The following is a 104,097-nucleotide window of genomic DNA, read 5'->3' on the forward strand; positions in this document are numbered from 1 at the left end:
AGCGGGAGAACCACTCCCCCGGGGGCTCCCAGGGTGATGGCACCCTGATCTACGGCGCCGGGGCCTCCGGCATGGGTCTGATGCTGGCCCTGCGCAATGACCCCCGCTTCCGCATCGTCGGGTTCCTGGATGACGCCGAAGGCCTGCAGGGCCGCACCCTGCAGAACATGCCCATCCACTCGCCCCTGCGCCTGCCCCGACTGATCGAACGCCACGGGGTGCGCAAGGTCCTGCTCGCCATGCCGACCATGTCGCGGCGACGCAAACGGCTGCTGGTGGATCAGCTCACCCACCGGGGCCTGGAGGTGCTCTCGATCCCCTCCCTGGCCCAGATGGCCACGGGCCAGAGGATCGTCTCCGACCTGCAGCCGGTGGCGATCGAGGATCTGCTCGGGCGTGAACCCTCCAACCCCGACCCGGTGCTGCTCAAGGCCGGCGTCGAAGGCAAGGTGGTCATGGTCACCGGCGCCGGGGGATCGATCGGCAGCGAACTGTGCCGCCAGGTCGTGGCCCTGGGTGCCTCCCGGCTGCTGCTGGTCGAGCGCAACGAATTCGCCCTTTATGCCATCGAGCGGGAACTGGGCTCCCAACCCGGCGGGGTCGAACTCCATGCCGTCCTCGGCGATGCCTGTGACGCGGCCCGCCTCACCCTGATCTGCCGCCAGCACGGGGTCGACACGATCTTCCATGCCGCCGCCTACAAGCACGTTCCCCTTGTGGAGGCCAACCTCTGCGCGGGCATCGCCAACAACATCGGCGCCACCGAGGCCGTGATCGCCGCCACCCGCGCCTCGGGCGTCAGCCGGCTCACCCTGATCTCCACCGACAAGGCCGTTCGCCCCACCAATGTCATGGGGGCCAGCAAGCGCATCTGCGAACTGCTGATCCAGGCCGCCGCCGCCGAGATCGGCGCGGGTGGTCCGATCCTCTCGATGGTCCGGTTCGGCAACGTGCTGGGCTCCTCCGGGTCCGTGATCCCCCTGTTCCACCAGCAGATCTCCAAAGGCGGACCGGTCACCGTCACCCATCCGGCCATCACCCGCTACTTCATGACCATCCCGGAGGCCGTCCAGCTGGTCCTGCAGGCCACCGGCATGGCCGTCGGCGGCGACCTGTTCCTGCTTGACATGGGCGAGCCGGTGCGGATCGCCGACCTGGCCCGCCAGATGATCGAGCTCTCCGGGCTGCGGGTGCGGGACGAGCACAACAGCGACGGAGACATCGCCATCCAGTACACCGGCCTGCGGCCCGGGGAGAAGCTCTACGAGGAGCTCCTGATCAGTGCCGCCGACCAGCCCACCCAGCACCCGCTGATCCGCCGGGCCACCGAACCCCATCGGGACAGCGAACAGCTCAGTCCCTTGATTCAGCAGCTGCATGAGGCGCTCGCCCACTGGGACGAAGCCACCACCGGCCAGCTGCTGCGCCGTCTGGTCCCGGAATACGATCCTGATGAAGGCGTCCCGGCCACTCCTCTGGTCGACGCTGTGGCCCGATGAGCAACAGCATCGAGCGACTCTCCAGCAGCCTCCTGCAGCGGATCCCCCCGGCCTGGCGGGCCGCCGTCCCGGCCGTTCCCCCGCCCACGCCCCGCAACCTCTGGCTGGCCCTGGCCGCGGCCGTGGCGGTCCAGAACATCGCCGTGTTCCAGAGCAGCCAGAGCGAGCACATCACCGTGTTCGCCGTGCTGGTGTGGGGAGGGGCGGTGATCTGCATGGAGGACCAGTTCGAGGAGCTCCGCCCCAGCCCCGCCGGCTGGGGACTGGTCATCGGCAGCCTGCTGCTGATCTGGGTTCTGGCCCGCTCGGCCCTGATCCTGCACTGGGACGGCCTGCTGTTCGCCCTGGCGCCGATCGGCGGCCTCAGCCTGGGTCTGATGGCGGAGCAACCAGCCCGCCTGGGCCGTTTCCGCGATCCGCTGCTCTGCCTGATGCTGCTGCCGGCCTTCGCCCTGCTGATGCGCACCCTGCCGGAAGCCCCCATCAGCCTGCTCACCGCGCGTCTGTCCGGCCTCTGGTTGAGCGTGCTCGGACTCGATGTGACCGTGAATGCCCGCAGCGTGCTGCTGCCCGGCGGCGGGGTGAGGGTGCTGGGCCCCTGCAACGGGGTCGACCTGATGGCCCAGATTCTCTGCGTGGGTGTCATCTTCCTGCTGGCCTTTCCGATCCGCTCCTGGGCCAGCCGCACCGCGGTGGTGCTGGTGGCGCCGGTGATCGGGCTGGTCTGCAACACCTTCCGCATCGCGCTGCTGGCGGTGTTCGCGGGCAACGGCCACGGCAAGGGGAGCTGGCTGTTCGATTTCTTCCACGAGAGCACCGGATCCCTGGTCTTTTCCGGGGTGGCGGTGCTGGTGTTCGGCATGGTCTACATGCGGCTGCTGGAGCGGGAACTTCCCCCCCTGCCCGCACCGCCGCAGCCGGGGGAAGGAGCGTGATCACCCCTCCCCTTCTGGTGCGGTGGTACGGCACGCTCGCCACCATCGCCGCCCTTCTGGCGACCCAGGCGATCCTGCTGCCCCGCTGGCCAGCGGCTCCCCGTCCCCTGCCGGCTGAGCAGCTGGAGGCGGCCCTGCGCGGAGCCCAGCTGCTGCCGCAGACAGCCCGTCCCAGCCTCACCCCCCCCTGGCCAGCGAAGCGCAGCTACGAGCTGGCGACGTCGGCCCCGGTGGTCCTGCCCCTGCGGGACGGGTACGAACTGACCCTGGTGGGGGGTGCGGTGCGGCAGCGGTTCAACTTCCAGGCCGGCGCCATCGGCCGGGACCATGCCAGCCTGAAACTCCGCCAGCGTCGCCTGCTCGACGCACCGGTACCGACGGCGCGCGGCCTGGCCCAGGATCGCCCCACCCTCCAGACCTGCCTGGTGGCCGGCCCCGGCCTGGCGGAGCCTTTCGGAGTCACCCGCGAGCAGCTCACCACCCTCGCCGACCGTCTGGCGGTCGGCCGGCAGGCGGCCCTCGAGCGGGTGATCGGGCTCCAGCCCAATCGCAGCTACGCCTGCACCCTGATCAGCCTGCGCGGGGCCAAGGGGAAGCCCCCCTCCGACCGGCTCTGGCAGCAGGTGCTGGATCTGGTGGAGCCGGTGCTGCGAATCCAGACGTGAGCACCGCCAACGGGCCTCATCCGTGGAGGGCGCGCTGATGGTGGGCCCCCTGCGGCGGTTGTTCCAGGGCCTGAGGCCGGCCGACCGGCCCCTGGCGCCGATGGCGGAACGCGCGCTTCCCTGCAGCTGGGTGCTCACCGGTCAGCTGGCGATCGGTCCCATGCCCCGCAGCGACAGGCACTGGCGTCAGCTGGAGGAGGCCGGGATCCGAAGCCGCTTCAGCTGCTGCTATCCGGAGGAGGAAACCGCCCTGGTCGTTCCCCCTGGCTGGAGAAGCGACCGGATCGCCCTGCCCGACCACAGAGCCCAGGAGCCGCTGCTGCAGGAGAGGCTGGCCCTTGCCCTGGCGAGGGCGGAAGCGCTCGTGACCGACGCCGCCCCCGTCTATCTGCACTGCATGGCCGGGTATGAGCGCTCTCCCCTGCTGGCCGTTGGCCTCACGGCCCGACTGCGCGGGATCGACCCCCTGGCCGCCCTGGCCTGGGTGCGGCGCTGCCACCCGATGGCCATGCCGATCTATGACCACCTGGTGATGCTCGAGACCCTGCTCTCGACATAGCAGGTCCCGGGTGAGCGACGGGGCAGCGGTCGGCCGGGCCCCCTCCCTGGCGAGGGGAAGGGTCCCGGAACCGGGGGCTCAGCCCCGGTTGCCGAAACGCCGGCGCAGCCAGCCCATCGGACCGCCACCGCCCTCCCGGGACGGGCGATGGCGGCGGGAGGGGACGCTGTCGGCGGGGGGCAGGGGACTGGTGGAGCTGGCGCTGGGGCCGATGCCGCCATTGGTGGCGACCGGTGCGGTGGCCTGATCCTCGTCCTCCCGGAAGTAGGTCTTGACGTCGGATTCGCCCTCGTTGTAGCGGGCGGAGATGTAGGAATTGGTGGCGGCGCCCTTCATGTAGCTGTCGCGATAACGCTGCACATAGCTGCCGAATCCACCCGTGGATGGCTCGCTGGCACTCTTGGCGTAGCCCGACGCCGAGGCGTAGGCGTAGTGATAGTAGTAACCGTATTCGTAGCCGTAATCGTTGAGGCGGCTGGGGAAGTTGACCTGGTTGCAGATGATGCCAAGCACATCCACCCCGGAGGCCCTGATGCGACGGCTGGCCTGGGGAGCCAGCTCACGACTGACCTTGCCGAGACCCACGAGGAAGAGAATGCCGTCGAGCTTCTCCCCGAGCAGGATCGGATCGGCCAGCATCAGGCAGGGAGGCGCATCGACAATGATGATGTCGTAGCCGGGGAGAGCGCGGATCTCCTCCATGATCTCCTTGCAGCGGCTGGAGTTGAGCAGCTTCGCCGGATCGGGCGGCTTGGGGCCGGCGGGCAGCACATCCATGTTCTCGGCGATGGAGTGGATGAAATCCGTCGGTTTGCGCGACGAATCCGACAGCAGGGTGGAGAGGCCGTCGCCCTGCTCCACACCCAGGTAACGGGCCTGCATCGGCAGACGCATGTCGGAGTCGATGACGAGCACCCGGAGGCCGAGGTCGGCGAGGGTGCGGGAGAACACCGCCACGGCGGTGGACTTGCCCTCCCCCTGGGTGGAGGAGGTGATCCCCACCATGCGGATGTTGTTGTCGGCGCGGAGCAGACGGAAGGTGGTGAACAGGCTGCGCAGCGACTCCTTGATGGCGAAGCGCTCGCTGGAGGACATCTTGGAGATGCTGGTGGCGATGTCGACACCGGGCTCCAGGGGCAGGTAGGGGATCAGACCCAGCACGGGCAGCTGCAGGTCCTTCTCCACCTCCATGGGGGTGTGGAAGACGTTGTCCGTCCGCTCCCGCAGGATGGCGGCGCCCAGGCCGGCCAGCAGACCGATCATGATCGCCCGCAGCAGGTTGCGCTGGATGTTGGGCTCCACCGGGCTGCTGCCGAAATCCGGGGGTCCGATCACTTCCCAGGGGGAGATGGACCGGGCCATCTCCAGCCGGTACCGCTCCCTGGCCTGGATGTAGGAGGAATACTGCTCTCTGGCGATCGAAAGTCGCTGGTTGATGTTCTCGAACTCCGCCAGTTTCTGGGGATTGTTCCGGAAGTTCTCGCTCAGCAGAAGGATCTGGCGGTTGATCTCATCCTGCTGGGCCACGTTGGCGAGCAGCCTGGCCTTGACGGCATCGGCCGCCTGCCGCTGCACCACGGGCAGCAGCTGGTTGCGACGGGCCAGCAGGGACTGAACGATCGGCGAGTTCTCCTTGAAGGTGCCCTTGGCGGTGGCCAGCTCCTGCTCGAACTGGTTGAGAAGGTCGAGGGGGGTCTTGGTGCCGCTGGCGGCCTCGGCGGCGGAATCGCCCCTGCCCGGCACGAGAACGCTGTTGCGGCCCAGCTGCTCGAGGGCGGTGGGGGCGCCGCTGGGGGTGAACTGGAGCTTGCCGGTCTGGATCGACTTCAGCTGGCTGTCCAGCTGCACCTGTTCGTTCTGCAGGGTGCGCAGCTGGTTGACGAGACCTTCACGGGCTCCGAGGATCTGGCCGGCCGCGGCGGCCGGATCCACGAAGTTGTTGCGCTCGCGGAACTTGAGCATCTCCTGGGAGAGCTTCTGGACCCGTTCCTCGATGGCGGGGGCCTGCTCATCCAGGAAGCGGACCCCGGAGTTGACGGCCGCCTGGCGTTGGGTAAGCGAGAAGGAGGTGTAGTCCTTGGCAAGCTGCCGCAGGATGGCCTTGCCCTTGGCCGGATCCGGCCAGCGCAGAGACACATTGAGAACATTGTCGACCCGGGCCGACTCCTGGTTGATGGAGAGATTGCTCTCCAGGGCCCGCAGCGGCACGCCCTGGCGCTGCGCGACCGGCCCGAGCAGCAGGGGGCTGCGCATCAGAACGATGAGGCTGGGCACATCGGTCTTGATCTCGCTGCGGGCGATGGATTCGACGGAACCGCCGCCGCCGCCGCCAGTGCCGGGGTTGTCGAAGGGGTTGCTGATCTGCATCTGGAACCCGCCCTGGTAGACGGGGGAAAAGATGCGCTGCCGCAGGGTGTTGATCGCCAGGACCCCGGTCACCACGGCAAAGGTGATCAGAAAGATGGATTGACGGCGCTTGACCGTGCGCACAATCCCCCCGAGGCCGCCGCCGCCGGACTGGCTTTCGCCCATGGGGCTGAGGGGGCTCTGCTGCGACGACGGGTCAAACAGGCCGGGACCGGAAGCACCCGTGCCGGGAAGGGACAACGGGCGCGCGGTTCCACCCGGAAAGGCCTCAGGGGGAGCACCCGTCGTTGTCACGTTATGTACCGCAGGGAAAGTTGATCCGATGATAATGGCAACCCGCAAAGAATGCCCCTTGACTCGGGCGTCTATGGTGGTAATCCGATTTATGTCCTTCGGTGGCTTTTCCTCCCAGAACATCTGTACGCCAGGGATCTGCAGGCCAATCGGCTCGCCAGGAATCTGCTGCAGGTCAGGGATCTGCCGCCCCTGATGGAATCCGCTGGAAAGGCGTCCGCCGGTCGGTCCGGCGTCGCCTTTCGGCCGTCGGGATGCTGGGGCTGGCCGGTGTGCTGGTGGCCCCGACGGGGCTCAAGGCCTCGGTGCCCCAGGGTGCGGCTCCCCATTCCCCCTGGCGCGGCCCGGCGGCGGTCAGCGCCGCCCCCCTCTCCGGCCCCGCCTCCTCGGCTCCCCTGCCCCTCACGGTCACCGAGGTCTACAACGATCTTTACGTGCTTGGCCCCGGGGACGGCCTCCAGCTCACCTTCACCGACCCCTCCGCCTCCGCCATCGGCGGCGCGGTCGTCATCCTTCCCGACGGCACCTCGACCCTGTCACTGCTGGGTTCGGTGCAGCTCACCGGCCTGACCATCGGCCAGGCCACCCGCTGGCTCACCTCGCTCTACGCCAAGCAGCTGGTGAGGCCTGAGCTGATCCTCAGCCTCACCTCACCCCGTCCCGTCAAGGTGACGATCATCGGCGAGGTGGGCCGTCCCGGCCTCTACCCCCTGCCCTCCTATTCCACTCCGGTCTCCGCGATCCAGACGGCCGGCGGCGTCACCCTGAACGCGGACATCCGCAAGGTCCTGCTCCGGCGTCTGGCCGGCCCCGACGGCAGCCAGAAGCAGACGGTACTCGACCTGGCCCAGGTGTTCCAGGTCGGCAACCAGCGCCAGAACCCGATCCTGTTCGACGGCGACACGATCGTCGTCGCCCGCACCGAGGATCTGATCCCCGAGGAGATCCTCCAGATCGGGGCCACCAACCTGGCCCCGGCCACCATCACCGTCTCGGTGATCGGCGAGGTGCGCAGCCCCGGTACCCTCAGCCTGCCCGCCAACACCCCTCTGGCCGAAGCCATCTTCCGGGCCGGCGGGGCGGAGAACTGGCGGGCCAACAAGAACGACATCGAACTTGTCCGCCTCAACCGCAACGGCACCACCACCCGTGAGGTCTACAGCTACAGGGACGGGATCGGCGTCTCCAAGGGGCTGAACCCGCCACTCCGGGACAGGGACACGATCATCGTCAATCGCACCTTCTACGCCGAAGCCCTCGACGTCATCAATCAGGTCATCGTTCCCCTCAGTCAGGCCGCCAGCTCCTATTATTTCTTCCGAGATACATTCAACGGCAACAGAAACAACTTCCGCTGACAACCGCTACTACGGCCCTCCCATGTACCGCGAACCCACCATCAGCCCCAAAGCCATCGCCTGGGCCCTGCTGAGCCAGTCGATCTGGCTGCCGTTGCTGGCCATCGATGCCCACGACCGCTGGCAGGCACGGGTGAAGGACATGGCCGTCCCCCAGCCCGCCGATCCCAAGGGCAGCGACGAAGCGATCGCCTCCCTGCCGGAAGCTCCCGCCGCCGCCCCGGTGGCCAGGAGCTCCTCTCCGCTCGACGACCTGGGCACCACCCCCGGCCACGTGCTCAGCTCGGCCTCCGACAAGATCGGTTCGCTGCTGGATGCGCCCCTGGCCCGCAGTCTCGATCTGAGCGGCCCCTCCAACTCGTCTCGTGCACGGCCCGATCCCGGTCGCCGTCCGGCGGTCGCCTCCCGCGGCAGCGCCCCGGCGCGTGTGGCCAAGGCCCCGGCCCGCCCGGTCTCCTTCCGCATCGATGGCCCCCCCCTGGGCACCACCGGCCTGGGCAGTGCCCAGACCCTGCTGCAGCGGAACTTCTCGAACTCCGAGCTCCTCGGTGGGGTGCTCACCATCCAGGACCTGGGCATGCCCGCCATGCCCACGGTGGCCCGGGCGGAGCGGGCCCGATGGGCCAGCAGCGGCGACCCGATGGCTCCCCTGCCCCAGAACCTGAGGGAGCCAATGCGCCAGGCGATCCGCACCCTGCCCACGCCCACCCCCACCAAGACGGCCAAGCTGCAGCAGGCCCGGGTCATCCACGTGCCCTCCACCCGGGTCAGCAAGCCCACCCAGGTGCCCCTCGCCATCCAGGCCGACGGCAGCGTCGATGTGCTGAGCCAGCCGGACGATCCCGGCGTGATCGAAGACATCCGGGAATGGTCCAGCCGCCAGCCGGCCCAGGCCCCCGGGACCGTCACCCCCACGGTCGTCAACCTCCAGCCGCTCCCGGCTGAGGTGAGGGCCACCCCCGCCCCCGTCCGGGTCTCGCCCGTGGCCAGCAGCGCCCCGTTCGCCCCGCCGCCGCCACCGGCCGCTGCCACGCTGGCCCCTGTGGCGGATGCTCCCGCCCCCACTCCGGCCCCGGCCGGTCCCGCCGGCGCGGTGGTGGCTCCCCAGTGAGACGCCACCGGCTCCACCCCTGCGGCCTCCCCCTGGTCGGCCTGGCCTGTTTGGCTGTCGTTGGCGAGCCGGGCCGGGCCCAGTCCCTCCCGGCGCCACCGGCCCCCTGGGTTCCCATCGCGGCGGAGCCCGCAGCCGCCGGCTGGGAGCCCGTCACCGACGCGGCCACCCTGCCGCCGGACTATCTGCCGCCTCCGGCCAACCGCGATCCCGCCGAACTGGCGATCGTGCCGCGTCAGGGCAAACCGATCGAGAACGTCGGCATCTACGGCATCGGCGGTGGCGTCAATTTCGGCAGCGATCTGCCCAACAGCGGGGTGTTCACCGGTCGGATCGGCTACAAACTCAACGAAACCCTTGCGGTCTCCCTGCGGCCCAGCGTGATCTTCGGCAACCGGGATGTGCTCGGCCGCTACAACGGCCAGACCTCCTTCCAGGTGCCCCTCACCCTGGATCTGTTCCGTCGCTCCGTGGTCTCCCCCTACCTGGGGGGTGGCATCGCCACCAACACCTATTCGACGGGACAGACCAACGCCATGCTCACCGGTGGGGTTGATGTGAACATCACCCAGAACGTGACCCTGGGGTTCAACGTCAACTACGTCTTCCTGCCCGATGGGGTCACCTTTGACGCCCTCCAGGCCATGACGCTGCTCTACCTCAAGTTCTGAGGCCCAGGGGCATGGGGTGGGTGCCGGTTCAGTCGGCCACCGCCTCGATGGCGGCGGCGATCGCCAGACGCTGTTCAGCGTCGTAACCCCAGCGGTCGAGGAAGGCCCTGTCCTCCGCGACTGCTCCCTCGGAATCACCGTCCTGCGCAGCAGCGGCGAGCAGGGTTTCCAGCCGCTGCTTCACGGCCACCGGCTCCAGCTGGCGCAGCAGTTCGGTGCTGCGCAGCTGCACCCGCTCAGAACCGGCCTGATGGTCCCGGTCCCCCGATCGCTGGTGGTGCAGCACCATCGCCGTGCTCATGGCCAGGTTGCGCGCGGTGAGATCCACCACCCCCGGACCCGCCTGCCGCAGGGCGGCCACCAGCGGCTCCGGCAGCCGGTCGAGCAGGGGCGCCTCACCGGTGAGGCCGACGACGAAGAAACCGCGCGCCCCGTCCCGGCTTGCCACCAGCTCCCCCACCCGATCGGCCAGCACCTCATCGCTGAGTTCCCCCGCTTCCCACAGGCCGATCCACTGGGCCGCGATCTCCATCGCCTGGGGGAAGCTCGGTGCCGGCGGGGTCCCCGCCAGGGGGGTCTCGGTCAGCGGGGCGTCATCGGTCATGGCGGCGGACGGGCGGCGGGGCCCATGGGCTGGCAGTGTTGAGGCTATGGACCCGAGCGCCCCGACCGCCAGCCCCGGCGATGCCCAGCCCCAAGACAACCGTCCCGTCCAGGACGCGGCTGAACAGGGCAGCACCGGAGAGCCTGTCTTCCGCTCCGGCTTCGTGGCCCTGATCGGCCGGCCGAACGTGGGCAAATCCACCCTGCTCAACCAGCTGGTGGGCCAGAAGGTGGCGATCACCTCCCCCGTGGCCCAGACCACCCGCAACCGGCTGCGCGCCATCCTCACCACGCCCGCCGCCCAGCTGATCCTGCTGGACACCCCGGGGATCCACAAACCCCACCACCTGCTGGGGGAACGCCTCGTCCAGAGCGCCCGGGGGGCCATCGGCGAGGTGGACGTGGTGCTGCTGCTGGTGGATGCTAGCCAGCCGGCCGGCCGGGGGGACGGCTTCATCGTCGACCTGCTGCGCCACAGCCGCGTGCCGGTGCATGTGGCCCTCAACAAGAGCGACCGGGTCGGCGCCGACGCCGAGGATCTGGCCGCCACCTACCGGGAGCTGCTGGCGGACGCCGGCGAGCCCCCCGTGGCCTGGCCCCTGCATCCCTGCAGCGCCCTCAACGGCGATGGCTGCCAGGCGCTGGTGGAGGCCCTGGCGGCCGACCTGCCGCCGGGTCCCCTGCTCTACCCGGCGGACACCGTCAGCGATCAGCCGGAGCAGCTGCTGCTGGCGGAGCTGATCCGGGAGCAGGTGCTGACCCTCACCCGCGAGGAGGTGCCCCACTCGGTGGCGGTGCGGATCGAGCGGATCGTGGAGGAGGAGGCGAAGGGCAAGGTGCGCACGGCCGTGCTCGCCACCGTGCTGGTGGAGCGCAGCAGTCAGAAGGGGATCCTGATCGGCAAGGGGGGCCAGATGCTCAAGGCCATCGGCCAGGGGGCGCGGCTGCAGATGCAGAAGGTGTTCGACGGTCCGGTGTACCTGGAGTTGTTCGTCAAGGTGGTGCCCAACTGGCGCAGCCACCCGGGCCGGCTGGCGGAGCTGGGCTACCGGGGCGACTGAGCACGCCGGCTGGGGGTTTGCGAGGATCCCCGCCGGGGCCCGCCGGCCCCGATCTACCGCCGCCCCCGCCGTGACCAGCGCGACCGAGCCCGCCAGCGCCGCCCCCTTCCCGCCCGAGACGATCGCGGCGTTCCTGGCCTTCTGCGCCGGCGACTGGCTCTCCCTGCGCAGCTGCTTCAGCCTGGAGGAGGCGGCCGACGCGGCCCGGGAGGCCGAGGCGGATGGGGTCAGCTGGCACAGCTCCGAGCGCGGGGAACTGACCGTCACCTACCTGGCCCCAGAGCAGACCGGCGAGCCCGGGGGGCTGGAGATCACCCCACCCGGCGGCGGCCGCCACCGGCTGCTGTTCCGCCCCGACGGCGGCTTCCAGGGCAGTGCCCCGGACGGGGCCGCCAGCACGGGGCGCTGGCAGCTCTGGCCGGACGGGAGCCTGGAGCTGACCAGCGAGCGGGCCGGGGCGTCGGTGCGCGAAAGGATCTGGTTCACCAAGGCCAACCTGCGCCTGCGCAGCAGCGTCGAGCACCACCCCGACGGCCGCCCGGGCCGGGCCAGCTTCAGCTCCGAGATCCGGCGGGTCAGCCGACCCGCCGGCTGAGGCCTCCCCCATGCGCTTCGACGTGGTGAGCCTGGTGCCGGACGCCTTCACGCCCCTGCTGGGGCTGGGGGTGATCGGCCGTGCCTTCGCCGCCGGCATCGCCGAGGTCCACACCCACAACCCCCGCGACCACGCCACGGACCGCTACCGCAAGGTGGACGACGTGCCCTACGGCGGCGGCCCCGGCATGGTGCTCAAGCCCGAGCCGGTCTACGCCGCCTTCGAGACGATCCCGGTGCTGCCGCGCCGCCGCGTGCTGCTGATGAGCCCCCAGGGCCAGCCGCTGCACCAGCGCGACCTGCGCCGCTGGGCCACGGAGCACGACCAGCTGGTGCTGCTCTGCGGCCACTACGAGGGCTTCGACGAGCGCATCCGCCCCCTGGCCGACGAGGAGGTGTCCCTGGGGGATTTCGTGCTCACCGGCGGCGAGCTGCCGGCCCTGGTGGTGATCAGCGGCGTGGTGCGGCTGCTGCCCGGCACCGTGGGCTCACCGGACTGCCTCGAGGCCGAGAGCCACAGTGGCCTGCTGCTGGAGCACCCCCACTACACCCGGCCGGCGGAGTTCCGCGGCATGGCGGTACCGGAGGTGCTGCGCAGCGGCGACCACGGCGCCATCGCCCGCTGGCGGCTGGAGCAGCAGGTGGCCCGCACCCGCGAGCGCCGCGCCGACCTGCTGGCCCTGTGGCAGGCGCAGCAGGAGACCTGAAGCGCGCTCACCGAAGCACGCCGCCGGAAGCGCGCCATCGCCCCGCACCGGCGACACTGGATCCGCCCCCACCGCCCCCCATGCAGCTGCGCATCGGCAACGGCTACGACATCCACCGGCTCGTCCCCGGCCGTCCCCTGATCCTGGGCGGCGTGCGCCTGGAGCACCCCGAAGGCCTGGGGCTGGACGGCCACAGCGACGCCGACGTGCTCGTGCATGCCCTGATGGATGCCCTGCTGGGGGCCCTCAGCCTGGGGGACATCGGCACCCACTTCCCGCCGGAGGACGAGCGCTGGCGCGGCGCCGACAGCCTGGTGCTGCTCGAGCAGGTGATGGCGCTGGTGGCGGAGCGGGGATGGCAGGTGCTCAACGTCGACACGGTGGTGGTGGCGGAGCGGCCGCGCCTGAAGCCCCACATCGCCGCCATGCGGGAGGCGATCGCCGGCCGCATGGGCCTGGCTCCCGAGCAGGTGGGGGTGAAGGCGACCACCAACGAGGGTCTGGGGCCCACGGGCCGCCAGGAGGGCATCGCCTGCCATGCGGTGGCCCTGCTGCAGCAGCCGTGACCCATCGGCCACCCCAGCGGCTGGCTACCTTGCTGGCCGCCCTCTGCCTGCTCTGTTGCGTGCTGGTCAGCTTTCCCGCCACGGCCCAGGCCGTCGGTGCCCTCACCCAGGGGCCGGTCGTGGAGCAGCTGCGGGTGAAGGTGCCCGCCGGCGCCCGCGGGGCCTGGCTGCAGGCGGAGGAGCAGAGCTGGGGGCCCTGGCTGCAGCGCCAGGACGGCTTTCTGGGCCGGGACCTGCTGTGGGATGCGGAACGGGAAGAGGGCCTGCTGCTGATCCGCTGGCGCAGCCGCCGCCAGTGGCTGGCCATCCCGGCCAGCGAGATCGAGGCCACGCAGGCCCGCTTCGAAGCTGCGGCCCGGCGGGCCCTGTCCCACAACCCGGGAGAACGGAGTCTGGCCCGGGCCGCCAACCCCTTTCCCCTGGTCCACGCCGGCGAACTGGAGTGGGTGGCTCTGACGCCGCCGCTGGAGGGGGAGGGGCCTTGAGCGAGGACGCCCGGCTCGACCTGGGCCGCCGGGGCCGGCTCGGCATGGTGGAGGCGGTCTGGGGGGAGCACAAGAGCGTCGAGCAGATTGCCGCCGTGATGCTGGAGATGCGCCGGGCCGGGGAACTGGCGCTGGTGACCCGGGTGTCGGCGGAGAAGGCGGCGGCGGTGCAGCGCCTGCTGGAGCCGTCCATCGGCGCCCTGGGGGCCGAAGCGGTGCCCCGGCACGATCCGGTGGCCCGCTGCCTCACCTGGCCCGCGCCGCCGCCGGCCGATCCTGCCCTCGGACGGGTGGCGGTGCTCGGCGGCGGCAGCAGCGACCTCCCGGTGGCGGCCGAGGCGCGCCTGGCCCTGGCCTGCCACGGAGTGGCCAGCGACCTGGTCCTCGACGTCGGCGTGGCCGGGCTGCACCGGCTCCTGGGGCAGCTGGAGGGACTGCGCCAGGCCCGGGTGCTGATCGCCTGTGCCGGAATGGAGGGGGCCCTGCCCACCGTGCTGGCCGGTCTGCTGCCCCAGCCGGTGATCGGCGTGCCGGTGGCGGTGGGCTACGGGGTGAGCGTCGGCGGCCAGGCGGCCCTGATGGGCATGCTGGCCAGCTGCGCCCCCGGGCTCACCGTGGTGAACATCGACAACGGCTATGGAGCCGCCATGGCGGCCCTGCGGATCCTGCAGCTGGGCGTGGCCGGCTGATCAGCCGCCGGGGATCAATGGATCCGATGGAGGCGCCTCGATCTCCAGCACGGTCTGGAGCCAGAGGGTGAGGGAGCGGGGCAGGCGCCCCTGCTCGTAGCGCTCGATGGCCTCGAGCAGGACCGGGGTGTTGATCCAGCTGATCCGATGGGGAGGCACCGGCGCCTGCGGCTTCTGAGGCGCAGTGTGGGCGACGACCGGCCGGCCGGCAAGGCCGCAGGTTCAGAGATGCTGCAGGTCCGGGTAGGCCGTGATCACCTGTTCGGTGGTCAGCACTTCGCCGGCCCCTTCCGGCTGCCAGATCACCTCGATGGCCAGCAGATCGTCCGCGCCGACCGCACCGAGCTTCTGGAGCGAATCACGCAGGTCGTCGGCGCTGCCGGCCCCCTTGATCGCCAGGCTGCGCCGGCAGGCCACCAGCAGGGTGACGACGATGAAATCACTGGCGGCGTCGCTGGCACCGGGGGCCACGGGGGCGGGCTCACTGAAGCGGCGGCCGGCCACGTTGGCGGTGAGTTCCCGCTCCAGCTTGCTGCGCTCCTGCATGGAGAGCCGGTTAAAGGTGGATTCGGCGCTGGCGAAGGGCACCTGGCCCACCTCGCCGCTGGCGTACACCCAGAGGTCGGGATGGCGCAGCAGGGAGAGGCTGGTTTCCTGGAGCACCCGCTGCAGGCCGGAGCTGCTGGAGGTGTCCGACGAACCGGCCAGGCGCCGCAGGTCGTCCTGGAGATCGCGGGCGGACGCCAGCAGACCCACCTGGATCTGGGCGATCGAAACCGGACCGTCCGGACGGGGGTTGTAGGCCAGCTCGGAGCCCGAGCCCCCGAGGGACGGACCGCCGCCGCCGCGCAGGGCGTTGACCACCACGCCGGCCACAGCCATGAGAATCAGGAAACCGAACAGGCCGCCGCCGCCGAATCCGAAGATCGGCACGATGAAGGGGAAGCCGATGCCGCCGCCCCGGTAGCCGCCGCCACTGAAGCCGCCGCCGTAGCCACCACCGCCGCCATAGCTGCGGGGCATGGAGGGGGCCGAGCGGAAGCTGCCGCCGCCGATGCGGCCACCGCTGGCGGCCTGGGCCGGCGGCGGCGAGGCGATCACGAGGCCGGCCACCAGCACGGGCACGACCATCAGACCGGCCAGGCGCCGGAGCAAGCGGGAACCCATGACGTGCGACGTTGCGATGGCAGGAATCTAGGAACCGCCCCCCACGATGGTGACCACTTCCAGCACATCGGATTCCACCACAGGCTGGGAGGGCCAGCGATGCCTGGGGAGGATCTCGCCGTTGAACTCCACCACCACCAGGCGCGGCTGGTAGCCGAGGGCCACGAGCACGGCATCCAGACACAGGCCCGCCGGGCAGCGGCGCGCTTCCCCGTTGACCCGCAGCAGCAGGTCTGCCGCCATCCCCCCCGTCATGCCGCAGCCTCCAGCCCCGCCAGCAGGGCGGCGACCGCCGCGCCGGGGTCGGCGGCGGCCGTGATGGCCCGCACCACCGCCACCCGATCGGCGCCGGCACGGCGCACGGCGGCCAGGTTGCCCGGATCGATGCCGCCGATGGCGAAGAAGGGCAGGGGGGACTCCGCCGCCGCCTGGGTGACGTAGGCCAGCCCCACCGGCTCGCGGCCGGGTTTGGTGGGGGTGGCGTTGACGGGCCCCACCCCCACGTAGTCGCAGCCGTCGGCGACCGCCTGGCGCAGGTCCTCGATCCGGTGGGTGCTGCGGCCGATCAGGCGGTCGGGCCCCAGCAGGCGGCGGGCCACCGACGGCGGCAGGTCGCCCTGGCCGAGGTGGACGCCATCGGCCCCCACCGCCAGGGCCAGGTCGATGCGGTCGTTGACCAGGAACAGGGCGCCATGGCGGTGGCAGAGCTGGCGCAGGGCAGTGGCCTGCTCGAGCCGGTGGCGGTCCTCCAGGTCGGGGTCGGGCTTGGCGCGGTACTGGACCAGCCGCACCCCCGCCGCCAGGGCCGCGGCCACCACCGCCTCCAGGCCGTCCACCGGACTGGTGACCAGATACAGATGGCAGCGGCGCAGCAGGGCGCGGCGCCCGTCGCCGTCGCGGCCGGCCTGGATCAGGTCCACCTCCAGGTCGTAGAGGGCGTAGCGGATCGTCGACGCCTCGGCCGCCAGGTCCGGATCCTCGAGCCGGCCGAACTCCTCCAGCACCCGCAGGGCCTCCTGCACCCGGCCGGCGTTGGCGGCCAGGACCGCGTCGGCGTCCTGCCGTTCGGCCTGGGCCGGATGGGCCAGGCCCGCCGCCGGGTCGCTGGCGGTGTGCCGGGCCAGCTTGTAGGCACTCCGGTGCAGCCGCCCCAGACGCTGGCGCAGGTCCTTGGTGCGGGCCACCAGATCGGGCCGGTCCAAGGCGAAGCGGGCCCAGTCCTCCAGCACCCGCAGCCCCTCCCGGGCCCGATCGAGGTTGGCATCGAGCAGCCGCTCGATGGCGGCCCGCTCGACGGGACGCTGCGACGGGACTGGAGACGGCGGCGTCACCGAACCGGGGCGGGTGGGCTCCCCAGGGTATGGGAGGGCATCGTCAGGCGGCTGGCGGGGCGGCGGCGGCGGGGTCCGGGCCCAGGGCCAGGGCCACCAGGGCCAGCAGCACCTCGACCAGCAGGTAGAGGACGCGGTGGACGGCGACCACCACCAGGGAGGTGTCGGCCGCGAGGAAGGGATCCAGGGCCAGGGCCAGCACCACCTCCCGCACCCCCAGCCCCGCCGGGGCGAAGGGCACCAGGTAGCCGGCCACCCAGGCGAGGCAGTAGACGCCGATCACCGCCGGCCAGGCTGGCCCGGCACCCAGGAACGGCCGCAGACACAGCCAGAAGGACGCCCCGAGCGCGGCCCAGCCCAGCATCAGGCTCAGGCTGGCCGCCCAGGGGGGGCGCAGCCGGATCAGCCAGGGCAGCAGCCGCGAGGAGCGGCGGCGCAGCCTCGGCAGGGCCACCGCCAGGGCCCCGGCCAGGGCCAGCAGAACCGACCCCAGGGGCACCGCCAGGGTGGGTGGGACCCGGCCCACGGCCTCCAGGAGCCTCAGGTAGAAGGCGGGCTGGGCCAGCCCCAGCAGGACGACGCCGATCAGCAGGGCCGATCCGACCACCCAGCCGTTCTCGGCGAGGATCGAATCGCGGATGGCGGTGGCCGGGGCCTGGCGGGCCCGCAGCATGGCGATGCGACTGACGAACTGCCAGATGGACCCCGGCACGTACTTGGCCAGCTGGGCCAGGTTGTACATGTAGAAGCCATCGCGGCGGCTCACCGGGATGGCGCAGTGGCGCGTCGCCAGCAGCATGGCGACGTTCATCCCCAGCTTGCCGAGGACCAGCAGGACCACCACGGCCGCCAGCTCCGGTGGGGAGAACCGGGCCAGGTCCTGGACGATCACCTGCCGCCGGGTGATGGCGAAGGCGGCCACGGCGACCACGACCAGGCCGATCCAGATCCACTTCACCAGGACGCCCAGGGGGCTGGAGGGCCACTTCAAGGGGTGAGCAGCGGCTGCACCGCATCGAACTGCCGGGAGGCGAGGGCCTGCACCTCCGGCAGCGCGGCGACGATGCGGTCGCGGCGCTCCGCCCGCTCGGCGATCAGCCGTTGGATCAGGGCCACGGTGCTGGGCCGGTCGAGGTCGGCGCCGTCGAAGACCATGTCGGCCTGGCCGAAGCGCTCCATCACCTCCAGGTACTTGTGGCTCCAGCCCATCACCAGCACCGGAACGCCCACCACCAGGGCGCCGACCATGGCGTGGAAGCGGGACACCGCATGGACGTCACAGGCCCCGAGGATGCGATGGATCTGGGCGGCGTTCCAGCCATCCTCGAACCCCACCACGGACCCAGCGACGGCCGGATCGAGGTGGGACAGCGTGGCCCGCAGCAGGGGCAGGTCGTTGTTGTGGAGGCGGGTTTCCTCCGGGCCCCGGGTGGCGTTCGGGTAGAGGGCCACCCCATGGCCGAGCCCCACCAGGTCGGTGATCAGGCCCGCCAGCCAGCGGGGGTAGTCGTGGCCCGCCGCCGCCGCGCGCCGGGCGATCACGGCGCTGGGGCAGACGCCGACGATCGGCCGGCCCCGCTCCCGCAGCGCCTGCAGGGCCGCCAGCCGCCCGTCGAGGCCGGGGGCGGGGGTGCTGAGGACGAAGCGGCCCTCGAACAGAAAGGCCACATCGTCGCTGCGGCCATAGCAACCGCCCGATCCCAGCAGGCCGGCCACATGGCGCTGGGTCACCTCACCGCGGGTGTGGAGGCGGTGGCAGCGGGACAGGAACCAGTGGGCCAGCGGGCGGTTGGGCCAGGTGCGGAACGGCCCCATCGCCTGGGACAGCTTCACGACGGGGACCCCGAGAATCATGGCCGGCCAGATGGTGGCGATGTTGAAGGGCAGGAACTTGGCCCGGCCATCGATGAAGGACACCCCGGCCAGGCAGAGCAGGGCCCGCGAGCGGGCCAGCGCCCGCACCGAAGCCGGGAGCAGCCTCTGCAGGCGATGGAGCCGCAGGCCGCCGAGGAGCCGGTGCAGCACGGCCCCCGGCAGCAGCACCAGCACCAGATGGGCGGGGGTGGCCGAGAAGATCCGCACCCGGGGGTCGTTCACCAGCTGGCGGTCGACCCTGGGGTAATAGCTGAACACCTCGAAGCGCAGCTGGGGCCCGCAGCGCTCCGAAAGCACTCCGACGGCCGTGCTCAGCATCGCCTCCGCACCACGGTTGCCGTGGAAGGTGGCCGCGATGATCGCCACGGAGCTCATCGGATCCCCCGCTTCATTTCACCGACTCCAGACCCTTCTTGAGATACAGCAGCCCCCTGATCACGGGTCGGGGCAGGGCGAAGATCAGCCGGCGGCCCCAGGCGGACTCGCTCAGGCGCACGTTGGCCAGGGTCCAGAAGGCATTGAGCTGGTCGTGCCAGGTGACCGGCGCCTGGACGCGATCGGGAATCTTCAGCCCCAGCCAGCGGCCGGCCCGGGCCCGGGCCGTGACGTTGTAATGGGCCGGACCGATGCGGGCCTGGCCATCCATGATGTCGCGGATGTCGAGGGCGGAGGCCGCCACGGCACCGGATCGGGTGGCGGCGTCGAACAGGGCCTGACCCGCCTCGGTGCGGGTGATCACGGCGGTGTGTTTGATCGGGTCGTTCTTGAGCCGGAACAGCCAGATGTCCCCCATCGTGAGATCGGCGGCATAGCCGTAATGGTCATGGCAGGAGAGACATTTGCGCTCGCAGAAGAAGAACATGTTCTGGTAGTCGTTGAATGTCTTCGTGGGCCGGCGCAGCAGGGATCCATCGGCGAATTCCGCCTCCAGATGGCCGCGCCAGTGGCCGATGCGGAAGCGGTAGGCCCGCAACGGCTGGCCGGCCTGCTTCTCCAGACGGCTTGTGACGGCATCGATGAGGGCGGTGCGGGAGTTGTGGCCGCAGACCAGGGCGATGGTCAGGGCCAGCTTGGCCGCCAGGACGGGGTCCGTCCCGCAGCGCTGCCGCAGGGCGGCGATGTCGCAGGGCAGGCCCACCACCGCCACCCGCCCCTCGAAGCTGCGCAGCAGGGGCAGCACCGAGGGCAGGAAGCGGGATTCCACGTACTTGCTGCCGCGGGCGGCCAGGATCTGGTCGGGGTCGGTGGCGATCCGGAACCGGGGTCGCACCTTGCCGTCCTCCACCACCGCCACGCAGACCACGGCGCCGTCGAACAGGCCCTGGCGCAGCCCCTCGATCAGCACGGCGCTCGTGGTTCCCCCCGACGCGGCCCGCTCCCGGATCGCACCGTCGGTGGCATGGGTGAGCCAGGCCTCCCGGTAGGTGCCCACATAACGATCGATGTCCGCCGGGCTCCAGCGCTTCTTGAGAAAGCGGTCCAGAACGCTGCCGAAGGTGCGACGCTCCGCCATCTCAGGAACGGCTGCGGCGGGACTCGAAGCGGAGATCCTCGAGCAGCTTGCGATTGGCCGCAATCACATCGGTGACGAAGGCGATCAGCAGGGACTGGAAACCACCGACCAGCAGCACGGAGGCCAGGATCAGCGACTGGATGTGGCCGCCGCCCCGGCCGATCGACACCATGTAGAGATAGCGGAAGCCGATCACCGTGCCGATGCCGAAGAGCAGCGTTCCCAGCAGCGCGAAGAACCGGAACGGCCGGTAGACCACGAAGATCCGCACGATCGTGACGATGCTGCGCTGGATGTAGGAGGGGATGCTCTTGACCAGCCGGGACGGCCGCTGGAAGCCATTCACCCGCACCGGCACCGAGGTGATGCCGATGTTCTTCTGGCCCGCCTGGATGATCGTTTCCAGGGTGTAGGTGTAATCGCTGAACACCATCAGCTGCTGGGCCGCCCGGCGGCTCATGGCACGGAATCCGCTCGGGGCATCGGGAATGTCCGCGCCACTGAGGCTGCGCACCACCCCGCTGCCGAGTTTCTGGAGCAGTTTCTTGGTGGGTGAGAAGTGCTGGATCTGGCTGATGGGGCGCTCGCCCACGACGATCTCGGCCTGCTGTTCGAGAATCGGAGCCACCAGCCTGGGGATGTCACGGGCGTCGTACTGGTTGTCGGCGTCGGTGTTGACGATCACATCCGCCCCCCGGGCCAGACAGGCATCCAGCCCGGTCATGAAGCCCCGGGCCAGGCCGCGGTTGTGGAAATGGCGCACCACGTGGTCGACGCCATGGGCGAGGGCCACCGCCGCCGTGTCGTCCTGGCTGCCGTCATCGATCACCAGCCATTCCACCTGATCGAAACCCTCCACCTGGCGCGGCAACGCCGCCAGCGCCACCGGCAGGGTGGCGGCCTCGTTGAAGCAGGGGATCTGGATGATGAGCTTCACGGCCTGACCCTCAGCCGTGGCCGATGGCGGCGCCCGGCCATGGCCCTCGATGGGGGAGACGCCATGATCACATGCGGGCTCCGTTATCGGGGGCCGACCGCCCGTGGGCGGAACCCGGCTCGTGTGATGGAGGGCTGAGGAGTAGCACCAGGGAAAGGATCATCAGGGGGATCGCCGGTGCCGAATAGCGCGGAATGTTGTGGCTGAGCAGCCCGTAGGCCAGCAGCATGCCGACCGGCAGCAGGGTAAGGGCCAGAAAGGAACCATTCCTGCGGATCACGCCCAGCAGAAACAACACCACGAGGGCTCCATAGGACAGCAGCGCCAGCAGATCCTTGGCGAGAACGTAGATCGAACTGGCCTTGAAGTTGACGCCTTCATTGGGCCAGGACCAGAGGCCCCGCCAGAGGAACAGGGGGGTCATCATCAGATGGCGGCCAGGATCGGAGAGAATCATCCGTTTCGCCTTCTCCCCCACCTGTTTCTCGGCCTTTCGATTCGCATCGGGCACCCCCTGGGCCGCCGCCACGAAGATCAGCCGGTTCACCTCCGCCCCCACTTTGCGGTGATAGCTGATCACATCCTGCGGGCGACCCGCCATCGCAGCCTGGAGATCGGCCTGCTGGAAGTCGGAGCCGTAGCGGTTGATCCGCTGGTAGCGGCCGCCGGCCTGGAAGTCGGCGGGGGTGGCCCCGAGGCCCAGCAGGCGGGAGCCGTGCTGATAGAAGGACGGACCCCAGAAATGGAGGGCCCCCGGCACTTCGGAGGTCGTCATGCCGTTTTTGATGGCCCGGGCATACAGCACACGGCCACCCCTCTGGGTGAGCTGGACGGTGCCCAGCTGCAGCTGGTTGCGGATCATCCACGGCAGCACGGCCCCGGTGAACCCCAGCAGCAGCAGTGCGGCGGCCGCCAGGGGCTGCCGGCGGCGGCGCCGACCGGCGTCCCAGAGCGCGTGCAGCAGCAGAGCTCCGATGATCAGCAGGCAGACGTAGAAGAAGATCGCCTTGGTCAGGCTCAACAGGCCGAAGCAGAGTCCGGCGGCCAGAAACCAGCGGCGGCGGGAGGTGCGGACGGCCAGCACCAGGAACAGACTGGACCAGAGCAGCATCACACTCGCCTGCAGCTCCGTGTAGAGCGTGTCGACGAACATCGGCACGGCAAAGAAGAAATACCCCACCAGCACCGTGGCGATCACCACCAGCAACACCCGACCCGTGAGCACCTGGCAGAGCAGGGCCGTCGCCACCAGACCCAGCGCCGCCCAGTAAAGATTGGCCCCCTTCACGGCGCGGGCGCCGGGCCCCGCCACCAGCTCCTGATAGGAAGGCGCCTGGCCAGCCAGGGTCAACAGTTTCAGGTGGCCGGCGGTGACCAGATTCGGGACCGGCTCCCTCGCATTGGAGGCGGAAAAGGGTGCCCGTTCGGCGGTCGAAAACACACCATGGCTGGCCAGATTATGGGCCAGGCGCAGATTCACCAGGGCGTCCTTCTGACTGCCGGCCTCGGTGATCTGCGTGGCGCCGAGGGCCAGCATCGCCAGGATGGTCAGCCCGACGATCAGCACCCTGATGCGGCCGGCACGACATCCAAACCGTCGCGACTGGCTGTCGATCCAGGCATCGAATCGATCCGAGCCCTTGGTGACGAAGCTGGAAAGAATTCCGCCCATCACCCGTCGCCGGTCCGCCCCAGACAGTATCAGCAGTGAACCGGAACCGCCACGGCACCGCTTCAGCCGTCGGCGGGCAACAGGGCCTCCCCCCCGGCGCTGCGACACATCTCCAGGGCGCGATCGGCGTCCAGCTGGATCTGGCGGCTGAGGGCCTCGAGGTCGGCGAACGCCTGCTGCCGCCGCAGCAGCCCCAGGGGCTGCACGGTCAGCCGGGCCCCCGCCAGCTCCAGCCGCCGCTGCAGCAGGTGCACCTCCACCGCCGACGGGGCCAGGGGGTCCACCGTGGGCTGGGGCCCCAGGTTCATCACCCCCGCCATCGGCCCCTCGCCGCCGTCGCGCCAGGCCAGGGCCGCATAGACCCCTTCCAGCGGCAGGAACTTGCGCCCGTCCACCGCCAGGTTGGCGGTGGGCCAGCCCAGCTGGCGCCCCAGGCCCCGGCCACTCACCACCTGGCCGCTGAAGCGGTAGGGACGCTCCAGAAGGCGGGCCGCCTCGTCGATGTCGCCGGCCGCCAGGGCCCGCCGGATGCGGCTGCTGCTCACCCGCTCGGCCCCGTCCCAGAGCATCGGCACCACCTGGACATCGATGCCGAGGCTGGCGCCGATGCGGGCCAGGTCGTCCACGTCCCCGCGGCGATCGACCCCGAAGCGGAAGTTGGTGCCCACCGCGATGCGGCGGGCCTGGAGCCGTTCGGCCAGCACCTGGCGCACGAACGGCTCCGGGGTCAGTGCCGCCAGCTCGCGGGTGAAGGGCACCAGCACCAGCTGGGCGATGCCGAGGGGTTCGAGCAGCTCCAGCTTCTCCTCCGGCAGATCCAGACGCAGCCGCGTCTCGCCGTGGAGCACCTCCCGGGGGTGGGGCCAGAAACTGACCACCGTGGGCACGGCCCGCTCCCGGGCGGCGGGCATGGGGGCGGTGACGGCGGCGATCACGCGACGGTGTCCCCGATGCAGGCCATCGAAGCTGCCCAGGGCGACGGCGGTGGGGCGCAGGGCGCTGGAGGGGTCGTGAAGCGGGATCAACGGCCTCGGCCCTCGCCGGCTGGATCCTCCCATGCCAAGTTTGGGAGCACCGATCCCGTCTCCATGGCCGACCAGCTGGATCTGCAGCGCATGGCCGACGCCCTACGCCGCACGGGCTGGGTGCGCTTCTGGGTCCAGCTGGCCCTCGGGGTGGTGGTGGTGGTGGTCCTGATGTTCAACAACATCGGCGGCCGGCTGGCGGCCAACTCCTCCCGCGCCCTGGGGCTGGGCCCCGGCCTTTCCCTCACCACCCTCTCGTTCCTGGTTCTGCTCTGGAGTCTGTGGCAATCCTGGCTGGTGGTGCGCTGCGGCCGTGCCCTGGCCAGCCCGGTGCGCCCCAGCCGGGGGGAGACCGCCCGCCTGGTGAAGCGGGGCCTGGTGGCCGACATGGCCGGACTCACCCTGGCCTCCGTGGGCTACCAGGCCCTGGCCGGCAGCCTGTTCGTGCAGGCCTCCCAGCAGGTGCCGGGCTTCCTCGGGGCCCAGCTGCCGGCGACGCCGGGCAGCGGCGGCCGGGTGGTGGGCCTGCCGATCACCTCGATCGAGATGCTCTCGGTGCTCAGCAACACCCAGGTGCTGTTCGCCCACGTGCTCGCCCTGATCATCAGCCTCTGGCTGCTGCAACGGATCTACCGCAGGAGCTGATCCCGGCGCCCGAGAGCCTCCACGGGCGGCAGCGACGCCACCGGACCGCGCCAGAACAGCTCCGGCTGCAGGGGCGTCAGGGACGGTCCCCCCTGCTGCACCCAGGCCACATCGGTGGGCCACTCAGCGGGACCGGCGCCGGTGCCCTCCAGATCGTCGACCACCTCGCCGGCCAGCCAGTAGTAGGTACGGCCGCGGGGATCGGTGCGCTTTTCGAACTGATCGATGTAACGCCGCACCGCCGTGCGGCACCAGCGCAGCGGGGCGAGGGCATCGGCGGGCCGCGGCGGCACGTTGAGATTGAGCAGCAGCCCCTCGGGCCAGCCGCCGGCCAGCATCCGCTCGGCCACATCAAGGGCCAGCGCCGCCGCCGCCTCGAAGCGGCGCCAGTGGAAATCGGCGCTGCTCACCGCCAGGGCCGGCAGGCCCTCGATCGTGCCCTCCATCGCCGCCGACACGGTGCCCGAATAGAGCACGTCGGTGCCGAGGTTGGGGCCGTGGTTGATGCCCGAGAGCACCAGATCCGGCGGCTGCTCCAGCAGCCGGAACAGGGCCAGCTTGACGCAGTCGGAGGGGGTGCCGCTGCAGGCCCAGGCCGTGACGCCCGCCGCGAACAGCTCATCGGCCCGCTCCGCCCGCAGCGGCGTCTGGAGGGTGAGTCCATGGCCCGTGGCGGACCGTTCCCGGTCCGGGCAGACCACGGTGACCGTGTGGCCGCGGCCGGCCGCCTCGGCCGCCAGGGCCTGGATGCCGTCGGCGAAGACCCCGTCGTCGTTGCTGATCAGGATCCGGAGCGCTGCCATCGACCCTGAACAGGGGACTGCCGGCAAGCTAGACGCTGCTGCCTACAGTCGCTTCCTCCCCCCGATCCGTGCCGTGAGCGCCACCGTCAGCCTGCAGCAGCTCACCGACCAGCTGGAGCGCCTGGAGGCGGAGGCCGCCGACGCCATCGCCGCCGCCGGGGACGCCGCGGCCCTCGAGGAGCTCCGGGTGGGCCTGCTGGGCAAGAAAGGGCGCCTCTCCGGGGTGCTCGGCGCCATGGGCCGGCTCCCCGGCGACGAGCGCCCCCTGGTGGGCCAGCGGGCCAACCGCCTCAAGGACCAGGTGCAGCAGCTGCTGGGAGCCCGGCTCGAGGCCGTGCGCAGCGCCGCCATGGCGGAGCGGCTGGAGCGGGAGCGGATCGACGTGACGGCGGCCTGCAGTTACGTGCCGCCGGGCCACCGCCATCCGCTGCAGAGCACGATCGAGGAGATCGTCGACATCTTCGCCGGCCTCGGCTACCGGGTATCCGAAGGGCCCGAGATCGAGACCGACCACTACAACTTTACCGCCCTCAACATCCCGGAACATCACCCGGCCCGGGACATGCAGGACACCTTCTATCTGGGGGGTGACCGGCTGCTGCGCACCCACACCTCGCCGGTGCAGATCCGCCATCTCGAGGCCAACCCGCCGCCGGTGCGGGTGATCGCCCCCGGCCGGGTCTACCGCCGCGATGCGGTGGATGCCACCCACTCGCCGGTGTTCCACCAGGTGGAGGTGCTCGCCCTCGACGAGGGCCTGGACTTCAGCCACCTGCGCGGCACGGTCACCACCTTCCTGCAGCAGTTCTTCGGCGACCTGCCGGTGCGGTTCCGGGCCAGCTACTTCCCCTTCACCGAGCCCTCCGCCGAGGTGGACGTGCAGTGGCGGGGGCGCTGGCTGGAGGTGATGGGCTGCGGCATGGTGGATCCGGCGGTGCTGGAGGGGCTGGGCATCGATCCGGAGCGCTGGAGCGGTTTCGCCGCCGGTCTGGGGGTGGAGCGGTTCTGCATGGTGCGCCACGGCATCGACGACATCCGCAGGCTGTTCAACAGCGATCTGCGCTTCCTGGAGCAGTTCTGATCTCCCCCCATAAACTCGATGGGCCCCCACGAGCGCGATCGGTGCCCCGGGTCGGACTGATCGTCAACGACGGCAAGGATCTGGCGATCAGCACCGCCGACCTGATCGAGAACCGGCTGACCGCCGCCGGGCTGGAGGTGGCGCGGGTCAGCAGCTCCGGTGGCGTGGTGGGCTTCGCCAACCCCGACCAGCACCTGCGCTCCCGGGGCTACGCCGCCTGCGTGCCGGCCAGCTTCGACGAGGAGATGGCCCTGGCGCTGGTGCTGGGGGGGGACGGAACCGTCCTCTCCGCCGCCCGCCAGACCGCCCCGATCGGGGTGCCGATCCTGACGATCAACACCGGCCACCTGGGCTTCCTGGCCGAGGCCTACCTCAAGGATCTGGACCAGGCCCTGGCCCAGGTGGTGGCCGGGGAATGGACCGTGGAGGAGCGCTCCATGCTCGTGGTGAGCGTGATGCGGGGGGAGCAGCGGCGCTGGGAGGTGCTCTGTCTCAACGAGATGGCCCTGCACCGGGAGCCGCTCACCAGCATGTGCCACTTCGAGATCGCCATCGGCCGCCACGCCCCCGTCGACATCGCCGCCGACGGGGTGATCCTCTCCTCCCCCACCGGCTCCACCGCCTACGCCCTCAGCGCCGGCGGACCGGTGATCACCCCCGACTGTCCGGTGCTGCAGCTGACGCCGATCGCCGCCCATTCCCTCGCCTCCCGTGCCCTGGTGTTCAGCGACCAGGAGCCGGTGACCGTGTTCCCCGCCACCCCCGAGCGGCTGATGATGGTGGTCGACGGCAGCGCCGGCTGTTACGTCTGGCCCGAGGACCGGGTGCTGGTGCGGCGCAGCGAGCATCCCGTCCGCTTCGTGCGGCTGGCCGACCACGAGTTCTTCCAGGTGCTGCGCAACAAGCTGGGCTGGGGCCTGCCCCACGTGGCGAAGCCCTCCAGCAGCCACGCCGACGCCCCCCTGTGACCGCGTCCCTGCCACCGACCGTGGTGCTGCTGGTGGGCCCGGAGGCCGCCGGCCTGGCGCCGCGGCTGGAGGTCTCCGGCTACCGGACCGCGCTGGAGGAGTCAGGGGAGGACCTGCCGGCGGCGGTGGTCCTCTCGCCCGGCAGCGAAGAGCGGATACCGGAGCTGCGCCGCCGGCTGGGGGCCCGCCCGCTGCTGCTCGGCATCACCAGCGACAGCGTCGAGAGCCGCAGCCGCTGCCTGGAGTGGGGCGCGGATGACTTCTGGCTGCCCAGCCAGGGCACGAGCGACCTGCTCACCCGGCTGCGGCTGCACCTGGGCTTCGCCCGGCGCCAGGCCCCCACGCCGGTGTCCACCCTGCTGAAGGTGGCGGATCTGCGCGTCGACCCGGTGGCCTGCCAGGGCTGGCGCGGCCAGCGCCAGCTCAGCCTGACCGCCCGGGAATACCAGCTGCTGCTGCTGCTGCTGCGCCACAAAGGCACGGTGGTGAGCCGGGAGCAGATCCTCGAGGAGATCTGGGCCGACCAGGGGGGCGGCGCCAGCAACGTGATCGAGGTCTATGTGCGCTACCTGCGCCAGAAGCTGGAGCAGGAGGGGGAACCGCGGCTGATTCACACCGTGCGGGGCCGGGGCTACTGCCTCCGGGACGGGCGACCGCCCGTGGCCCCGGGGCCATGAGGGGTCCCTTCCTCCGGAGCCTGGCGGTCGCCGGCGCGGTCGGGCTGATCGGCTGCGGTCCGGGGCACACCCAGAGCCCGCCCCAGTTCCTGCCAATCAGCGCCCAGTGGTGCCTGGAGGGTCCGGCGCCGCCCCGCTGCATCCAGCTGGAGGTGCCCCGGGGGGAGCGCCAGTACGCCATGGGGCTGCAGCTGCGGCCGCCCCTGCCGCCCCTGCGCGGCATGTGGTTCCCCTACGACCCCCCGGCGGTGGCGCGCTTCTGGATGCACCGCACCCCCGAACCCCTGGACATGCTGTTCATCCACAACGGCCGGGTCATCGCCCTGGAGAGCCCCGCCCGCCCCTGCATGCACCTGCCCTGCCCCAGCTACGGCCCCGACACGCCGGTGGACGGGGTGCTGGAGCTGGCGGCGGGCCAGGCCGCTGCCCTCGGCATCACCGTGGGCACCCCGGTGCGGATCACGCCGCTGCCGGGAGCGACCCCTTCAGCACCAGCACCGGATTGAGGGGCGCCAGGCGGGTGCCCTCCGCCAGGGGGGCGCCGCGCCAGGCCTGGATCTGGCTGACGGTCACCCCCAGGCCGGCCTGCTCCAGCACGGGCCTGAGCTGGGCCAGGGCTTCGACGGTGGCCAGGGGCAGGACCACCACCCCGCCGGGCCGCAGCCGGCCCAGCACCGCCTCAAGCACCTCGCGGCGGCCCCGGCCGCCGCCGCCGATCAGCACCCGGTCGGGATCGGGCAGGGACCCCAGGGCCGCCGGAGCCTCCCCCTCAAGCACCGCCATGGGCCGCACCCCCAGCCGCTCCGCATTGGCGCCGATCAGGGCGGCGGCCCCGGGCCGGCGTTCCACCGCCCACAGCTCCAGGGCAGGGCGCAGGCGCAACGCCTCCAGCCCCACCGACCCCACGCCGGCGCCGATGTCCCAGAGCACCCCGAGTCCGGGAAGCTCCAGGTCGGCCAGCAGCTGGACGCGCACTTCCCGCTTGGTCATCAGCCCCGGCTGGTCTGCATGTTGCAGCCAGAGCCCGTCGGGGATGCCGAACAGGGGCAGGGCCTCCGGCGCCGGCACAGCAGGCTGGAGTGCGATCAGCAGCACCAGGTGCAGGGGATCGAGATCGGGCGGCAGCGGATCGGCGGGGGCCAGCCGCTGCAGCCGCTCCGCCGGATGGCCCAGGCGTTCCCCCAGCCAGAGCTCATAGGCCGCCTCCAGCCCCGACGCCCGCAGGATCCGGCGCACGGCGTCGGCACCGCCGCGGGCCGGGTCGGTGAGCACCGCCAGGGCGGCGGGCCGCTGCTGCAACCGGGCCGCCAGCGGCTCGGGATCGCGCCCGTGGAGGCTGATCCAGGAGGCGTCCTGCCAGGGCCGGCCCAGGCGGGCGAAGGCCAGCTGCAGGGAGGTGGGGGCCGGATGGAAGCGGAGCCGTTCGGCGGGCAGGTGCTGGAGCAGCAGGCGGCCGATGCCGAACCAGAGGGGGTCACCGCTGGCGAGCAGCACCACCCGCTGGCCGGCGGCGAGGGCCCGCTCCAGCCGCGGCAGCAGTTCGGCGGGCTTGTCGCTGGCCAGCAGCTCCGGGGCGGGGGCGCCGTCGCGCCAGGCCTCGAGGTCGGCCAGGAGCCGCCGCGGGGCCGCCACCAGGTCGGCCCGGCGGATCCTGTCCTGCCAGGGGCGGGAGAGACCCGCCAGGCCGGCGGCATCGGTGCCCAGCACCTCCAGCAGCGAACCCTCCAGCCGTGCCCCTGACCCACTTCTGGCCATGATGCTCCCGCATGTGCCGGTCCCAACCCCTGACCATGAGCGATCGACGCCAGAGGATCCACACCCTGGTGCTGGCCCTGCTGGCCCACCAGAGTGACCTCGAGCTGCTCGATGACGACCGCTCCGGTCCCGGCGGCCATCCGCTCGGGAGCGGCGGGGACGCCGGCAACTGGCTGGAGCGCAACCGTCGCGTGGTGCAGCGCTACCAGTCGCTGGTGCGCAGCGCCGTGACCCTCGATGCCCTGATCGAGCAGGAACTGGGCAGCGATCAGCTGGGCGGCGGCGCCGGCCCCGGCTGAGCCTCGAGGAAGGCCATCAGGCGCGGATAGAGCAGCAGGGCGCCCGCGTTCGTGAGGTGGGTCTCGTCGCTGTAGAGCAGCGTCCCGGCGCGGACACTGGAGCAGACCGCCTGCGACGGAGGGCAGATGCTGTCGAAGGGGCTGAACAGGCGGGTGCCGGCCAGATCCCGGATGGACCGCTCCTGCAGGCGCTGGGCCGGGGCGATGGCGGCCAGCTCCTGCCGGCGGGGCCGCAGCACAGGCTGGCACTGGGGACCCAGGGACCAGGCGGGACGGAACCATTCCGCCTGGCAGAGGGTGAGCGGGCCGCCGATCTTCTCCTGCGGGAAGGTGGGCAGGGGGCCGAACACCACCAGTGCCCCGCCGGCGCGGCTCACCGCGGCATCGAAGCGGCGCAGGGCAGCGGTGTAGGAGGCCTCGGCGCTGCGGAGGGCCGCCCCCCGGGCACCCTCCAGGTAGCCGGCCAGATTCGACACCAGCACGACCCGGTCCCCGGGCCGCAGGCGGGCCAGCACCCGGCGCTCCTCGTTGTCGGCGTAGGGCCGGCAGCGGCGGTAGCGGGCCGGCACCGGGGCGCCCTCCCCCCAGCGGGAGAAGAAGGGCACCGGACAGCCGCCCCGGGCCATGAAGGCCACGTTGAAACGGCCGCTGGCCAGCAGCTTCTCCCCCAGGGGGATCAGCACATGGGTGTGGCTGTCCCCCAGGAAGAACAGGGTGGGAAGATCCTTCCCCTTCGCTGCCAGGGCCAGGCAGGGGTCGGGACCATCGCCCCGGGCGACCGGATCGGTGGGCTCCTGGAAGCAGTGGACCGTGTCGACGGTCGTGCCGCCGATGCGCTTCATGTTGGCCGTGGTGCCGACGGTGTGGCGGCGCTCACCGACGAAGAGCCGGCCCTGCAGGGGCCCCTGCAGGCCCGCACTGAAGGCGGCGACCAGCACGGTCATGGCCGGGTAGGCGAGGCCCGAGCGACCCAGGCCGGGGATGGCGGGGTGGCCGTAGCGGAACAGGCACTCGAGCCGGTAGGAGAGGGCGGTGCAGAGGGTGATCAGCACCAGCACCGGCAGCAGGGTGACGGCGTTGAACCCCACCGTCCAGCGGGCCAGCACAATCACCGGCCAGTGCCACAGATAGAGCGAGTAGGACACCATGCCGATGGCCAGGCAGCCGGGGTGGCACAGCCAGCGGCCGAGGCCCCCGGCGGGCCGGAGCAGCAGCAGCAGCACCGCCGTCAGCGCCGTGATCCCCAGGGTGGTGCCCAGCCGCCAGGCCTCCGGCAGCAGCAGCAGGGCCAGCAACGCCACCAGGGCCACGGTGGCCAGGGGCTGGCGCCAGCGGGGCAGCGCCAGCCGCTGGCCCAGGTCGCGGGCGCTGCCGCTGCCGCGATGGAGCAGGTAGGCGCCGCAACCCGCCGTCAGTTCCCAGAACCGGGCGGTGGTGAGGAAGAAGGCCCGCTCGCCGTTGCCGCCCAGGCTCAGGCCCAGATAAAGCGCCAGGGACAGGGCCAGCAGCAGCAGGCTGCCCAGCTTGAGCCGCCGCAGCGCGCCGGCGCCGGAGCCGGCCACCCCCAGGCCGCAGAGCAGCAGCACCGCCGGCCAGACCAGATAGAACTGCTCCTCCACCCCCAGCGACCAGGTGTGCATGAAGGCGTTGAAGTGGTTGTCGGTGGCGAAGTAGTTCGAGCCCTGCCGGAGCAGATAGAGATTGGAGACGCCGAACAGGGCGGCCAGGCCGGTGCGCATCACCGGTGCGAAGAAATCATCGAGCGGCGAAACCACCATCGAGAACAGGGCCGAGACGACGGCGATGTTCACCACCAGCGCCGGCATCAGCCGCCGGATGCGGCGTCCATAGAAACGGCGCAGGAACTGCCAGCGGCTGCCGTCCCGCCGCGCCAGCAGCGACGACGTCACCACGTAGCCCGAGATCACGAAGAAGATGTCCACCCCGAGGAAGCCCCCCGGCAGCCAGCGGGGATCAAGGTGGTTGATCAGCACGGCGAGGACGGCCACGGCCCGCAGGCCGTCGATCTCGGGCCGGTAGGCCCTCGAGCGCTGCGGCGGCCGGAGGCCCGCGCCGAAAAGCCGCACCAGAGAATTCACGCCGCCCCGACGATTGCAGGCAGGGTAATGGCGATCTGGACGGGCCCTCGCTGAGGGGCCAGCTCTGACAAGCTGGGCCCACCTCGTCTGGCCCCATGGCGCCCTTCGGCCTCTCCGCTCTCCAGAACCTGCGGCGCGGCAGGAATCCCTGGCAGCCTCCCGAGGCCAGCTGGTCGCGGCCCTTCGGCCAGGGCTGGAGCCAGCCCTATACGGTGCGCTACGCCAGCAACCTCGACGACGGCCCCAACCACGGCATGCCCCTGGGGGGCTTCGGAGCCGGCTGCCTGGGGCGGGGCATCGACGGCGCCTTCAACCTCTGGCACCTCGACGGCGGCGAGCACTGGTTCGGCGTGCTGCCCGACTGCCAGTTCGCCCTGTTCGAGAGGGACAGCGACGGGCGCCGGGCCCATGCCCTCGCCACGCAGCCCGAGGGCGACGCTTCCCGTCCGGGGAGTGGCCCACCCCTTTCAGCCTGGAGCTGGTATCCCGCCGCCACGCCGGAGCAGCCGAGCGGCACCGTGGCGGTGCGCTACCCGATCAGCTCGCACCACTACGCCTCCGTGTTCAGCGCTGACGTGCGCTGTGAGGCCTTCAGCCCGATCCTTCCAGGGGACTACCGGCGCACCAGTTACCCCGTCGCCGTCTTCGCCTGGACGTTCAGCAACCCAACGAACCAGCCGCTGGATCTGTCCCTGCTGCTGAGCTGGCGCAACACCGTCGGCTGGTTCACCAACACCGACCCGGCGGCGGAGGTCCACTTCCGGGATGACGGCAGCCCGGAGCACAACTACGTGCCGGCGATCGGCCGCGGCAAGGGGCAGCGCAACCGCTGGGTCGACGGGGCCGGCCTCAAGGGTCTGCTGCTGGAGGGGGAGCGCTCCCAGCCCCTGGCCGAGGGTGAAGGGCAGTGGTGTCTGGCGGTGCCCGACGGGGCGGCGCTGAACCACCCGGGGCTGGAGGTGTTCCGGTGCAGCCGCTGGGATCCCAGCGGCGACGGGGCCGAACTCTGGGAACCCTTCAGCCGCGACGGCGCGATCCCCGACAGCGACAACGACCGCCGCAGCACCGGCGACGATCCCCTCAGCGCCGCCCTGGCGGTGCGCTTCCGCCTGGAGCCCGGGGCCGCGCTCGAGCTGCCGGTGGTGATCAGCTGGGACCTGCCGGTGACGGCCTTCGCCACCGGCACCCGGGCCCTGCGCCGCTACACCGACTTCTTCGGCACCGATGGCGAGAGCGCTGCGGCCATCGCCGGCGAAGCCCTGGCCGACTGGCGCGACTGGCACGCCGCGATCGAAGCCTGGCAGGCGCCGGTGGCGGGGCGCCACGACCTGCCGGAACCCCTGCGCATGGCGCTGCTCAACGAGCTCTACGACCTGGCCAGCGGCGGCAGCCTCTGGACAGCCGCCAGCCCCGGCGATCCCGTGGGCCGCTTCGGGGTGCTCGAGTGCCTCGACTACGCCTGGTACGAAAGCCTCGACGTGCGGCTGTACGGCTCCTTCGCCCTGCTGCAGCTCTGGCCCGAGCTCGACAAGGCGGTGCTGCGCAGCTTCGCCCGCGCCATCCCGGCCGCCGATCCGACTCCGCGGCCGATCGGCTGGTACTTCACCCAGGGGCGGGGCCGGGTGGAGGCCCCCCGCAAGGTGGCCGGCGCCACCCCCCACGACCTCGGGGCCCCCAACGAGCGCCCCTTCGACGCCACCAACTACACCGCCTACCAGGACTGCAACCTCTGGAAGGACCTGGCCAGCGATTTCGTGCTGCAGGTCTGGCGCACCTACCGCCTGGCCCCCAGCGGCCCGGACATCGCCTTCCTGGCGGACTGCTGGCCGGCGGCGGTGACCGCCCTGGACTACCTCAAGCGCTTCGACGTCAATGACGACGGACTGCCCGACAACGGCGGTGCCCCGGACCAGACCTTCGACGACTGGCCCCTGCAGGGGGTGAGCGCCTACTGCGGCGCCCTCTGGATCGCCGCCCTTGAGGCCGCCCTAGCCATCGGCCAGCAACTGCAGCTGGAGCTGGGGCTCGACACCGCCGAGGAGCAGCGGCGCTTCGGCGGCTGGCTGGAGCAGTCCCGAAGCCATTTCGATGCCCTGCTCTGGAACGGCGAGTACTACGCCATCGATGCCGGCAGCGGCACCCCGGTGGTCATGGCCGACCAGCTCTGCGGCGACTTCTACGCCCGCCTGCTGGGGCTCCCGCCGGTGGTGGCCGACGAGCGGGCCCGCTCGGCCCTGAACGCGATCCGCCAGGCCTGCTTCGAGTCCTTCGAGGGGGGCCGCCTCGGGGTGGCCAACGGGCTGCGCCGCGACGGCACCCCCCTCGATCCGAAGGGCACCCATCCCCTGGAGGTCTGGACCGGCATCAACTTCGGTCTGGCCGCCTACTACCGGCTGATGGACCAGACCGCCACCGCCTTCGCCATCACCGGGGCCGTCGTGCACCAGGTGTACGAGGGGGGCCTGCAGTTCCGCACCCCGGAGGCCATCACCGCCGCCGGCACGTTCCGCGCCTGCCACTATCTGCGGGCCATGGCGATCTGGGCCCTCTGGGCCACCCACACCGGCTGGCAGCCGATCCCCGGCGCCGATCGCCAGCCATGAACCACCGGACCGGCGGGCTGATCGACGTTCTGCTGCTGGCGCCCCTGCTGGCCCTGATCCTGGCTGTGACCCCGGCGCCGGCCCTGGCCCAGGTCCATGCCCACCCCGATGCCCAGGGCACGCCGGTGGTGCGCAGCCTCGAGAGCCTGCGCGACCTCGACGATCAGAGCTGGCAGGTGGTGGCCTACCGGGAAGGGCCGCCTGGGGGACCGCTGCGGCTGCGGATCGTCGGCTACCCCGGCAAGGTGCGCCTGGACCATCCCACCGCCCTCGAGGTGCGCAGCGGCCGGCTGCGCTGGGACCTGGAGGACGTCACCCTGGCCAGCGCCGCCCTCGCCGGCGACACCCGTTCCGCCGCGGCCGAATTTGATCTGGCGCCGCTGCTGGCCGATCTGGACCGCGACCGCCCCCTGCGGCTGCGGCTGCCACGGGTGTTCAGTGAACTGGCGGTGCCCCCCTACGTGGTGGCCGAATGGCGCACCCTCCCGGACGCCCCTGCCCCATGAGCCCCGGCTGCCCCTGGCGCCGGTGGATGGCCCGGGCGCTGCAGCTGGCCGCCCTCGCCGAGGGGCGCACCAGCCCCAATCCCCTGGTGGGAGCCCTGGTGCTCGACGCCGACGAGACGCTGGTGGGAGAGGGATTCCATGCCCGTGCCGGCGAGGCCCATGCGGAGGTGGGGGCCCTGGCCCAGGCGGGCGAACGGGCCCGGGGCGGCACCCTGGTCGTGACCCTGGAACCCTGCTGCCACCACGGCCGCACCCCCCCCTGCAGCGAGGCGGTGCTCGCCGCCGGCATCGCCCGGGTGGTGCTGGCCATGGCCGACCCCAACCCGCGGGTGGCCGGCGGCGGCATCACCCGGCTGCGGGACGGAGGCCTGGAGGTGATCGAAGGGGTGATGGAAGCCGAGGCGCGCCGCCTCAACCGGCCCTTTCTGCATCGGATCGCCACCGGCCGGCCCCTGGGGATCCTCAAATGGGCCATGAGCCTGGATGGGCGCACGGCGCTCCCCAACGGCGTCAGCCAGTGGATCAGCGGCCCGGGGGCCCGGGACTGGGTGCACCACCTGCGGGCCCGCTGCGATGCGGTGATCGTGGGGGGCGGCACGGTGCGGGCCGACGACCCCCTGCTCACCAGCCGGGGGCGGCGCACCCCGGAGCCGCTGCGGGTGGTGCTCAGCCGCGGCCTGGATCTGCCGGCGGCGGCCCAGCTGTGGGATCCGGCTCCGGCAGCGACGCTGCTGGTCCATGGGCCGGAGGCGCCGCAGGATCGCCGCGACCGGTTCGATCGGCTGGGGGTGGAGCGCCTGGCCCTGGAGGCCTGCGAACCGGCGGCGCTGGCGATCGCCCTGGCCCGGCGGGGCTGCAACCGGGTGCTGTGGGAATGCGGGCCGGTGCTGGCGGCGGCGGCCCTGCACCAGGGCTGCGTGCAGCAGCTGGCCGCGGTGATCGCACCGACACTGCTCGGTGGCCTCCCCGCCCGCACACCCCTGGCGGACCTCGGCCTGGAGAACCTGGAGGACGGCTGGTCCCTGTCGGAGGCGGCCACCGGCTGGCTGGGCCGGGACCTCCTCTGGCAGGGTGCTGTGGTCGGTCCCACCTGAGGGGCACGGCCATGGCCGCCTTCCGCCCTCTCCCCTTGTCAGCCCTGAAGATATGGGCGGCACGACATCTGCTCGGCTGGAGGGTGGCGCAGCGGGCCTGGGGCCTGCACCGCTGGCTGGGGCTGCAACGGCAGAAATGGCGACTGAGCCTCCCCGCGGCGGCACCGTCCTTCCGCCTGTCGCGGTGGTACGGACGGACGGGGAACAACATCCAGCAGCTGATCGTGGTGATCGCCCATGCCGAAGCCTTCCGGGGATCGGTGCAGGTGGACGAGGACTTCATCCAGTCCGGGCCGCTGCGCAACATCGTGAACGCCTTCAGCCTTGACTTTCAGGTCGACAGCGCTGCCGCAGCCAGGACCCATCTGTCTGGCCTCTTCTTTCACTACATGGAGTACGGGTTTTCTCGCTCCGACCACCGACGCATGGCCTTTGCCAACGGCGACAAACCACGGCGTGATTCCGTTCTCGGGCGTCAGTACATCCGCCGACAGGCGCACCGCATCGCCCGTGCCCATCTGGCCCCACACATCCTCAGGCCGCCACCGGGCACGTTTTCAGAGGCTCAACTCGAGAGCACGCTGGTGATTCATCTGCGTGGCGGTGATGTGGCGAATCTGACGAATCCGTACTACATCACCAACCCTCTCCACTTCTATCGAGAGCTCCGCCAGCGGCACCGCAGGGCCATCATCGTGACGGAACCAGGCTCCAGCCATCCCTTGCTGGAAGCCGTGCTGTCGTTGTTCGCCGACCATGACGTTGTCACCGGATCCGTCGAAGACGATTTCCAGCTGCTGCGGCACGCCACCCATCTGGCCACCTCCGGAGTGGGCACCTTCGCCGTGGCAGCCGCCCTGCTTTCCGAGCGCCTCCGCCGCTTCCACTGCACGGATGTCTTCCTGAACGAACATCTGAACCCCCGCATGCTCGACGCCGATCGGGTGACCGTGGAGATGCTGCGGCTCCCCGGCTACGTCAAGGCCTGGCGGCGCTCCAGCGACCGCCTCAAGCTGCTGCTCCACTGGCGACCCCCGACGGCGGCAGGGGCCGGGCCAGGGATCAGCGCAGTTCCGGGTGCCGGGGATCCCCCTTGAACGGTCCCTCCACAGCGCTGGTGATCCAGCCGCCGTAGAACCCGCCGGGCTGGGGGACCACTCTCTCCCCGTCCACCCAGCAGCCATCCATCAGCGCCGGGTAGCAGGCCAGCCAGCCGGCCAACGGCGTGAATGCCGGGGTGGGTGAGGGGTAACTCCACAGCGCCCGCCGCAGGCGAGGCTGGCCGCCTTCGCCGCCCGGGGCCACCAGGTCGAAGTAGCGGGCCACGCCCTTCCACTCGCAGTAGCTGGAGCCGGGCGCGGGCTCCAGCAGGGTCAGGTCCACGTCCTCCGGGCAGAGATAGAAGACCGGGGGGTGAAAGGTTTCGAGCACCCGCAGGCTGCGCCGGGTGTCACACAGCAGCCGCCCCAGGGCCTCCACCCGCACGTGCTGGCGGCACTCCACCAGGGCCGGGGGCCGGGGATAGCTGGCGACGGACTCGGCCATGGCCATCAGCCGGGGATGAAGTGGCGCAGCCGTCGCGCCTCGGCCCCGGCCCGCGCCTGCAGCTCCTCGTCGCTGAGGCTCGCCTCGGCCCGTTGCTGGGCGGCGATCACATCCGCCTCGTCGACGGCGAAACCGGCGCCGCGGGCCAGGGCCAGAAAGGCTGCCAGATCGGGGGGATCGGCCGGGTCATGGAGACGGCGATCAAGGGCGGCATCGGCGCGGGCGTGGGCCAGGAAGGCATCCAGCTGGTCGAGGCTCATGGGACCGGCATCGGGGCCGTACCTCTCTAGCGGCCCGCAGGTTCGTCCGCGGCGGCAGCCAGCAGATCGAGCTGAACGGCGGCCTGGGGCGGCGCCTCCAGCTTCACCGCCTCCCACGGGGCCGGGTCCCAGGGCGCCATCAGGGGTTCCAGGGCCCGCAGGGACGGACCGTCGACGGACTCCAGCCACGCCTCCTCCAGCCCGTCGGGGATCACCACCGGCATCCGGTCGTGCACCCGGGCCAGCAGATCGTTGGGGGCGGTGGTGAGCACGACGCAGGTCTCGAGCTCTCCCCCATCGGCCCCCAGCCAGCGGTCCCAGAGCCCGCCGAGCCAGAAGGGGCGCCGATCCCGCCGCCGGAACAGCCAGGGCTGCTTCACGGCACGGCCGTCCACCGTCTTCGTCTGCCATTCGTAGAAGCCGTCGGCGGGGATCAGGGCCCGGCGGTGGCGCCAGGCGCCGCGGAAGAAGGGTTTCTCCGCCACCGTCTCGCTGCGGGCGTTGATGGGTCGGCGGCGACCCGCCGGGTCAGGGCACCAGTCCGGCACCAGCCCCCACAGGGCCAGGGCCACCTCCAGGCGGCCGTGCTCCTGGCGCTGCAGCAGCACGGGCTCCCCCGGCCGCACCTGGGTCCGGGGGGCGTAATGGTCCTCCAGCCCCGGGGGCAGCGGGCCCTTCAGCCGGGGCAGCAGCTGGTCGAGGCGGGTGGCCAGGGAGTAGCGGCCGCACATGGGGGGTGGGAAGCCGAGGGCGGGGCGTTCGGTTCTCCCGACCGGGGGTGGGAACGGCGGGTGACGACCAGACCTAGCTTGGGCCCATTCGACGTTGCGCGCAGCATGGCCATCCGTCAGGACGACAACCGCCCCACCCGGAGATTCGGCATCGTCAACCTGCTCCTGATCGGCTTCGGTGTACTGCTGCTGTTCAGCAACTTCCTGCCCAACCCCGCCACCCAGGTGCCCCGGGTCCCCTACTCCCTGTTCATCGACCAGGTGAACGACGGCAACGTCAAGCGGGCGTACATCACCCAGGACCAGATCCGCTACGAGCTGACCAAGCCGCCGGAGGAGGGCGCCCCCACGGTGCTCTCCACCACGCCGATCTTTGACATGGAGCTGCCCCAGCGGCTGGAGCAGCACGGCGTCGAGTTCGCCGCGGCGCCGCCGAAGCGGCCCAGCTTCATCACCACGGCCCTCAGCTGGGTGGTGCCGCCGCTGATCTTCATCCTGGTGCTGCAGTTCTTCGCCCGCCGCAGCGGCATGGGCGGCGGCGCCCAGGGGGCCCTGAGCTTCACCAAGTCGAAGGCCAAGGTCTACGTGCCCGACGAAGAGTCCCGGGTCACCTTCGCCGATGTGGCCGGGGTCGATGAGGCCAAGACCGAGCTCACCGAGATCGTCGACTTCCTCAAGACGCCGCAGCGCTACATGGACATCGGCGCCCGCATCCCCAAGGGCGTGCTGCTGGTGGGCCCACCCGGCACCGGCAAGACCCTGCTCTCCAAGGCCGTGGCCGGGGAAGCCAGCGTGCCGTTCTTCATCATCTCCGGCTCCGAATTCGTCGAGCTGTTCGTGGGGGCCGGTGCCGCCCGCGTGCGCGACCTGTTCGAGGAGGCCAAGAAGAAGGCGCCCTGCATCATCTTCATCGACGAGCTGGACGCCATCGGCAAGAGCCGCTCGGGCTCCATGGGCGTGGTGGGCGGCAACGACGAGCGGGAGCAGACCCTCAACCAGCTGCTCACCGAGATGGACGGCTTCACCGCCCAGGACAAGCCGGTGATCGTGCTGGCGGCCACCAACCAGCCGGAAACCCTGGATGCCGCCCTGCTGCGGCCGGGCCGCTTCGACCGCCAGGTGCTGGTGGACCGTCCCGACCTGTCCGGCCGCAAGATGATCCTCGACATCTACGGCAAGAAGGTGAAGCTGGCCGAGGGGGTGGATCTGGACAAGATCGCCCAGGCCACCAGCGGCTTCGCCGGCGCCGATCTGGCCAACCTGGTCAACGAGGCCGCCCTGCTGGCGGCCCGGGCCTATCGCACCACCGTGGAGCAGGCCGACCTCAACGAAGCCATCGAACGGGTGGTGGCGGGCCTGGAGAAGAAGAGCAGGGTGCTGCAGCCCGACGAGAAGAAGGTGGTGGCCTACCACGAGGTGGGCCACGCGATCGTGGGGCACCTGATGCCCGGCGGGAGCAAGGTGGCCAAGATCTCGATCGTGCCCCGGGGCATGGCGGCCCTCGGCTACACCCTGCAGCTGCCCACCGAGGAGCGGTTCCTCAACTCCAAGGAGGATCTCGAAGGCCAGATCGCCACCCTCCTGGGCGGTCGCTCCGCCGAGGAGGTGGTCTTCGGTGAGGTCACCACCGGCGCCGCCAACGACCTGCAGCGGGCCACCGACATCGCCGAGCAGATGATCGGCACCTACGGCATGAGCGAGACCCTCGGCCCCCTCGCCTACGACAAGCAGGGCGGCAGCCGCTTCCTGGGGGGCAACTCCAACCCCCGTCGGGCCGTCAGCGACGCCACCGCCCTGGAGATCGACAAGGAGGTGCGCGGTCTGGTGGATCGGGCCCACGAACGGGCCCTGGCGATCCTGCACCACAACCGCGAGCTGCTGGAGACCATCTCCCACAAGATCCTCGAGAAGGAAGTGATCGAAGGCGACGAGCTCAAGCAGCTGCTGGCCTCCAGCCAGCTGCCGGATGCGACGGTGCTCGAGGGAGCCGCCGTTTGAGGGGGAATCGGGGAGGGGACGCGACCTAGATTCCCTCCCAACGTTTCAACGTTTCCGGGTGATGGCCGACCCGACAGATCCGTCGGACCCGACACACCTGAAGCACCGGTCCTCACGTTGGTTGCCGCCAGCGCTGACCGCTCTCCTGATCCTGTTCTGCCTCACGATGGCGGGCCAGGGTCTGACAACCGCCTACTCCTACTGGTCGGATGAGCTCTGGTCCATGGCCGCCAGTCAGTCCGACTGGGGGGTGTTGCTCCATGACTGGCTGATCCCCGACGTCCATCCCCCCCTGTATCAGTTCCTGCTGAAGCTCTGGATCGGGGTCTTCGGCACCGGCGAGCCCGCGACCCGCAGCCTCAGCTTTCTGATCGCCGCCCTGGGCCTGGTGGCAGCGGCCCTGGGCAGTTCAGGCCGAGGGGCAGGCCGGCGCCTGTTCACGGTGGCCTTCCTCGGCACCAGCCCCTCCTTTCTCTTCTATGCCCAGGAGGCGCGCAGTTACGCCCTCTCCTTGGCGCTGTCGACGCTGATGCTGGGCACGGCCCTGCTGCTGCGTCAGCGAACAGGACGTCACGAGGGCGCCCTGCGCTGGGGGTTCGCGATCTCCGCTCTGCTCCTGTCCCTGACCCACTACTTCTCCCTGATCTTCGTGGTTGTGGTTCTGGCGGTCGTCACCGCCGAGGGAACGGTCTTCCGATCGCGGAGCCATGCGATCCCCCTGCTGCTGCTCCTGATGCTGTGGCCGCTCAGCCACGCCGTGCTGAGCTCCCCCGCCGAGAATTTCACCCGCATCGACTGGATCGAGGTCACGCCCATCAGCGGCACGATCACCCAGTTCCTTGCGGGAACGCTGCCGCTGCTCGATCCGCGACAGGGCCCGCGAGGCCTGCTGATCCTGATCGGCCTCGTCGGCGGCATCGGAGCCGCCACCCTTCCCCTGCTCCACCGCGGAGCCTCCAACCGCAAGGCACCCGACACGGGGGAGGCCCGCTTCCTGCTGACGCTAATCCTCGCCTTCCTGGCACTCATTCTGGCGATCGATCCGTTCCGGCCGCTGTCGCAGAGCCGCTACTACATCGTGGTGCTGCCAGCCCTGGCCTACCTGGTGGGAATCGGCTGGGACCTCAGCGTCGGCCTCGGCCGCGTTCGTCGCGTCGCCCTGGCCAGCCTGCTCTGCGCTGTGATGCTGCTGCAGCTGCGAATCGGCACCCAGCACCTGGCCGTCAAGCAAGGACCCCTGGAGAACCACAAGCTTCTGGGCAGCTTCGTGGTCGATAGCGATCTCTGCCGGAAGGGCGAAGGATGCTGGTCCAGCGGATGGTTCCTGGAGGCGCTCACGGCCACCTATTTCAGCTCCCGCGAGCTGATGGCGTTCGATCCCGGCACGCCACTGGCCCAGACGCGGCTGGATCGTCCGCTGCTCGGCTTCCGCAGGGCCTATCCGAGGCTGAAGGGCCTCATCGCCAACAACCCCGCCCTGGCCTGCTGGGAGGCACCTGGGTCCTGGAAGGCCACCTCCTTCATCCTGCTGCCCCGCACCAGCCCGGCGCAACCGGCGCGCCACGGCCTGCGTCCCTGCCCTTGATGTGGTGGGCCTGAATCAGGCCTAATGTCCCGGCACTGGTCTCCTGCAGCGGTGTGATGGTGGTCGGGACAGAGCCTCCGGGTCCCCCAGCCGCCACCCGACCGCTCCAGCGCCCGCCCCATCGGCTCCTGACAGCCGTTCTGATCCTCGGCTGCCTCTGGGCCGCCGGACAGGGCCTGACAACGGCCTATTCCTACTGGTCCGATGAGATCTGGTCGGTGGCCGCCAGCAGCGCCGACTGGGGTGTGCTGACCCGGGACTGGCTGCTCCCCGACACCCATCCCCCCCTCTACCAGATCCTGCTGAAGCTCTGGATCGGGGTCTTCGGCCAAGGGGAAACCGCCACCCGCAGCCTCAGCTTTCTAATCGCGGCCCTCGGCCTGGGGATTGCCGCTCTGTGCAGTTCCGGGCGCGGCAGCGGCCGCCGTCTGGCGACCGTGGCCTTCCTCGGCACCAGCCCCTCCTTTCTCTTCTATGCCCAGGAGGCGCGCAGTTACGCCCTCTCCTTGGCGCTGTCGACGCTGATGCTGGGCACGGCCCTGCTGCTGCGTCAGCAAAGGGGACACCACGAGGCCGCCCTGCGCTGGGGATTCCGGCTCGCCTGCGTGCTGCTGTCCCTGACGCACTATTTCTCGCTGCTGTTCGCGCTGGTGGTGCTGGCGGTGAGCAGCGTCGATGGGCATGTGCTGCGGCGGCGGCGGGAAGCGGCCGTCCTGGGGCTGCTGCTGCTGCTGCCGCCCCTCGCCCATGGCCTGGTCAGCCCGGTGGGCGCCAAGTTCCAACGGATCGACTGGATCGAGGTTGAGCCGGTCACCGGCACCCTGAGGCAGTTCAGCCGCGGCCTGCTTCCACTGCTGGACCTCCACCAGGGAACGCTGGCCCAGCTGGGCCTGCTCGGACTGGTGGTGGGGATCGGCTGCGCCTTCGGCTCCTGGCGGAACCTGCGCCGCTTCCTGATGGCGCCGACCCACCAGCTGCCCCAGTCCCTGGGTGAGGCCCGCTACCTGCTGCTGGTGATCGGCCTGTTCCTGGCGCTGATGCTGATGATCGATCCGATCAGGCCCATGAGCCAGGCCAGGTACACCATCGTGGTGCTGCCGGCCGTGGCCTACCTGGTGGGCACGGGCTGGGAGCTGACCGCCAGTCTGGGCCGCTTCCGCCGCAGCTCGCTGGCCGTTCTGCTGGTGGCCGTGCTGCTGCTGCAGCTGCAGATCGGCCAGCGGATGCTGGCGGACAAACGGGCACCACTGGAGAACTATCGGGCCATGGCGGCCTTCGTGAACAGCACCGGCGTCTGTGAGGGCGGCTGTTGGAGCACGGGCTGGCGCCCCGATGCCCTGATGGGCACCTACTTTCGGCCCGGCCAGCTGCGGGATCTGGAGCAGCGGGACCCAGCGGCCCCCGCCCCGCTGGAGCAGCCGCTGCTGGCGTTCCACGGCAGCCGGCAGGGGATGAAGGAACTGAGCGGTGCCAACCCGGCCATGGCCTGCTGGGAGGCACCGGGAGCCTGGCAGGCCAGGTCGTTCATCCTGCTGCCCCGCAGCAGCCCGGCGCAGCCGACACACCACGGGCTCCGCCCCTGTCCCCCTTGACGTGGGGGGGGTCGATCTCGCATAAGGGTTCTTTGGGACGTGGGCCATGGTGTCCCCCTCAGCCCCGCTCGCCGCCCTCAGGGGCGGCGATCTGCTCTCCTCGGCCGACCTCGACGGTCCCCAGACCCTGGCCCTGCTGGAGCTGGCCCGCCAGCTGAAGAGCGGCGAGCGACGCATCGATCTTTCCGGCCGGGTGCTGGGGCTGATCTTCTCCAAGGCCTCCACCCGCACGCGGGTGAGCTTCATCGTCGCCATGGCCCGGCTGGGTGGCCAGACGATCGACCTCAACCCGGCCGTCACCCAGGTGGGCCGGGGCGAGCCGATCGCCGACACCGCCCGGGTGCTGAGCCGCTACTGCGATGCCCTGGCGATCCGCACTTTCGCCCAGGAGGACCTGGTCGACTACGCCCACTGGGCCTCGATCCCGGTGATCAACGCCCTCACCGACCTGGAGCACCCCTGCCAGGCCCTGGCCGATGCCCTGACGATCCAGGAGCGCTTCGGCCATGGCCCCACCGACCTGCACGGCCTCACCCTGGCCTACGTGGGGGACGGCAACAACATGGCCCACTCGTTGATGCTCGTCGGGGCCCTGCTGGGGATGGACGTGCGCATCGGCAGCCCCGACGGCTTCGCCCCCAGCCCGGCGGTGGTGGAGCAGGCCCGGTCCCTGGCCGGCGGACGGAGCTCGATCACGGTGCTGCAGGACCCGGTGGCGACGGCCCGGGGGGCCCATGTGCTCTACACCGATGTGTGGGCGTCGATGGGGCAGGAGGAGGAGCAGGCCCAGCGGGAGCGGGCCTTCGCCGGCTGGTGCCTCGACGAGGACCTGCTGGCCGAGGCCGACCCACGGGCGATCGTGCTGCACTGTCTCCCCGCCCACCGCGGCGAGGAGATCAGCGCCGGGGTGATCGAGGGGGCCGCCAGCCGGGTGTTCGACCAGGCGGAGAACCGCCTGCACGTGCAGCAGGCCCTGCTCGCCACCCTGCTGGGGGGCGTCGGCGACTGAGGGCGCCACCGGCAGCCGCAAGCCCGGGCCTGGACAAACCGCGCGCGGGATGGCAGAAAGGGACTGGTTCATCCGTACTGCCCGTGGTCGCCACCCACCAGGAACTCACCGAGGCCCAGCGGCAGCTCTACGACTGGCTCGCCGACTACATCGGCAGCCACCGCCACAGCCCTTCGATCCGTCAGATGATGGAGGCCATGGGCCTGCGGTCGCCGGCGCCGATCCAGAGCCGCCTGCGCCACCTGCAGCAGAAGGGCTGGATCACCTGGCAGGAGGGCCAGGCGCGGACCCTGCAGCTGCTCGGCGAAAGCCACCCGGGCATCCCGGTGCTCGGGGCCGTGGCCGCCGGCGGCCTGGTGGAGACCTTCGACGACGTCCAGGATCACCTCGACCTGGCCCCGGTGCTCGACACCCGCGGCCTGTTCGCCCTCACCGTCAACGGCGACTCGATGGTGGACGCCCACATCGCCGATGGCGACGTGGTGCTGATGGAGCCGGTGGCCGACCCCTCCCGGCTGCGGGAGGGCACGATCGTGAGCGCCCTGGTGCCCGGCAGCGGCACCACCCTCAAGCACTTCCACCGCCAGGGGGCCCAGGTGCGGCTGGAGGCCGCCAATCCCGCCTACGCACCGATCCTCCTGCCCGCCGACCAGGTGAGCGTGCAGGGCCGACTGGTGGCGGTCTGGCGTCAGGTCTGAAGGGACCGGGCCCGCACCCCCCACGTTGTAAGCTCCACAAGCACCGGGCAACCGGCGCACCAATGGGGCCATAGCTCAGCTGGTAGAGCACCTGCATGGCATGCAGGGGGTCAGCGGTTCGAGTCCGCTTGGCTCCATTTTGTGATGATCGTGCCCATAGACGGTCATTGGCGTCGTTCCCACGATGGCTACGAGCAAGCGTGTGGCCCAAGCACCTGCAGGATGGGCCTGATCCTGTGGCGCCAGCGCCCTGATGAGCGACACCGGCCTCTCCCGCCAGCTCGGCCTCCGCTCGCTGACCCTGGCGGTGGTCACCAGCACCATCGGTTCGGGCTGGCTGTTCGCCCCCTTCTATGCCGCGCGTTTCGCCGGTCCGGCCGCCCTCGGCGCCTGGCTGCTGGGCGGGCTGCTGGCCTTCGCCCTGGCCCTGGTGTTTGCCGAGCTGGGTTCCCTGCTGAGCAGCTCCGGCGCCCTGGCCCAGATCCCCCTGCTCAGCCACGGCCGCACCGCCGGTTTCATCGGCGGCTGGTGCGCCTGGGTCTCCTACCTGGCCCTGCCCAGCATTGAGGTGATGGCGGTGATGCAGTACCTGGCCAGCAGTGCTCCCTGGCTCACCGCCGACCAGGGCGCCGGCCAGGTGCTCAGCGGCGCCGGCCTGGCCCTCGCCAGCCTGCTGCTGGTGCTGCTGGCCTGGGTCAACCTGGCCGGCGTGGGCTGGCTGGCCCGCTGGATCGACGGTCTCACCAGCTGGAAGCTGGTGGTGCCCCTGGTCGTCTCGATCACCCTGATGTTGACGGCTGGCCACTGGGGCAACCTTGTGCCCCTGGCTCAACCGGTGGGGACCACCTTGGAGGGCATGGTGCGGGCCATCAGCAGCGGCGGCATTCTGTTTTCGCTGCTGGGCTTTCGCACCGCCATGGACCTGGCCGGGGAGGCCCGCCAGCCGCAGCGCACCGTGCCCGTCGCCATGGCCCTGGGCCTGGGTCTCTCGCTGCTGATCTACCTGCTGCTGCAGCTGGCCTTTCTCGTGGCCGTCCCCCCCGGGCAGCTCGGCGGCGGCTGGGCCGCGCTCCGCCTCAGCGCCCACGGCGGGCCGCTGGTGGCCCTGGCCCTGGGGCTGGGCCTGGGCTGGGTCGGCCGGCTGCTGCTCCTGGATGCGGTGGTGTCACCCACGGCCACCGCCATGGCCTACATGGGGGCCGCCTCCCGGGTGGGCTGGATGATGGGGCGCTGCGGGCTGCTGCCCAACGTGCTCGGCCGGATCAATCGCCAGGCGGTCCCGTCGGTGGCCCTGGTGATCAGCCTGGTCCTGGGCATCGGCCTGCTGCTGATCGGGCCCGGCTGGCAGAACGTGGTGAGTCTGCTCACCGCCACCCTGGTGATTGCCCTGGCCATGGGTCCGGTGAGCCTGGCCGCCCTGCGCCGGCAGTTGCCGGACAGGACCCGGCCCTACCGCCTGCCCTGGGCCGGCCTGTGGTGCCCCCTGGCCTTCGTGCTGGCCACCTGGGCGATCAGCTGGTGCGGCACCACCGCCCTGCGCGGCGCTGTGCTGATCGTGCTGGTGCCGGCCATCGGCTTCGTGCTGCTCGCCCTCAGGGGCCGGGCCGCTGGCGCACGCCAGGGCGAGGAGCCGCCCCACGGCCCGCTCCATTTCCGCCAGGGGCTGTGGTGGTTCCTTTACCTCGGGGGCCTGGTGGCCATCACTGCCTGGCCGCTGGGGCTGGCCGCCGAGCTGGGCCTGCTGGCGGCCTGGGCGCTGCTGGTGTTCCCCCTGGCGGTGCACTCCCGGTTGGTCGCAGTGTCCCCGTGGGCAGGGGTCGGCAACGACTGACCGTCGGGACGCTTGGCAAGGGCGCTTCAACCTCGACGCCTGGGCGGGGAGAAGAAGATCCACCCAGGTGCTGTGAGCCATCTGGCTGGTCGGGAACGTTTTCCGATGGTGCGGCGAACAGGATGACCGGACCCTTGGCCCTTGGCCCCATGGAGGCAACGTCCGGTCCATTCCCCCACGATCCCTGCCGGGTGGCCATCGCTGCGCGACTCACCGGGCACGCCCTGCGGATTGCCACAGGGATGGGGGTGGTCCTGGCGTTGCTCTCCCCGGCTGTCGGGAAAGCTGACGGCATCGTGGAACCCAACACCAGCTCCCTGGCGCCGATCGATCGCGAGGCCTTCCGCCAGCAGTACGGCCAGGAAGGCCTGTTCCGGCTGCGACTGGGGGTGGATGCGGCCGAACAGCCTCCCAAGGCTGGAGCCGCTCCCCAGAGCTGCCCCGCCGCCACCTGGGCCGGCTCGCCGCAGAAGCAGCGCTACGACGCCGCAATGGGCCTGCGCAAGTTCTACGCCGCCGGCGAGGCCCTGGGGGAATGGCGGCGGCTGTGTGCCCCCACGACCGCCACGCCCTGAACCGGATCAGGGCTGTGACCCCCGCCTCACTCACTGGCCGCCTTCGTGCGCATGGCCGCCTCCAGGCTCCTGATCTCCTCCGGCGACAGCTTGGGCCGATCCAGCTTGATCGTGAGCTTGTCGAGGTTGCCGGTGAAGCGGAACGGCGGCTGGTAGTCGGCGTCGTTGACGCCGGTGAGGGTGTCGGAGCCCACGTCGAAGCTCTCGTCCCACTGCAGGATCATCGGCAGGGTCTTGGCCATGGTTTTGGTGGCCACCGCCTTGCCGTCCACCTTGAGGGTGCCGGTGCCAGGGCGGCCAACGCCACTGAAGTCGTTGAAGGCCAGGGTGCCGGCCCCCTTGCCGTCGTAGACGAAATCGAACACCACCTTGTGTTTGCCGGGGGCAAGGGCCTCGGTGCCCTCCCACTTGAGGCGCTCCAGATCCACCATGTTCCAGACCCACACGGGCTTGCTGTTCTTCAGGTAGAAGCCGTAGCCGCCGAAGCGGCCGCCGGAGGTGAGCAGCATGCCCTCGGCACCGCCGGCCGGCACCTCGATGTCGGCGCTGACGCTGTAGGAGGTGTTGAGCAGCAGGGGCGAATCCCCCTGGGGCAGGCCCACCATCGGATGGGTGTAGACGAACTCGGTGCGGCCGGCGGTGATGTTGGGCCGGGGGGCCACGATCCGGGCCGCCACCGAGGCATCGAGCGGGAACACCTGGTATTTGTTGGCCTCGGCGATGAAGGCCGCCTTCATCTCCTTCAGCTTGCCGGGGTTCTGGGTTGCCAGGTCGGTGGTCTGGCTGAAGTCGTTGTTGAGGTTGTAGAGCTCCAGGGTCTGGTTGTTGAGCGGATCGGGGTTGGCCGGGCCGAAGGCGTCCCAGGGGGCCCGGTTCACCTTGGTGCTCAGCAGCCAGCCCTCGTTGTAGAGCGCCCACTGACCCATCATCTCGAAGTATTGGGTCTTGTGGCGCGAGGGCGCCTTGGCGTTCTTGCTGTCGAAGGTATACACAAAGCTGGTGCCCTCAATTGGCTTCTGGGGGATCCCATCCACCACCTCGGGTGCCCGTAAGCCCGCCGCCTCCAGGATCGTGGGCACCACGTCGATCACATGCACGAACTGCTCGCGCAGGCCACCCCTGTCCTTGATGCGCGCCGGCCACGACACCACCATGTTCTGGTTCACGCCACCGAGACGCGAGGCGTTCTGCTTGAACCAGCTGAACGGGGTGTCGAAGGCCCAGCTCCAACCCGCCGACATGTGGTTGTAAGTGAGATCGGTGCCCCACACGTCGTAGAACTTCATCTGCACCTCGACGGGCAGCTTGTTGAGGCCGTTGAAGAAGGCCACCTCGTTGGGGGTGCCCAGGGGCCCGCCTTCGGCGCTGGTGCCGTTGTCGCCGTTGATGTAGATGATCAGCGTGTTGTCGAGCTTGCCGAGGTCATCGAACTGCTGGATCACCCGGCCAATTTCATAGTCGCTGTAGGCGGCGTAGGCGGCGAACACCTCCACCTGGCGGATGAACAGCTTCTGGGCCTCTGGGCTCAATTGGTCCCAGGGCGTGATCACATCGGCGGGCCAGGGGTCGAGCTTGGCGTCCTTGGGGATCACACCGAGTTTCTTCTGGTTGGCGAAGATGCGCTCTCTCAGCTTCTCGTAGCCGTCATCAAACAGATGCATGGCATGGATCCGATCCACCCACTCCTTGGTGGGGTGGTGGGGAGCATGGGTGGCCCCGGGGGCGTACTTGATGAACAGCGGCTTGCTGGGGTTGATCTGGTGCATCCGCGCCATATAGTCGATGGCGTCATCGGCCATCTCCGTGACCAGGTTCCAGCTGCCTGGCTCCTTGCCCTCGAAAGGATAGATCTGGGTGGTGTTGCGGAACAGGTTGGGCTGCCACTGGTTGGCGTCCCCACCCACGAAGCCGTAGAAGTATTCGAAGCCCATCCCCGTGGGCCATTGGTCAAACGGGCCGCTCTGGCTGGCCTGGAACGCCGGCACGTTGTGGTCCTTGCCGAACCAGGCGGTGGAATAGCCGTTGTCTTTGAGAAGGCGGCCGATCGTGGCCTTGTCCCGCTCAATGATGCTGTTGTAGCCGGGGAAGCCCGTCGACTGCTCCGAGATCACGCCGAAGCCGGCGGAGTGGTGGTTGCGGCCGGTGATCAGGGCGGCGCGGGTGGGTGAGCACAGGGCCGTGGAGAACATGCGGTTGTACCGCAGGCCCGCCTTGGCGACCCGCTCCATCGCCGGGGTGGGAATCACGCCGCCGAAGGTGCTGGGCACCCCGAATCCGGCGTCGTCGGTGAGGATCAGCAGCACGTTCGGGGCGCTCTGGGGCGGGGTGATCCGGGGCGCCCACCAGGGCTTCGATTGCAGCGCCCCGTCCTTGATCACCCCGCCGAAGGGGGGCGCCGGGGCGGGCAGCTGGGTGCCGGAGATCGTGGTGGTGGCATTCGGGGCTCCGGGCGTGCCGGTGATCCGCTGGGCCAGGGCCGGCACGGCCCTGAACGACCAGCCCAGCAGGGCCAGGGCCAGGCACGCCGGCACCAGGCGCCGCAGCAGGCGGCCGAGCACGGCGCTCAAGCGGGTCAGGGGACGCTCAGCCATGGGTCGTCAGGGCGGGGAAAACGAGTCGGAAACCGATGTGGGAGGTGCCGGTGTCGGGGCTTTCGGCCTCCCGCGCCGCCGGCCGGTAGCGGCTGCAGTAGTTGGGGGCGCACAGGAAGGAGCCCCCCTTGATGACGTGCTTGGCCACCCCGGGCTCCCGCGGATCGCTGCTGGCGGCCGGGTCGGCCAGCACCGGGTCGTCCTGGCCGGCGAGGCGGTCGTGGCCGGGCCGGTACCAGTCCGCCGTCCACTCCCAGACATTGCCGGTCATGTCCTGGAGTCCGTAACCGTTGGGGGGAAAGCGGCCCACCGGAGCGGTGCCGCTGAAGCCATCCTCGGCGGTGTTGCTGACGGGGAATTCCCCCTGCCAGGTGTTGGCCAGGCCGGGGCGCCAGGTGTTGCCCCAGCTGAAGGCCCGATCCCGCAGCCCACCCCGGGCGGCGAACTCCCACTGGGCCTCGCTGGGGAGGGCGGCGCCGGCCCAGGCCGCGTAGGCCTCCGCATCCGCCAGCGACACCTGCACCACCGGGTGGTCGAGCCGGTCGTCGATGGAACTGCCCGGGCCCTCGGGGTGGCGCCAGTCGGCCCCGGGCACCCACTGCCACCAGCTGAGCTCCGCCAGGGGCTCGCCGGGGGAGGGCGGCCGGAACACCACCGAGCCCGGGCGGCGCTCGGCGTCGGAGAGCTCCGGGAACTGCTCCGGGGGCAGGGGCTGCTCCGCCTGGGTCCGGTAGCCCGTGGCGGCCACGAAGGCGGCAAACGCGCGGTTGGTCACCTCGGTGCGGCCGATGCAGAAGGGCTGCAGCCGCAGCGGCGCCTCCGACGGCGCCTCCTCCGGCAGGCGGCCCGCCGCGCCGATGCGGTAGCGGCCGCCGGGGATCGGGGCCATCGACGGCGGGCAGGGGTTCGCCGCCGGGGCGGGGGCGGGCCACAGCAGCACCACCCCCATCCCCAGGGCCAGGATGAGCAGGGCGGCCAGCACCGGCAAGCCCCAGTCCTCAGGACGATGCACAAACACGGATTCGCTGCGCCCTGCGGATGGCTCACGGCCCGCATTGTGGGGGCGTCAGTGAGCGGTTCAGGGTCACATCGATCACCTTCGACACACTCGTTGGCACTGCCGATTGGCATGACGCAGCCGCCTTACCACGGGCCCGCGGCCGCCATCGAACGCAGGACGGCAAGACTGTCGCAGAGGCGCAAAAGTGTCAGGCGGATCCTGTCAGCATTGGCGGGGACCATGGCACGCTGACCCGTCCGAGAATCGCCCCCCCGCCCATGACCTCCCCCCTTCGCCGTCACGGCAGCCCGACGCTGCTCGCCAGCCTGCTCCTCGGCCTCGCCATGGCCTGCCCCGGCGCCGGGGCCCAGCCGCAGGCGAGCCCCGATCAGGCGGCGGCGCTCAATGCCGTGGCCCGGATGATGGAGGCGCAGCGCACCTACTACCAGAAGAACGGCGCCTTCCGGGCCACGGTCTCGAACATCCAGCAGGATTTCGGCATCGCCCTGCCGGCCTCCTTCAATTACGCCGTTCGCACCACCACCGAAGCGGCCTACAGCTATGTGATTCCAGCCCAGACCGCCAAGACGGGTCAGCTCAACGCCTATGTGGGGGCGGCCTTCCTGACACCCACCCAGAATCCCCGGATCACGACGATCATCTGCATGAACATCCAGCCGGGCCAGATCCGTCCGGCGGACCCCCAGCTCGTGCTCGGCACCCTGGTGGCCAATCCGAGCGGCCGGATCGTGCAGTGCGGCGATGCCTCGGTCGAGGTCACCGCCTCGATCGTCAACGAATGACGGCCACGGTTCCGCTGACGCTGCTGGAGTCACGGGCGGTGGAGGTCAACGACCCCGCCGCCCTGCTCGATCGGGTGGCGCGGGACTTCCCCCTCAACGCCTTTCTCGAGAGTCAACGCAGCGGCGGCTTCTTCCATCGCAGCGGCATCCTCCACGTGGGGCAGATCGCGGTGTCCTGCAGCCGCCACTCCCCGCTGGAGATCGGTTTCGACGATTCGCCGGTCGCCACCCTCACTCTGCCGCTGGCCGGCGTTGGCGAGGTGACCAGCGACGGCCAGCGGCTGAAGCTCGAGGCCGGCCCGATGGCGGCCTACCTGCCCGGCGCCGCCTTCACGGCCAGCACCGGCACCTTCGAGGAGGTGATGATCTGTCTCGATCGCCGGCGGCTGGCCGAGACGGCCGCCGCCATCGGCGGCTTCGGCGCCGGCGTCGGTGGCTGTGGGCCGGCCTTCGAGCGCACCCTGCGGGTGGATGGCAGCGCTTCACCGCAGCAGGCCGACCTGCTCCCCCATCTCCACCTGGCGTTGCGGATGCTGGAGGCTCCACTGCTGCGCTCGGTGGGGGGGCTGCGGAGCTGCCAGTTCGAAGATCTGCTGTTCCGGCTGGTGGCGGCCATCGTCTGCCCTGAGGTGCTGAACGGGATCGATCAGGCGATCGCCGATCACCGCCGGGACCGCCCCTTCGACGACCTGCTGGAGTGGATCCGGGCCAACCTGCACGCCCCGATCACCGCCACGGAACTCAGCCGGCGCAGCGCTTACTCGCAGCGCAACCTGCAGTATCTGTTCCAACGGCGGTTCGGCTGCAGCCCCATGCAGTGGGTGAAGCGCCAGAGGCTGAGCGCGGTGCACGCCGATCTGCTGCGGGCCCAGCCGGGCGAGACCGTGGCCGCCATCGCCCGCCGGCATGGCTTCGTGCAGATGTCATCGTTCGCCGCCCGGTTTCGGGAGAGCTACGGCCTCACCCCCTCGCAGCTGCTGCGCCGTTCGCGCCTCGACGCCGGCTGAGGCGACCGGCCGCCCACCGGTGGAGGAGCGCTTCGCTACCGACAGGCTTCCCTTTGCAGACTTAGAGCAAAGCCAGCATCCGTCCCCCGAGCCTCCCCATGTCCAGCTCCTTCACCCAGGCGGTCGAGGCCCTCACCGCCCAGGCCCAGAGCCTGATCGCCGCCACCACCAGCGAAGTCGACGCCCTGCGTGAGGAACTGGAACAGGAGCGCCGCTTCCGGCGCCACCTGGAGGCCGCCGCCGCCACCCGGGCCCACGAGGTGGCGGCCGAGCGGGAGGAGGCCCGGCTGGAGCGGGAACGGCTCGAGGCCGAACTGGCCGAGGCCCTCGAGGGCCGGCGCCTGGCCGAGGCGGAGGTGGAGCGCTTCCACGAGGCCATCCGTCAGCAGCTGGCCATCGCCGAACAGGAGCAGGCGGCCCTGGAGGAGGCCGAGCGGGAGCGGGACCGGCAGCGCGAGGAGGCGTGGCACCTTCGCCTCCAGGAGGCCGTGGAGGCCGCTGCAGCCAGGGAAGCCGAGCAACAGGAGGCCGCGGAGCGCGAGCGCCGGACCCTCCTGCAGGACCTGGAGAACGAACAGCGGACGCGCCTCAGGCTGGAACGGCGCCTCGCGGGGGTGCGCCAGGCCGTGATCGACCTGCTCGACCCCCAGGAGGAGCCCCAGGCCACGGCGGAGCCCGACGCCACCGGAAACGGCACCGCCACCGACTGCGACAGCGACGGCCAGCTCGAGCTCCCTGACGCGACCGCCCGCCTGGCCCTGCGCAAGATCCTGGTCTCCCGGCCGGCCGGCCAGGGCTCCCTGCCGGTGCTCACCTGAGGTACGCCCGGCCGAGGCGCGCCTGGCCCCGGCGCCGCGGCAGCCTTCTGCTGACCCTGGTGGCCCTCGCCCTTCTGCTGGTTCTGGCTCCCTTCGATGGAGCCGTTGCCCAGGAGCGGCCTGGGGCCCCGGCCTTTCTCCAGTTGGACGGAGTCCGGCTGTTCCCGGTCAGCACCTCCAAGGAGTACTCGGGCGAGGAACGGGTGGAGCGGGCCAACCGTCTGCTGCAGGAGGCGGTCGCGACCGGGAGCCCGGCCAGGATCGGGGTGCAGGAGCTCCATAACCTGCCGGTGATCACCCTCGATGGCGCGGTGATCCTCACGGTGACCCGCCGCGACACGCAGGAGGGGCTGTCGGTGCAGGGCCAGGCTGAGGTGTGGCGCCAAAGCCTCACCGCCGCCATCCAGCGGGGGAGACGCCAGCGTCAGCCCGCCTATCTGGCCCGCATGGTCCCCGTCTCCCTGGGGATCCTTGGGGCCATGCTCCTGTTGCACCGGCTGCTGTGGCTGCTGTGGCGGCGCTACCTGCCCTCGGCCCTCACCCAGCCGCTGGCCGGTGACTCCAGCAGCGGCCAACCCCTGCGACCCAGGGACTGGCTGCTCCATGGGGTCCTGGTGCTGCTGCGGCTTGGCCTCTGGGTGGCGGCGATCCTGATGATCGCTGGCTTCTTCCCCCTTACCCGGCTGCTGACCAGCCGCCTGCTGGAGGCCCTCACCGAAAGCCTGGGCTCCCCCTTCCTGCCCCTGGGGGGACACCGCTACTCCGTCCTCGACGCCCTCATCCTGGTGGCGCTCTTCCTCGTGCTGGTGCGCGGGGTGGCGTTCCTCAAAGGCCTGCTGCGGATCCGGGTCCTGCAGCGCACGGGGATCGAACCCGGCTCCCAGGAGGCCATCGCCTTCCTGCTGCAGTACGGCCTGCTGTTCCTCGGAACGCTGGTGCTGCTGCAGCTCTGGGGCCTCGATCTCACCTCCCTGGCCCTGTTCGCCAGCGTCCTGGGGGTGGGGGTGGGGCTGGGCCTGCAGGGGATCGCCAGGAACCTGATCAGCGGCCTGATCATCATGTTCGAGCGGCCCATCAAGGTGAACGACTTCATCGAAGTGGGAGACCTGCAGGGCACCGTGACCCACATCAATCTGCGCAGCACCGAGGTGGTGACCCTCGACCGCATTTCGATCCTTGTGCCCAATGTGGAGTTTCTCGAGTCCCGCGTCGTCAACTGGAGCCACGGCAGCTCGGTGGCCCGGCTGAAGATTCCGGTGGGCGTGGCCTACGGCTCCGATTGCCGGGTCGTGCGTGGGGCCCTGCTGGAGGCCTGCGTGGACGTCGGAGACATCCTGGCCACCCCATCACCCCAGGTGTTTTTCAAGGGTTTCGGCGAGAGCTGCCTGGATTTTCAGTTGCTGGTCTGGATCAACCAACCCCGGCGTCAGTATGAGATCCGCAGCGAGCTCAACTTCCGCATCGAAGCGATCCTGCGCCGCCACGAATTGACGATTCCGTTCCCCCAGCGGGATCTGCATCTGCGCAACGAGCGCCTCGAGGTGGCGTTCCCCGCCGAGATCACCGACGCCCTGCTGAACCGGCTGGGGCCGATGGCGCCCAGTGGGGACGACTGAAGAGTCACCGTCCCTGACCCGGGCCCGGGACCACGACCAGGGTGGGGCAGCCGGGAAGGAGTGCTAAAGAATGAGGAGGTCTCCAGCAGAAAGCAAGCGGAGGGAATGGCCCCATGCCAGAGCTGGATCTCAACGACTTCATCGACCCCCAGGCAGAGGAAGCGGCAGGTTCAGCGATGGAATCCATTGAGCAGGCTGCCTTGCCTGGCCTTGCACTGGGAAGCACCGCTGATGCCGGACGTTCCGCACAGCAGGCCAGCCGGACCGACGATCAGGACTCCCTGCAAGCTCTGCAGAAGCGGCAGCTGAGGGACGAGCATCCTCTGCGGATTGCCTATCTCAAGGCACAGGCCGACATCACGCAACTCCAGAGGATCAGTCAACGGCTGCGGATCGTCTCACAGGCCTGTATTGCCGTGTTGGCGTGCCTGCTGGGAATCAGTGTTCTTGTCCTTGTCGTCGAAGCCATGCGATCCCGGGCCATTGTCATCAAGGAGTTCAGCACACCGCCGCGGCTTGCTGACAGGGGGCTGTCCGGGAGGGTGGTTGCCAGCAGCCTCCTGGACGAGCTCACGCTGCTGCAGTCAAGTACCCGCAGTCGCCTGGAGAAGCGCAAGGTGTCAGATGCCTGGACAAACCAGATTGAACTGGAACTACCTTCCACTGGTATCTCGATTCAAGATCTTGAAAATCTTCTCCGCCAACGCCTGGGGCATGATCTCACGGTGTCTGGAGATCTGGTGCAAAGCTCGAATGGCGTACTCATTCTCACGGTCCGAGGGGAGACGATTCCCGCCCAATCCTTCAATAATGATAACAACGACATAAAAAAACTGACCAGGGATGCAGCGGAGTACATTTTCGAGCACACGCAACCCTCGCTCTACGTTTCGTCGCTGATCGCCAAAGGCGAAAGCGAGGCGGCTGTGGCCTTCAGCGAACGAGCATTCCCCAGCACCTCTGAGGCCGATCGACCGTACCTTCTCAATCAATGGGCCAATGCGCTACAGAACATCGGACAACCGGCAAAAGACTCCCTTTTCCTTTATGGGAAAGCACTGGCCCTGAAGAAAGATTTCGGGAATGTCCACAACAACATCATGCTGACGACCGTCGTCATGGGAAGGGAGCAGGAGGCCTGGGAGTACGGCAAGAAGCATCTGCAACGCCAAGGCGGACGTGCGACCACTAGGAAGGAACTTGGCTCGGGGCAGTGGAATCAACTGACCTGGAACCTTCAGGCTTGGAGAGCCGTTCTTGCTGACGATGCTCTCCAGTACCAGGGGATCGGCTCCGGCAACCAGCTACGTCATCCCGTGATCGCCCTCATCGACACCCGTCTGCATGACCTGGATGGAGCCCGCTTTCATCTCAGCCTCGGGGCAGGAACATCCAGCGATTCCACCATCAAAGCGCGCAGCCATTTTGTGCAGGGACGCATTGCCGCACTGACGGGAAACACCACCCTTGCCCTTCGTGAAATGGAGAGCTTCAAATCCGAGTACGAAAGCAAGGGAACGGTTTCCGCCAACATGCCTGGGTACCTCTGCTGGGTGGCCCTGGCACAGGAGGAGGCGGGGCGTCCCCGGGAGGCTGATCAAACCCTCCGGCAAGCTGGACGCTACGTGAACTGCCTGCGATTCAAAGGGGATATTCTCGATCGCAGAGGTGACTGGGTAAATGCCCAACTTGCCTATGCTGAGTCTGTCCGGATGGCTCCAGATCTGCCAGCCGGCTACTACTCCTGGGGGGCGGCGCTGGCGCGACATGGTCAAACCAAGGCGGCCATGGAGAAACTCGCTGCCGCGGCCAAACGCGGCCCAGGCTAGGCAGATCCCCTGAAAGCATGGGGTGATTGCCTTGCCTCGCAAGGGCAATGGAAGGCTGCCCTGAAAAAGTACCAAGCAGCCTCAAGGCTAGCCCCTGAATGGGCCAGCCTGAAACTGGCCCTCGAAGATGCAAAGGCACACCGCTACATCCCAAGGCGACAGCCGCTGGGACTGTGAGTAGATGGGCCGGGAAAAACATGCCAACAGCCCACTACTTTAGACTTTTGGATGCCTGTTCAATGCCCTGAACAGCAATGCTCTGAACAGCCCCACCGCCATCACCGTGGGCTCTCACTCGCCACGATGAATCCAGCCAGCCCCCGCTCCCGCCCCCTTTCCCTGCACTGGCAGGCCCGACCTTGACCCCATTGATGCAGGAGGCGGGGATTGCCCTGCTCCTGGCCCTCGCCAGGGTGCTCCTGGGATCCCTGGTCGTGTGGCTGCTGGTGCGGTTGCTGCGGAGCCGGCTGCGACGCTTCGACCGGCGCTCCGGCGCTGCCCTGGGGCGCGACGCCCGGATCGTGCCCCTGCTGCTGAGCAGCCTCGCCTCCCTGGGCTACCTGGCGATGGTGGTCTGGGGCTGGCGGTCCCTGGTGCGCAGCTGGGAGGTGCTCCGGGTCGATCCCGGACCGGATCGTCTGGTGGAGGGCGCGGCGCTGCTGGTGGCGACCGTGCTCGTGGTGCGCCTGATCAACCGCAGCCTGCTGCTGCTGCTGGAGCGGTCGCTGCAGCGCCTCGGGCGGGAGGAGCAGACCAGCACCCTCCGGGCCCTGGCCCCGATGATCCGTGCTCTGTTCTGGGGGCTGGGAACCCTGGTGTTTCTCCAGAAGCAGGGGGTCCCCCTCGGCGCGGTCTACGCCTCGCTGGCGGGGGCCGGGATCGGCATCGGCCTGGCCCTGCGCGGGCCGATGAGTCACTTCATCAACTACCTCACGATCGTCATCGACAAGCCGTTCCAGATCGGCGATCTGATCGGTTTTGCCGACGTGCTCGGCCCGGTGGAGCGGGTGGGCATCCGCTCCTCCTCGATCCGCAGCCTCAGCGGCGAACGGATCGTGATCGGCAACGAGGAACTGCTCCAGAAGACGATCCGCAACTTCGGCGATCTGCCCCGTCGTCGCGTCGCCCACACCCTGCGCCTGTCGGATCGGATGGCGGCGGACAAAGCCGCATCCATCGCCGGGCTGGTGGAGGGGGTGGTCCGGGCCCATCCACCGGCCACCTTCGACCACTGCCATTTCATCCGCTTCGTCGAGGGCGCCCTGGAGTTCCAGTTCGTGTTCTTCGTGCCCGAGAGCGATGTCACGGTCTATCTGGATCTGCAGCAGGCCATCAACCTCGGGATCCTCGAAGCGTTCCAGTCGCAGGGCATCGACTTCGCTCCCTCACCCCAGGATCCGGCTTCGCCCCGGATCAGCCCGGCGCCCGGCTGACCCAGCGCCAGGCCCCCGCCAGCAGGGCGAGGGCGATCAGGGGCCCCTCGCCCCAGCGGTCGTAGGGGGTGAGCGGTGTGCGCTGCTGCACCGTGACCAGGCCGATGGCCGGGCGGCCCGGGGGCAGCTTCTCCAGCACCCGGCCGCCGGAGTCCACCAGCAGGCTGGGGCCGGTGTTGGCGGAGCTCACCAGCCAGCGGCCGGTCTCGATGGCGCGCAGCTGGGCCAGGGCGGCGAACTGCCCCTGCAGCTGCAGGGGGTAGGGGTCGAGGTTGGCGCTGGCCAGCAGCCAGCGGGCCCCCTGGCGGGTGGCGGCGGCCAGGGCCGCCCCATCGGAGAGCTCGTAGCAGATGGCCACCCCCACATCCCCCCCGGGCCGCGCCAGCAGCCGGGAGGCCGACCCCGGCTCGATCCCCCCCACCGCCGACAGGCCGCTCCAGCGCCACAGGCCGGCCAGCGGCACCCATTCGCCCAGGGGCACCACCCGGTGCTTGTCGATCCCTCCGCCGGCTCGCAGCTCGCCGGGCTCGAAGCGCAGCAGGCTGCTGCGCAGCTCCACCCCCTCGCGGCGGAAGCCGCCGCTGAGCACCTCCACCGGCGCCGCCAGCGGCAACGGCTGGCCAAGCGCCAGGGAACCCTCCGGCAGCAGCACCCCCTGCACCGGCGGCTCAGCCGTGGCCGCCTGCCGCTGGGCGGAGGCCAGCTGCAGCAGCAGCCGGCGCTGCTGGTCGGCCTCGAACTTCTCCCGGGTGGGGATGGCCGGCTGCACCACCAGCCAGCGCTCGGCCCGTCCGCCGGGAGGGGCCGCAGCCTGGGCCAGCAGGGCCAGGCCGGCCAGATGGCAGCCCACCACCAGCCCCAGGGTGGCCAACAGCCAGCGGCTCCGCTGGGCGGGCAGGGCCCGCAGCGCCCGCCACAGGCCCCAGCCGATCAGCAGCTGCAGCGCCGCCAGGGACCCGGCTCCCCCCAGGGCCGCCAGGCCGGCCAGGGCCCGGTCCCCCGGCAGCGCTGCCGCCCCCAGCCCCAGCCAGAACAGGGGACCTTTGGCCAGGAGCACCTCGGCCAGGCCCCAGACGGCCGCCGCCAGCAGCGCCGTGCTGGGCCGGGCGGGATCGAGCCGGCCCACCAGGGCGGTCCAGCCCCCCACCAGCAGGCCACCGGCCAGGCCGATGGCCAGCCACAGCGCCAGGCAGATCGGCAGGCTCAGGGGACCCGGCACCCCGATCCAGTCGAGGGGATGGAGCCAGAGCAGCCAGCGATGGCTCACCAGCACCGCCGCCAGCCCCCACAGCCCGCCGCGCCGGAACCGCTGCCCCGCCGGCCCCCCGCGGCTCTCCGTCAGGGACCAGAGCAGCACCACGGCGGGCCAGAGCAGCCAGGGCCAGCCCACCGGCGGCAGGGCCACCCCCGCCAGCAGCCCGCCGCCGGCGCCGGCGACCCAGCCGATACGCCGGTCATTGCCCATGGTCGCCGGGCCCGGGAGGCGCCAAGGTCAGGGAAGCGTCACACCGTTTCCCCAAGGAAACCTCCTTCATGGACCAGGGCAATCTGCTGCAGATGCTGCTGCTGCGCGGCCTCGGCACCACCTCGCTGGTGGCCGACCGGCTCAAGTACGTCAGCCAGGAATGGGTGAGCAGCGGCCGCCTCGACCCCAGCCACGCCTCCGCCCTGGTGGAGGACGTCATGCGCGCCCTGCGGGGCGAGACGCCGGAGGTGGAACAGCAGGCGGAACGCCAGCTGGAGCGCAACCGCGACCAGCTGCTGCAGGACCTGGGACTGGCCCGGCAGCGGGAGCTGGACGAGCTGCGCGGCCGCATCGACCGGCTGGAGCAGACCCTGCGGCAACGCCAGAACAGCGGCGAAGGAACCGACTGATCGCACTGGCAGAATCCCCCCATCCGGGTCCTTCCGCATGCGCGACATCCTGATCAGCTCGATGGTCTGCGTGGCCTGTCTGATGCTGGCCTTTGTCAGCCAGCTGGTGTCGCCCTCCCAGGTGGAGGCCGCCGCACCGGCCCCCGCCGAGGCCGGCGTCCAGCAGGCCCTGGCCCGCTCCGGCCCCGCCAGCGCGCCCCAGGCGAACGCTGCCGCCGCAGCGGAGGCCCGAGAGGCCGTGGCGGCCCCCCTCGAACTCGACCCGGAAGTCCCCAACCCCACCCTGTTCACCATGGCTCCCGACTCCTCCAGCGCCGACCTGGCCTCCGGCGGGGCCGCGGCCCTGGGCGGCGAGCTCGTCTCCCCCACCGAGCGCACCACCCCCAGCGGCCTGCGCATCACCGACCTGACCCTGGGCGAAGGCGCCGAGGCCAGGAGCGGCCAGACCGTGGTGGTCAACTACCGCGGCACCCTCACCAACGGCAAGGAATTCGACAGCAGCTACGGCCGCGGCCCCTTCTCCTTCCCCCTCGGCGCCGGCCGGGTGATCCGGGGCTGGGACGAGGGCGTGGCCGGCATGAAGGTGGGTGGCAAGCGCAAGCTGGTCATCCCCCCCGATCTGGCCTACGGCGAGCGGGGCGCCGGCGGTGTGATCCCCCCCAACGCCACCCTGGTGTTCGAGGTGGAGCTGCTGGAGGTCAAGGGCTGAGGCCCGGCCCCAGGCAGCCAGGTTTCGGGTGACGATCGTTACAATGCCGCGAAACCAAACCATCTCCCATGGCTCACCAGCTGCCCGAACTGCCCTACGGCCTCGACGCACTCGAGCCCCACATTTCACGCTCAACGCTGGAGTTCCACCACGGCAAGCACCACGCCGCCTACGTCACCAACCTGAACAAGGCGATCGAGGGTGGCGAGCTCGAAGGCAAGAGCCTCGAAGAGGTGATCCTGGCGGTGGCCGGTGACGCCTCCAAGGCCGGTGTGTTCAACAACGCCGCCCAGGTCTGGAACCACAGCTTCTACTGGCAGTGCATGAAGCCCGGCGGCGGCGGCGCCCCCACCGGTGCGCTGGCCGAGAAGATCGCCGCCGACTTCGGCAGCTATGAGGCCTTCGTCGAGCAGTTCAAGACCGCCGGTGCCACCCAGTTCGGCAGCGGCTGGGCCTGGCTGGTGCTCGATGGCGGCAGCCTCAAGATCACCAAGACCGCCAACGCCGACCTGCCCCTGGCCCATGGTCAGAAGGCCCTGCTCACCATGGACGTCTGGGAGCACGCCTACTACCTCGACTACCAGAACCGCCGTCCCGACTACATGACCACCTACCTCGACAAGCTGGTCAACTGGGACTTCGTTGCCGCCAACCTGGCCGCCGCCTGATCAGGCTTCGGCTCCAACCACCAGCCCCCGGGGATCCCCGGGGGCTTTTTTTTCAGGCTGGCCGGGCCCCTGGCAGCACCGCCTCCGGCGCGATCCACATGGCATCGCCGTAGGAGAAAAAGCGGTACCGGCGCCCAATCGCCTCGCCGTAGAGGGCCAGCAGGCGCTCGCGGCCGATCAGGGCACTCACCAGCAGCAGCAGTGAGCTCTTCGGCAGGTGGAAGTTGGTGAGTAGCCCCTGCACCACGGCGAAGCGGTAGCCGGGCTGGATCACCAGGTTCACCGGGCCGGTGTGGGGGCGGAGCTCGCCGCCGTGCAGCTGGGCCACGGCCTCCAGGCTGCGCACCGAGGTGGTGCCGATGGCGATCACCCGGCCGCCCGCCGCCCGGCAGGCCGCCACCGCCTCCACCAGCTGTGGGCTCACCTCCACCCATTCGCTGTGGAGCTCCAGGGCGCTCAGGTCTTCCGTTTCGATCGGCCGGAACGTGCCCAGGCCCACGTGCAGGGTGGTGGTGGCCACCCCGACACCCCGTTCCCGGATCGCCGCCAGCAACTCGTCGCTGAGGTGCAGGCCGGCGGTGGGGGCGGCCACGGCCCCGGGACGGGCGGCGTAGCGGGTCTGGTAGCGCTCGTTGTCGCTGGCGTCGTGTTCGTGGATGTAGGGCGGCAGGGGGATGGCGCCGTACTGCACCAGCAGGGGCTCAAGGGCCGCTGCATCGGCGCATTCCCGCGGGAACTGCACGATGCGGCCGCCAGTGGAGGGATCGCTGCCCACCACCTCCACCGTCAGGGGCGGCTGGCCCTCGGCCACCACCACCAGGCGGTCACCGGGCCGCAGCTTCTTGGCGGGCCGCGCCAGGCAAAGCCACAGGCCCGCCCCGGCCGGCCAGGGCTCGAGCACCAGCAACTCCACCGCACCGCCGCCGGACCGCCGGGCCTCCAGCCGGGCCCGCAGCACCCGGGTGTCGTTCACCACCAGCAGATCGCCGGGCCGGAGTTCGTGCTGCAGATCCCAGGCGCTGAGGTGGCGGGCATGGGGGGCGGGCCCAACCCCCGCCGGATCCACCACCAGCAGCCGCGCGGCGTGCCGGGGCTCCACCGGCCGCTGGGCGATCCGTTCCTGCGGCAGGGCGAAGTCGTAGCTGGACAGGCGCAGGTCGGCGGGATCCGGCACAGAGGCAGGGGCGCGCATCGGGTTGGCGGGCTGGGCGGCGATGCTGCGCCCTAGAGGGCCAGGCTTTCGGGCCGGTTCTCGATCAGGTCGGCGAGATCCTTGAGGAAGGCGGCGGCATGGGTGCCGTAGATCACGCGGTGGTCGGCGGTGAGGTTCACCTGCATCTGGCGCCGCACGGCGATCGAACCGTCCTTGAGGGCCGCGACCACGGGCCGGGAGGCGGCGACCGCCAGGATGGCGCCGGTGCCCGGGGGCAGGATCGCGTCGAAGCGATCGACGCCGAACATGCCCAGGTTGGAGAGGGTGAAGGTGCCGGTGGTGTACTCCTCCGGCTTGAGCTGCTTGGAGCGGGAGCGGGCGACCAGGTCGGCCCAGTGGCGTGAGAGGGAATAGAGGTCGGTGCGGTCGGCGGCGGCCAGCACCGGCGTGATCAGGCCGCCGTCATCCATGGCCACGGCCACGGCCACGTTGACAGAGGCCGGGTAGGTCATGCCGGCATCCGTGGCGGAGGCGTTGACCTGGGGATGGCGCGCCAGGGTGACACCCACGGCCTTGGCCAGCAGGGCCGTCATCGTGACGCCCTTGGCCTTCACCTGCTTGTAGAAGGCGTCGAGCCGGTCGGTGGTGATCGTGTAGCCGACGTGGAAGCAGGGGACCGCCAGGCTGGCGTTCATGTTGCGAACGACCGCCTGCTGCAGGGTGTTGAAGGCCACCGTCTCACCGGCGCGGCCGAAGGCCTGGCCGGCGGGGGCGGGGGCGGCTGGGGCGGCCGCTGCGCCATTGCCGGCCGGGGCGGCCATGGCCGGGGCGGTGCCTTCGGCCACCCGCGGCACGCTCACCGGCTGGCCGGTGGCCTGCTCCACGTCCTCGGCCTGGATCCGGCCGTTGGGGCCGCTGCCCCGCACGGAGGCCAGGGCCACCCCCAGCTGGGCCGCCAGCTTGCGGGCCCGGGGGGTGGCCACCACCCGGCCGTCGCTGGCGGCGGCGGGAACCGGCACCGGCACCGGGGCGGGCGCGGCCACGGGGGCCGGTGCCGGTGCGGGCGCGGCTGGGGTGGGGGCCGCCGCAGCTGGAGAGGGTGCTGGTGCGGCCGCTGCAGGGGTGGGTGCAGCCGCGGCAGGGGCCGGGGCTGCTGCCTTGGCCGCCGCGATCTCCGCTTCGGTTTCCACGATCAGGCCGATCGTTTCGCCCACCGGCGCGGTGCTGCCCGCCTCCATCAGCACGGCGGCCAGGAAGCCCTCCTGGAAGGCCTCCACATCCATGTCAGCCTTGTCGGACTCGACCACGAGCACCGACTCGCCCCGCTCGACCCGCTCACCGGGTTTCTTGAGCCACTCCACGATCTTGCCCTCCGTCATGGTGGAGCTGAGGGCCGGCATGAAGATTTCGTGGGTGGCCAACGGGGGACTGCCTCTGTGATGGGGGGGATTTTAGGCGGCGGAAGGATCAGCCCCCCTCGATCGCCTCGATCACCCCATCCCTCACGAGCACCGACACCTGCAGCTTCTGCACCAGGTTGTCGCCCACCTGGACGTCACAGAAGCTCTCGATCTGCCCCTGCTCCACCACCTGCTCCATCTCCAGTTCCCGCACCTGGCGCTGCTGCTCCAGCACCTGGCGTTTCTGCTCCTCGAACTCGGCGCGCTTGGCCGCCACCTGCTGCTGCACCGAACCCACCTGCTCCTGCACCCGGGGATCGAGGGGGTTGATGCTCTGACGGCGGATCTCGTCGATCAGCCGTTGCCCCTCCTGCTCCAGCTGGGCCAGCTGCTGGTCAAAGTTGGTGAGTGCATTGCTGAGCTCCCGCTCGGCATCCTCCTTCCAGCGGGGTGTCACCACGGCACGCACCGTGATCGATCGCTTGATGTTGAGGCTGGTGCCGTCGGCCATGGGACTGCAGGTGCAGGGCTCAGGCTGTCAGGCGACGGGGGGTCCGGTCAACCGTGGGATCCTCTCTCGCCATAGAGGGCGGCGATGGCGGCGCGGTCCCGGTCGGCGATCCGATCGCGGCGCTGCTTGAGGGTCTGGGTCAGCAGGCCGTTGTCGATGCTGAAGGGCTCCACCAGGGCGACGCCGCCCAGCCGCTCGTCGGCCCGGGAGCCCGGCCGTGCCGCCAGCAGGCGGTTGCACTCGCGGCAGAGCGCCCGCAGCAGGGCCGGATCGGCGGCGGCGGGGGCCTCCTCCGGGCCGGGACAGGGAAGCTTCGCCTCGGCCGCGAACGCCTGCAGCGCCTCCGCTTTCGGCACCACCAGGGCCCCGAGCTGCTTGCGGTCCTGGCCCACCAGCATCACCTGCTCCACCAGCGGCGAGGCCACCAGGGCCTCCTCCAGGGGGCCGGGCTCGATGTTCTCGCCACTGCTGAGCACAATCGTGTCCTTGGCCCGGCCGGTCAGCACCAGGGTGCCGTCGGCCAGCAGCAGGCCCAGGTCACCGGTGTCGAACCAGCCCTCGCCATCCAGCACCTTCGCCGTGGCCTCGGGCTTGTTGTGGTACCCCCCCATCACCTGGGGCCCCCTGGCCAGCACCAGCCCCCGCTCCCCCACCGGCAGCGGAGCCCTGGTGGCGGGATCCACCACCTTCAGGGCGGTGTCCGGAAGGGGCTGGCCGGCGCTGCCGCGGCGGTTGCTCCAGGGCCGCCGGCAGGCGAGCACCGGGCTGGTCTCGGTGAGGCCGTAGCCCACCAGCAGCTCGATGCCGACGGCTTCGAAGAACCCATCCACATGGATGGCCAGGGCCCCGCCGCCGCTGATGGCGGTGCGCAGCCGCCCCCCCACCAGCTGGCCGCGCACCTTCGGCCAGAGCAGGGCGCTGGCCGTCCCGTGCAGCGGCCAGAGCAGCAGGGCGCCGGCGGCGGCCACAAGCCGGTCGGCGGCCCCGACCGGCTTCAGGGTGAGATCCAGGGCCGTCCGCCGCCGCCGGTGGAAGGCCCGGCTGACGGCGAGGGCGCGGCGCAGCAGGCGCTGGCGGGAGGCGGGCATGGCGGCCAGGGCGTCCTCGAAGCCGGAGAGCAGGGCCTCCCACAGCCGCGGCACGCTGATCAGGTACTGGGGCCGGACCTTCTGCAGGTCGGAGCGCAGCTGCTTGAGGGTGGTGTAGGTCTGGCGGCAGCCACAGCTGAGCAGGAAGTACTCGGCGGTGCGCTCGTAGGCATGCCAGATCGGCAGCACCGACAGCACGTGGTCGCCAGGGCTGGGTGCCACCGCCACCCCCAGGGTGCCCAGCTGGTGCAGGACGTTCGCGTGGCTGAGGGGCACCCCCTTGGGCTGGCCCGTGGTGCCGGAGGTGTACAGGAGCGTGGCCAGGCGCCCGGGCCCGCCCGTGGGGACGGGCGGCAGGGGGCTGGCGGCGCCGCGCTGCAGCAGCGCGTCCCAGGTGAGGCAGGGCAGCGGCAGGGGCACGGCCGGGGCCTCCCCCTCCAGCAGCACGACGAAGCGCAGCCGCCGCAGGGCCGGCCCGTCGAGGGCCAGCCGTTCCAGCAGGGCGGCCGACTCCAGCACCGCCCCCACCGCGCCGGCGTCTTCAAGGATGTAGCGCAGCTCTTCGGCCGGGGCCGCGCTGCCGCGCACCGCATCGGCCGCCCCGGCCCGCATCAGCCCCTGGTCGGCCACCAGCCAGCGGGGACCGTTCTCCGCGAACAGGGCCACCACGTCGCCGGCCCCCACCCCCAGATCGGCGAAGGCCGCCGCCGCCCGGTCGATGGCCTGGCGCAGTTCGCCGTAGCGCAGCGTCTCCGGATGGCAGCTGTGGGGGGCCTCCAGCGCCACCCGGGGGCCGTACAAGCGCTCCAGTTCCGGCCAGAGACCCTCCAGTCCCTCGAGCTGGCTCCAGTCGCGGCGGGCGGCGAGGGCACGGCGGTCCCGGGCGCTGCCGCCCCAGTGGATCTCGGCTCTGGCGTTCATGGGCGGCCGGCACGCAAAACGGGAGGTCAGGATTCTCCCAGTCCCGACCCGTCTCCCCCCTCCCCCAGGCCAGCCAGTCCCTCCTGTGGCCCCGGCGGCCGCAGGGCCACGCCGAAGCGGCGGGCGAAGGCCGCCAGCAGCAGCGGCGCCACCTGGTCGGAGGTGAGGGCGGGCCGCCAGTCCACCAGCCGTCCCACCGGTCGGCCGGCGAGCCCGCAGGGCACGATCGCCCCGAAGCCCTCCAGGGGGCAGTCGACGTTCAGGGCCAGACCGTGCTGGCTGATCCAGCGCCGGGCGCCGACACCGATCGCCGCCAGCTTGCGGCCCTCGAGCCAGACCCCGGTGAGGCCTTCGAGGCGCTCCCCCTCCAGCCCCAGCTCCTGCAGCACGGCCAGCACCACGTCCTCCAGGGCCCGCAGATAGAGGTGCAGGTCGCCGCCATGGCACTGCAGGTCGAGCACCGGGTAGAGCACCAACTGGCCGGGCAGGTGGTGGGTCACCTCGCCACCGCGGTCGATGCGGTACAGCGGCAGGGGCGGGTGGGCCGGATCGAAGCCGAGGTGCTCCAGGCTGGCCCCCCGGCCCAGGGTGTAGCAGGGGGTGTGCTGCAGCAGCAGCAGGGCGTCGGGCGCGGCGGGATCGTCGAGCCGGCGCCGCTGCAGGCGGCGCTGCCACTCCCAGGCCAGGGGGAAGGGCACCGGGGAGCGGGCTTCAAAAAGAATTGCGGGAGTGTTGGGGGCCATGCAGCGGCGTTCCTAGCTTGAGGTTGTCCCAGAGCCAGAATTCCTCTGGAGGCAGGCACCCGAATGAAACTGCTGATCCACGGCCGCAATCTCGACGTCACACCGGCGATCAGGGAGTACACCGAAACCAAGCTCAATCGCGCCATCAGCCATTTCGATGGCATCGTCAAGGAAGCCGACGTGCATCTGTCGGTGGCCCGCAATCCCCGTGTGCCGCAGCAGACGGCGGAAGTCACGGTCTTCGCCAACGGGGTGGTGATCCGGGCCCAGGAACGCAGCGAGAACCTCTACGCCAGCATCGACATGGTGGCCACCAAGCTGAGCCGGCAGCTGACCCGCTACAAGGACCGGCTGCAGGAGCGCAGCCAGGGTCCGGTGCACCGTTCCGCCGCCGCCGAGGAAGCCGGAGCCGCCACCCTGCCCAACCCCGGGGGCTCCCTCACCGATGGCCTCGAGCCCGCCGTCCCCCATCGCGGCGTGCGCCGCAAGTACTTCGCCATGCCGGCGATGGACCTGGAGGAGGCCCTGCATCAGCTGGATCTGATCGACCACGACTTCTACATGTTCCGCGACGCGGGCACGGGCCAGATCCAGGTGGTCTACCGCCGCAACCATGGCGGATTCGGCGTCATCCAGGCCCGTGACACCTGAGCGGGAGACCGACCGGCCCGACCTCGCCCCCCTGATCGACCACGCCCTGCTGGATCCCCACCGGGGCCGGGAGGCCATCCTGCGCTGCTGCGATGAGGCCCGCCACTTCGGCTTCGCCGGGGTGTGTCTGGCCTCCCGCTGGCTGCCCGTGGCCCGCGAGCGGCTGCCGGTCGACGGAACGGTGAAGCTGGTCGCCGTGGTGGGGTTCCCCTTCGGGGCCATCCCCGCGGCGATCAAGCGGGCCGAGGCGGAGTGGGCCGCCGCCGCCGGGGCCGACGAACTCGACGTTGTCCCCGATTTCGGCGCCCTGGCCGATGGCGACGGCACCGCCGTGCTCGACGATCTGGCGGCCATCACCGACCTGGGCCTGCCGGTCAAGGTGATCCTGGAGATGGGCCGCCTCGACCCGGAGGCCCTGGAGCTGCTGGTGGAGATCAGCATCGATGCCGGGGTGCGCCACCTCAAGAGCGGCAGCGGCTTCGGCCCGCCGGTGACCCCCGAGCAGGTGGGCCGGCTGGTGGCCCTGGCCCGGGGCCGGGCGGCGGTGAAGGCCGCCGGTGGCATCGCTGATCTCGACCAGGCGCTGGCCCTGGTGGCGGCCGGTGCCGGCCGGCTGGGCACGAGCCGGGGCGTGGCCCTGATGCAGGCGCTGCGCGCCGGTGCCTGAACAGCACCTGGAGGGTCTGGCCCTCACCTGCCGCCCCCTGGGGGAACACGACCGGCTGCTCACCCTGTTGAGCGAGGCCGAGGGGCTGACACGGCTGGCGGTGCCGGGGGCGCGCCGGCCGAAGAGCAGCCTGGCGGCGGCGGTGCCCCTGGCCCATCTGATGCTGCAGGTGGGGGGTCGCGGCGGCCTGCGGCGGGTGCGCCAGCTGCGGGTGCTGCGCAACTACAGCGGCCTGGCCCAGCGCCTGGAGACCCTGGCCGCCGCCCAGGCGCTGGCCGAGCTCTGCCTGAAGCTGGTGCCCGGTGAGACGCCCGCCCCGGGGGTGCTCGCCGACCTGCTGCTCCAGCTCGGGCGCCTGGAGGCCGTGGTGACGGAGCGGGCCGGGCGGGTGGAAGCCCTGGCGGTGGCGGTGCAGGGAAGCATCCACCTGCTGGCCCTGGGGGGCTTCGCCCTGCCCCTGCAGCACTGCGTCCGCAGCGGGGCGCCCCTCGTGCCGCCGATCGGCGACTGGTCATGGCGCTGCAGCCTGCTGCCCAGCGAGGGACTGGCGATCGGGGCGATCCCGGGCGCCCGGGTGATGCTCAACCCTTCCGAGCTGGCCCTGCTGCAGCGGCTGACGCGTCCCGCCCCACCCCGAAGCCGGGACGGCCGGCTGATGGGACCGGAGGCGGTGTGGCTGCACCTGCTCGACCTGGTGGAGGCCTGGTGCGGCGAGCATCTCGGTCAGCGACCGCGAGCCTTCAGACTGCTGCGGACCGCCTGCGACCCGATGCCCTCCCATCCGTCCGAGCCAGCATGAGCCCGAGCGGCAAGACCGAGAGGGGGCTGGCCGCCGTCCTGGCCCTGCCGGGGTTCCGGCGCCTCTGGATCGGCCAGGTGTTCTCCCAGCTGGCGGACAAGTTCTACATCGTGCTGATGGTGTTCCTGATCGCCCAGTACTGGGTGACGGACACGCCGCAGAACAACGCGGCCCTGGCCGAGGCGGCCGCCGCCTTCCGGATGGGCTTCGAGACCCGGGCCCAGATGATCACCCTGCTGGCCACCGGCATCTATGTGGCCAACACCGTGCCGGCGATGCTGCTGGGGACGGTGGCGGGGGTGTGGGCCGACCGCTGGCCGAAGCGCACCGTGATGGTGGCCTCCAACGGCCTGCGGGCCGCCCTGGTGATGCTGGCCCCCCTGTGCCTGCTGCCGGGGCCGATGTGGCTGGGGCTGAGCTGGGGCTACTGGGCCCTGGTGGCCATGACGTTCTTTGAGTCGGTGCTCACCCAGTTTTTCGCCCCGGCGGAGCAGGCGGCCATTCCCCTGCTGGTAAGCACCCCCCAGCTGCTGGCGGCCAACTCCGTGTACCAGGCCACCAGCATGGCGGCCACGATCGTCGGGTTCGCCCTCGGCGACCCGATCCTGCGCCTGCTGCGCACCCTGCTGGCCCAGGTGGGGATTCCGGGGGGGGAGTTCGTGCTGCTGCCGCTCTGCTACGGCGCCGCGGCCGTGGCCATCGCCGGGATCGAGATTCCCGAACCGCCGCGGGTGCCGCGCTCCATCTCCGTCTGGGAGGAGATCGGCGAGGGGGTGCAGGTGCTGCGGGAGCGGCCTAATGTGCGCAGCGCCATGATCCAGCTGGTGCTGCTCTATAGCCTGCTGGCGGCCCTGTACGTGCTGGCGATCAGCCTGGCGGCCGCGATCGGCGGGCTCGGTCCCACCCGCTTCGGTGTGCTGCTGGCGATGAGCGGGCTGGGACTGGCGGTGGGAGCCCTGGCCATGGCCCAGCTGGGCGAACGCTTCAGCCGCCGCGGGCTGGCCAGTGCCGGGCTCGGGACCATCGCCTGGTGCCTGGTGCTGCTGGGGCAGCTGCGCGGCAACCTGGTGTTCACCCTGCTGCTCTGCGGCCTGCTGGGGGTGGGCGCCGCCCTGCTGGCGATCCCCGCCCAGACGACCATCCAGGAGGACACCCCGGAGAGCCAGCGCGGCCGGGTGTTCGGGCTCCAGAACAACCTGATCAACATCGCCCTCAGCCTGCCCCTGGTGCTGGCGGGCACCGTGGTAAGCCGCTATGGACTGCTGCCGGTGCTCTGGGGCCTGGCGGCCATCGCCGCGGTCGCCGCCCTGAGTGAGCGGCCCTGGCGCCGCAGCTGAGCGCCCGCCCAACGCTGCTACATTCCGCTGTTGCGTGGGGCCATACAGGTGATGCACATTGCCTGGCTGGGCAAGAAATCTCCGTTCTGCGGCAACGTCACCTACGGCCTTAGCACCACTGAAGCCCTGCGGCAGCGCGGCCACGCGGTGAGCTTCATCCACTTCGACACGCCCACCCCTTCCCTGGGGCGGCCGGAGGCAGGGGGCGGCGAGCTGGATCCGCCGGGGGGGCCCGAGGCCAACCCCGAGGTGGCCCTGCCCTACCTGGTGAAGTCGCAGGTGTACACGATCCCCTCCCCCGGGGCCCAGCGGGAGCTGCGGGAGTCCCTGGAGCGGCTGCGGCCCGATCTGGTGCACGCCAGCCTCACCCTCTCCCCCCTCGACTTCCGCCTGCCCGACCTCTGCCAGCAGCTGGGTCTGCCCCTAGTCGCCACCTTCCATCCCCCCTTCGACGCCGGGCTGCGCAACCTCACCGCCGGCACCCAGCAGCTCACCTACCAGCTCTACGCCCCCTCCCTGGCGAAGTTCGACCGGGTGATCGTGTTCTCCGAGCTGCAGGCGGAGGTGCTCGTGCGCCTGGGGGTGCGGCGGGAACGGCTGGCGGTGATCCCCAACGGGGTCGACACCGACACCTGGGCCCCGGCCGCCCCGGGCCGCGAACCCGATCTGGCCCAGCTGCGGCTCCAGGTGGGCGGCCGCCGCGTCTTCCTCTACATGGGGCGGGTGGCCACCGAGAAGAACGTCGAGGCCCTGCTGAAGGCCTGGCGGCTGGTGCGCCCGCAGGGCTGCGTGCTGGTGATCGTGGGGGACGGGCCGCTGCGCTCGTCCCTGCAGAGCGGCAGCGAAGCCGATGTGATCTGGTGGGGCTACGAGGCCAGCCGCGCCCGCCGGGTGGCGCTGCTGCAGCTCGCCGAGGTGTTCCTGCTGCCGTCCCTGGTGGAGGGGCTCTCCCTGGCCCTGCTGGAGGCCATGGCCTGCGGCACCGCCTGCGTGGCCACCGATGCCGGTGCCGATGGCGAGGTGCTGGAGGGGGGAGCGGGGATCGTAATCAGCACCCAGGGCGTCACCACCCAGCTGCGCACCCTGCTGCCGGTGCTGCGGGACCAGCCCGTGCTCACGGCCGAGCTGGGGCGCCGGGCCCGCCAGAGGGCCCTGGAGCGTTACACCCTCACCGGCAACATCGACGCCCTGGAGCGGCTCTACGGCGAGCTGTGCCCGCAGCCGGTGGCGGTCTGACCGGTCGCTCCGGCCCCGCCCCGGCGCTGCCGATCGGCACGGACCGCGTCAAGATGAGCCCAGGATCCAGGTGCGATGAACTCCCCCCTTCCCCTCCAGGGACGCTCGGTCCAGCAGGCGATCGTCCCCATCGCCACCCAGGTCATGGGTGGTTCCGATGGGGTCCTCACCGCTCGGCCCACCGTCTCGATCGTCGACGATGACCCCCACATCCGGGCCATGGTGGCGGAGGAGCTGGCGGACTCCGGCTGCGAGGTGGTGGCGCTGACCAACGGCCAGGGCCTCGCGACGCGGCTGGCCGAGGGGGGGATCGATCTTGTCTTCCTCGACGTGCAGATGCCCGACTGTGACGGCATCGAATGCCTGCGGGACCTGCGCAGCCAGGGGTGCACCGTGCCGGTGGTCATCTTCACCTCCCTGAACGACCCCGAGCGGCGGCGCCAGGCCCAGGCGGCCGGAGCCGACGACTACGTGCTCAAGCACGAACTGCTCGACAGGCTGCCCGACCTGCTGGAACGGCTCCTGCCCAGGGGGAGCGAGAACCGCCACCTGTGACGACGCGTCCACCGATGGCCCCCCCGACCGGGGCCCCTCCCCGTGGCTGGCGTCACCGACTGTTCGGGAGTCTGCTGGGCCAGCTCCGGCTGGCGGCCTTCACCTCCGTCTTCCTCGGGTTCAGTGCCGCCTCCGCCTTCACCCTGCTGATCAACCGGGACTGTCTGCTGCATCACCAGCACCATGGTCAGCGGCTGGGGGCGGGCTCCCTGGCCGACGCCCTCGACCGGCTCGTCGCCGATCCGTCCGTCGCCCACGCCGACCTGCTGCGCGTGGAGCTGGAGCGCCGCAGTGACCGGGAGCGCTTCTTCTGGGTGCAGCACGAGGATGGCTCCCTGCTGCTGCCCGGGCAAGGGACCGGCGAACTGCTTGCCCTTCCCGGCGTGGTCGGCCAGGCGATGGCGGCCCACAGCGGCGCCTGGTCGGTCCGGTCCTTCGCGCCCCTGCTGATCGGCACGGACCGCCGCCTGGTCAAGGATCCGGAGGGCAACAGCTTTCTCACCTACACCCTGCACCGTTCCTCCGGAGGCAGCCAGCTCTGGGTCGCCGAAGACATCAGCAACAACGTGGCCAGCCTGCGCAGCATGCTGCTGGGGCTGGCGGTGGTGTGGATCCTGAGCCTGGTGCTCACCCTGGTGGCGATTTCCGTGCTCACCCGCCGCCTGCTCCAGCCGCTGCGGGATCTCCATCGCATGGCCGCCGGCGTCACCAGCGAAAGCCTGGCCAGCAGCCACCTCAAGCTCGAGCAGGCGCCCCTGGAGGTGGAGGAGCTCGCCCAGTCCTTCAATGGCCTGCTCGACCGGCTGGCCCTGGCCTGGAGCCAGCAGCGGCACTTCGTGGGGCTCGTCTCCCATGAGCTGCGCAACCCCCTGATGATCATCGGCGGCTACCTGCGCCGCTTGCAGCGGCGCGGCCAGAATCTGGACCCCGAGCAGATGCGCGCCCTCGCCACCACCGAGGCCGAGACCCACCGCATCACCCGCATGCTCAATGACCTGCTGGATCTCTCCCGCAGTGAGTCGGGCCAGCCGCAGATGGTGCTGGCCCCGGTGGCCGTCGACGAGGTGCTGACCACCGCCTGCGACCTCGCCCGCAGCCAGCTGTCACGCCCGCTGCTGCTCACCCTTCCCGAGGAGGCCGCCGAGGGGCCGGTCCGGGCGGTGGCCGAGACCGATCGCCTCCAGCAGGTGCTGCTCAACCTGATCGAGAACGCCGACAAGTACTCGGCGCCGGGTCGGCCGATCAGCCTCGAACTGACGCGGAACGACGCCGAGCTGTGCATCACCGTCCGGGATCAGGGCATCGGCATCCCCCCGGAGGACATCCCCAAGGTGTTCGATCGCTTCCACCGCGGCCGCAACGCCATCGAGCACGAACGGGGCTCGGGTCTTGGGCTGTCGGTGGTGAAGCTGCTGGTGGAGGCCATGGGGGGCTCCATCGACGTCGACAGCGAGATCGGGGTGGGGAGCCGCTTCCACATCCACCTGCCGGCGGCCCCGTAACCGCAGCTCAGTAGCGCTCCGGCCGGGGGTCCTGCCAATCGGGGGCGAACCCCTTCCGGCGCAGCATGGCCACGGAGTCCTCCAGGCGGCGGCGATCAAGGCGCCACAACCGGTAGACCCCGGCGCGCTCCAGTTCGCTGGCGCCGAGATGGCGCCAGAAGGGGGCACCGGCGGTGGTCCGATCGATCACCACCAGCACCGTGGGCTGCTCCTCCGGTCGGCTGGGCCGCTGGCCCACCCGGCGTTCCCGGCGCAGCCGGTCCGCCAGGTTGATCGGACCCTCCACGCCGATGCCCTCGTAGATCACCACCCGCCGGCTGTAGTAGTGCAGGGAGGGCTTGAGCACGCCCACCATCGCCACCGGCTCCCCCGGACGGCCCTCGCGCTGCAGGGCCGCCGCCATGCGGCGCACGGGCTCACCCCGCAGGCGATCACCCACGCTCCACAGCGGCAGCAGGGCCGCAGGCACGAACAGCACCAGGGGCAGCTGCAGGGCCAGCAGGCGCAGGGGCGGGCAGCGGCGCCGGGTGATCCAGCCCAGCAGGGCGGCCAGCAACCAGCAGGCGGCCACCACCGGCACCAGCGGGCTGTCCCGCAGCTCCGAGGCCAGCGTGGGCATCTCCGGATCCTGGATCAGCGGCAGCCAGAGGGGCGCCGCCAGGAACACCAGACCCAGGCCACTCACCAGCAGCAGACAGAGGCCCCAGGCCCAGCGCTCCCAGGGGCGGCCGCCCGCACCGGACCAGCCCGTCTGGGCCGCCAGGGCGATCAGCAGGGCCGCAGCGGGGGTGGCGGGCAGCCAGTAGCTCGGCAGCTTGGTGGCGGCGGCGGTGAAGAACAGCAGCACCGCCAGCAGCCAGCAGGCGGCGAAGCGGGCCAGGGAGGCGGCGGGGGGCTGGGGCCAGGTGGGACACCAGGAGCGCCGCAGCGGTCCGATCGCCCTGGCCAGGCCGACCAGCAGCAGCGGTGAGACGGGCAGGCTCGCCACCAGCATCACCGGCACGAAGAACCACCACGGCTGCAGGTGCCGGTTCACCACTTCGGTGAACCGCTGGATGTTGTGGTATCCGAAGAAGCTGTCCCAGAAGGGCCGGCCCTCGCTGTGCAGGGCCAGCAGATACCAAGGAGCCGCCACCAGAGCTGTGAGCGCCAGGCCCCTCAGCGGCCGCAGCCGCCGCCACAGCCCGGCGACGTCGGCCTGGAGCCAGCCGAACAGCAGCAGGGTGAGGCCCAGGAGCACCACCGCCACCGGCCCCTTGGCGAGCACGGCCAGCCCGAGCACGGGCCAGGGCAGCCACCAGCGCCGGCCGGGATCGGCATAGGCCTGCCAGCAGAGCAGCAGCGCCAGGGCCACCAGGCCGCTGAACAGGGAATCGCTCACCGCCGTGCGCCCCCAGGCGAGCGCCAGGGGCGAGAGGCCGAAGGCGAGGGCGGCGGTGAGGGCCGTCAGGCACGGACGCTCCGGCGCCGTTGGGGAGGCGTCGGCGGGGGCGCCGGTCGGGGCGGGGGCGGCCCGGAACGGGGGCTGGGGCCAGCGCAGCAGGGTGTCCGCCAGGGCCAGCATCACGCCGATGGCGGCCAGGGCCGAGGGGAAACGGGCGGCCCAGGTGCCCAGGGGGTTCCACTGCTCCTGGCCGGGCAGGGCATAGACGAGCCCCATCAGCCAGTAGACCAGCGGCGGCTTGTCGTAACGGGGCAGGCCGTTGACCCGGGGGATCAGCCAGTCGCCCGTCTCCGCCATCGCCCGGGCCGAAGCCGCGAACAGGGGCGGCGTCTCATCCACGAGTCCGGTGCTGCCCAGCTGCCAGGCGAACAGGACCAGGCCCAGGACCAGGGTGATCAGCAGCAACCGGCGGCGCTGGCGGCGGGGCAGGGCGGGCAAACCGGCTGGGCGAATCGGAGGGAACCTATCGCTCCCCAGCCGTTCCATCCTGTGTCGCCGTTCCGGCCATCAGCCGATCCACGAGCTCCAGCTGCCGGGGCAGGCAGACCTGGCTGAGATCGAACCGTTCCACCACCGTCCGCCGGGCCTGCCTGCGCAGCCCGGCGTGGCCGGCCGGATCGGCCAGCACCGCCGCCAGCCGCTCGGCCAGGGCCCGGTGATCGAAGAAATCCACCAGCAAACCGTTGTGGCCATACTCGATCACGTCCTGAACCGGGGCCGTGGCCGAGCCGACCACCAGGGCACCGCAGCTCATCGCCTCCAGCAGGCTCCAGCTGAGCACGAAGGGAACGGTCAGATAGACGTGGCACGCCGTGACCCGGAACAGCTCGTGCAGCACCGGGTGGGGCACGCGGCCGACGAAATGGACCCGGCGCCGGTCGAGGTCGTCGCCCAGCTCCCGCAGCATCGCCTCCTTCCAGCTGCCGCCGCCGGGGGGGAGGGCGCCGTAGCTCACCCCATCGCCGCCCACGATCACCACCTGGACCCCGGGCCTGAGCCGCTGCAGCCGGGGCAGCATGCGCATGAAGGTGTGGAAGCCCCGGTAGGGCTCCAGGTTGCGGGCCACGAAGCTCACCACTTCATCCCCGGGAGCGAAGCTCAGGCCGGCGCGCTGCAGCTGCAGGCGGGCGGGGCCCTGGGGGGCGATCGCGGCGGTGTCGATGCCCTCATGGATCACGCTCAGCCGCTGGCGATAGGGCGCCGGCACGGTGCTGGCCTGCCAGGGGGTGGGGGCCAGGCCCCAGTCCAGGTCCTGGAGGGCCAGCAGCTGGGGGGCCCGACGCAGGCGCAGGCGGGCCCGGGGGCGCCAGTCGGCGTCGGCGAACTCCGGGTCGAATCCCACATCGCCGCCCGCCAGCTGATAGATGAACTCCACCTGGTGCAGGACCGGCACGGCCGGCAGCAGGTCCTTCACCACCAGCAGTTCCCCCCAGCCCGGATGGCCGATCACCAGATCGGGCCGCAGGCCGTCCTTCAGCAGCGTCTCCAGGCAACGGGCCACCGCCTCGGCCCGCAGGATCTTGGTCTGGAAATCGGCTGCCCAGGGATGGCAGGGCGGCACCCCCCCGGGGGGCAGGGGGTCGTAGCGGTGCAGGGGGATGGAAGGCAGGGGCTGGCTGGTGGGGCCGCCGATGGCCACCACCCGGTCGCCGCGGGCCTGCAGGGCCGGCGCCAGGTGCCGGTACTGGCCGGGGAAGTTCTGATGGACGAAGAGGACGGTGCGGCTCATGGCGGCACCGGCTCAGTCCGCCCGCCCGCCTGCCAGATCCGGCCGCGCTGGTTGATCAGCAGCACCGAAAGCAGGGCCAGCGCCGCCCCCAGCCACTGCAGCGGCCCCAGCCGCTCGTCCAGCAGCAGCACCCCGCAGAGCACCGCGAACACCGGCGTCAGGAAGGTGAGGGCGGTGAAGCCGGTGAGGTCGCCACTGCTGGCGAACCAGAAGAAGAGGCCATAGGCCAGGGCACTGCCGAGCAGGGCCGCGTAGGCCATCAGGCCCCACTCCAGCGGGCTCCAGTGGGGCCAGAAGCTCACCGTCTCCGGGCGGAGCAGCGCCTCCCCACCGGCCACCAGCAGCAGGGGCACGCCGCCCAGGAGCATGTGCCAGCCGGTGATGGCGACCGGATCGCTGCGCCGGGTGGCGTAGCGGCAGAGCACGGTGCCCAGCGCCATCGCCGCCGCCGCCCCCAGCATCCAGGCCTCGCCGTGGCTCCAGGCCTGCCCCTGCAGGGCCGGTGGCCCCTGCAGCCACCAGTGGCGCAGCACCTCCCCGGGGAGGCCCAGGCAGAGGATGCCCAGCAGGCCGATCAGCAGGCCCAGCCAGCCCACCGGGTTGATCGCCTCGCCGAACAGGGTGCGGGCCAGCAGGGCCACCAGCAGGGGCTGGGAGTCGATCAGCACCGAACCCAGGCCCGCCCCGGTCTGGCCCAGCCCCCGGGCCAGGAGCCCCTGGAACAGGCTGCCGTCGACGGCGGCGAACAGCAGCAGCCAGGGCCAATCCACAGGATCAACGCGCCAGGAACGCCCCAGCAGGCGGGCCGCCAGCAGCAACACCACCCCGGCCGGCAGCAGCCGCAGGCTGGCCAGCATCGCCGGCGACGCCCCGCCCAGCAGCGGCTTCATCGCCGCCATCGCGGTGCCCCAGAGGGCGAAGGGCAGGAGCATCAACACCCAGCGCAGGGTCCGGGGCATGGGGCGTGAGTCCTGGGGCGGCGGTGGAGGGGCGGAGGGCGGCGAACAGGCCCGTCCGGGCCTTCTTTTTAAGATCCAGCCACCGCGCATCTCCACAATGCCCTGGCCCTGGTGCCGCAAGTCCCGACGAACCCTGGCGCGCATCGCCATCGAGGGGCCGATCGCCGGGGGCACCCGCGTCCGGGTGCTGAAGGCCATCGAGCAGGTGCAGCAGCGGGAGTGCCCCGCCCTGCTGCTGCGCATCGACAGTCCCGGCGGCACCGTCGGCGACAGCCAGGAGATCCATGCGGCCCTGATGCGGCTGCGGGAGAAGGGCTGCCGCGTGGTGGCCAGCTTCGGCAACATCTCCGCCTCCGGCGGCGTCTATGTGGGGGTGGCGGCGGAGAAGATCGTCGCCAATCCCGGCACCATCACCGGCTCCATCGGCGTGATCCTGCGCGGCAATGATCTGTCGCGGCTGCTGAAGCGGATCGGCATCCGCTTCGAAACCGTCAAGAGCGGCCTCTACAAGGACATCCTGTCCCCCGACCGCGCCCTCTCCGAGGGGGAACGGCAGTTGCTGCAGGAGCTGATCGACGCCAGCTACGGCCAGTTCGTGGCCGCGGTGGCCGCAGGCCGGGGCCTGGAGCAGGACGTGGTGCGCGCCTTCGCCGACGGGCGGGTGTTCAGCGGCGCCCAGGCCCTGGAGCTCGGCCTGGTGGATGTCCTGGGGGACGAGGGGAGCGCCCGCCGCCTGGCGGCGGAGCTGGCGGGGCTGGATCCGGAGAAGGCCCGGACGGTCAGCTTCGGCAAACCGCCCCGGAAGCTGCTCGGGCTGCTGCCGGGCAGCACACTGATGCAGCAGCTCTCCCAGTCCCTGAGCCTGGAACTGGCCTGGAGCGGCCAGCCCCTCTGGCTCCATCGCCCCTGACGTCATGAAGCCTGGTCTTGAGCTGAGGGCCCTGCGGGGAGCCACCACCGCCAGCGCCAACACCGGCGAAGCGATCGCGGAGGCCGTAGCGGAGCTGATCGAGGAGCTGCTGCAGCGCAACGACCTGGCGGGGGACCGGGTGCTGTCGGTGACCTTCTCCGTCACCGCCGATCTGGACGCCTGCTTCCCGGCCGCCATCGCCCGGCGCCGGGCCGACTGGGGGCGGGTCGCCCTGCTGGATTGCCAGCAGATGGCGGTGGCCGGGGACCTGCCCCGCTGCATCCGGCTCCTGGCCCACGCCTGGCTGGATGCCAGCCGGGAGGAGGTCCACCCCTACCTGCGGGAGGCGGCACGGCTGAGGCCTGACCGGGCCGAGGCGGCCCCGCCTTCGGCCCCAGCCAGCTCCCCCGCCGACCACTGAAGGCACGGCAGACGCACGGGCGTGTTGAGACTTTCAGCATGAAGTTCCTCCCAGCCATGCCTTCCTTCCCGCGCGAGCGGTCCCAGCCCCTGGCCCTGATCGGCCGTCTGGGCACCGCCGGCCTCGGAGCGCTGGCGGTCGCCGGCGCCACCCTCCTCTCCCCGCTCGCCCCCACCCCCTCCCTGGCCCAGGGCACCCCCGGCCTGATGGAGTTCCGCTGGGAGAACAACAAGGACTACCGCAAGCTCTACTTCTTCACCACCGACACCGTCCGCATGCAGCGGGCGGAGTACTACCTGATGCTGCGGCCGAAGGATCGCAAGACGGCCATCCTCAAGCTGAGCATCAGTGTTCCCAGCCACTTCGACACCAAGATCGATCCGAAGCAGGTGAAGCTGTGCCGGATGAGTGAGGGCGGGATGCTGAAGAGAACCCGCTGCCTGGAAACGATCCCCGCCACGATCGAGGTGTCGGAGAACGGGCGATCCATCGAGATCTTTCCGGAAACCCCCGTGTCCGACAAGGACACGATCGGTGTCTACATGAACGTGTTCAACCCGTTCAACGCCGGCATGTATCAGTTCAACGCCCTGGCCCAGGCCCCCGGCGACATCCCGGTCTCGGGCTACCTGGGCAGCTGGCTGATCCAGATCGTGCCCAACAACACCAACTGATAGGGTGACCCACTGAGCAAGCAGCAGCATGACGAAGCGCACCCTTGAAGGAACGAGCCGCAAGCGCAAGCGCGTGTCCGGCTTCCGGGTGCGGATGCGCACCCACACGGGCCGTCGCGTGATCCGCACCCGCCGTCGCCGCGGCCGCGCCCGCCTGGCGGTCTGAGGCCGGCCGGGAAGGTCCGTGGCCCTGCCGCAGCAGCACCGGCTGAAGGGCCGACGGGTCTTCGATCGTCTGTACCGTCAGGGGCGTCGCTTCCAGGGACCGGGGCTGCTGCTCCGGGTCCTGGCGGCCGACCCGTCCCTGCTGCCCCCTGGTACGCCCCACGCCGGGACCCCCGGAACGCCCCCCACCGCCAGCCCCTGGCGCTGCGGCATCGTGGTCAGCAGCAAGGTGAGCAAGCTGGCGGTGCGCCGCAACCGCCTGCGGCGCCTCTTCCACGACCACCTGCGGCGCCACCCCCCGGCCCCGAGCGAGCCCCTGTGGCTGCTGATCACCCTCAAGCCCGGCTGCCTCGAGCGCAGCGAGGACCAGCTGCTGGGAGAATGTGCCCAGCTGCTGCGCCAGGCAGGATTGCTGCATGACCCCGGAGGACAGGGTGGAGAACAAACTCGAGATCAATGAGACGGTCTTCTACGAGGGCGGTCCCGCCAGGGGCGACCTGATCGTCAACCTGCTGTTCGGCCTCACCCTGATCGGCATCCCCTTTGCCGTGGGAGCCATCGTCCGGGCCCTGTGGCTGCGCTTCCGCATCACCAGCCGGCGCATCAGCGTCAGCGGCGGCTGGCTCGGCCGCGACCGCACCCAGGTGGTCTACAGCCAGATCCGCGAGGTGCGCTCGGTGCCGCGGGGCTTCGGCGCCTGGGGCGACATGGTGGTGGTGCTCAACGACGGCGCCAAGCTCGAAATGCGTGCGGTGCCGCGCTTCCGGGAGCTCGAGGCCTTCATCGAGGAGCAGCGCGAGAGCCGCGGCAAGGCCGCCTCCCGCACCTCCGGAGCCACCGGTGCCGCCGGCTTCGCCCCCCCGGCCCGTGAAAGCGCCTGACCACCGGACCCCCAGCCGGTCGCCCCGGTCGGGCACACTGGCAGCCGAGATCCACCACCCCAGCGCACCCCTGCCGTGATCGGCTACATCTCCGACAACCTGCTGCTCCCGATCCTCGATTTCTTCTACGGATTGGTTCCGAGCTATGGGCTCGCGATCGTGGCCCTCACCGTGGTCATCCGCCTGGCCCTGTTCCCGTTGAGCGCCGGCTCGATCCGCAGCGCCCGGCGCATGCGCATCGCCCAGCCGGTGATGCAGCAGCGCCAGGCGGAGATCAAAGCCAAGTACGCCAACAACCCCCAGAAGCAGCAGGAGGAGCTGGGCGGTCTGATGAAGGAGTTCGGCAGCCCCCTCTCGGGTTGCCTGCCGCTGCTGGTGCAGATGCCGATCCTCTTCGCCCTGTTCGCCACCCTGCGGGGGTCCCCCTTCGCGGACGTCCCCTACGCGATCAACCTCAAGGTGCTCCCCGCCGAGGAGATCGCCGCGGTGGAGGCCAAGCCCTTCAACAGCGCCAGCCACTCGATCTTCATCAGTGAAACCGAGCACGTACCGGTGATCGCCAGCCTCGAGGGCGGCACCAAGCTCGGCGTCGGCGACAGCACCCAGGTGGAGCTGCACGGCAAGGACGGCACCAGCTTCGCCTCCCTGCTGAGCACCGTGGAGCACGGCGACAGCTTCACCCCCAGCTGGGTGGTGACCAAGGGCGAGAGCGTGGTGAAGGTGGACGACCAGGGACGGATCACGGCCCTGGCCCCCGGTGACGCCACCGTGGAGGCCCGCATCCCTGGCCTGGCGGCCCGCAGCGGCTTCCTGTTCATCAAGGCCCTGGGCCAGGTCGGCTTCTACACCGATGGCGCCGTCAACTGGGACATCGCCATCCTGGTGGGGGCCTTCGGCGCCACCCTGTTCGCCTCCCAGCTGCTCTCGGGCATGGGCATGCCCGCCAACCCCCAGCAGGCGACCGCCAACAAGATCACGCCGGTGATGATCACGGCCATGTTCCTGTTCTTCCCGCTGCCGGCGGGGGTGCTGCTCTACATGGTGGTGGCCAACGTGTTCCAGGGAGTCCAGACCTTCCTGCTCACCCGTGAGGCCCTGCCCGACAACCTGCAGGCCATCCTCGACAAGCAGCTCGCCCAGCAGCCGGCCACCGCCACGGCCGGCGGCGGCAGCGCTGGCGGTCGCCTGCCCTTCGAGCCCAAGACCAAGAAATGACCCGGCTGCAGCCGCTGCCCCTGCAGGAGTTGCGGCTGCTGGGCGAGGGCCGCACCTGGCCGGTCGACCAGGCCATCGCCGGCCTGGCCAGCCTCACGCCGGTGCGCGGCCGGGTGCGGGCCCTGCACCACGGCACGGTGCTGGAGGTGGAGGGCACGGCCGAGACGATCATCACCCTCTGCTGCGACCGCTGCCTGCAGACCTACAACCACGCCCTGGCCGCCACGGCCCGGGAGCTGCTGGAGATCGCCGTGGCCGGCCCCGAAGAGGAGGAGGTGGTGTTCGCGGCCGAGGATCCGGTGGAGTGCCTCGATCCGGGCGGCCGCTTCGATCCGGAGCGCTGGCTGTTCGAGCAGCTCAGCCTGCAGCTGCCCCTGGTGAACCGCTGCGGCCCCGACTGCCCCGGCCCGCCGCTGGCCAGCGGCGATGCCAGCGGCGATGGGGACGGTGACCCCCGCTGGGCGGCGCTCCGCTCCCTGCGCTGAGCCATGGTCCACGACCTGGGCGATCAGCTGGATCTTCTGATCCGCTCCCGCACGCCGATCCTCTGGATCCGCAGCCTGGAGGAGGAGCGGGTGGAGGGCCTGCTGGAGCGGGCCGCCCAGCGCCTGGGGGGCCGCACGCTGCTGCGCTGGGACTTCATCGGCGGGCTGAGCGGTTCCCCAGGCCTGGAGGGGCAGGCGGTGCGTCAGCCGATGGCGGCCCTCGGCGCCCTCGACGGGCTGCCGGCCGAGCAGGGGGCGATCCTGCTGCTGAAGGACTTCCACCGCTACGCCGACGACCCCGGCGTCTGCCGGCGCCTGCGCAACCTGGCCGCCGGCCTGCGCCAGGTGCCCCACACCCTGGTGATCAGCGCCCCGGAATGGCAGCTGCCGCGGGAGCTGGAGGACAGCGTCACCCTGCTGGAGCTGCCCCTGCCCGAGGCCGGGGAGATCGGCCGTCTGCTGCGGGCGATCGCCGAGGCCAGCGGTCAGCCCCTGGAGCCTGGGGTGCTCGAGCAGCTCACCGCCGCCTGCCACGGGCTGAGCGAGCAGCGGGTGCGCCAGCTGGCGGCCCGGGCCCTGGCCCGGCGGGGGCAGCTGGGCATCGAGGACCTGGCAGAGGTGCTGGAGGAGAAGCGCCAGGCCATCGCCCGCAGCGAACTGCTGGAGTACTGCCCCACCGAAGCCACCCCGGCCGACATCGGCGGACTGGAAACCCTGAAGCACTGGCTGGAGCAGCGCCACCGCGCCTTCAGCGAGGAGGCCCAGCGCTACGGCCTGCCGCTGCCCCGGGGGGTGCTGCTGATCGGCCCCCAGGGCACGGGCAAGTCGCTCACCGCCAAGGCGATCGCCCACAGCTGGGCCATGCCCCTGCTGCGCCTTGACGTGGGCCGCCTGTTCGCCGGCCTGGTGGGGGCCAGCGAGGCGCGCACCCGGGAGATGATCCAGCGGGCCGAGGCCATGGCCCCATGTGTGCTCTGGATCGACGAGATCGACAAGGGCTTCGGCGGTGGCGACGGCCGCAGCGACGGCGGCACCAGCCAGCGGGTGCTGGCCAGCCTGCTCACCTGGATGGCGGAGAAAAGCAGCGCCGTGTTCGTGGTGGCCACCGCCAACGCCGTGGAGCGGCTGCCGGCGGAACTGCTGCGCAAGGGCCGCTTCGACGAGATCTTCCTGCTGGAGCTGCCCGATGCCGAGGAACGCCGGGCGATCCTGGACCTGCAGCTGCGGCGGCGGCGGCCCCGCCATGCCATCCCCCTGGAGGTGCTGGTGGACCGCACCGCCGATTTCTCCGGCGCCGAACTGGAGCAGACCGTGATCGAAGCCATGCACCTGGCCTTCGGCGAGGGCCGCGAGCTCGGGGAGGCCGACCTGATCGCGGCGGCCAGCCAGGTGGTGCCCCTCTCGCGCACGGCCCGGGAGCAGCTGGAGGCCCTGCGCAGCTGGGCCAGCAGCGGCAGGGCCCGGCCGGCCTCAGGCGCCGGGAGGGTTTCCTGAGGCGAATCGCCACGAAAGTGGAAGACATTCAATGCATCGATCCCTGCATCGAAGCGGCCCGATGTAACGGCTTCATGAAGAACAACCACGCCTCGTAACAGCTTGGCGGGGCTGGCGGTGACGAACGATTCATCGCCCGTAGCGTCAGTCGATCAATCGTGACGAAGCCGCCGTGACCCCGAGCCCCAGCCCCCGCTCCGGCAGCGAACTCACCTCCCAGCTCGCCGTGGCCAGCCTCGGCGCCGGTGTGATCACCACCCTGGCGGTGGCCCAGGGCCAGAGCCCCCTGACGGCCCTCGGCATCACCCTGTTCTCGGCCGTGGCGGCCGTGGTGGTGGGCCAGGTGATCTCCAGCAATTGATGGATCTGAAGGTGTGATCCAAACGGCAAGGACTTCTCTTTTTTCCCAGTAGGCTTCCGGCGATCATCCGGATGCGGGCATGGGTACCGTTCTGCCATGGCTGGGTCTGGCGGCCGCCTTCACGGCCCTGATCCAGCCCCTGCCCGCCCAGGCACGCATCGCCAGGCTTGAGAGCCTCTTCGTGGTGGGCGACAGCGTCCTGGACGGTGGCAACGCCGGCCGGAGAACCCAGCTGCAGTCAGGCGGCTCCGTGGTCTTTCCGCCACCGCCCTATGCCGATGGACGGTTCAGCAATGGACCGACGGCGGTGGAAGTTCTGTGGAATCGCTTCCATCCGCGAGATCCTTTCTTCAGTGCCGCCAACCCCCTGGCCCCCTTCCGGCCCTCTCTGGCAGGTGGCACCAACTACGCGATCGGCGGGGCCACCACCGGCGTGGCCAACAACAACGGCGTCTCGCCGGTCCTGGGCCCGGTGATCCCTGGCTTCTTCGAGAATCTCGGCAATGCCTGGCAGCGGAATGCCTTCATTGCTGCAGCACCGGCCTTTGATCCGGCCAGGTCATTGTTCGTGATCCAGCTGTTTCCCAATGACGTTCTCTATACCCAGACCACCGCTACGTTGACCCAGTCCCCGGGACTGCTGGCCGGCAGTTTCGACGGCGCTCTTCAACCTGGCCCCCCGACGATTCAGCTCCCGCCACCATCAATCGAGGCGCAGGTGTTTCAACAGGTCATCAGCAACGCCGTCAACAACGTCGTGGCGACGGCCGTTGACTTCCATCAGCGGGGGGCCCGCAACATTCTCGTGTTCAACTCCCCTGACCTGGGTCGCCTCCCGGGGGCAGGGCCTCCGGGCGGGCCCCAGGCACAGACCCTCAGCCTCCTTTCCACCATCTTCAATGCCTCGATCGAAAGCGCCCTGGACCAGGTGCGACCGACCCTGGCCGGATCCCGCCTGACGCTGTTCGACTTCCACGGCCTGAGCAGCCGAATCTATTCCGATCCCGGAGCCTTTGGCCTGGATGGCTCCCTGGTGCCCTGCATCCGCGACATCGCCTGCCTGAGCGATCCCCAGACGGCCGCCCGGCGCCTGTTCTGGGACGATCTCCATCCCACGACGGCTTTCCATCAGCGCGTCGGGCTGGCTCTCCACGGCGAGGTGGTCGCCCAGGTTCCTGGCCCGCTGCCGGTCGTCGGCCTCGGCGTGGCCTTCGGCTACAGCCGCCGGTTGCGCCGACGGATCAACCGCCAGAAGTGTTCGGGCGTCAGGGCGCTCCGCTGATCCGGCATCCCAAGGGAAACGCAACGCCGCCGGCCTGTGGGATCCGACTGCCAAGCTGCCTGAACGCCACCGCCGACCCCCCTTGAGCACCGACCTTGGGCCCCATCTCCAGCCACGTCCAGGGGCCAACGCCCCAGTTCCCCTGCGGGATCTGATGCCAGCCCTGGCCAACAAGACCTACTTCAACTAGGTAAGCCCTACAAGAGAGCCCAGTTGCTGCAGTGGGTTTGATGCCGTCGACAAAGGAGCTTGGGCCACGCCTTTGGCCACGCTCCCTGACCCAGTGGCATGAACGTCTGTGGTCCTGCGCTGGAAAACCAGACCGCTTCATGCCGAAACACGAAGACATCGGCTTTCGCAAGGTCATCGCCTTGGATGAAGGGAGGGGTGAGTTACCTGAGCAAGGCGGCAGCGAAAATCAGACCATGGTGGGCCAGGCCATCATCGGGGGCATGCGCTGAAGAACCACCACAGCGCGGATTATTGTGAAGCGGGCTGCTGCAAGAGTGGTGCGCCGTGTGCAGACTCCATGACGGGCGTATCAAGGGACGTGCCCCGTTGGTGTGGGGAAGAGACTCCGCCACGTCCCAGCAAGAGAGCCGAAGCCGACCCAACGAACAATCGGCGGACTTGCGCAGCCCTTGAGGCCACCCGCACCATTAGGAGGCCTATCCGCAGCCCACCACCACAGGGGCGGGCTGGATGTCATGACTGAGGAGCTGCAGCTACCAGAGCCACCCGTTTTCTCAGACGAACAGATAAGAAGGTGCCGTGAGTCTGGCTCATTCATGCCAGTGATGTATGAATGGTATAAGTACGTCTGCCGCCTCTGCATTCTTTTTGCATCGATAAGTCGCGAGTCGCCAGCGGTTCGAGATCTACCAGCCATTCAATATTCAGTGATTACTGGCCTACTAAACCGTTGTTCACGACTAATGCTTGCCAATCTTGCACTAGCACGCAACGGGCGGTTTGGGGAAACCACAGCGCTCCTCGATCGATGCATTTTTGAAACATGTGTGAAGGCAATGTGGCTGTGCCACAAAGGCACAGAGGATGCCTTTAGCCGCTACCTGGCAGATGGCCTCAGAACAGAAATTGAACTCTCTGCTGAGATCCAAGAAAACATCAGCAAGCGTGAAGGAAATCCTGTCCTAGCAATCGAAGATCGTATGTTAAAGTCAATCAAGCGCCACATCGCATTGGCTGGACTGACTGAAGAAGAAGTTATAGCTACAAAGAGATTCCCGAATATGGCGGTCATGATGCATGATCTTGGGATTGAACGCCTTTGGTATGTGGTCGGGCAGCGCATTGGCTCGCATCATATCCACGGAACCTGGCCTAGCCTGCTGACACACTATCTTGAAGAGGAAGATGGGTCCTTACTATTGAGAGATAACGATTGCAGCACTCATCCCAATCAGTTCGTGGCAATAGCGCTGCTTGTTCTATCCGCAATAGCTGCATCTATCAGATTCACTTTCAGCTCCAAAGAGGACATTAGTCCACTAAAAGATTTCCTTGAATCCATCGAGGTGGAGATTCTGAAAGTCGCCCATGTGATGGCAAAGGGTGATTTTGATGCAGTCTCGTGAATCGAACGACCATCTCCAGATGACCTGCTTGTATATATTTGACCTATAGAAGTCCTTGCCAGAGATTGCTTTGGGTAAGTGCGTTTTTCATCAGAGACTTTACTGCAGGGAATCACCGCCACAACTTCTCGAACCGCGCCGGGCTAGTGGCGGTGCACCGCACGGTGTACTGACTATTGCGGTGCGCAGATTAGTCCTGAAAGAGGCGAGTGTCTGCCCCTAGTCGGCAAGAACAAAATATCAGGCATTGCGTAGCATGTGGGGATGAACGACCACCGGCACCATGACACTCTCTGAGCTGGTCAGGTATTTCTGAACAGAGTCCATCTTTTACCTGTGAAGCTAGGCACCACACCTAGAAGGACGCTCCCACCCAGGAGCTAACGCCGCACCCATAGCCCCGAGTTCAATGCCAAGGTGGCCAAGGTGGCCAAGGTGGCCCGGGCGGCCTGGTGGTTCCCAGCTGGCTCGATTAGATGGCCAAGACTGGGATCAATTCTCCCTATAGAAGCGCTGTGTTCCAAGGGAGTTGAAATGAAGGCCCCGGAAGGTCAATCCAGGTCGAGCGCTGCCTTAAGTCGGGGAGGAGTATTCCATGTCCCCTTGAAGGCTTCCTTGTAAGGCCATTATGTCTTTTCGTCCCATCTGACATCACTGAGGTTGGCCATGTAGAGATATGCGCTGGTGAGGTTGGCCCCGCTTAGGTTGGCCTCGCTGAGGTTCGCCACGCTGAGGTCGGCTCTGCTTAAATCGGCTCTGCTTAGGTCGGCCCGAATGAGCATGGCCTTTCTGAGGTCCGACTTTCTGAGGTTGGCCTGTCTGAGATCGGCACTGATAAGCAATGCCCCGCTGAGGTTGGCGTCCCAGAGGTTGGCCATTCTGAGATCAGCGTCCCAGAGATTGGCATTGCCGAGGTTGTTCTGCCTGATGTTGGCCTCGCGTAGATCATAGCCGAAAAGATATGCTCCAGGCTTTTGGTCTGATCCTGCAAGGATCGGAAAGTCCGAATCTCTCAGAAACTGAAAAACCAGACTTCGCCACTCCGGCTCCTCACCCTTTAACTGTGTGAGAGCCGTGAGAGTCAGCGCACGGGCAACGCCATTCGCTTCAGACCCCGGCCGCTTGGCTTCCCTGACTATCTTCGTATCTAAAAGCATCCCTTTCATCTCCTTGATGTATTCACGGATAACGGCATCCTTCTGATTTGTCTGGGCGATCTCGTTCTGCCGGTTGCTGTTGAGAGTACCAAGGAACCAGCCACCGAGTGCAATTGTCAAAGGGACAGAGAGCTTTAGTGAAAGCTCCATCCAATCCCATCCCGTCTTCTCTGACGCACCTAACCAGCGCAGCAGAGACGGCCGACACTGGAGGAGGAACGGGCTATTCAGCTCCAGGCTGGCATCCGCCCAGTTCTGCTCAGCTGTGCACCACGGGCGGCGTTGAGAAAGCTGTTCGGCGCGGGCTCTGGTCTCGTCATCCGTCGGGGGTGGCTTTCGTTTTGATGAACCATCGGATGGCCAAGGCCCCCAAAGCCTCCACTGCCAAGGCGGGATGCGACCAGACACTGGTTTGGCAGGTTCTACAACGCCAAAGAGCCCTTCACTGACTGACATTAGGCCCAATCCCAGTCGGCCACGCATGAAGCCTTTGGGGAGATGCACGCCATGGAGCGACCACCGTCCTGCGGGTAGAGCGTGTCTTGAGGGCCACCCGTGAAGAGCGGAACATGCTCGCCGGTGCGGGTGTCGATGCGTTCGAGTGGCCAGCCGTGGGCGTCAAAGTGCCAGAAGTAGCCGGGCATGTTGCCGGGTTAACTGTTCGAGGGGATCTCTAGGAACGATTAGATTTCAGTAAACGCTGCTGTCCCTGCTGAAATCCTTGGGAATCTGCCTCCACCAGATGAGCCGACTCCTGCCAGCTTGGTATACTCATTAACGGTCAGTCTGGCAATCGATGCATCATATTCCGAGATTATGAAGTCATTTTTGCCGTAGACCTTGACCCCAACGAACCCATCTGGAATCGCAGTAAGGAGAAAGCTGGCTTCAATCTGGGTTACGACGGGATTGGAAATGGCGGAATCATCCGGCGCAAAGGCTAGGAGGTCAAACTCGTAGATACCATCAGCGGGAGGCACGAAGTAGAGATATTGGTTTAGGAAGCCAGTTTCGCTCCAGCCGCTATTGGGGGCCTCTCCAATAACTCTGATCCAGATTTGGGGCGGGAAGCTCTCAAGCGTCACAAGGTCTACTGACTTAACGCTGGGGACAAGTGAGTTAGCCACTGTCTATCACGCAGGATACGCCCAACAGTAGCTGTGGCATCAGCAACCGCTCGCCGCACTGACGATGCAGTAGTGCATCAAGGGGTTTAAGAAATATATGTAGGCTCCGCTTCGTTTCATCAGGAGTCTTCCAAGCGAATGCAGCCTCAGTCTGACAACTTCCGCAGACGGTATATGCGTTGTAACTCAATGCCACAGCTATGCTTCATAAGGTAGTTGCGCATTGATCAGCGAAAATCGACGTCTGACACGGCGAGCGATCAGACAGAAACCAGGCCATCAATCGAACTTCGCCAACCAGTCCCCGATGGTCATCCCTATGGCCTGGGGGAAGGAGCAGGCGATTGGACGCCCGCCATGCTGAGGGAGGAGCATCTCTCCAGGTTGTCCGGTGAAGGCTGGGACGTCCTGGCCTGTGACGGTCTCGATGCGTTCGAGGGGCTAGCCATCGGCATCGAAGTACCAGAGGTATCGAGTCATAGTGATGGTGCGGCTACCCCAGGATTCCCATTGGGGGTCGGTGGCACCGAAAATGGGGGAGCCCTCTGCGCCAGCTAATGGGACTCCCTTCCCTGATCGCATCAGCCGTCTTCATCCTTGCCTTGGCTCCTCTGTCAGCAATGGCAGCCACGGTGATCTCAGTCGGTGATGGCGACACCCTGCGAGTCGAGGAAGCCGGTCGGAAGCTCACAATCCGTGTGGCCTGCATCGATGCCCCTGAGATGGCACAGGCCCCCTACGAACAGCAGGCCAGGCAGGCGCTCCAGGCTCTTCTCCCAATCGGCTCCACAGTCACCCTGAAGGTGCAGACGAGAGACCGCTACGGAAGGACCGTTGCTGAGGTGTTCGCGCCGAACGGGGCCAACGCAGGGCTGACCCTGGTGCAGCAGGGGATCGCCTTCGCATACCGCCAGTACCTGAAGCAGTGCGATGAGTGGGCCTACCTCGATAGGGAGAAGGTGGCTGAGCGCTACCGGCTCGGTGTCTGGAGGTCTGCCGGGGGGATCGGGCGCCCATGGGATTTCAGGGCTGCACGGCGGGGAAGCCAGAGCCAGCCGGTAGCTAGGCCACAGCGGCCGGTGAATCTTACGATCATCAATGGTGGATCGAGGCCGAGCTCAGGCAGGCGGTGGTACTGCCGGAACGTGGGGTCTTGGGAGCATGCTCAGCAGCTGCTGAGGGAGGGGCATACGTATTTGGATGGGGACGGGGATGGGGAGGCTTGCGAGGCGTTGCGGTAACCTCGGCAAGACTGTTGGGATGGAAGAAGGAAGATAACAATCAATAGCCTAAGACCAGATATAGTTAAAAAAACCCATATCAAGCAAGAACTCTGAATCTCCAGGCGGGAGACCTCTATAAACAGAAAAGACGTGAAGGAGTACTGAGTGGGTACCAGGTGCTGTAGAGTGGAGTGAGGGTAGGTTTTTTGCAGTGGAAGGTTGGCGGTCAATGCCGCGAGGGCGCAGCAGCACTGAAGCCAAGGAGCAAATCGTACGAGCCAACTTTGCCCTAATGGGGAGGACCGTTATTGAGGACTGGCGATATGAGGGCGACGAGAAGCAATGGGTCTTGTTTACCGTCGCCGAAGGCCCCTACGCTGGCACTGTACTGCAAGAACGATACAATCTTGCCCGCAGACGGTATGAAACAGGCGAGAGATTTAACGACTTCAGTTTAACAAGCGTTCATGACAAGACAGCATACGTGAGGAACGCGTTCTTGAGCGCCACGCCTCGCAGAGTTATCTCAGAGGATTGGCGGTACACAACGGCAACTGACCCTATTCGATTCTATTTTGACCCCTCTGATGAGTCTGGCCTTTCAAAATGCCAAAACAAACTAGAGCTGTTCGCATCCAATCAGATTCACTTTAAACAACCATGGTGTGAGTTTCATAGGAGCTTAGATTCAGAAACCCAAGAGGTTTGGATCGCATCGCTAGAAGATATCAACACTGCCATTCGTTTTTTATGGCGCAATCGAACACAGCCAGGAAGGTTGATTGAAGAGGAATGGCAGTATCAGGGTACGACAAGTCCAGTTAGGTTCACCCTAGACATTACCGAAGACCATGACTTCTATGGTGTCGAGTTTCAGCAAACCATAGCTCACTGGTCAAGCGGGCTTGGAGTGAACTTGAGATCGGTAGCAGACATGAACCAGGCAATTCAAGCGATTTTGGGTAACATCGACTGCAAACTAGCCGACCCATCATTTAACTACGACGACTTAGCCGGGTGTCCAACCGAACGGTTCAAAAGCAGTTTTGAGATTATTGACCAGTTTGAAGAGAACTACCTTACAACGGTGGAGTGCCTTACAAAGGGAATGACTCCGACCTCCATAGGCGAGGGTCAACTTCCTTGGAACCGAATAACATCTAGGCTAACACCAGAAAAGATAAAAGCCGATCCACGCCTGCTCTGCACAACGGGGATATTTTATATTGCGAGGATATCAGACATTGAAGGTGAACAGTTTTTAAAGATTGGCATCACAACAAAGAGTTCGGCAAATCGTCGATGCCGACACTATGATGTATTGTTTGCCACCCAACGCCTAAGCCTATTAGACATCGCGATCCTGGAGAATGCACTGCTCAGGGCGACAGTTAGGCACAGGCCCGTAGACTACCTTGCGAAGAAGTTCCCACGGGGTTTTGGAGGAGGAAACTCTGAGATCAGAAGAGAGACTGTTCTTGAGGATTTCACCCTTGTAGGAAATGACGCCCACCAAAGGTTTACGGCTGCTTTGGAGATTGCATCCTCGTTCAATCAAGAAAGAAAATTATCGGCCGCCATGATTAATCAGGTTATTGCTCCGTTGGCCATTTGAAATGTTAGGAGATATCCGGTGGAAAGTCATCAGCATCGTGATGGTCAAGCAACAACTCATAACGTACCAAACATAAAGATTCGATCGGCGCCAAGCCTGAGGATGAAGCAGCTGAAGCCAAGCCGGTGGGGATTCAGGTGGTCTGGGTTTTCTGGACAGAGTCCATCGTTAACCAGTGAGGCGGGGCATCACCTCTAAGATAGGGCTCCCACCCATCAGCAAACGTCGCACCCGTAGCCCCGAGTTGAGGGCCAAGCTCGCCATTGGGGCGATCAGTAGCCGCAAGACCGTCCAGGAGATCGCCGCTGATGATGCGGTGCACTCAATCCCAGGTGAGCCAGGGGAAGAAGCAGCTGCTGGAGGGCGCCAGCGAGCTGTTCTCCAAAGGCAAGAAGACCAAGGACAAGGAGGAGGGGCAGGCAAAGGAGGCGGAACTGTTCCAGCAGATCGGTCGGCTGCAGATGGAACTGGAATGGCTCAAAAAAAGTCTCAGCTGCTCTGATGCCCGTGAACTGTGCAAGCTGGCCGATCACGATCATCCCGAGCTCAGCGTCAGCCGCCAGTGTGCCCTGCTGGGTCTACCTCGATCCACGCTCTACTACCAGCCGACACCAATCCGGGAATCGACGCTGCGGATCATGGCCAGGATCGATGCCCATTACCTGGAGGATCCCTGCAGCGGCAGCCGCTGGATGGTGGGATACCTGGCCAGAGACGGTATCCCGATCAGCCGTGACCATGTCCGAAACCTCATGCAGCGAAAGGGAATAAGGGCGAACCACCTGAGCGCTTTCCCTGCCTGGTTGATGTCAGAACCGTCACAGCTCCAGATCTGGTCTGGACAACCGCCATCACCTCCATTCCGCTCCTGAATGGATTTCTGTGACTGGTTGCGATCATGGATCTCCAATCCAGGCATGTGCACAGCTGGAAGCTGTCTAACACCCTTAGCACAGAGTTCTGCTTGGAAACCCTAGAGATGGCACTATCCAACAGCCAGATGCCACAGCTCTTCCATTCCGTCTATGGCTGTCGATTGACTTCCTACATATTCGATCAGTGACTTAAGGTCGAAGAGATCCAGATCAGCCACTGGGAGTGGAATATCCTTGTGGAGAGGCTATGGCACGCTGCCAAGAATGAGGAGACGTGTATGTAGGGGCTTACAGATATTGCTTGGAAGCAGAAAAACGATCAGCCTGGCCCACTTCCATTGGAGTTGTTGCAAGGAACCGCCCCATAGCTCACTGAGAGGCCAAAACCCAAAATGAGGACCATCCTGAAACCAAACCCTGTCCTTTCCATTCGAAGCTAACGGGGTCGGTGGCCGAATCGCTCCAATAAACGGCACCCAGCTCAGGGCCAGGTCTGATACGTTAGCATTTTCCACAAGCTGCAGTTTGAGGACCATGGATACAATCTCCAAGGATTCCAGAAAAGGCGCAAGAAGAATTCGATCAACACCTAGAGAGACCCTCAGAATCCAAAGGGGAGGCAAGTGCGACTACAGCCATGGCCGCTCAATGCAGACAATGTAGATGGAGCTGACTAAGATGCTGTTGCAATGAGACTCTATCCATCCCAAATGTCTGGGCGTCAACCATCAGGAGCAAATAGGCCATGCGGGGGGAAGGCACATGCAATAATCTATGTGATCAAGTCAGAATTGCTGGAAGCGCACAAGATCGGGGTTACAAACGATTGGTCAAGAAGGAAGAGAGAACTAAAAGTAGGTGTCACAACAACAGCAGTTCATGTCGCAAGAATCAATGACGCAGGATCATTAGAGCAGCACCTCCATAAAAGGTTTGCGCGCTGTCGTCTTCCACAATCAGAATGGTTCAAGCTAGACGAGGATGATCTCGCATTACTCAGGAGTACTATCCGGAAGGCAAAAGACGACTATGAAAGGTTGCTAGGCAAAAGAATTACTGGAACTGCATCACTTCAAGAAACCAGGAAAGCTTTGACAGACCAATCTACGCGGAATAGAGCAGACATGTCTACACGACTCACAAGGACAAAAGAAGCATGCCAAATCGAAACCAGAAGCTATGATCAAAGTACAGCTCCTAGGAGCACCCAGATAGCGGGGCAATGCAATAGCCCCGACAACTCTGCAGAAGTAAAAAGGCAACGGCGCAAGTCAATTCACCAAAGCGCAATCTTCGCGGGATGTCTTACGTGGCTGTACGCAGGCAATTTCATCAACGGCTCGACCAACACCTCCACTGCAGAGAAGGTTGGGCTAATAGCGCTCGCATCACCAGGGATCATTTTCATCTCAATAGTTCTATCTGTAATTGCTAGTACAATCACAACAAGAATCCATGAAGCAATCAGCCCAGTTCAACGGCAATAAGAACCCATTACGACGCACCGTCTGACAACTCCTCCTTCAACGCCAGCACAGCCGCAAACACAGGAGCCCAACGCTCCAAAACAGCCTCCCTCTAAGGAGAGTTCGGCTTAGTTGCTCGACCCTTCTCTGACAGGGCGTCCAGCTGCTGCTGGAGTTCAGCTAGGCGGGTGGTGCGGTCGTCAGACATTTGGCATCCATGGGCGATCTTGAATTGGTAGCCCACGCCAACTAGGTGGGCATGGGTTGCAGGCCGTGCTGGTCAGCATTAAGCTTACCTGCAGAATTCGACTTGAGATGAAAGCACTTGGAGTCCTGATTGGCGGCATGTTTGCAACGTCCACGATCATCACGGGAGCAGCCAAAGCCGAAGACGCTGCGCTCTTCCAATGCATCAGCAAGTTCAAGGCTTTGGGAGTGTCCCCAGATGCAGCGCTGGCAGAGTGCAAACAGCAGACGTTGGCAGAATGCGTGAAGCGATTAGTTGGTCAGAACTATGTCGCGACAGCAATTCGCAAAGGGCCAGAAGGGTATCTGATTGACCTCGGCAACAACGACTCAATATGGATGGAGGGTGACCCTGGAAGGCGAAGGGATGTATACCAAATCAGAGTGGTCCCAAACGACGCCAACAGGCGATGACCTCATGGGGATTTGATTCAGTCAACCAATGGTTCCGCCAAGGCTGGTGCCCCACCGAATCGCTTGAATTGAATCAGCCGTATGGCCTTGAAGATGCCAAGATTCGTTGTGAGTTAGGAGATCCCAAGACTGGGCTGCCGAAACAGCAATAGCGATCATGAGCACACTCCATTAGCCACATTCAACGTAGGATGGCTGGTTGATGCCTCAAGCCGCTTCCACAGACCAGTCCTCAGAAAGCGTCTCAGCCTGCACCAACACCAAATCCACAGCAGCTGTCTCCTGATCAGGAGGGTACTTGTACCTCTTAAGCAGAGCCTTGATCAGATTCCTGAGTCGGGCACGGACGTTCTCCTTGTGTTGCCAGTCGATAGAGAGATTTCGACGTGGCTTCTCTGCAAGCTCCTGAGACATGGCAGACAGCACCTCATCCCCCATCAGGTCATGGGCAGATTGGTTGTTGGCCAGGGCGTCATAGAACGACTTCTCCTCTGGCGACAGCCCCAAGGACTCAGCCTTCTCTGCATCCTCACGGAACTGCTTGGCCATCGCAATGAGTTCAGCGATGACCTGAGCAGCTTCAATCGAGCGGTTGGTGTACTTGGTCAGGGAAGCCTTGAGCATCTCACTGAACTTCTTGGACTGAACCACGTTCGTCTTGAAGCGGGTCTGGACCTCCTCCTTCAGGAGACGTTGCAGCAGTTCCACAGCCAGATTCTTCAAAGGCATCTTGGCAACCTCAGCAAGGAACTGGTCAGAGAGGATGCTGATGTCTGGCTTCTCTAGCCCTGCCACCTTGAAGACATCGGTGATCCCTCCACCAACCAGAGCGTCAGAGAGGAGCTGCTTCAGAGCGAAGTCAGTGTTCTTTGGTGCCCTGCCATCACCACCATCATCAGCTCCCTTCAGCAGAGGGGCACGGATAGCCTGAAGAAAGGCAATCTCATCCGTAAAGACCATTGCCTCATCCAGGGTGCCACAGAGGGCAAAGGCCTTGGTGATGTTCAGAACCACATCACAGAACCTCTTGCGTCCGTCTGGTAGCTCGATGATCTGGTCAAGGCATACCGCCAACAGAGCCATAGCCTTGCTGGGTTGCCTGAAGTCACTCCAGTCGATGGGATGAAGCATGTCCCTGGCGACTTGGAGCTTATCTTGGAGAATCCGATGCGGAGCTTCCGGTATGTTGTCAGCCAACAGGATGGTCTCCCAAGCCGAATTGATGTCGAGGGCTTCTTTAAGCAATTTGGGAGTTGAATTGCAGAACAATTCGAAGACGCACATCGTTAACCAGGAAAGTGAAGTATGACTGACCTTATCCAAGCCTATGAGTTAGTCAGAAGCAATCGAAATACCACATGGTGAATAGGGTGCGCTCTAGGAGTGCTTTCACAACAGGTTGTTCATGCCAGCAGCAGAGCGAGGCGCTGTTGGGGTGTGAGGCCACCCAGGGCCACGTGGCACCTACGTACGGTATGAGTCCGCAGCTAGGTCGGTAACAGAGCGTTCCTGGCGGCAGAGCTGCCGTAGAGCATCACGTAGGCCCACTCCTCCAGTAACGTCATGATGAACCGCTCAGCCTTGCTGTTGGTCCGAGGGTTGTAGGGCCTGTTCTTCTTCGCCTTGAATCCCAAGGCCTGCCTGGCTTTTCGCCAGCCATGGGACATGTAGGCCGAGCCGTTTCCCTGAGCAGCCGTAGGCACTTGATCCCCTGGCAGTTGAACCAGGCCACCGCGCGGCTCAGGAAGCGCATTGTGGTCAGGCCCTTCTCGTCGGGCAGGACTCCGGCGTAGGACGGACGGGTGGCGTCATCCACGGCCACGTGAACCTTCTCGCAGCCCACGCCGGGTGAGCTCCCCTTGCGTGGATCACCAGTGAACCGGTGCCCTACACGGTTGAACAGGGCCAGCTGTTCGATGTCGAAAAGAATCATGTAGCCAGGACATTCCCACTGCTACCACTGCACCGGTGGCTTGGGATCCAGGTTCCTCAGCCGGTTCAGCCCAGGCGCCGCATCGCCCGGGCCAGGGTGCTGATCGGCACCAATAACTGCCGGGCATACTCCGGAGGGTGCAGCGCTGGTGCCAGAGGTCCATGGCCTGCTGCAGTCGCTGCTGATCGAGCGTCCGCCGCTGGGTGCGGCGCACACTCCGTCGATCCGCCAGGGCCGTTGGCCCGCGCAAACGGAATCGTGCCAGCCACTTACGGGCGGTGCGCTCGCCGATTCCGTGCTCGCCAGCGAGTTGAGCAAGGCTCATGCCCTCATCGAGGTGCTGCCGGATCAGCCGTTCCCGACCGATCGGTGTCAGGCGGGCGTTGGGGTGCGTAGGCATGGGGTGTGAGGTCTTGGGCTGTTGGGTCGCACCACAACCCTGTCGGCCTCAAACTCCTTTGTCAGCCGGAAAACTTGGTAGCACTACACAGCAAGTGGTCTATCCATGGATGGCAAGAGGATTTAGGCTCAACACAGGCGGGAACCAGATGTATATCTATGTGAACACCAAGTTGCTGATCCCACAAACCATCCTAATCATGAAAGGGTCTATCTGCTGTTCGAATGTATCATATGACACCAATGTCAATGCATCAAGGTCAAGGATCCACGTGACGAGTGGTCACTATGTTGCTTCTTTGTCAATGACGACAAAAATCGTTGTGGCTCACGAAGCCACCACATTCAAGAGGGACTTACCAATTGAACGAATTAGTTTGATGCGAGTATGCATCTGTAGGCGCATTTTTGATCCCCATTATGCAACCAGGAGATTTATCTCATGTCTATCGATCAAAAACAATTGCTTCAATCTATTTATGATCTTATCTTTGACACCTTTACCACTCCCCCTAGCGGAGCAATTGCAGGAAGAGATGCCGCAGCCGTCCGAGACAAGACTCACCTTGCCCTCTTGCCTGTAGGGAACCCCGTTGATATAGGACAATTTGCAAATGCATGGAGTCCTGACAACCCCAATGGCTCGACAGCTGCCGCGGAAAACCTTGCCCAGCTAGTAGATGCAATTCCAAACCCACTGCCAATTTATCTACCTTCTGGAAATTCAGTTGATGCTGTCTACGGCGAGATTACAGGTGCAACACCCACTCCAGTACCAGTTAATCCAGCCAACCAAGCGGCTTACAATGATGCATTCAACCTGCTAAATGTCGACGGCACCGATTACGATGATTCAGGCAGATCAATTGCAGTCAAAGTTGATTCGCCAATCTATCGAAACTACAAGAACAAGCAGTATTTATACAACGCTGCACTATCAAACTTTCTGGCAAAGTATATAAAGTATAATCTTGCTGACCCTGATGATCAACGAGAATGGTCATTGCTTGGTCCAACACTTCAAGCTCCGGTTGATGCAGCATGGGGTGATTTTGTTAACGCTCAAAAGGCTAGAGTAGAAACTGCACTTGCCACAATTCAGCAGTATCAAATCTCTAGCATTACCACGATCTTTGCAAATGCAAGACGAACTTGGGATCAGACGAAGCGTGCAAGCGTGTCTCAGCCTGGGTTGTTCTGGCACACAACCACTGCATTTCCTGGCAATTGGTTTGCTCCAGGTGCTGTAAGCAACTTTGCAGACATAGTGTTGGATTCCCAAAAGTACTACTACTCATACGATTCACGATACTCCTCCTGGAGTGGGGGTGGAAGTTACGGTTATGGATTTTGGAGAACTGCTTCTGCTTCCGTTTCCAGGGACACCTCATCTGTGGATATAGAAACGTCAACTACAAACATCAAAGTAGAGTTTAAAGTGGGTCGGATCGAAATTCGACGCCCGTGGCTTAACTCTTCAATTTTTACCCTTACTGGGTGGAACGTACCTGGTCGTTCAGCAGGGGGTTATTCAAATGGCAAAGTTGACGAGTCCAATGCTGGGGCATTCCCATTGTTGCCAACAGCATTCTTAGTCGCAAGAGATATTCGGATTTCCGCCAACTGGGGAGCCACAGACTACTCAAGGGCGCAGTCTTCAACTTCAGCGAGTGCTGGAGTTAGTTGGGGGCCATTTACGCTGAGCGGCTCATATAGGTCAGGTCAGACAAGTGTATCCTTTAATTCAAGCTTTGATGGCGTTACCATTACGGTTCCTGGTATTCAAATCATTGGCTGGCTGAGTACTGTTGTTCCATTCTGTCCTCCTTCATAAGGGGTAGAGGAAATAGTTGATACCAGTTGAACCCGACAAAGATTATATAGTCTTAGGGAATGCATTGTATTCTTCTGGATATTTCTTGCATTAGATCTTGCTCCCAGACCTTTATATTCTACTCGTGTCATCCTTGCATCTAAATGATGTTTTACATGCTTTGGTCGCATGGATAGGCAGCTTAGCTGCAATCAGGCATGTCGTTCGACCCCCAATGTAACGATCACCATGACTTCGTCTATGCTTTCCACGGTTCGTGATTTGTATGCCTTACTTTCCGACGGGATTTTTAGCTCTCCATCTGGACTTGGGGATATTGTTACCTCAGTTGATCTACCCGAAGAATCAATTCTTTCCATTGGCTTCCCGGGGCAGCCAATTAACCCAAGTCAATATGACAATCCTTGGAGTCCTAGTAACCTGACAGGTTCAGTACTGTCGCTTGAGAATTTTTCAGTACTAGTTGATCAGATTCCCCAAATATCTCAGTTGTATTCACCAAGTGCGTATTCTGTTGATACACTATATGGCCAGATTGTAAATTCAGCTCAGGCTTCACTTACGCCACCTAGTTCGCAGGCGATGGCAGATTATCAAGCTGCATATGACTATCTGTATGCGGAGGCTGATAGACGGGATGCTGCTGGCAGAGTCGTCAAAGTTGCAATCGAAAAGCCTGAATACAAGAGATACCTTGAGAAACGGGCCGCCTATAACAATTCACTTCAGTCATACATGACATCATATTCAAGCCTAAGTACAACAGATCCAGCAAAGTGGGCATTAATTGGACCAGTTCTTCAGCAGCAGGTTGATCTTGCTTGGAGTGAGTTTAAAGCAGCATCTTCCCCATCACTTGAAAGAGCTTTGTCAATACTTAGACAATCGGGATCTGATGCCTCGACTTCAATTATTGACAATGCAAAGAAGAAATACTTAACTACTCAACAAGCAAGTCTTAGCTCTCCTGGTATAACTTGGCACTCCTCGTTTCCCATTCCGTACAACTGGTATAGCGAAACAGCGGCAGATCTTTTTAATGAAGTTTCAATAGATAGAGTCTCATTCAAGTTTCTACGAGTTGAGATTGTTCGCCCATGGCTAGATCTCAGCATGCTTTCTCTTCCGGGATGGTCAATTCCTGGACTGCCAGCTGGGTATTATTCGAATGGAGAATTCAGCGATAATACTGGAATCTTCCCACTACTACCAACAGCATTTATTGTCGCAAGAGATATTGATATCAAGGGTAGTATTTCTGGCCAAGAAGTAACGATCCTTAAGACGAAGGGTCCTCTGATTATAGGCTGGATAAGTCGCTTGCTACCTCCTATGCCTCCTAGATAAACAACTGTCAGGACTTTATAACTCTGACTTAGATGACAGTTAGTATCTAGTTTAACCTTTGATGAGCTGCAACTGGACATATGCCATTGAGCTGGTCTGGCTTTGTTGGCAGCCCACTTTCTTCGTGCAAGGCGGGGTACTTCCTACAGAAAAGAGGCTTCCACCCATGTGTTCAGGTCACCTCCATGGCACCGTGTTCACGGCAAGGTCGCCATAGAGGCGATATCCGGACCCAAGGCCCAGATCTTCCATTCCGATCAAGACTGTCAATGCACCTCATTAGATTTCGTTCAACGACTCAGTGGCAGAAGACATCAAGATCAGCTGGTCAGGCAGGGGCGTTGCATTGACAAAATCCTGTTGGAGTGGCTTTGGCCCACCGTCAAGTACAAGGAGGTCTACCTGCGCGCCTACAGCGACGGCTGGGAGGCCGAAGTCAGGCTGGCCCGCTTCCTGTGGAGGTACTGCCATTTACGACCCCGCAGCTCTCTGGGAGGCAGAACTCCCAATGAGGTCTACACTGAGATTGAACCCTGATCCTCCCGTCCAGGGATAGCGATGTCAGGGGCCAGCGCCGCCCAATAAAAGGCACCCACCTCAGAAGGCGTTGCCAAGCTCCTCCCCCTCCAGTCAGTCCGTCAGGACGAACGCTCCCTCATCCGTGTAGGTGGCTTCTGACTGGTCGCTGAACAAGAGAAATGCTGGGACGGTCGGGTAAGCCTATGCCGGGAAGGCTCGGGATGCCAGTGCTGGCCTGGGTTTCCCTTGATGACGCCCTTAAAGGGACAGGACAGAACCGATCACTGCTCGCCTAGGTCAGGCTGGCTGGGGCTGCGGAATCATCACGGCTGAGAGTCCTTGCGGTGGAAAGAGTTTCCCCGAGGTCCGCCTTATAGGGAACCACAGGAGAGCGATCGCTCAGATCCCTTCAGCTGGAGGGGATATCGTTGAGTAACCCCTTAAAGGGAATCAAAGGGACTCCAACGCTGAGAGCCCTTTCGGTGGAGGGTATTCCGTTGATCCCAGGTTTATAGGTAATCAGGGGAGAATCCTCGACGATGAGCCCCTTGCGATGGCAGGGATTCCCCCGAAGTCCTTTGAACAGGGCCTTATAGGGACTCCCGCACCAGAGACCGTCCAAAGCAAGGCGGGCTTTGGAGTCTGCCCGAGTTCCCCCTTAAAGGGACTTGAAGCGCAAGGCCATCAATTGGTACCTCGCCGATGAGCCCCAGTAGGTCCGCTAACACCCAGCCTTGAGATCCCTTCCAGAGCAGGGAGTCTGGCCGATAACACATGTATAGGGAATCAAACCCAACAGTGTGTCCAGCTTGCCCTGTGAGCAGCATCAGGCCGAACGCTGATCGCCAGTCCGGTGACTCAGGATGGAGCCCTTGAGACCGGCTGGGCTGCAAAGGATCTCCCGACCAGTTGCATTAAGGGAGAGACCCCAGTCCCGCCAATCATCAATCCATTTGGTATTGAGTGATACAAGTTCCGTAGGATACACAAAATCACTGGGGCTGAGATCCACTGCGCTGGAATGGATCTCCAGATGTCGTCCATTAGGGAAATAGCTGGTTCTCACCAGTGAACCCATCAGACCTGCATGAACCTCAGCTCAGGCTTAGTGACCCTTGAGATCCACTGCGCTGCAGAGGATTTTTTTAGTGCCCCGAAATAGGGACAGCACGCACCCCCCACTACCGCCCACCGAGAGGATCAACACCAGGCTCGATACCTGGGGTAAGGGGCATTCGCCAGGCGCTGGCTGTCCCGTGTCAATCAGGTTGACGGGTGGCGTCAATCTGGTTGACCGGTTGAGTCGCTTGTTCGGAGGTCCTCCGGAGCCTGAGATGGCAGTGGGAATCGGGATCGTGACCAGGCTGTCGCCTC

99 protein-coding genes and 1 tRNA gene (1 of these 100 cut by a window edge) are annotated in these 104,097 nt (G+C 67.9%); 67 read left to right on the forward strand and 33 right to left on the reverse strand.

Annotated elements, in window-relative coordinates; translation table 11 throughout:
* The 4 genes in view from KBZ08_RS12395 to KBZ08_RS12410 are tightly spaced (at most 22 nt apart) and all read left to right on the forward strand, a layout consistent with a single transcriptional unit that may run on beyond the window.
* Positions 1-1,499 carry the 3' portion of a nucleoside-diphosphate sugar epimerase/dehydratase gene (locus tag KBZ08_RS12395; RefSeq protein ID WP_254973328.1) on the forward strand. Its footprint begins 409 nt before the window's first position, so 1,499 of the gene's 1,908 nt are visible here — the last part of the coding sequence; the start codon falls outside the window, past its left edge; the stop codon is at positions 1,497-1,499.
* Entirely contained in the window at positions 1,496-2,434 is a 939-nt protein-coding gene (locus KBZ08_RS12400; RefSeq protein WP_106220694.1) for an exosortase/archaeosortase family protein, read from the forward strand. The genes KBZ08_RS12395 and KBZ08_RS12400 overlap by 4 nt, the downstream gene beginning before the upstream one ends.
* Entirely contained in the window at positions 2,431-3,099 is a 669-nt protein-coding gene (locus tag KBZ08_RS12405; RefSeq protein WP_254973330.1) for a hypothetical protein, read from the forward strand. The genes KBZ08_RS12400 and KBZ08_RS12405 overlap by 4 nt, the downstream gene beginning before the upstream one ends.
* A gap of 22 nt (positions 3,100-3,121) precedes the next feature.
* Positions 3,122-3,658, forward strand: a complete 537-nt coding sequence (locus KBZ08_RS12410) for a hypothetical protein (protein ID WP_219904133.1) — start codon at positions 3,122-3,124, stop codon at positions 3,656-3,658.
* A 78-nt stretch (positions 3,659-3,736) separates the two neighbouring features.
* Here the strand turns inward: KBZ08_RS12410 and KBZ08_RS12415 are convergent, their stop codons facing one another.
* The gene (locus KBZ08_RS12415) at positions 3,737-6,190 is read right to left on the reverse strand and encodes a polysaccharide biosynthesis tyrosine autokinase (protein ID WP_254973332.1); all 2,454 of its coding nucleotides are present in this window, start codon (positions 6,188-6,190) and stop codon (positions 3,737-3,739) included.
* 383 nt (positions 6,191-6,573) lie between these two features.
* On the opposite strand from KBZ08_RS12415, the gene KBZ08_RS12420 reads away from it, so the two are divergent.
* From KBZ08_RS12420 to KBZ08_RS12430, 3 genes are read left to right on the forward strand one after another with little or no spacing between them, the layout of a single operon-like run.
* A complete protein-coding gene (locus tag KBZ08_RS12420; RefSeq protein ID WP_106220691.1) occupies positions 6,574-7,677 on the forward strand; it encodes a polysaccharide biosynthesis/export family protein in 1,104 nt (367 codons plus the stop codon).
* 22 nt (positions 7,678-7,699) lie between these two features.
* Positions 7,700-8,788, forward strand: coding sequence for a hypothetical protein (locus tag KBZ08_RS12425; RefSeq protein ID WP_254973335.1), 1,089 nt, complete (start codon positions 7,700-7,702; stop codon positions 8,786-8,788).
* Between the two features lie 50 nt (positions 8,789-8,838).
* The gene (locus tag KBZ08_RS12430) at positions 8,839-9,459 is read left to right on the forward strand and encodes a hypothetical protein (RefSeq protein WP_106220689.1); all 621 of its coding nucleotides are present in this window, start codon (positions 8,839-8,841) and stop codon (positions 9,457-9,459) included.
* A gap of 28 nt (positions 9,460-9,487) precedes the next feature.
* On the opposite strand, the gene KBZ08_RS12435 is transcribed toward KBZ08_RS12430, so the two are convergent.
* The gene (locus KBZ08_RS12435) at positions 9,488-10,063 is read right to left on the reverse strand and encodes a hypothetical protein (protein WP_106220688.1); all 576 of its coding nucleotides are present in this window, start codon (positions 10,061-10,063) and stop codon (positions 9,488-9,490) included.
* Positions 10,064-10,109: 46 nt separating this feature from the next.
* Here KBZ08_RS12435 and era point away from each other — a divergent pair, with 46 nt between their 5' ends.
* The 6 genes from era (at position 10,110) to larB (ending at position 14,164) form a co-directional block, all read left to right on the forward strand.
* Entirely contained in the window at positions 10,110-11,123 is a 1,014-nt protein-coding gene (era, locus tag KBZ08_RS12440; RefSeq protein WP_254973338.1) for a GTPase Era, read from the forward strand.
* Positions 11,124-11,193: 70 nt separating this feature from the next.
* Positions 11,194-11,718 carry a phycobiliprotein lyase gene (locus KBZ08_RS12445; RefSeq protein WP_254973340.1) on the forward strand — a complete coding sequence of 175 codons (525 nt, stop codon included), beginning with the start codon at positions 11,194-11,196 and terminating at the stop codon, positions 11,716-11,718.
* Positions 11,719-11,728: 10 nt separating this feature from the next.
* Positions 11,729-12,424, forward strand: a complete 696-nt coding sequence (gene trmD / locus KBZ08_RS12450; RefSeq protein ID WP_254973342.1) for a tRNA (guanosine(37)-N1)-methyltransferase TrmD — start codon at positions 11,729-11,731, stop codon at positions 12,422-12,424.
* 80 nt (positions 12,425-12,504) lie between these two features.
* A complete protein-coding gene (gene ispF / locus KBZ08_RS12455; RefSeq protein WP_254973343.1) occupies positions 12,505-12,990 on the forward strand; it encodes a 2-C-methyl-D-erythritol 2,4-cyclodiphosphate synthase in 486 nt (161 codons plus the stop codon).
* A complete protein-coding gene (locus KBZ08_RS12460; RefSeq protein ID WP_396122418.1) occupies positions 12,987-13,475 on the forward strand; it encodes a TIGR03792 family protein in 489 nt (162 codons plus the stop codon). The genes ispF and KBZ08_RS12460 overlap by 4 nt, the downstream gene beginning before the upstream one ends.
* On the forward strand, positions 13,472-14,164 hold the full coding sequence (larB, locus tag KBZ08_RS12465) for a nickel pincer cofactor biosynthesis protein LarB (protein ID WP_254973344.1): 693 nt from the start codon (positions 13,472-13,474) through the stop codon (positions 14,162-14,164). Before KBZ08_RS12460 ends, larB begins: the two co-directional genes overlap by 4 nt.
* Here larB and KBZ08_RS12470 read toward each other — a convergent pair whose 3' ends face one another.
* The 10 genes from KBZ08_RS12470 to KBZ08_RS12515 all read right to left on the reverse strand — a co-directional run bounded on the left by KBZ08_RS12470 (position 14,165) and on the right by KBZ08_RS12515 (position 23,684).
* Complete coding sequence (locus tag KBZ08_RS12470; RefSeq protein ID WP_015108865.1) at positions 14,165-14,323, reverse strand: hypothetical protein; 159 nt, start codon at positions 14,321-14,323, stop codon at positions 14,165-14,167.
* Between the two features lie 63 nt (positions 14,324-14,386).
* Positions 14,387-15,331, reverse strand: coding sequence for a DUF1517 domain-containing protein (locus tag KBZ08_RS12475; protein WP_254973345.1), 945 nt, complete (start codon positions 15,329-15,331; stop codon positions 14,387-14,389).
* Positions 15,332-15,358: 27 nt separating this feature from the next.
* Positions 15,359-15,574 (reverse strand): sulfur carrier protein ThiS, encoded by a 216-nt coding sequence (gene thiS, locus KBZ08_RS12480; RefSeq protein ID WP_219904132.1) that lies wholly within the window; start codon positions 15,572-15,574, stop codon positions 15,359-15,361.
* An 8-nt stretch (positions 15,575-15,582) separates the two neighbouring features.
* On the reverse strand, positions 15,583-16,662 hold the full coding sequence (locus KBZ08_RS12485) for a thiamine phosphate synthase (protein ID WP_106220680.1): 1,080 nt from the start codon (positions 16,660-16,662) through the stop codon (positions 15,583-15,585).
* A gap of 43 nt (positions 16,663-16,705) precedes the next feature.
* Positions 16,706-17,653: a lysylphosphatidylglycerol synthase domain-containing protein gene (locus KBZ08_RS12490; protein ID WP_254973347.1), complete on the reverse strand. Its 948-nt coding sequence runs from the start codon at positions 17,651-17,653 to the stop codon at positions 16,706-16,708.
* Positions 17,650-18,912 carry a polysaccharide pyruvyl transferase family protein gene (locus KBZ08_RS12495; protein WP_254973348.1) on the reverse strand — a complete coding sequence of 421 codons (1,263 nt, stop codon included), beginning with the start codon at positions 18,910-18,912 and terminating at the stop codon, positions 17,650-17,652. Before KBZ08_RS12495 ends, KBZ08_RS12490 begins: the two co-directional genes overlap by 4 nt.
* A 13-nt stretch (positions 18,913-18,925) precedes the next feature.
* Positions 18,926-20,050, reverse strand: a complete 1,125-nt coding sequence (locus tag KBZ08_RS12500; protein WP_254973350.1) for a Coenzyme F420 hydrogenase/dehydrogenase, beta subunit C-terminal domain — start codon at positions 20,048-20,050, stop codon at positions 18,926-18,928.
* A 1-nt stretch (position 20,051) separates the two neighbouring features.
* The gene (locus KBZ08_RS12505; protein ID WP_106220676.1) at positions 20,052-20,987 is read right to left on the reverse strand and encodes a glycosyltransferase family 2 protein; all 936 of its coding nucleotides are present in this window, start codon (positions 20,985-20,987) and stop codon (positions 20,052-20,054) included.
* Positions 20,988-21,054: 67 nt separating this feature from the next.
* Positions 21,055-22,659, reverse strand: a complete 1,605-nt coding sequence (locus KBZ08_RS12510) for a hypothetical protein (RefSeq protein WP_254973351.1) — start codon at positions 22,657-22,659, stop codon at positions 21,055-21,057.
* A gap of 62 nt (positions 22,660-22,721) precedes the next feature.
* Positions 22,722-23,684 carry a bifunctional riboflavin kinase/FAD synthetase gene (locus tag KBZ08_RS12515; protein WP_254973352.1) on the reverse strand — a complete coding sequence of 321 codons (963 nt, stop codon included), beginning with the start codon at positions 23,682-23,684 and terminating at the stop codon, positions 22,722-22,724.
* 63 nt (positions 23,685-23,747) lie between these two features.
* Between KBZ08_RS12515 and KBZ08_RS12520 the strand changes: the two genes are divergently transcribed.
* Positions 23,748-24,329 carry a DUF3611 family protein gene (locus KBZ08_RS12520; RefSeq protein ID WP_254973354.1) on the forward strand — a complete coding sequence of 194 codons (582 nt, stop codon included), beginning with the start codon at positions 23,748-23,750 and terminating at the stop codon, positions 24,327-24,329.
* Here the strand turns inward: KBZ08_RS12520 and surE are convergent.
* Positions 24,314-25,132, reverse strand: a complete 819-nt coding sequence (surE, locus tag KBZ08_RS12525) for a 5'/3'-nucleotidase SurE (RefSeq protein WP_106220672.1) — start codon at positions 25,130-25,132, stop codon at positions 24,314-24,316. The two genes, KBZ08_RS12520 and surE, sit on opposite strands and share 16 nt — an antisense overlap.
* A 73-nt stretch (positions 25,133-25,205) precedes the next feature.
* Here surE and pheS point away from each other — a divergent pair, with 73 nt between their 5' ends.
* From pheS to KBZ08_RS12545, 4 genes are read left to right on the forward strand one after another with little or no spacing between them, the layout of a single operon-like run.
* Positions 25,206-26,213: a phenylalanine--tRNA ligase subunit alpha gene (gene pheS, locus KBZ08_RS12530; protein ID WP_106220671.1), complete on the forward strand. Its 1,008-nt coding sequence runs from the start codon at positions 25,206-25,208 to the stop codon at positions 26,211-26,213.
* Positions 26,214-26,254: 41 nt separating this feature from the next.
* Positions 26,255-27,181, forward strand: coding sequence for an NAD(+) kinase (locus KBZ08_RS12535; RefSeq protein ID WP_106220670.1), 927 nt, complete (start codon positions 26,255-26,257; stop codon positions 27,179-27,181).
* Positions 27,178-27,858: a response regulator transcription factor gene (locus KBZ08_RS12540; protein WP_106220669.1), complete on the forward strand. Its 681-nt coding sequence runs from the start codon at positions 27,178-27,180 to the stop codon at positions 27,856-27,858. The genes KBZ08_RS12535 and KBZ08_RS12540 overlap by 4 nt, the downstream gene beginning before the upstream one ends.
* Positions 27,855-28,364, forward strand: coding sequence for a DUF192 domain-containing protein (locus tag KBZ08_RS12545; protein WP_106220668.1), 510 nt, complete (start codon positions 27,855-27,857; stop codon positions 28,362-28,364). The genes KBZ08_RS12540 and KBZ08_RS12545 overlap by 4 nt, the downstream gene beginning before the upstream one ends.
* On the opposite strand, the gene cbiE is transcribed toward KBZ08_RS12545, so the two are convergent.
* Entirely contained in the window at positions 28,318-29,613 is a 1,296-nt protein-coding gene (gene cbiE, locus KBZ08_RS12550) for a precorrin-6y C5,15-methyltransferase (decarboxylating) subunit CbiE (RefSeq protein WP_254973359.1), read from the reverse strand. The two genes, KBZ08_RS12545 and cbiE, sit on opposite strands and share 47 nt — an antisense overlap.
* Positions 29,614-29,648: 35 nt before the next feature.
* Here cbiE and KBZ08_RS12555 point away from each other — a divergent pair, with 35 nt between their 5' ends.
* Positions 29,649-29,912, forward strand: a complete 264-nt coding sequence (locus KBZ08_RS12555; RefSeq protein ID WP_106220667.1) for a hypothetical protein — start codon at positions 29,649-29,651, stop codon at positions 29,910-29,912.
* Here KBZ08_RS12555 and KBZ08_RS12560 read toward each other — a convergent pair.
* The gene (locus KBZ08_RS12560; RefSeq protein WP_254973361.1) at positions 29,882-31,999 is read right to left on the reverse strand and encodes an acyltransferase family protein; all 2,118 of its coding nucleotides are present in this window, start codon (positions 31,997-31,999) and stop codon (positions 29,882-29,884) included. The genes KBZ08_RS12555 and KBZ08_RS12560 overlap by 31 nt on opposite strands.
* Before the next feature lie 107 nt (positions 32,000-32,106).
* Between KBZ08_RS12560 and KBZ08_RS12565 the strand changes: the two genes are divergently transcribed.
* Genes KBZ08_RS12565 through KBZ08_RS12580 form a run of 4 tightly spaced genes read left to right on the forward strand, consistent with a single transcriptional unit; the run spans position 32,107 to position 37,311 of the window.
* On the forward strand, positions 32,107-34,614 hold the full coding sequence (locus tag KBZ08_RS12565; protein WP_254973363.1) for a GH116 family glycosyl hydrolase: 2,508 nt from the start codon (positions 32,107-32,109) through the stop codon (positions 34,612-34,614).
* A complete protein-coding gene (locus KBZ08_RS12570) occupies positions 34,611-35,120 on the forward strand; it encodes a DUF3122 domain-containing protein (RefSeq protein WP_254973364.1) in 510 nt (169 codons plus the stop codon). The genes KBZ08_RS12565 and KBZ08_RS12570 overlap by 4 nt, the downstream gene beginning before the upstream one ends.
* Positions 35,117-36,214, forward strand: a complete 1,098-nt coding sequence (ribD, locus tag KBZ08_RS12575; RefSeq protein ID WP_254973366.1) for a bifunctional diaminohydroxyphosphoribosylaminopyrimidine deaminase/5-amino-6-(5-phosphoribosylamino)uracil reductase RibD — start codon at positions 35,117-35,119, stop codon at positions 36,212-36,214. The genes KBZ08_RS12570 and ribD overlap by 4 nt, the downstream gene beginning before the upstream one ends.
* An 11-nt stretch (positions 36,215-36,225) precedes the next feature.
* Positions 36,226-37,311: a hypothetical protein gene (locus tag KBZ08_RS12580; RefSeq protein WP_254973368.1), complete on the forward strand. Its 1,086-nt coding sequence runs from the start codon at positions 36,226-36,228 to the stop codon at positions 37,309-37,311.
* Here KBZ08_RS12580 and KBZ08_RS12585 read toward each other — a convergent pair.
* The 3 genes from KBZ08_RS12585 to KBZ08_RS12595 are packed head-to-tail and all read right to left on the reverse strand — an operon-like array spanning position 37,277 to position 38,750.
* Positions 37,277-37,759, reverse strand: coding sequence for a DUF427 domain-containing protein (locus KBZ08_RS12585; protein ID WP_254973370.1), 483 nt, complete (start codon positions 37,757-37,759; stop codon positions 37,277-37,279). The genes KBZ08_RS12580 and KBZ08_RS12585 overlap by 35 nt on opposite strands.
* A gap of 5 nt (positions 37,760-37,764) precedes the next feature.
* On the reverse strand, positions 37,765-38,019 hold the full coding sequence (locus tag KBZ08_RS12590; protein WP_254956314.1) for a Nif11-like leader peptide family RiPP precursor: 255 nt from the start codon (positions 38,017-38,019) through the stop codon (positions 37,765-37,767).
* Between the two features lie 26 nt (positions 38,020-38,045).
* Entirely contained in the window at positions 38,046-38,750 is a 705-nt protein-coding gene (locus tag KBZ08_RS12595; RefSeq protein WP_254973372.1) for an SOS response-associated peptidase, read from the reverse strand.
* Positions 38,751-38,855: 105 nt separating this feature from the next.
* Here KBZ08_RS12595 and ftsH point away from each other — a divergent pair, with 105 nt between their 5' ends.
* From ftsH to KBZ08_RS12635, 8 genes are all read left to right on the forward strand, one after another.
* Positions 38,856-40,748, forward strand: a complete 1,893-nt coding sequence (gene ftsH, locus KBZ08_RS12600) for an ATP-dependent zinc metalloprotease FtsH (RefSeq protein ID WP_106220659.1) — start codon at positions 38,856-38,858, stop codon at positions 40,746-40,748.
* Positions 40,749-40,869: 121 nt separating this feature from the next.
* Entirely contained in the window at positions 40,870-42,333 is a 1,464-nt protein-coding gene (locus KBZ08_RS12605) for a hypothetical protein (protein ID WP_254973375.1), read from the forward strand.
* Between the two features lie 218 nt (positions 42,334-42,551).
* The gene (locus tag KBZ08_RS12610) at positions 42,552-43,925 is read left to right on the forward strand and encodes a glycosyltransferase family 39 protein (protein WP_254973376.1); all 1,374 of its coding nucleotides are present in this window, start codon (positions 42,552-42,554) and stop codon (positions 43,923-43,925) included.
* Between the two features lie 46 nt (positions 43,926-43,971).
* Positions 43,972-44,934, forward strand: a complete 963-nt coding sequence (gene argF / locus KBZ08_RS12615) for an ornithine carbamoyltransferase (RefSeq protein ID WP_254973378.1) — start codon at positions 43,972-43,974, stop codon at positions 44,932-44,934.
* An 83-nt stretch (positions 44,935-45,017) separates the two neighbouring features.
* Positions 45,018-45,632 carry a transcriptional repressor LexA gene (gene lexA / locus KBZ08_RS12620; protein ID WP_106220655.1) on the forward strand — a complete coding sequence of 205 codons (615 nt, stop codon included), beginning with the start codon at positions 45,018-45,020 and terminating at the stop codon, positions 45,630-45,632.
* Between the two features lie 64 nt (positions 45,633-45,696).
* Positions 45,697-45,769: transfer RNA gene (locus tag KBZ08_RS12625), tRNA-Ala, on the forward strand.
* Positions 45,770-45,885: 116 nt separating this feature from the next.
* Positions 45,886-47,463: an APC family permease gene (locus tag KBZ08_RS12630; protein WP_254973381.1), complete on the forward strand. Its 1,578-nt coding sequence runs from the start codon at positions 45,886-45,888 to the stop codon at positions 47,461-47,463.
* 149 nt (positions 47,464-47,612) lie between these two features.
* A complete protein-coding gene (locus tag KBZ08_RS12635; protein ID WP_254973382.1) occupies positions 47,613-48,038 on the forward strand; it encodes a hypothetical protein in 426 nt (141 codons plus the stop codon).
* A 26-nt stretch (positions 48,039-48,064) separates the two neighbouring features.
* Here KBZ08_RS12635 and KBZ08_RS12640 read toward each other — a convergent pair whose 3' ends face one another.
* Both KBZ08_RS12640 and KBZ08_RS12645 read right to left on the reverse strand, forming a co-directional pair.
* On the reverse strand, positions 48,065-50,629 hold the full coding sequence (locus tag KBZ08_RS12640) for an arylsulfatase (protein ID WP_254973383.1): 2,565 nt from the start codon (positions 50,627-50,629) through the stop codon (positions 48,065-48,067).
* A complete protein-coding gene (locus tag KBZ08_RS12645) occupies positions 50,622-51,578 on the reverse strand; it encodes a formylglycine-generating enzyme family protein (RefSeq protein WP_261359330.1) in 957 nt (318 codons plus the stop codon). The genes KBZ08_RS12640 and KBZ08_RS12645 overlap by 8 nt, the downstream gene beginning before the upstream one ends.
* A gap of 329 nt (positions 51,579-51,907) precedes the next feature.
* On the opposite strand from KBZ08_RS12645, the gene KBZ08_RS12650 reads away from it, so the two are divergent.
* From KBZ08_RS12650 to KBZ08_RS12675, 6 genes are all read left to right on the forward strand, one after another.
* Complete coding sequence (locus KBZ08_RS12650) at positions 51,908-52,432, forward strand: type IV pilin-like G/H family protein (RefSeq protein WP_254973388.1); 525 nt, start codon at positions 51,908-51,910, stop codon at positions 52,430-52,432.
* Complete coding sequence (locus KBZ08_RS12655) at positions 52,429-53,439, forward strand: helix-turn-helix domain-containing protein (protein WP_254973391.1); 1,011 nt, start codon at positions 52,429-52,431, stop codon at positions 53,437-53,439. The genes KBZ08_RS12650 and KBZ08_RS12655 overlap by 4 nt, the downstream gene beginning before the upstream one ends.
* A 98-nt stretch (positions 53,440-53,537) precedes the next feature.
* Complete coding sequence (locus tag KBZ08_RS12660) at positions 53,538-54,257, forward strand: hypothetical protein (protein ID WP_254973392.1); 720 nt, start codon at positions 53,538-53,540, stop codon at positions 54,255-54,257.
* A 59-nt stretch (positions 54,258-54,316) separates the two neighbouring features.
* Positions 54,317-55,873 (forward strand): mechanosensitive ion channel family protein, encoded by a 1,557-nt coding sequence (locus KBZ08_RS12665; protein WP_219904126.1) that lies wholly within the window; start codon positions 54,317-54,319, stop codon positions 55,871-55,873.
* A 113-nt stretch (positions 55,874-55,986) separates the two neighbouring features.
* Positions 55,987-57,702 carry a hypothetical protein gene (locus KBZ08_RS12670; RefSeq protein ID WP_254973393.1) on the forward strand — a complete coding sequence of 572 codons (1,716 nt, stop codon included), beginning with the start codon at positions 55,987-55,989 and terminating at the stop codon, positions 57,700-57,702.
* Between the two features lie 359 nt (positions 57,703-58,061).
* A complete protein-coding gene (locus tag KBZ08_RS12675) occupies positions 58,062-59,135 on the forward strand; it encodes a mechanosensitive ion channel family protein (protein ID WP_254973395.1) in 1,074 nt (357 codons plus the stop codon).
* Here the strand turns inward: KBZ08_RS12675 and KBZ08_RS12680 are convergent.
* On the reverse strand, positions 59,116-60,600 hold the full coding sequence (locus KBZ08_RS12680) for an apolipoprotein N-acyltransferase (RefSeq protein WP_254973397.1): 1,485 nt from the start codon (positions 60,598-60,600) through the stop codon (positions 59,116-59,118). The genes KBZ08_RS12675 and KBZ08_RS12680 overlap by 20 nt on opposite strands.
* A gap of 68 nt (positions 60,601-60,668) precedes the next feature.
* Between KBZ08_RS12680 and KBZ08_RS12685 the strand changes: the two genes are divergently transcribed.
* From KBZ08_RS12685 to KBZ08_RS12695, 3 genes are all read left to right on the forward strand, one after another.
* Positions 60,669-61,010 carry a phasin family protein gene (locus KBZ08_RS12685; RefSeq protein WP_106220635.1) on the forward strand — a complete coding sequence of 114 codons (342 nt, stop codon included), beginning with the start codon at positions 60,669-60,671 and terminating at the stop codon, positions 61,008-61,010.
* Positions 61,011-61,047: 37 nt separating this feature from the next.
* Entirely contained in the window at positions 61,048-61,719 is a 672-nt protein-coding gene (locus KBZ08_RS12690; RefSeq protein ID WP_254973399.1) for an FKBP-type peptidyl-prolyl cis-trans isomerase, read from the forward strand.
* A gap of 68 nt (positions 61,720-61,787) precedes the next feature.
* Entirely contained in the window at positions 61,788-62,387 is a 600-nt protein-coding gene (locus tag KBZ08_RS12695; RefSeq protein ID WP_106220633.1) for a superoxide dismutase, read from the forward strand.
* Between the two features lie 52 nt (positions 62,388-62,439).
* Here the strand turns inward: KBZ08_RS12695 and queA are convergent, their stop codons facing one another.
* From queA to lipB, 5 genes are read right to left on the reverse strand one after another with little or no spacing between them, the layout of a single operon-like run.
* Positions 62,440-63,579: a tRNA preQ1(34) S-adenosylmethionine ribosyltransferase-isomerase QueA gene (gene queA / locus KBZ08_RS12700; RefSeq protein ID WP_254973402.1), complete on the reverse strand. Its 1,140-nt coding sequence runs from the start codon at positions 63,577-63,579 to the stop codon at positions 62,440-62,442.
* Positions 63,580-63,611: 32 nt separating this feature from the next.
* Positions 63,612-64,961: a dihydrolipoamide acetyltransferase family protein gene (locus tag KBZ08_RS12705; protein ID WP_254973403.1), complete on the reverse strand. Its 1,350-nt coding sequence runs from the start codon at positions 64,959-64,961 to the stop codon at positions 63,612-63,614.
* Between the two features lie 46 nt (positions 64,962-65,007).
* Positions 65,008-65,451 carry a YlqD family protein gene (locus KBZ08_RS12710; RefSeq protein ID WP_015108919.1) on the reverse strand — a complete coding sequence of 148 codons (444 nt, stop codon included), beginning with the start codon at positions 65,449-65,451 and terminating at the stop codon, positions 65,008-65,010.
* Positions 65,452-65,498: 47 nt separating this feature from the next.
* Complete coding sequence (locus tag KBZ08_RS12715) at positions 65,499-67,460, reverse strand: AMP-binding protein (RefSeq protein ID WP_254973405.1); 1,962 nt, start codon at positions 67,458-67,460, stop codon at positions 65,499-65,501.
* 26 nt (positions 67,461-67,486) lie between these two features.
* Entirely contained in the window at positions 67,487-68,203 is a 717-nt protein-coding gene (gene lipB, locus KBZ08_RS12720) for a lipoyl(octanoyl) transferase LipB (protein ID WP_254973407.1), read from the reverse strand.
* A 63-nt stretch (positions 68,204-68,266) separates the two neighbouring features.
* On the opposite strand from lipB, the gene hpf reads away from it, so the two are divergent.
* The 7 genes from hpf to KBZ08_RS12755 all read left to right on the forward strand — a co-directional run bounded on the left by hpf (position 68,267) and on the right by KBZ08_RS12755 (position 74,950).
* A complete protein-coding gene (gene hpf / locus KBZ08_RS12725; protein WP_106220628.1) occupies positions 68,267-68,854 on the forward strand; it encodes a ribosome hibernation-promoting factor, HPF/YfiA family in 588 nt (195 codons plus the stop codon).
* Entirely contained in the window at positions 68,817-69,521 is a 705-nt protein-coding gene (deoC, locus tag KBZ08_RS12730) for a deoxyribose-phosphate aldolase (protein WP_106220627.1), read from the forward strand. Before hpf ends, deoC begins: the two co-directional genes overlap by 38 nt.
* On the forward strand, positions 69,514-70,320 hold the full coding sequence (recO, locus tag KBZ08_RS12735; protein ID WP_254973410.1) for a DNA repair protein RecO: 807 nt from the start codon (positions 69,514-69,516) through the stop codon (positions 70,318-70,320). Before deoC ends, recO begins: the two co-directional genes overlap by 8 nt.
* The gene (locus KBZ08_RS12740) at positions 70,317-71,657 is read left to right on the forward strand and encodes an MFS transporter (protein ID WP_106220625.1); all 1,341 of its coding nucleotides are present in this window, start codon (positions 70,317-70,319) and stop codon (positions 71,655-71,657) included. Before recO ends, KBZ08_RS12740 begins: the two co-directional genes overlap by 4 nt.
* A gap of 48 nt (positions 71,658-71,705) precedes the next feature.
* Positions 71,706-72,893 (forward strand): glycosyltransferase family 4 protein, encoded by a 1,188-nt coding sequence (locus tag KBZ08_RS12745; protein ID WP_106220624.1) that lies wholly within the window; start codon positions 71,706-71,708, stop codon positions 72,891-72,893.
* Between the two features lie 75 nt (positions 72,894-72,968).
* Positions 72,969-73,448, forward strand: a complete 480-nt coding sequence (locus KBZ08_RS12750; protein WP_254973412.1) for a response regulator transcription factor — start codon at positions 72,969-72,971, stop codon at positions 73,446-73,448.
* A gap of 14 nt (positions 73,449-73,462) precedes the next feature.
* Positions 73,463-74,950, forward strand: a complete 1,488-nt coding sequence (locus KBZ08_RS12755) for a cell wall metabolism sensor histidine kinase WalK (RefSeq protein ID WP_254973414.1) — start codon at positions 73,463-73,465, stop codon at positions 74,948-74,950.
* 7 nt (positions 74,951-74,957) lie between these two features.
* On the opposite strand, the gene KBZ08_RS12760 is transcribed toward KBZ08_RS12755, so the two are convergent.
* From KBZ08_RS12760 to KBZ08_RS12770, 3 genes are read right to left on the reverse strand one after another with little or no spacing between them, the layout of a single operon-like run.
* Entirely contained in the window at positions 74,958-76,832 is a 1,875-nt protein-coding gene (locus tag KBZ08_RS12760) for a glycosyltransferase family 39 protein (RefSeq protein WP_254973416.1), read from the reverse strand.
* A 25-nt stretch (positions 76,833-76,857) separates the two neighbouring features.
* Complete coding sequence (locus tag KBZ08_RS12765; RefSeq protein ID WP_254973418.1) at positions 76,858-78,123, reverse strand: glycosyltransferase; 1,266 nt, start codon at positions 78,121-78,123, stop codon at positions 76,858-76,860.
* A complete protein-coding gene (locus KBZ08_RS12770) occupies positions 78,120-79,082 on the reverse strand; it encodes a DMT family transporter (RefSeq protein WP_254973420.1) in 963 nt (320 codons plus the stop codon). Before KBZ08_RS12770 ends, KBZ08_RS12765 begins: the two co-directional genes overlap by 4 nt.
* A 97-nt stretch (positions 79,083-79,179) precedes the next feature.
* Between KBZ08_RS12770 and sppA the strand changes: the two genes are divergently transcribed.
* The 13 genes from sppA (at position 79,180) to KBZ08_RS12835 (ending at position 88,568) form a co-directional block, all read left to right on the forward strand.
* Positions 79,180-79,992 (forward strand): signal peptide peptidase SppA, encoded by an 813-nt coding sequence (gene sppA / locus KBZ08_RS12775; RefSeq protein WP_254973421.1) that lies wholly within the window; start codon positions 79,180-79,182, stop codon positions 79,990-79,992.
* Between the two features lie 4 nt (positions 79,993-79,996).
* On the forward strand, positions 79,997-80,413 hold the full coding sequence (aroH, locus tag KBZ08_RS12780; protein WP_254948263.1) for a chorismate mutase: 417 nt from the start codon (positions 79,997-79,999) through the stop codon (positions 80,411-80,413).
* Positions 80,414-80,469: 56 nt separating this feature from the next.
* The gene (locus KBZ08_RS12785; protein ID WP_254948264.1) at positions 80,470-81,087 is read left to right on the forward strand and encodes a DUF2808 domain-containing protein; all 618 of its coding nucleotides are present in this window, start codon (positions 80,470-80,472) and stop codon (positions 81,085-81,087) included.
* A gap of 28 nt (positions 81,088-81,115) precedes the next feature.
* On the forward strand, positions 81,116-81,253 hold the full coding sequence (rpmH, locus tag KBZ08_RS12790) for a 50S ribosomal protein L34 (protein WP_015108935.1): 138 nt from the start codon (positions 81,116-81,118) through the stop codon (positions 81,251-81,253).
* Positions 81,254-81,271: 18 nt separating this feature from the next.
* The gene (gene rnpA / locus KBZ08_RS12795; RefSeq protein WP_254973423.1) at positions 81,272-81,712 is read left to right on the forward strand and encodes a ribonuclease P protein component; all 441 of its coding nucleotides are present in this window, start codon (positions 81,272-81,274) and stop codon (positions 81,710-81,712) included.
* Positions 81,669-82,133, forward strand: a complete 465-nt coding sequence (locus KBZ08_RS12800; RefSeq protein WP_254948266.1) for a PH domain-containing protein — start codon at positions 81,669-81,671, stop codon at positions 82,131-82,133. The genes rnpA and KBZ08_RS12800 overlap by 44 nt, the downstream gene beginning before the upstream one ends.
* A gap of 75 nt (positions 82,134-82,208) precedes the next feature.
* Positions 82,209-83,348 (forward strand): membrane protein insertase YidC, encoded by a 1,140-nt coding sequence (yidC, locus tag KBZ08_RS12805; RefSeq protein WP_254973426.1) that lies wholly within the window; start codon positions 82,209-82,211, stop codon positions 83,346-83,348.
* On the forward strand, positions 83,345-83,833 hold the full coding sequence (locus tag KBZ08_RS12810) for a DUF177 domain-containing protein (RefSeq protein WP_254973428.1): 489 nt from the start codon (positions 83,345-83,347) through the stop codon (positions 83,831-83,833). The genes yidC and KBZ08_RS12810 overlap by 4 nt, the downstream gene beginning before the upstream one ends.
* 3 nt (positions 83,834-83,836) lie before the next feature.
* Positions 83,837-85,327, forward strand: coding sequence for an AAA family ATPase (locus KBZ08_RS12815; RefSeq protein ID WP_254973429.1), 1,491 nt, complete (start codon positions 83,837-83,839; stop codon positions 85,325-85,327).
* 172 nt (positions 85,328-85,499) lie between these two features.
* Entirely contained in the window at positions 85,500-85,688 is a 189-nt protein-coding gene (locus KBZ08_RS12820; protein WP_094585404.1) for a hypothetical protein, read from the forward strand.
* Positions 85,689-85,767: 79 nt separating this feature from the next.
* A complete protein-coding gene (locus KBZ08_RS12825; protein ID WP_254973430.1) occupies positions 85,768-86,970 on the forward strand; it encodes an SGNH/GDSL hydrolase family protein in 1,203 nt (400 codons plus the stop codon).
* A gap of 329 nt (positions 86,971-87,299) precedes the next feature.
* On the forward strand, positions 87,300-87,431 hold the full coding sequence (locus KBZ08_RS12830) for a hypothetical protein (protein ID WP_254973432.1): 132 nt from the start codon (positions 87,300-87,302) through the stop codon (positions 87,429-87,431).
* A gap of 246 nt (positions 87,432-87,677) precedes the next feature.
* The gene (locus KBZ08_RS12835) at positions 87,678-88,568 is read left to right on the forward strand and encodes a DUF5677 domain-containing protein (RefSeq protein WP_254973433.1); all 891 of its coding nucleotides are present in this window, start codon (positions 87,678-87,680) and stop codon (positions 88,566-88,568) included.
* A gap of 626 nt (positions 88,569-89,194) precedes the next feature.
* On the opposite strand, the gene KBZ08_RS12840 is transcribed toward KBZ08_RS12835, so the two are convergent.
* Positions 89,195-89,875: a pentapeptide repeat-containing protein gene (locus tag KBZ08_RS12840; protein ID WP_254973434.1), complete on the reverse strand. Its 681-nt coding sequence runs from the start codon at positions 89,873-89,875 to the stop codon at positions 89,195-89,197.
* A gap of 533 nt (positions 89,876-90,408) precedes the next feature.
* The gene (locus KBZ08_RS12845) at positions 90,409-90,852 is read right to left on the reverse strand and encodes a hypothetical protein (protein WP_254973436.1); all 444 of its coding nucleotides are present in this window, start codon (positions 90,850-90,852) and stop codon (positions 90,409-90,411) included.
* A gap of 557 nt (positions 90,853-91,409) precedes the next feature.
* On the opposite strand from KBZ08_RS12845, the gene KBZ08_RS12850 reads away from it, so the two are divergent.
* The 5 genes from KBZ08_RS12850 (at position 91,410) to KBZ08_RS12865 (ending at position 96,691) form a co-directional block, all read left to right on the forward strand.
* Positions 91,410-92,093 carry a thermonuclease family protein gene (locus tag KBZ08_RS12850; protein ID WP_254973438.1) on the forward strand — a complete coding sequence of 228 codons (684 nt, stop codon included), beginning with the start codon at positions 91,410-91,412 and terminating at the stop codon, positions 92,091-92,093.
* Positions 92,094-92,367: 274 nt separating this feature from the next.
* Positions 92,368-93,690, forward strand: a complete 1,323-nt coding sequence (locus KBZ08_RS12855; protein WP_254973440.1) for a hypothetical protein — start codon at positions 92,368-92,370, stop codon at positions 93,688-93,690.
* Positions 93,691-94,022: 332 nt separating this feature from the next.
* Complete coding sequence (locus tag KBZ08_RS12860; protein ID WP_254973442.1) at positions 94,023-94,562, forward strand: IS3 family transposase; 540 nt, start codon at positions 94,023-94,025, stop codon at positions 94,560-94,562.
* A gap of 713 nt (positions 94,563-95,275) precedes the next feature.
* On the forward strand, positions 95,276-96,052 hold the full coding sequence (locus tag KBZ08_RS16665; RefSeq protein ID WP_396122419.1) for a GIY-YIG nuclease family protein: 777 nt from the start codon (positions 95,276-95,278) through the stop codon (positions 96,050-96,052).
* A gap of 243 nt (positions 96,053-96,295) precedes the next feature.
* Complete coding sequence (locus KBZ08_RS12865) at positions 96,296-96,691, forward strand: hypothetical protein (RefSeq protein WP_254973443.1); 396 nt, start codon at positions 96,296-96,298, stop codon at positions 96,689-96,691.
* A 207-nt stretch (positions 96,692-96,898) separates the two neighbouring features.
* Here the strand turns inward: KBZ08_RS12865 and KBZ08_RS12870 are convergent, their stop codons facing one another.
* A complete protein-coding gene (locus KBZ08_RS12870; RefSeq protein WP_254973445.1) occupies positions 96,899-97,936 on the reverse strand; it encodes a DUF3387 domain-containing protein in 1,038 nt (345 codons plus the stop codon).
* 623 nt (positions 97,937-98,559) lie between these two features.
* Positions 98,560-99,024 (reverse strand): leucine zipper domain-containing protein, encoded by a 465-nt coding sequence (locus KBZ08_RS12875; protein ID WP_254973447.1) that lies wholly within the window; start codon positions 99,022-99,024, stop codon positions 98,560-98,562.
* Positions 99,025-99,465: 441 nt separating this feature from the next.
* Between KBZ08_RS12875 and KBZ08_RS12880 the strand changes: the two genes are divergently transcribed.
* A complete protein-coding gene (locus KBZ08_RS12880) occupies positions 99,466-100,857 on the forward strand; it encodes a hypothetical protein (RefSeq protein ID WP_254973449.1) in 1,392 nt (463 codons plus the stop codon).
* Positions 100,858-101,097: 240 nt separating this feature from the next.
* On the forward strand, positions 101,098-102,204 hold the full coding sequence (locus KBZ08_RS12885) for a hypothetical protein (protein WP_254973451.1): 1,107 nt from the start codon (positions 101,098-101,100) through the stop codon (positions 102,202-102,204).
* Positions 102,205-104,097: the final 1,893 nt, after the last annotated feature.

This window comes from Cyanobium sp. Candia 9D4, from assembly GCF_024346155.1.
Taxonomy (GTDB): domain Bacteria; phylum Cyanobacteriota; class Cyanobacteriia; order PCC-6307; family Cyanobiaceae; genus Cyanobium; species Cyanobium minutissimum.

Coding starts and splice junctions, on each gene's coding strand:
- KBZ08_RS12500 (WP_254973350.1), bottom strand. CDS start 20,050: ATGGCGGAGCGTCGCACCTTCGGCAGCGTTCTGGACCGCTTTCTCAAG.
- ispF (WP_254973343.1), top strand. CDS start 12,505: ATGCAGCTGCGCATCGGCAACGGCTACGACATCCACCGGCTCGTCCCC.
- KBZ08_RS12810 (WP_254973428.1), top strand. CDS start 83,345: ATGACCCGGCTGCAGCCGCTGCCCCTGCAGGAGTTGCGGCTGCTGGGC.
- surE (WP_106220672.1), bottom strand. CDS start 25,132: ATGGCAGCGCTCCGGATCCTGATCAGCAACGACGACGGGGTCTTCGCC.
- KBZ08_RS12835 (WP_254973433.1), top strand. CDS start 87,678: ATGACTGAGGAGCTGCAGCTACCAGAGCCACCCGTTTTCTCAGACGAA.
- hpf (WP_106220628.1), top strand. CDS start 68,267: ATGAAACTGCTGATCCACGGCCGCAATCTCGACGTCACACCGGCGATC.
- KBZ08_RS12435 (WP_106220688.1), bottom strand. CDS start 10,063: ATGACCGATGACGCCCCGCTGACCGAGACCCCCCTGGCGGGGACCCCG.
- KBZ08_RS12825 (WP_254973430.1), top strand. CDS start 85,768: ATGGGTACCGTTCTGCCATGGCTGGGTCTGGCGGCCGCCTTCACGGCC.
- KBZ08_RS12635 (WP_254973382.1), top strand. CDS start 47,613: ATGGAGGCAACGTCCGGTCCATTCCCCCACGATCCCTGCCGGGTGGCC.
- thiS (WP_219904132.1), bottom strand. CDS start 15,574: ATGGCGGCAGACCTGCTGCTGCGGGTCAACGGGGAAGCGCGCCGCTGC.
- KBZ08_RS12630 (WP_254973381.1), top strand. CDS start 45,886: ATGAGCGACACCGGCCTCTCCCGCCAGCTCGGCCTCCGCTCGCTGACC.
- KBZ08_RS12495 (WP_254973348.1), bottom strand. CDS start 18,912: ATGAGCTCCGTGGCGATCATCGCGGCCACCTTCCACGGCAACCGTGGT.
- KBZ08_RS12740 (WP_106220625.1), top strand. CDS start 70,317: ATGAGCCCGAGCGGCAAGACCGAGAGGGGGCTGGCCGCCGTCCTGGCC.
- era (WP_254973338.1), top strand. CDS start 10,110: ATGGACCCGAGCGCCCCGACCGCCAGCCCCGGCGATGCCCAGCCCCAA.
- KBZ08_RS12650 (WP_254973388.1), top strand. CDS start 51,908: ATGACCTCCCCCCTTCGCCGTCACGGCAGCCCGACGCTGCTCGCCAGC.
- lipB (WP_254973407.1), bottom strand. CDS start 68,203: ATGGCCCCCAACACTCCCGCAATTCTTTTTGAAGCCCGCTCCCCGGTG.
- KBZ08_RS12690 (WP_254973399.1), top strand. CDS start 61,048: ATGCGCGACATCCTGATCAGCTCGATGGTCTGCGTGGCCTGTCTGATG.
- ftsH (WP_106220659.1), top strand. CDS start 38,856: ATGGCCATCCGTCAGGACGACAACCGCCCCACCCGGAGATTCGGCATC.
- KBZ08_RS12420 (WP_106220691.1), top strand. CDS start 6,574: ATGCTGGGGCTGGCCGGTGTGCTGGTGGCCCCGACGGGGCTCAAGGCC.
- KBZ08_RS12830 (WP_254973432.1), top strand. CDS start 87,300: ATGCCGAAACACGAAGACATCGGCTTTCGCAAGGTCATCGCCTTGGAT.
- KBZ08_RS12570 (WP_254973364.1), top strand. CDS start 34,611: ATGAACCACCGGACCGGCGGGCTGATCGACGTTCTGCTGCTGGCGCCC.
- KBZ08_RS12640 (WP_254973383.1), bottom strand. CDS start 50,629: ATGGCTGAGCGTCCCCTGACCCGCTTGAGCGCCGTGCTCGGCCGCCTG.
- KBZ08_RS12815 (WP_254973429.1), top strand. CDS start 83,837: ATGGTCCACGACCTGGGCGATCAGCTGGATCTTCTGATCCGCTCCCGC.
- KBZ08_RS12855 (WP_254973440.1), top strand. CDS start 92,368: ATGGGGAGGACCGTTATTGAGGACTGGCGATATGAGGGCGACGAGAAG.
- KBZ08_RS12510 (WP_254973351.1), bottom strand. CDS start 22,659: ATGGGCGGAATTCTTTCCAGCTTCGTCACCAAGGGCTCGGATCGATTC.
- KBZ08_RS12685 (WP_106220635.1), top strand. CDS start 60,669: ATGGACCAGGGCAATCTGCTGCAGATGCTGCTGCTGCGCGGCCTCGGC.
- KBZ08_RS12590 (WP_254956314.1), bottom strand. CDS start 38,019: ATGAGCCTCGACCAGCTGGATGCCTTCCTGGCCCACGCCCGCGCCGAT.
- queA (WP_254973402.1), bottom strand. CDS start 63,579: ATGCGCGCCCCTGCCTCTGTGCCGGATCCCGCCGACCTGCGCCTGTCC.
- KBZ08_RS12400 (WP_106220694.1), top strand. CDS start 1,496: ATGAGCAACAGCATCGAGCGACTCTCCAGCAGCCTCCTGCAGCGGATC.
- KBZ08_RS12750 (WP_254973412.1), top strand. CDS start 72,969: ATGAACTCCCCCCTTCCCCTCCAGGGACGCTCGGTCCAGCAGGCGATC.
- KBZ08_RS12475 (WP_254973345.1), bottom strand. CDS start 15,331: ATGGGTTCCCGCTTGCTCCGGCGCCTGGCCGGTCTGATGGTCGTGCCC.
- rpmH (WP_015108935.1), top strand. CDS start 81,116: ATGACGAAGCGCACCCTTGAAGGAACGAGCCGCAAGCGCAAGCGCGTG.
- deoC (WP_106220627.1), top strand. CDS start 68,817: ATGGCGGATTCGGCGTCATCCAGGCCCGTGACACCTGAGCGGGAGACC.
- KBZ08_RS12425 (WP_254973335.1), top strand. CDS start 7,700: ATGTACCGCGAACCCACCATCAGCCCCAAAGCCATCGCCTGGGCCCTG.
- KBZ08_RS12755 (WP_254973414.1), top strand. CDS start 73,463: ATGGCCCCCCCGACCGGGGCCCCTCCCCGTGGCTGGCGTCACCGACTG.
- KBZ08_RS12680 (WP_254973397.1), bottom strand. CDS start 60,600: ATGGGCAATGACCGGCGTATCGGCTGGGTCGCCGGCGCCGGCGGCGGG.
- KBZ08_RS12520 (WP_254973354.1), top strand. CDS start 23,748: ATGGCCGACCAGCTGGATCTGCAGCGCATGGCCGACGCCCTACGCCGC.
- KBZ08_RS12555 (WP_106220667.1), top strand. CDS start 29,649: ATGAGCGATCGACGCCAGAGGATCCACACCCTGGTGCTGGCCCTGCTG.
- KBZ08_RS12770 (WP_254973420.1), bottom strand. CDS start 79,082: ATGCCCCGGACCCTGCGCTGGGTGTTGATGCTCCTGCCCTTCGCCCTC.
- KBZ08_RS12660 (WP_254973392.1), top strand. CDS start 53,538: ATGTCCAGCTCCTTCACCCAGGCGGTCGAGGCCCTCACCGCCCAGGCC.
- KBZ08_RS12710 (WP_015108919.1), bottom strand. CDS start 65,451: ATGGCCGACGGCACCAGCCTCAACATCAAGCGATCGATCACGGTGCGT.
- KBZ08_RS12880 (WP_254973449.1), top strand. CDS start 99,466: ATGTCTATCGATCAAAAACAATTGCTTCAATCTATTTATGATCTTATC.
- KBZ08_RS16665 (WP_396122419.1), top strand. CDS start 95,276: ATGTCTGGGCGTCAACCATCAGGAGCAAATAGGCCATGCGGGGGGAAG.
- argF (WP_254973378.1), top strand. CDS start 43,972: ATGGTGTCCCCCTCAGCCCCGCTCGCCGCCCTCAGGGGCGGCGATCTG.
- KBZ08_RS12545 (WP_106220668.1), top strand. CDS start 27,855: ATGAGGGGTCCCTTCCTCCGGAGCCTGGCGGTCGCCGGCGCGGTCGGG.
- KBZ08_RS12785 (WP_254948264.1), top strand. CDS start 80,470: ATGCCTTCCTTCCCGCGCGAGCGGTCCCAGCCCCTGGCCCTGATCGGC.
- KBZ08_RS12875 (WP_254973447.1), bottom strand. CDS start 99,024: ATGCCTACGCACCCCAACGCCCGCCTGACACCGATCGGTCGGGAACGG.
- KBZ08_RS12645 (WP_261359330.1), bottom strand. CDS start 51,578: ATGGGGGTGGTGCTGCTGTGGCCCGCCCCCGCCCCGGCGGCGAACCCC.
- KBZ08_RS12585 (WP_254973370.1), bottom strand. CDS start 37,759: ATGGCCGAGTCCGTCGCCAGCTATCCCCGGCCCCCGGCCCTGGTGGAG.
- aroH (WP_254948263.1), top strand. CDS start 79,997: ATGAAGCCTGGTCTTGAGCTGAGGGCCCTGCGGGGAGCCACCACCGCC.
- KBZ08_RS12885 (WP_254973451.1), top strand. CDS start 101,098: ATGCTTTCCACGGTTCGTGATTTGTATGCCTTACTTTCCGACGGGATT.
- KBZ08_RS12695 (WP_106220633.1), top strand. CDS start 61,788: ATGGCTCACCAGCTGCCCGAACTGCCCTACGGCCTCGACGCACTCGAG.
- KBZ08_RS12840 (WP_254973434.1), bottom strand. CDS start 89,875: ATGGAGCTTTCACTAAAGCTCTCTGTCCCTTTGACAATTGCACTCGGT.
- KBZ08_RS12800 (WP_254948266.1), top strand. CDS start 81,669: ATGACCCCGGAGGACAGGGTGGAGAACAAACTCGAGATCAATGAGACG.
- sppA (WP_254973421.1), top strand. CDS start 79,180: ATGCCCTGGCCCTGGTGCCGCAAGTCCCGACGAACCCTGGCGCGCATC.
- KBZ08_RS12655 (WP_254973391.1), top strand. CDS start 52,429: ATGACGGCCACGGTTCCGCTGACGCTGCTGGAGTCACGGGCGGTGGAG.
- KBZ08_RS12580 (WP_254973368.1), top strand. CDS start 36,226: ATGGCCGCCTTCCGCCCTCTCCCCTTGTCAGCCCTGAAGATATGGGCG.
- cbiE (WP_254973359.1), bottom strand. CDS start 29,613: ATGGCCAGAAGTGGGTCAGGGGCACGGCTGGAGGGTTCGCTGCTGGAG.
- trmD (WP_254973342.1), top strand. CDS start 11,729: ATGCGCTTCGACGTGGTGAGCCTGGTGCCGGACGCCTTCACGCCCCTG.
- KBZ08_RS12595 (WP_254973372.1), bottom strand. CDS start 38,750: ATGTGCGGCCGCTACTCCCTGGCCACCCGCCTCGACCAGCTGCTGCCC.
- KBZ08_RS12715 (WP_254973405.1), bottom strand. CDS start 67,460: ATGAACGCCAGAGCCGAGATCCACTGGGGCGGCAGCGCCCGGGACCGC.
- KBZ08_RS12415 (WP_254973332.1), bottom strand. CDS start 6,190: ATGGGCGAAAGCCAGTCCGGCGGCGGCGGCCTCGGGGGGATTGTGCGC.
- KBZ08_RS12765 (WP_254973418.1), bottom strand. CDS start 78,123: ATGAGCCGCACCGTCCTCTTCGTCCATCAGAACTTCCCCGGCCAGTAC.
- KBZ08_RS12850 (WP_254973438.1), top strand. CDS start 91,410: ATGGGACTCCCTTCCCTGATCGCATCAGCCGTCTTCATCCTTGCCTTG.
- KBZ08_RS12565 (WP_254973363.1), top strand. CDS start 32,107: ATGGCGCCCTTCGGCCTCTCCGCTCTCCAGAACCTGCGGCGCGGCAGG.
- ribD (WP_254973366.1), top strand. CDS start 35,117: ATGAGCCCCGGCTGCCCCTGGCGCCGGTGGATGGCCCGGGCGCTGCAG.
- KBZ08_RS12670 (WP_254973393.1), top strand. CDS start 55,987: ATGCCAGAGCTGGATCTCAACGACTTCATCGACCCCCAGGCAGAGGAA.